Raw genomic sequence first — 114205 nt, forward strand, 5'->3', positions numbered from 1 at the left:
CCCGTAGCCGCGCAGCTTTTCCGCGACTTTGGCCAGCTCGCGGCCGGGGAGCGTACGGGGCTCGTGGCCGTTGGCCGATCCGGCCAGCAGCCAGACGCGGCACATCCACTCCAGCTGGGCGGTGTTGTCGTACGCCTTGTCGAGGGTGTCGGCGTACACGAGGGTGCCGTGGTTGCGCATCAGGCAGCCGGTGCGGTCGCGGAGCGCCTTGAGGACGGCGGTGGCCAGCCTCTCACTGCCGTAGGTGGCGTAGTCCGCGACCCTGACCTGGCCGCCGAGGGCCGCCGCCATGTAGTGGATGACGGGCAGCTTGTCGACGAGGGTGGAGACGGCGGTGGCGTGCGCGGCGTGGGTGTGCACGATCGCGCGGGCGTCGGTGGCGCGGTAGACGGCCAGGTGCATGGGCAGTTCGCTGGTCGGCCGCAGCTCCCCCATGAGGCGGCGGCCCGTGAGATCCACCACTACGGCGTCCGCCGGGCCGAGCCGGTCGTAGGGGACGCCGGTCGGGGTGACCAGCACGAGATCGCCGACGCGGGCCGAGACATTGCCCGAGGTGCCGACCACCAGCCCGTCGGCGACCGTGCGCCGGGCGGTGTCCACCACGTCCGACCAAGCCTTCTCCAAGGAGTCCTGCACACGGGCATTATCACCGCCCGGCCCCCGGCGGGCGCGGATCGCCTCCCCGAGGGGTCCGATCGGCCGGATCGGCTTGATACTGACTGAGGCCGCCCGACCGCTCCGGCACCACAAAGCCGCCGTCAGTTCATCTTCCGTTCATCCGCTCTCCGTACGGTCGCCTCGCCACTGTCCGATCAAACGAATGCCTGGGTACATGGAACACATCACGCTCCTGATCGGAATCGTGATCGTCACCGCACTCGTGTTCGACTTCACGAACGGTTTCCACGACACCGCCAACGCGATGGCCACCACCATCTCGACCGGCGCACTCAAGCCAAAGACGGCGGTGGCCATGTCCGCCGTGCTCAACCTCGTCGGCGCCTTCCTCTCGGTGGAGGTCGCCAAGACCATCTCCGGCGGCATCATCGACGAGTCCTCCGGCATCAGACCGGAAGTGATCTTCGCCGGGCTCGTCGGCGCGATCGTCTGGAATCTGCTCACCTGGCTGGCCGGACTCCCGTCCAGTTCCTCGCACGCCCTGTTCGGCGGCCTCATCGGCGCCACCCTCGTCTCGGTCGGCACCCACGGTGTGCACGGCGAGGCGGTCGTCATGAAGGTGCTCATCCCGGCCGTCGCCGCGCCGATCGTGGCCGGTCTCGCCGCCACGCTCGCCACCCGGCTCACCTACCGGATCGGCCGCCACGCCGACCCCGAGGCCACCTCCAAGGGCTACCGGGCGGGCCAGATCGCCTCCGCGGGCCTGGTCTCGCTCGCGCACGGCACGAACGACGCGCAGAAGACGATGGGCGTCATCACGCTGGCGCTGATCACCGGCGGCGTCGTCGCCCCGCACGCCGACCCGCCGCTGTGGGTCATCGTCTCGGCGGGCAGCGCCATCGCGCTCGGTACGTACATCGGCGGCTGGCGGATCATCCGCACGATGGGCAAGGGCATCACCGACATCCAGCCGCAGCAGGGCTTCGCCGCCCAGACCGGCGCCGCGGCCACCATCCTCGCCTCCTCGCACCTCGGCTTCGCGCTGTCCACCACGCAGGTCTGCTCCGGCTCCGTGATGGGCGCGGGCCTCGGCCGCAAGGGCGCGGTGGTCCGCTGGAGCACCGCGGGCCGCATGGTCGCCGCGTGGGGGCTCACGCTGCCCGCCGCCGGCCTGGTCGCGGCCGGCGCCGCGCTGCTGGCCGACGAGGGCACCTGGGGCGTCACCGCCGTGGCGGTCCTCGGCCTGGCCGTGTGCGCGGTCATCCGTACGGCGTCGCGCCGCAAGCCGGTCACGCACGCCAACGTCAACGACCTGGACGGCGACCCGGCCGCCGGTCCGGACGCGGCGGTCGAGCCGCAGGGCGCGGTCACCGCGGCCATCGCGGCCGTCATCCCGCCGCCCGCCGGGACCGTCGCGCCCGGCGCCCCCTCCGACACCGTTCCCGGCGCACCCGCCACGGCCTGACCTGCCCCTCCCCCGCGCCTCCCCGCTCTACCTCAAGGACCCAGGGACCCCCTCATGAGCATCGACTGGCACGCGCTCGGCACGGTCTTCGGCGTCACCCTCGTGGCGACCGTGGGCCTGGTCGGCCTGTTCACCCTCGGCATCGTCGGCCTCACCAAGCACGGCTCCGCTCCGGCGTCCGACTCCGGCTCCGGCTCCGGCTCCCCCGCCGCAGCCGGGTCCGGCTCCGTTTCGCACGGGGGCGCCCTGCTCGCCCGGACCGGCGGCTACGCCTGCTTCGCCGTGTGCGCCGCGGCGGTCTCGTACGGCATCTATCTGATCGTGGCCTGAACTCACGGGTTTCGGCGGCGGATGTGGACCTCGCCACACTCCGTCTTCCCAGGTCAACGGTGAGTTGACCTGCCTGCGCGCACGTGGTGGACTGCGGAGGCCATGCGGCGGCAGGAGAGGAAGTCCGGTGCGAATCCGGCGCGGTCCCGCCACTGTCACCGGGGAGTGCACTCCCAACCCGTACGTCACGGCCGGAAATCCGGTTGGAAGGCCGGGAGTGCGTAGATCCGGGAGCCAGGAGACTCTCACCGCCGGTCACGTCGAACCAGGGCGCGGACCCTGAGTGAGGACCTCTGCCATGCCCGGCTGCGCTCGACTCGTCACGGACCACCGCACGCAGGTGCGCACAAGTACGCCACCCTGTCCGGCACTTCACCTGGACGGCGTGGACGCGGGCTGAACCGGTGCGTGCCGATCGCGTGTTCGCGTACGGCGCCGCACTCGGCTTTCTCGGCGATCTCGTCGCGGGCGACCCGCGTCGCGGCCATCCGGTCGCGGTGTTCGGGCGCGCGGCGGGCGCGTTGGAGCGCCGGATGTGGCGTGACGACCGGGGCAGTGGGGCGGTGTACGCCGTGCTGTGCGCCGGGGGCGCGGTGGGTGCCGCCGCGCTGGCCGACCGGGCCGTACGGTCCTCCGTCGCGCTCCGCGTCGCGCTGACCGCCGCCGCCACCTGGTCGGTGCTGGGCGGGACGTCACTGGCCCGTGAGGCGCGGGCCGTCGCCGCCGCGCTCGACGCCGGGGACATCGAGGCGGCGCGCGCCCGGCTGCCGCACCTGTGCGGACGCGACCCGCATTCCCTGGACGCGGCGGGGATCGCGCGCGCCGTGGTCGAGTCGGTCGCGGAGAACACCTCGGACGCGGTCGTCGGGGCCCTGGTGTGGGGCGCGTGGGGCGGGGTGCCGGGGCTGGTCGGCTTCCGCGCCGTCAACACGCTCGACGCGATGGTCGGTCACCGGTCGCCGCGCCACCTGCGGTTCGGCTGGGCCGCCGCGCGGCTGGACGACGTCGTCGGCTACCCCGGCGCCCGCCTCACCGCCGCGCTCGCCGTCCTCGCCGGGCCCTCGCCGCGTACCGCCCTGCGCGTCTGGCGCCGGGACGCCGCCGCGCACCCCAGCCCCAACGCGGGACCCGTGGAAGCCGCCTTCGCCGGCGCCCTGCGCCTGCGTCTCGGCGGCACCCTCTCCTACGCCGGCCGCACCGAACACCGCGCCGTCCTGGGCGCCGAACACCCGGCCCCGGCCCCGGCCGACATCGCGAGGGCCGTCCGGCTGTCGCGGCGGGTCTCGGCCGCCGCGGCGGCGCTCTCCGTCCTGACGGCGGCGATACGGGGCGGCTCGGCGCCGGGCCACGGCCGGCCGGGGGAACGGCCCTTCGGGGGACGTGCCGTCGGCGTGGGGGTACGTCCGCCGCGGCGGCGGGACGCACGAGGGTGGAGTCCGACGGTGTCGCGCCGGGCGCGGTCCCTCTCCGGCGCCGGGGGGACCTCGTGACGGCCCTCGGGGGCGGCCTGTTGGTCGCCGGGACGACCTCGGACGCGGGCAAGTCCGTGGTGACGGCGGGGATCTGCCGGTGGCTGGTGCGGCAGGGCATACGCGTGGCCCCCTTCAAGGGGCAGAACATGTCGCTGAACTCGTTCGTGACGCGGGAGGGCGCTGAGATCGGCCGGGCACAGGCGATGCAGGCGCAGGCCGCCCGCGTGGAGCCGTCGGCGCTGATGAATCCGGTGCTGCTCAAGCCGGGCGGCGACCGCAGCAGCCAGGTCGTGGTGCTGGGCAAGGCCGTGGGCGAACTGAGCGCGCGCGGCTACCACGGCGGACGGCAGGCCGATCTGCTGGGCACGGTCACCGGCTGCCTCGAAGAGCTGCGCGGCCGGTACGACGCGGTGATCTGCGAGGGCGCGGGCAGCCCGGCCGAGATCAATCTGCGCAGGACCGACATCGTGAACATGGGCGTGGCCCGCGCGGCCGGACTGCCGGTGGTCGTGGTAGGCGACATCGACCGCGGCGGCGTCTTCGCGTCCTTCTTCGGGACGACGGCGCTGCTCGCGCCCGAGGACCAGGCGCTGGTCGCGGGCTATCTGGTCAACAAATTCCGCGGTGACGTCTCGCTGCTCCGGCCGGGTCTGGACATGCTGCACAAGCTGACCGGCCGGCCGACGCTCGGCGTGCTGCCGTTCGCCCACGGCCTGGGCATCGACGAGGAGGACGGGCTGGGGGTCCCCCGGGGCGGAGTTCGGGGGAGCGTGTCGCCGCGCGCCGCCCATGAATCGGTGGTCGCGCCGCCGCACGGCGCGGAGTTGCTGCGGGTCGCGGTGGCCGCCGTACCGCTGATGTCGAACTTCACGGACGTGGACGCGCTCGCGGCGGAGCCGGGGGTGGTGGTGCGGTTCGTGGACCGGGCCGAGGAGTTGGCCGACGCCGACCTCGTGGTGCTGCCGGGCACGCGCGGCACCGTGCGGGCGCTGGAGTGGCTGCGTGAGCGCGGCCTGGCCGACGCCGTCGTACGGCGGGCCGCCGAGGGGCGTCCGGTGCTGGGTGTCTGCGGCGGTTTCCAGATGCTGGCCGACCGCATCGAGGACGACGTCGAGTCGCGGGCGGGCTCCGTCCCCGGTCTTGGCCTGCTGCCGGTCCGGGTGCGCTTCGCCGCCGCGAAGACGCTGGCCAGGCCGGTCGGGACGGCGTACGGGGAGCGCGTCGAGGGCTATGAGATCCACCACGGGGTGGCCGAAGTCCTGGGCGGTGACGAGGAGTTCCTCGACGGCTGCCGGGTCGGCGCGGTGTGGGGCACGCACTGGCACGGCTCGTTGGAGAGCGACGGTTTCCGCCGGGCGTTCCTGCGCCGGGTGGCCGCCGCCGCCGGACGGCGCTTCGTCCCGGCGCACGACACGTCCTTCGGGGCGCTGCGCGAGGCGCAGTTGGACCGGCTGGGCGATCTGATCGAGGAGCACGCGGACACCGGCGCGCTGCTGCGGCTGATCGAGCAGGGGCCGCCGCCCGACCTGCCGTTCGTGCCACCGGGCGCGCCGTGAAGGGCAACCGGGACGACGGCCGGGGCAACAGCCGGGACGACGGCCAGGACAACAGCCGGAGCAACGGCAGGAACGACGGCCGGGGCGGCACCCGTAAGGACTTCTCCGGGGCGGCCGGCCGGCCGCAGACCCACCCGTTCCCCCGCCGGGGAACGGGACGTGACGATGACGATGGGGCACACGTGAGCACCGTTCTGCTGCTGTCCACCGCCGACACCGACCTGTTGGCGGCCCGCGCCGCCGACTCGTCCGCCGTCTCCTACCGGATCGGCAACCCCTCCCGCGTCGATCCGGCGGCCGAACTGCCCGCGCTGCTGGACGGCGTGGACATCGCGGTGGTCCGGCTGCTCGGCGGCCGACGGGTCTGGGAGGAGGGGCTCGCGGCGCTCGCGGCCTCCGGGGTGCCGACGGTGCTGCTGGGCGGCGAGTCGGTGCCGGACGCGGAGCTGATGGCGCTGTCGTCGGTCCCCGCGGGTGTCGTCGCGGAGGCGCTGCGCTATCTGGTCGAGGGCGGCCCGGAGAATCTGACGGAGCTGGCCCGCTTCCTGTCCGACACGGTGCTGATGAGCGGCGAGGGCTTCGAGGCGCCGCGCCGGATGCCCGAGTACGGCGTGCACGGCGCGTACGCGTACGACGAGGCGCTGCCTACCGTCGCCGTCCTCTTCTACCGGGCGCACGAACTGTCGGGGAACACCGCGTTCGTGGACACGCTGTGCGCGGCGGTCGAGGCGAAGGGCGCCAACGCCCTTCCGGTGTACTGCGGTTCGCTGCGCAGCGCCGACGAGGGGCTGTACGCGCTGCTCGGGCGGGCCGACGCGATCGTGGCGACCGTGCTGGCGGCGGGCGGCACCGTCGCGTCCGAGGCGACGGCGGGCGGGGACGACGAGGCGTGGGACATCGGCGCGTTGGCGGACCTGGACGTGCCGGTGCTCCAGGGCCTGTGCCTGACCTCGTCGCGCGAGGCGTGGCTGGGGTCGGACGCGGCGCTGACGCCGATGGACGCGGCGATGCAGGTGGCGATACCCGAATTCGACGGGCGGCTGATCACCGTGCCGTTCTCGTTCAAGGAGACCGGCGAGGGCGACGTGCCGGTCTACGCGGCCGATCCGGAGCGGGCGGCGCGGGTCGCCGGTATCGCGGTCCGGCACGCGGCGCTGAAGTACAAGGCGAACGCCGACAAGCGGCTCGCGCTGGTCTTCACCGCCTACCCGACCAAGCACTCCCGGGTCGGCAACGCGGTCGGCCTCGACACCCCCGCCTCCGCCGTACGGCTGCTGGACGCGCTGCGCGAGGCGGGATACGTGACCGGTGAATACCCTTCCGGGGGCGACGAGTTGATCCACCGGCTGATCGCGGCTGGCGGTCACGACGTGGAGTGGCTGACGGAGGATCAGCTCTCGGCGGCGCCCGCGCGCGTGCCGCTGGCCGACTACGAGAAGTGGTTCGCGACGCTCGACGCCGACCTGCGGGCCGGGATGCTGGAGCACTGGGGCGAGCCGCCGGGCTCCCTCTACCTCGACGGCGACGACATCGTGCTGGCGTCCCTGCGGTTCGGCAATGTCGTCATCATGATCCAGCCGCCGCGCGGCTTCGGCGAGAACCCGATCGCGATCTACCACGACCCCGACATGCCGCCGTCCCACCACTACATGGCCGCGTACCGCTGGCTGGAGACGGCGACCGCCGAGGGCGGTTTCGGCGCCGACGCGATCGTGCACCTGGGCAAGCACGGCACGATGGAGTGGCTGCCCGGCAAGGGCCTCGGGCTGTCGGCGGGCTGCGCGCCGGACGCCGTCCTCGGCGAACTCCCCCTGGTCTACCCCTTCATCGTCAACGACCCCGGCGAGGGCACCCAGGCCAAGCGGCGCGGCCACGCCACCGTCGTGGACCACCTCGTGCCGCCGATGGCCCGCGCCGACACGTACGGCGACCTGGCGAAGCTGGAGCAACTCCTCGACGAGTACGCCCTGGTGAACGATCTCGACCCGGCCAAGGCCCCGGCGGTCCGCAGCCAGATCTGGACCCTGGTGCGCGCCGCCGAACTCCACCACGACCTGCACGTGGACGAGCAGCCGGAGGAGGACGACTTCAACGACTTCGTGCTGCATGTCGACGGCTGGCTCTGCGAGATCAAGGACGTGCAGATCAGGGACGGTCTGCACATCCTGGGCGGCGGCCCGGTCGGCGAGGCCAGGACCAATCTGGTCCTCGCCGTGCTGCGCTCCGCGCAGGTGTGGGGCGGGGTCGGCGGCGCGCTGCCGGGGCTGCGGGCCGCGCTCGCGCTCTCCTTCGGCCTGGTGGAGAAGACGCTGCTCGCCGAGCCCGGCGCCCGCGTGGAGCTGCCGTCCGCGCTCACCTCGCTCGCGGCCGGCCCCGCGCGGACCGCCTCCGACGCCGTCGACCTGCTGGAGCAGCTCGCGCGGCGGCTCGCGGAGGCGATGGAGGCCGCCGCCTGGCACCGTGACGCCGCCGCCGGGGTGGTCGCGCAGGTGCTGGGCGACCACGAAGTGCCGGACGCGGTACGGGTGTTGGAATTCGCCGCCCGCGAGGTCGTGCCGCGCCTGGCCCGTACGACCGACGAGATCGACCACATCCTGCGGGCGCTGCGCGGCGGTTACGTACCGGCCGGGCCTTCCGGGTCGCCGACCCGCGGCCTGGTCAACGTCCTGCCGACCGGCCGCAATTTCTACTCCGTCGACCCCAAGGCCATTCCGTCCAGGCTCGCTTGGGACGTCGGCACGGCGCTCGCCGACTCGCTGCTGGCCCGGCACCTCGCCGACACCGGCGCGTATCCGCAGTCCGTGGGCCTCACCGTGTGGGGCACGTCGTGCATGCGCACCCAGGGCGACGACATCGCCGAGATCCTGGCGCTGCTCGGCTGCCGTCCGCTGTGGGACGACGCGTCCCGGCGGGTCACCGGCTTCGAGGTCGTCGGCGCGGAGGAGTTGGGGCGGCCCCGGATCGACGTCACCGTCCGCATCTCCGGCTTCTTCCGCGACGCCTTTCCGCACGTCGTCGCCCTCGTGGACGACGCGGTGCGGGCCGTCGCGGAGTTGGACGAGCCCGCCGACGTCAACTACGTACGCGCCCACGCCGACGAGGACTTCGCCGAGCACGGGGACCGGCGGCGCGCCACCGCCCGCATCTTCGGCTCCAAGCCCGGTGCCTACGGGGCCGGGCTGCTGCCGCTGATCGACGCCCGCAACTGGCGTTCCGACGCCGACCTCGCCGAGGTCTACGCCGTCTGGGGCGGTTACGCCTACGGCCGCGGTCTCGACGGGCGGGCCGCCCGCGGTGACATGGAGGCCGCCTTCCGCCGTATCCAGGTCGCCGCCAAGAACGTCGACACCCGTGAGCACGACCTTGTCGACGCCGACGACTACTTCCAGTACCACGGGGGCATGGTCGCCATGGTCCGGCATCTGACCGGCGACTCCCCGCGGGCCTATGTCGGCGACTCCGCGCTCACGGACCAGGTCCGCACGCGGACCCTCGGTGAGGAGACGCACCGGGTGTTCCGGGCGCGGGTCGTCAATCCCCGCTGGATGGCCGCGATGCGGCGGCACGGGTACAAGGGGGCTTTCGAGATGGCGGCGACCGTCGATTATCTCTTCGGGTACGACGCCACGGCGGGGGTGGTGGACGACTGGATGTACGAGAAGCTCGCCACCGAGTATGTCTTCGACGCGGAGAACCAGGAATTCATGCGGAAGTCCAATCCCTGGGCTCTGCGGGGGATTTCGGAGCGGCTGCTCGAAGCGGCCGAGCGGGGGCTGTGGTCCGCCCCCGACCCCGAGACCCTGGAGCGCCTGCGCTCCACCTATCTCGACCTCGAGGGTGACCTGGAGGGCGACGCGTGACCCCCACCGCCACCGCTACGCCTGCGGTGGGCCTTCTCCCCCACCCCGCCCCTCCCCGAAACCGGCGGCAAGCCCCCGTCCCCCCTGTCCTCAATCGCCGGACAGGCTCGTCGTGCCGCACCCCTCTCAGCATTCCCCAGCCCGCCCGGCGACCGCAGCCGGAACCCGCCGAGGCATGCACAGCACCCACCGCCCACCCGCCGGAGGCGGAAGCCGCCCGCGCGCACCCCACCCCAACTCCCCTGCCCGCCCGGCGATTGAGGGCTTCGGGGAGGGGCGGGGTGGGGGGAGAGATGTCAGCGAACCGCATGTGCACGTACGAGGAGGCATCGTGAGTACGCCGTATCCGTTCACGGCCCTGGTGGGCCAGGAAGACCTGCGGTTGGCGCTGCTGTTGAACGCCGTGAGCCCGGCGGTGGGCGGGGTGCTGGTCAGGGGGGAGAAGGGCACCGCGAAGAGCACCGCGGTGCGGGCGCTGTCGACACTGCTGCCGGACGTACCGGTGGTGCAGGGGTGCAGGTTCTCCTGCGACCCGGCGGCCCCGGACCCGCAGTGCCCGGACGGCCCGCATGAGGCGGGCGGGGGAACGGCGCGCGCGGCGCGGGTGGTTGAGCTGCCGGTCGGCGCGAGCGAGGACCGACTGGTGGGCGCGCTGGACATCGAGCGCGCCCTGTCGGAGGGCGTGAAGGCGTACGAGCCGGGCCTGTTGGCGGCGGCGCACCGCGGCGTGCTGTACGTGGACGAGGTGAATCTGCTCCACGACCACTTGGTGGACCTGCTGCTGGACGCGGCGGCGATGGGCGCGAGCTACGTGGAGCGCGAAGGCGTCTCCGTCCGGCACGCGGCCCGCTTCCTGCTGGTCGGCACGATGAACCCGGAAGAGGGCGAGCTGCGCCCGCAGTTGCTCGACCGGTTCGGCCTGACGGTCGAGGTCGCGGCCTCGCGGGAGACCGACGAGCGCGTCGAGGTGGTCAGGCGGCGGCTGGCGTACGACGCGGATCCGGCCGGTTTCGGGGCGCGTTGGGCGGCCGACGAGCAGGCGGTGCGTGAACGGATAGCCGCCGCGCGGCGGTTGCTGCCGTCGGTGCGCCTGGGCGACGGCGCGCTGCGGCAGATCGCGGCGACGTGCGCGGCGTTCGAGGTGGACGGGATGCGCGCGGACATCGTCATGGCGCGTACGGCGACGGCGCTGGCCGCGTGGGCGGGCCGCACGGTCGTCCTCGCCGAGGACGTACGGCAGGCCGCGCTGTTGGCGCTGCCCCACCGGCGGCGTCGCAACCCCTTTGACGCGCCCGGCCTCGACGAGGACAAGCTGGACGAGACGCTGGAGCGGGAGCGCGGGGCCGGCGAGGGAGAGGGAGAGCAGGGCGAGGGGCGGGACGGCGAGGGGGACGACGACCCGGACACCGACCCGGACGGCCCCGGCGGCGGGCCGTCCGGGCCTCGGGAGCCGGAGGGCGGCCCGCAGGGCGGCTCTCGGGAACAGCCCGGCGGCGAGCAGGACGCGCCCGCGGGCCAGGACTCCCCCGCCGCGAGCGCGGGTGCGGGCGACAGCGCGGGCGACGGCTCCGGGCCCAAGGGCGAGCGCTCGGCGGTCGGCGCCGGGGACCCGTACAGGACGCGGCACTTCGATGTGCCGGGCATCGGCGAGGGCGCGGCCGGGCGCAGGTCCAGAGCCCGTACGGCGCACGGCAGGACGACCTCCGCCAGGCGCCCGCGCGGCTCGCTGGGCAAGCTGCATCTGGCGGCCACCGTGCAGGCGGCGGCCCCGTACCAGCGGGCGCGCGGCCGGTCGGGCGCGGGGCTCGTGATCCGCCGGGACGATCTGCGGCAGGCGGTCAGGGAGGGCCGCGAGGGCAATCTCGTGCTGTTCGTGGTGGACGCGTCCGGCTCGATGGCGGCGCGGGAGCGGATGACCGCGGTCAAGGGCGCGGTGCTGTCGCTGCTGCTGGACGCGTACCAGCGGCGCGACAAGGTCGGTCTGGTCACCTTCCGCGGCGCGGACGCCGACCTCGTGCTGCCGCCGACGTCGTCGGTCGAGGCGGGCGCGGCCCGGCTGGAGAAGCTGCCGACCGGTGGGCGTACGCCGCTGGCCGCCGGGCTGCTCAAGGCGCGTGAGGTGCTGCGCGTGGAGCGGTTGCGGGACGCCACGCGGCGCCCGCTGCTGATCGTGGTGACGGACGGCCGGGCGACCGGCAGCCGGGCGGCGGCGGGCAGCACGGTCAAGAGCGGTCTGGAACCGATGGCGCTCGCCGGGCGGGCGGCCCGACTGCTGGCCGCAGAAGGCACCGCCTCGGTGGTCGTGGACTGCGAGTCGGGCCCGGTCAGGCTCGGCCTCGCGGGCGCGCTGGCACAGGAGTTGGGCGGCGTCGCGGTGACGCTGGAGGAACTGCGCGCCGACACGGTGTCCGCGCTCGTCAACGACGTACGGAGGGCCGCGTAATGCCGCAGGGGCAGCCGAGTGCCGTACCCGACGACGGTTTGACGACCCGTCAGCGCAGGAACCGGCCGCTGACGATCGTGCACACCGGCGTCGGCAAGGGGAAGTCGACCGCCGCCTTCGGTCTCGCGCTGCGCGCCTGGAACCAGGGCTGGCCGGTCGGGGTGTTCCAATTCGTCAAGTCCGCCAAGTGGAAGGTCGGCGAGGAGCGGGCGCTGCGCGTGCTCGGCGACTCCGGCGAGGGCGGGACCGTCGCCTGGCACAAGATGGGCGAGGGCTGGTCCTGGGTGCAGCGGTCCCTGGAGTCCAGCGAGGACGCGGCCCGCGAGGGCTGGGAGCAGGTCAAGCGGGACCTGGCCGCCGAGACGTACCGGCTCTACGTGCTGGACGAGTTCGCGTACCCCATGCACTGGGGGTGGGTCGACACCGACGAGGTCGTCGCCGTGCTCCGCGACCGGCCCGGCGCCCAGCACGTCGTCATCACCGGCCGCAACGCGCCGCCCGCGCTGGTCGACGCCGCCGACCTCGTCACCGACATGTCCAAGGTCAAGCACCCCATGGACGCCGGGCAGAAGGGGCAGAGGGGCATCGAGTGGTGAACGTCCCGCGCCTCGTGGTGGCCGCGCCCGCCTCCGGCAGCGGCAAGACCACCGTCGCCACCGGGCTGTTGGCCGCGTTCGCCGAGGCCGGGCTCGCCGTGTCCCCGCACAAGGTCGGGCCCGACTACATCGATCCCGGCTACCACTCGCTCGCCGCCGGGCGGCCCGGCCGCAACCTCGATCCCTTTCTGTGCGGGCCCGACCGTGTCGTCCCGCTCTTCGCGCACGGCGCCGCCGGGTGCGAACTCGCCGTCGTCGAGGGCGTCATGGGGCTCTTCGACGGTGCCGCGGGGCGCGGTGAGCTGGGCTCCACCGCGCAGGTCGCCAAGATTCTCCGGGCGCCGGTGGTTCTCGTCGTGGACGCCGGCGCGCAGTCGCGGTCCGTCGCCGCGCTCGTCCATGGCTTCGCCTCCTGGGATCCCGAGGTGCGGATCGGCGGGGTCGTTCTCAATCAGGTCGCTTCCGATCGGCACGAGGCCCTTTTGCGGGCCGCGCTCGACGAGTCCGGGGTGCCCGTGCTCGGTGTGCTGCGGCGCGCGCCGCTGCTTCATGTGCCGTCCCGGCACCTCGGGCTCATTCCTGTCGCCGAGCGGCGGGGTGACGCCGTGGGGTGGGTCCGTGAGCTCGCCGCGCTCGTGCGCGGTGCCTGCGATCTGCCCGCGCTCCTCTCCCTGGCGCGCAGCGCCCCGGACCTGCCGGGCACCGCCTGGGACCCGCTGTCCGAGCTGGCGGCCTGCGGCGCCGCTTTCCCCCACCCCGCCCCTCCCCGAAACCGTGGCTCCGCCCCGGCCCCTCCCCCGGCTGCCGCCGCGGGTGGGGCCGGGGGGGCGGGCTCGGCTTCGGGGAGGGGCGCCGTGGTGGCTGTCGCGGGTGGGGCGGCGTTCACGTTCGGGTACGAGGAGCAGGCGGAGCTGCTGCGGGCGGCGGGGGCGGAGGTCGTGGGGTTCGACCCGCTGCGGGACGAGGAGCTGCCGGAGGGTACGCGCGGCGTGATCCTCGGCGGCGGCTTCCCCGAGATGCACGCCGCCGACCTGTCGGCGAACGAACGGCTGCGCGAGGCGGTCGCCGCCTTCGAAGGCCCGATCGCGGCGGAGTGCGCCGGACTCCTCTATCTGACAAGGGAGTTGGACGGCGCCCCGATGTGCGGGGTGCTGAACGCCACGGCCACGATGACCGACCGCCTGACGCTGGGCTACCGCGAGGCCGTCGCGTTGAGCGACAGCGTGCTGGCGGCGGCCGGCACCCGCCTGCGGGGCCACGAGTTCCACAGGACCCGCGTGGAGCCGGGCGCGGGCGCCACCCCGGCCTGGGGTTTCACGGGAGAAGCCGCCCGCAGGGTCGACGGCTTCGTGGAGAAGAACGTGCATGCCTCGTATCTGCATGTGCACTGGGCCGCCGAGCCGTCACTGGCGCGGCGCTTCGTAGAGAGGTGTGCCGAATGACCGCGCTGCTGACCGGAGTCGGGGTGGGCCCCGGCGACCCGGAGCTGGTGACCGTCAAGGGAGTGAACGCGCTGCGGGCGGCGGCCGTGGTCGTCGTACCGGTACTCGACACGGGCGAGCGGGGACGGGCGGAGGCGACCGTACTGCACTACGTGGACGCGGCGCGGATCGTCCGGGTGGTGTTCGCGCTGAACGAGCGGACCGACCGGGCGCGGCGGGAGGCGGCGTGGGACGCGGCGGGCGCGCGGGTGGCCGAACTCCTGCGGGAGCACGGGACGGTGGCCTTCGCGACGATCGGCGACCCGAATGTGTACTCGACGTTCACGTATCTGGCGCAGACGGTAACGGAGTCGGTGGCCGGGGTGCGGATCGAGACGGTGCCCGGCATCACGGCGATGCAGGATCTGGCGGCGCGCAGCGGGGCCGTACTCACCGAGGGGACCGAGCCGTTGACGCTGGTGCCGGTGACGGCGGGGGCCGCGGTGCTGCGGGCGGCGCTGGAGGGGCCCGGCACGGTGGTGGCGTACAAATTCGGGCGGCTGGCCGGGGAAGTGGCGACGGCGCTGCGGGAGACCGGCAGGACCGAGGGCGCGGTGTGGGGCAGTTCGCTGGGGCTGCCCGGTGAATCCATCAGGCCCGCCAAGGAGTTGGCGGAGGGGCTGCGGGACGGCGCGCTGCCGTACCTGTCGACGCTGATCGCGCCCGCGCGGCGCGACGGCGGCCGGGGAGGAAAGCTGTGAGCGGCGCGACGGAACCGAGGACGGGCGCCGCAAGCGGCGCGAAGGTGACGATCGTCGGCGCGGGCCCCGGCGCGGCGGATCTGCTGACCTTCCGGGCGGCGCGGGCCATCGCGGAGGCGGACGTCGTCATCTGGGCGGCGAGCCTGGTGCAGGCCGAGGTGCTGCGGCACGCCCGCGACGGCGCGGAGATCCTGGACTCGGCGGCGATGTCGCTGGAGGACGTGGTCGCGGTGTACGAGCGGGCGCTGCGCGAGGGGCTGCGGGTGGCGCGGATCCACTCGGGCGATCCGGCGCTGTGGGGCGGCACGCAGGAGCAGGTGGACCGCTGCGCGGGGCTCGGCATCGAGGTGGAGATCGTGCCGGGGGTGTCGTCGTTCTCGGCCGTCGCGGCCCTGGCCGGGCGGGAGTTGACGATTCCCGAGGTCGCGCAGTCGGTGATCCTGACCCGGCTGGGCGGCGGCAAGACGCCGATGCCGCCGGGCGAGGAGGTCAGGGAATTCGCCCGGCACGGTACGACGATGGCGGTGTTCCTGTCCGCGGCGCGGTCCGGGCAGCTCGCCGCCGAGCTGCTGGAGGGCGGCTACGTCACCGGCACCCCGGTGCTGATCGCCCATCAGGTCACCTGGCCCGAGGAGCTGTTGCTGCGCTGCACGGTCGGCACGATGGAGGCCACCGTCAAGGAGCACAAGCTCTGGAAGCACACGCTCTTCCTGGTCGGACCCGCGCTCGCCGCCTCCGGGACGCGCTCGCACCTCTATCACCCCGGCCACTTCCACGGTTTCCGGCGGGCCGATCCGGTGGCGCGGCGCGCCCTGCGGGAGTCCCGTGCTCCGGGAGAGTCCCGTACGCCGGAGGAGTCCCGCGCTTCGGGGGAACCGCGTGAGTCCCATGGGTGACGGCGTGATCACCGTCCTCGGCGTGGGTACGGGCGGCCCGGTGCCCGACGTCGGCGCCGCCGATCTGGTCGTCGGCGCCGCCCGGCACCTCGACGCGGTCCAACTGCCCGCCGGGGCACGGCGCGTGGTGCTCGGGCCGCTCGCACCCGCGCTCGACACGATCGCGGAGTACGCGGCCGCGCCCGGCGCCCGCGTGGTCGTGCTCGCCTCGGGCGACCCCGGATTCTTCGGGATCGTACGGGCGTTGGGCGCGCGGTTCGGCGCGGCGGCGCTCGACGTACGGCCGTCGTCCCCGTCCGTCGCGGTGGCCTTCGCCCGGCTCGGGCTGCGCTGGGACGACGCGGTGGTGGTCAGCGCGCACGGACGCGATCTGCGCACCGCCGTCCATGTGTGCCGGGCGCATCCCAAAACGGCCGTACTGACCGGACCCGGCGCGGGACCGGCCGAGTTGGGCGCGGCGCTGGCCCGTACCGGCCTGGACCGTACCCTCGTTGTCGCCTCCGCGCTCGGTACGGACGCCGAGCGCGTCGAGCGGGTCTCGCCCGCGCGGGCCGCCGAACGGGACTGGTCGGGGGCCGGGGTCGCGGTGGTGCTGTGCCTGGCGGCGGACTCCTTCGGCGAACGGGCCGACGTCTCCCGTACGGTCGCGGGGCCGCCGCCCGCACCCGCCCAATGGGCGCTGCCCGAGGAGGAGTTCGCGCACCGCGACTCCATGGTCACCAAGTTCGAGGTACGGGCCCTGGCCCTGGCCCGGCTCGGGCCGCGCACCGGGGACCTGGTGTGGGACGTCGGGGCCGGGTCCGGGTCCGTGGCCGTGGAGTGCGCGCGGTTCGGCGCCGCCGTGGTCGCCGTGGAGAAGACGGCCGACGGCGTCGAGCGGATACGGGCGAACGCCGTCGCGCACGGCGTGGACGTGCAGGTCGTGCACGGGGACGCGCCCGCAGCGCTCGACGGACTGCCCGACCCCGACGCCGTCTTCGTCGGCGGCGGCGGGCGGGAGCTGGCCGCGATCGTCGCGGCGTGCGCCCGGCGGGCGCGGCGGACCGTCGTGGTGACGCTCGCCGCCGTGGACCGGGTGGCGGAGGTCCGCGGTGCCCTGCGGGCCGCCGGGCTGGTGCCCGACGGTGTCCTGCTCCAGTCGTCGCGGCTCGCGCCGCTGCCCGGGGAGGTGGCGCGGCTGGCCGCGACGAATCCCGTGTTCGTGCTGTGGGCCCGGCGCCCCGCACCCCAAGAAGGAGAGCTCTCGTGATCGGCCTCATCCACGCCACCGCGGCGGGGCGCACCGGATGCGAGCGGCTCGCCGCCGCGTGGCCCGGCAGAACGGTGCTGTACGGGGACGGCGCGGACCGTCCGCTGCGGTCCGTCGTGGCGACGGCCTTCGCCGAGTGCGACCAGCTCGTCCTCTTCCTCGCGACCGGCGCCGCCGTGCGGCTCCTCGCCCCGCTGCTGCGCGGCAAGGCCGAGGATCCCGGTGTCGTCACCGTCGACGAGGCCCACCGCCACGCCGTCGCCCTCCTCGGCGGGCACGGTGGCGGCGCCAACGCTCTGGCCTCCGCCGTCTCCTCCGTCCTCGGGTCCGCTCCCGTCATCACCACCGCGACCGACTCCGTCGGCACCCCCGCGCTCGACGCCCTCCCCTACCCCACGGACGGGCCCCTGGCCCCCCTCACCCGCGCCCTCCTCGACGGCGCCCCCGTCCGCCTCCACACCGACCAGACCTGGCCCCTCCCCGCCTTTCCCCTGACGGTGGTCCCGGCAGAGTGGACCCCAGCGCATTCGGGGGAACCCTCGTCCCCCGAAGACCCCCAGACCTTGGCCGGGCGCCGCACGGCACCGCCGAACACCGCCGTCCCGCGTCCGCCGGACGCGGCGGATACAGGGGAACCGTCGTCCCCCGAAGGCCCCCGGACTGTGGCCGGGCAGGACCAGCCGTCCACGCTCCACCCCGGGCCCCCGGCCCAGCGCGAGCTGACCTCGGCACCGCCGAACACCGCCGTCCCCCGTCCGGCGGGCGCGGGTGGGTATGCGGTGTGGGTGACGGATCGGGTGGTGGGGGGAGATGAGGGGGGCGTCGCGGTGTTTGTGAGGCCGCCGTCGTTGGTGGTGGGGGTGGGGGGAAGCCGGGGGGTCGGGCGGGAGGAAGTGGTCGGGCTGGTGCGCGGCACCCTGGCGGAGGCGGGGCTGGCGCAGAAGAGCGTGAGCGCCCTGGCGACGGTGGACGCGAAGGCCGGGGAGGAGGGGATCGTGGCCGCGGCGGCGGAGTTCGGGGTGCCGTTGCTGACGTACGCGGCAGCGGAACTGGCGAGGACGGCCGTGCCGAACCCCTCGGCGGCGCCGCTCGCCGCGGTCGGGACACCGTCCGTGGCGGAGGCGGCGGCGATCCTGGCCGCCGGGACCGGCGGCCAACTGATCGTGGAGAAGCGGAAGTCGGCGATGGCGACAGCCGCCATCGCGCGGCGCCGACCGCGCGGACGGCTGGCCGTGGTGGGCCTGGGCCCCGGCGCCCGCGACCTGGTGACACCGCGCGCCGTGGCGGAACTGCGCCGCGCGTCCGTGATCGTCGGCCTCGACCAGTACGTCGACCAGATCCGCGACCTGCTGCTGCCCGGCACCCGCGTGCTGGAGTCGGGGCTCGGCGCGGAGGAGGAACGGGCCCGCACCGCCGTCGCCGAGGCCCGCGCCGGGCACGCCGTCGCGCTGATCGGGAGCGGTGACGCCGGGGTCTACGCGATGGCCTCCCCCGCGCTGGCGGAGGCGGCCGACGACATCGACGTGATCGGCGTCCCGGGCGTGACCGCCGCCCTGGCGGCAGCCGCCCTGCTGGGCGCGCCGCTCGGCCACGACCACGTCTCGATCAGCCTGTCCGACCTGCACACACCCTGGGACGTGATCGAACGGCGCGTGCGGGCCGCCGCCGAGTCCGACCTGGTCGTGACCTTCTACAACCCCCGCAGCCGCGGGCGCGCCTGGCAGTTGCCCAAGGCGCTGTCCGTCCTGGCCGAGCACCGCACCCCGCTGACTCCGGTCGGCGTCGTCCACGCGGCGTCCCGCCCGGACGAGCGGGTCGAGGTCACGACGCTCGCCGACCTCGACGTCGGCACGGTCGACATGGTGACGGTCGTGACCGTCGGCAACACCGCCAGCCGTATCGTCTCCGGCCGCATGGTGACCCCCCGCGGCTACCGCTGGCAGACATGACGGCGCCCCGTCACCCGTTCCCACAAGCCCCGACCGCCCCCACCCCCTCCGGAGGAGAAGCCGCGTGAACCGTACGGTCCACCCCATCGAGCAGGAGTCCTTCCGCATCCTGCGGTCCCGGCTCGACACCTCAGGGATGACGCCGCTGCGACGGGCCGTCGTGGAGCGCGTGATCCATTCGAGCGCGGACCTCGGGTACGCGGAGGACCTGGTGTGCGAGGAGTCGGAACTCCGTTACGCGCACGCCGCGTTGCACGCGGGCGCGCCGATCGTGGCGGACGTGGAGATGGTCGCGTCCGGGATCACGGCACGGTCCTCGGTGTGCCGGCTCACGGACGCGGCCTCCGGGCCGGGACTGACGCGCAGCGCGCACGCGATACGGCTGGCGTACGCGGAGGTCGGGCCGGGCGCGGTGTGGGTGGTCGGATGCGCGCCCACGGCGCTGGAGGAGTTGCTGAACCTGGACGCGGCGCCCGCGTTGGTGATCGGGCTGCCGGTCGGCTTCGTCGGCGCGGCGGAGAGCAAGGCGCGGCTGCGGGCGTCGGGGCTGCCCGCGGTCAGCAACGTCTCGGAGAAGGGCGGCTCCGCGGTGGCCGCCGCGGCGCTCAACGCCCTGTTGTACACGGAATATCCCCTCGCGGAACACCATCTCACCGACCGTCCCCTCGCCAACCGTCCCCTCACCGACCATCACCTCACCGACCATCCCTTCAAGGAGAACGACCAGTGACCCACCCCCCTGCCCTTCTGCTCGTCGGCCACGGCACACGCGACGCGGCCGGTGCGGCCGCCTTCCGCTCGTTCGTGGCGCAACTGGGCGCGGCCAGTCCGGAGTTGGCGGTCGGCGGCGGCTTCATCGAGCTGTCGCCGCCGCCGCTGGCGGACTCGGTGGCGGAGCTGGTCGGCGCGGGCGTACGCGACTTCGCCGCCGTTCCGCTGGTGCTGGTGTCGGCCGGGCACGCCAAGGGCGACATACCGGCGGCGCTGGCCCGTGAGGAGCGGCGCCATCCGGGGACGTCGTTCGCGTACGGCCGCCCGCTCGGGCCGCATCCGAATCTGCTGACGGTCCTGGAGCGGCGCGTGGACGAGGCGCTGGCGGGCGCCGACCGCGCGGGGACCACGGTGCTGCTGGTGGGCCGGGGTTCGACGGATCCGGACGCCAACGCCGAGGTGTTCAAGGTGGCGCGGCTGCTGTGGGAGGGCCGTGGTTACGCGGGGGTGGAGACGGCCTTCGTATCGCTGGCCGAGCCGTCGGTGCGGGCCGGTCTCGACCGCTGCCGCAAGCTGGGCGCGCGCCGCGTCGTCGTCCTGCCGTACTTCCTGTTCACCGGTGTGCTGCCGGACCGGGTACGGGACCAGGCCCGCGAGTGGGCCGGGGAAGCGCCGGACGTGGAGCTGCGCTGCGCCGACGTGATCGGCCCCGAGCCGGAGTTGGCGGAGCTGGTGATGGAGCGCTACCGGGAGACGGTACGGGGCGACCTGCGGATGAACTGCGACTCGTGCGTGTACCGGGTCAAGCTCCCCGGCTTCGAGGACCGCGTCGGGCTGCCGCAGCAGCCGCACCACCACCCCGACGACCCGTCGCACAGCCACGGAAGCGGCCACCATGCGCACACCCACTGACCGCGACCGCGTGCCGGACCCGGCGGCGGGCGGCGGCCCGGACCCGTACGGCCGCGACACCCCCGACGGCCAGGACGCCCGCCGCGCCGAAGTCGCCGCCGGAGGCTACGACTTGCGGCATCACGGTGACGCCGAGGTCGGCGAGGGCCTGATCGACCTCGCGGTCAACGTCCGCGCGAACACTCCCCCGCCCTGGCTGCGCGAGCGCGTCGCGCGGTCGCTGACCGGCCTCGCCGGATATCCGGACGGCCGGGCGGCGCGGCACGCGGTGGCCCTACGCCACGGGCGGCCGGACGCCGAGGTGCTGGTGACGGCCGGAGCGGCGGAGGCGTTCGTGCTGCTCGCGCGGGCGTTGACACCACGTCACACCGTTGTGGTGCACCCGCAGTTCACCGAACCCGAGGCGGCGCTGCGGGCGGCCGGGCACGAGGTGCGGCGGGTCCTGTTGTCCGCGTCCGACGGCTTCCGGCTCGACCCGGCGGCGGTCCCGCCGGAGGCGGATCTGGTGGTGGTCGGCAATCCGACCAACCCGACGTCCGTCCTCCATCCGGCCGCGCTGATACGGGAGTTGGCCCGTCCGGGGCGCACGCTGGTGGTGGACGAGGCGTTCATGGACGCGGTGCCGGGCGAGAGCGAGTCGCTGGCCGGGTGCCGGGACGTGCCGGGGCTCCTCGTCCTGCGCAGCCTGACCAAGACCTGGGGCCTGGCCGGACTGCGGATCGGCTACGTGCTCGGCGACGCGGACACGGTCGGCGCGCTGGAGAGCGCACAGCCGCTGTGGGCGGTGTCGACTCCCGCGCTGGCGGCGGCCGTTGCCTGCGTGGAGCCGGACGCGCTCGCCGAGGCGGCGGAGGCGGCCCGTACCGTGGTCGGCGACCGCGCCTACCTGCTGGACCGGCTGGCCGCACTCCCCGGAGTCGAGGTCGCGGGCGACGCGCCCGCCGGTCCCTTCGTCCTGCTGCGCCTGCCCGGAGCGGCCGACGTCCGGCTCCGCCTGAGGGAGATGGGCTACGCGGTCCGGCGCGCCGACACCTTCCCCGGCCTCGGACCCGACTGGCTGCGGATCGCCGTGCGCGACCGCCGTACGACGGACGGCTTCGCGAACGCCCTGGCCACGGCCATGGCCTGAGAGCAGGGCGCTCAACCGGCCGGTCCTGCCTACTGCTTGACGCCGAGGGCGGTGAGGTCGACGCCGCCGAGGACCGGCTGCTCGTAGACGTTGGTGAGGCGGGGGGCGCGGTAGACGAGGTGCTGGGTGTAGATCAGCGGGACCATGGTCCCCTCGCCCATCACCTTGGCATCGATGGCCTGCCACAGGGACGCGGCCTTGGCCGGATCGGTGACGCCGTCGGCCTGCGTGACCAGGCCGTTGATCTCGCTGTCGTCGAGCTGGGCGTAGTTGTTGATGCTGCCCGGCTGGATCAGCGAGCGCAGGAAGCCGCCGCCGGTGGGCCAGTCGGCGGCCCATCCGGTCATCACGATGCCCCACTTGGCGCTCTTGAGCTTGCTGGGCGACAGCAGCGTGTCGTAGAAGGTACTGGCGTCCTGCGTGACGATCTTGACGGTGATGCCGACTTCGGCGAGGGAACCGCGGATGGACTGCATGGCGTCCTCGACCCGCCCCGGCGCCTTGACCCCGGCCATGGTGACGGTGAAGCCGTTGGGCTTGCCGCACTTGCCCAGGTACTTGCGTGCCTCGTCGGGGAACGACACCCCCGCGTTGGTGCCGAAGGGCGTGGCCGAGGTGCTGTATCCGTCGGTGGTCGGCGGCAGCATCGTGGTGGCCACCTCGCCGCCGGCGTACTGCCCGCCGAGCACGGCGCGGACCTGCGCCTTGTCGATGGCGTACTGCACGGCCCAGCGGCACTCGTACCGGTCGAAGGGCGCCACCGTGGTCTGGAGGCTCAGGAAGCGGGTGGTGCCGTTGAAGACGAGGTCCGTATTGGCCTTCAGCGCCGGGTCGTTGAGGATCTTGGTCTCGGTCTGGTCGCTGACCGTCTGGCCTGCCAGGTCGAGGTCGGCGCTGCCGTCGAGCAGGTCGGTCTCGACCTCGTCCTGACTGCTGACGATCTTCAGGTCGATCGCGTCGGGCAGCGCCGAGTGCACGGTGTCGGTCCTGGGGTCCCAGTGGGTGTTGCGGACCAGGTGCAGCGAGGCGCCCGAGGTGTAGCTCGCGACGCGGTAGGGGCCGCTGCCGACGGGGTGCTTCCCGAAGTCCTTGCCGCCGCCGGTGTCGGCGGACTGCGGGACGGGCGCGCCGATCGAGAGCGCGAGGACGTAGCGGAAGTCCGCGTAGGGCTTGGCGAGCCGGAAGACGATCGTGCGGTCGTCCGGTGTGGCCACCGAGCGCAGGCCGAGCTTGCCGGGGTCGCTGTCGGTGTACGGGCCCTGGTAGTTCTGCCCCTGGTCGAGGAGGTCCACGAGGTGGGTCGGGCCGCCGGGGAACTCGTCGCGGGCGAAGGTCCGCTCGATGCCGTACTTGACGTCCTTGGAGGTGATCGGCGCTCCGTTGTCGAAGGTGACGCCGTCCTTGAGGCGGAAGGTCCAGGTGCGGCCGTCGGAGCTGACCTGGCCGGTGTCGGTGGCGAGGTCGGGGACGACCTTGCGGCCCGCACCGCCGGGCGCGGGCGCGTAGTCCACGAGTTTGCGCAGGTAGAGGCGCTGGAGATTCCACGACGGCTGGTCGTAGGTGGCAGCCGGGTCGAGGAGATTCTCCGAGGCGTAGGAGGAGATGAGCTTGAGCGTGCCGCCGGTGGCCGTCGAGGGTCTGACCACCCCGTTCAGCCCGCCGCTGTAGCCGGAACCCTCCTTCCCGCCGTGGAGTTGGAGCGCCGCGTTCTGCACGGTCGGCTTGTCGGTGGGCTTGTCGTCGCCGTGCTTCTTGCCGCCGAACGGCGCGAAGGTGAGCGTCACGGTCACGGCGACCGCGGTGACCGCCAGGCCGGCCGCGCCCGCCATCCGCCGGCGGCGCCCGGCCCCGCCCCGCGACGGCTCCGCGGGCCTGCCCACATTGAGCGGCGGCGGGGTGCTCGGCAGATACTGCGGCGGCACCGGGCGCTGCGGGGCGCGGTACGCGGGGTGCTCCGGCTGGAGGTAGCCGGCCGCACGCGGCGGCGGGGTCGCGTCGCTCGCGGCGGCGGGCGGTATGGACGAGCCCCGGCCCGCGGACGGGGAGGGAGTGCCGGAGGACGGGGAGGGAGTGCCGGACGAGGGTGCGGGGGTGCCGGAGGACGGGGAAGGGGTGCCGGACGAGGGCGAGGGCGTGCCGCCGGACGGGGAAGGCGTGCCCGGCGACCCGGCGGGGGTCCGCGGTGCCCGCGGCGGCGTGCCTGCTCCGGCCGGGTCCGCCTTGGGCGGCAGCGCGGGCAGCCCGGCGCCCGGCACTCCGAAGGTCGCCCGGGGGTCGGCCGCCGACGACCGCTTGCCCGAACCGCCGTCCGCGGGTTCCGCGGCGGGTCCGGTCAGCGCGGAGGAGCCGGTGGCCGCCAGCCAGCCGCGCAGTTGGTCGCGGAAGGCGGCGGCGCCCTCGGGCCGCTCGGCCGGGTCCTTGGCGAGCGCGGCCAGCACCAGCGCGTCCAACTCCTCGGGCACCCGCGGATTGCGGGCGGACGGGGCCGGGGGCGGGGTGTGGACGTGCCAGTACATGAGGTTGATCGGGTTGCCGTCGGTGAACGGCGGTCTGCCGGTGAGCAGTTCGGTCAGGACGCAGCCGACCGCGTAGACGTCGCTGCGGGCGTCGACGTCGACGCCGTTGATCTGCTCGGGCGACATGTAGCTGGGCGTGCCGATCGCCGAGCCGGTGGCGGTCAGCCGGGCGTCGCTGTGCAGGACGTGCGCGATGCCGAAGTCGGCGACCTTGACGGCGCCTTCGGTGGTGATCATCACGTTGGCGGGCTTCACGTCGCGGTGGACGGTGCCGTGGCTGTGCGCGTGGGCGAGCGCGTCCAGCACGTCGGCGGCGATGCGCGCCGCGCGCTCGGGCGCGAACCAGACCTGCTCGCGGACGAGTTGGGCGAGCGTGCTGCCCCGCACGTACTCCATGACCAGGTACGGCACCACGGTGTCGTCGTCGGTGCGGACCTCGTCCTGGTCGTGGACGGTGACGATGCCGGGGTGGTTGAGCGCTCCCGCGGCCTGCGCCTCGCGGGCGAACCGGCGGCGCGCGTCGGGGTCGCTGGCCAGTTCGGGCAGGAGCGTCTTGACCGCGACGGCGCGGCCCATGCGGGTGTCGCGGGCGCGGTGCACCCGGGCCATTCCGCCGGAGCCGAGAAGCTCCGCCAGTTCGTAACGACCCGCGAAAAGCCCGTCGACCATTACTCGTTCGCCCCGTTCGCCCATCCCCAAGTCGAACGGCAGTCGAGCCGCCGTTCGTAGGGAACAGAGTAGAGGGCGGCTCCCGGAGCGGAGCCGCCCTCCCCTGTATTCCCCCGATCCCCCCGGTGGGCCGGACTACTCGCCGCGCGAAGCGGCGGCCTTGCGGCGGCGGTTGGTGAGCAGGAAGGCCCCGCCGCCCACCGCGATCAGGCCGATGGCGCCGTACGCCATGTACGGCGTGGAGGAGCTGGCGCCGGTCTCGGCCAGGTTGCCGGTGTTCACCGAGGTGTCGGTGCCGGTCTGCGGGTGGGTGTTGCTGCCGCCGGAGGTGGAGCCGCCCGAGGTGCCCGCGGAGCCGGACGTACCGCTGGAACCGCCGTTGGACGAGCCGGAGGTGGAGCCGCCGGTGGAGTGACCGCCCGTGGAGCCGCCGGTCGAGCCGCCGTTGGTGGACCCCCCGTTCGTGGAACCGCCGTTCGTGGCACCTCCGTTGGCGGAGCCGCCGTTCGTCGAACCGCCGTTGGTGGACCCTCCGTTCGTGGAACCGCCGTTGGTCGAGCCGCCGTTCGTGGAACCGCCGTTCGTCGAGCCGCCGGAGTTGCCGCCCGACGTCGACCCCCCGGTCGAGCCGCCGGCCTGGGGTGTACGGCAGGTGGCCTGCGCCAGCGTGACGTCACCGGTGACCTCGGCGACCCCGAGGTTCAACGGGTTGATGTGGACCTTCAGTTGAAGGGCGGTGGCGGCGGCCGTTCGGGAGGTGGTCACGGTGTTGGTGAGCTGGAGACTGACCTCACCGACCCCGCCGACGCGGACGTCGGTGGTGCCGACCGCGTTGAGCGAGATGGTCCTGCCGAGGATCGTCACCCCGACCAGCTTCGAGCTGGCGGTGGGCTTGTGGCCCACCTGGCAGGTCGCCTTGGACGTGACGGCGTCCAGCTTGATCAGCGAGAGCAGCGGAAGTCCGGGGACATGGACCTCGGCCTTGGCCACGTTGGCGTAGCCCTCCGCCTTGTAACGGTCGGCGGTCGCGTTCGCCGTCGCGACGTCGGCCCGCAGGATGCTGATCTCACGACCCTGCTCGACACCGCTGCCGACCTTCACGGTCAGCGCGGTCTCCTTCGCGTCGGCGGGCGCCTTCACATCGTTGAGCGAGACATTCACCGGGACGTCCACGGTCTTGTTCAGCAGCGATACGTCGAGGCCCGCGCGCAGCACGGTCGCGGTGGACGTGCCGCCGCCCGACGGCGCGGGGGTCGCCTGCGCGCCCGGCGCTACGGCGAGGGTGCCCGCGGCGAGGGCGACGGCGGCGCCGATGGCGGCGGCCGAACGGCGTGCGGGCAGGCTGATGTTGATGGTGCGGTACACGGTGGAAAACCCCCACAAGTGGCATGGAGTCCCCGGCGCACGACTGTTGGGGACAGCCGCCGGGGACCTCGACCCGGCAATGTTTACGCACGGAGGGTGAACTGGCGGGCACACGGCGTCAGTTCACCCATAAGGGTGGTTTCCGTGAACTTCTTCGAATCTCGCCGCACGACCGTTCCCCCGCGTCACCCGGACCACGGGATGACACCCCTCACCTCGGTTGACGCCCCGGGCGGGCGCGAGGATGCCTAACGCGTCCCGGCTCCCGTACGTCACGGTCGGTCAACTCACGTCCTCGCACGTCGAACGGCCCTGGTGTACACGGGAGGCGTCCGCGAGCGGCGCGGCGCGACCGTCTGCGCGCGGCGAACGGGACGGTGTGACCGCGAAAGGTCCCGAGGAAGCTTGACGGTCCGTCAGACGACGACCGTGCCGCGCAGCACGATCCGCCGCGGCGCCGCCAGCACCCGTACGTCCGCGCGCGGATCGCTCTCGTAGACCACCAGGTCGGCGGGCGCGCCCTCGGTGAGCCCTTCGCGGCCCAGCCATTGGCGGGCGCCCCACGTGGTTGCGGAGAGCGCGGCGTTGACGGGCAGCCCGGCGGCGACCAGCTCCGCGACCTCGTCGGCGATCAGGCCGTGGGCGAGGCTGCCGCCCGCGTCCGTACCGGCGTAGACGGCGATACCGGCGTCGTACGCGGCGCGCACGGTGTCGTGGCGGCGGGCGTGCAGCCGTCGCAAGTGGTCGGCCCAGCGCGGGAATTTGGCCTCGCCGCCCGCGGCCAGGGCGGGGAAGGTGGCGATGTTGACCAGGGTGGGGACGATGGCGACGCCGTGTTCCGCGAAGAGCGGGATGGTGTCCTCGGTGAGTCCGGTGGCGTGCTCGACGCAATCGATGCCCGCGGCGACGAGGTCGGCGAGCGAGTCCTCGGCGAAGCAGTGCGCGGTGACGCGGGCGCCTTCCTCGTGCGCGGCGGCGATGGCCTCGGTGAGGGCGTCCTTCGGCCAGCACGCCGCGAGGTCGCCCGCCTCCCGGTCGATCCAGTCGCCGACCAGCTTCACCCAGCCGTCGCCGCGACGCGCCTCGCGGCGTACGTACGCGGTCAGGTCGCCGGGCTCGATCTCGTGGGCGTAGTTGCGGATGTACCGGCGGGTGCGGGCGATGTGGCGGCCCGCCCTGATGATCTTGGGCAGGTCGGCGCGGTCGTCGGTCCAGCGGGTGTCGCTCGGCGAGCCCGCGTCGCGCAGCAGCAGCGCGCCGGCCTCCCGGTCGGTGAGCGCCTGCTTCTCCGCGGTGTCGCGGTCGACGGCGCCGTGCGCGTCGAGTCCCACGTGGCAGTGCGCGTCGACCAGTCCCGGCAGGGTCCAGCCGGTGACGGTCGCGGCCGGAGCCGCGGCCGGGCGGTCGTAGCTGATCCGCCCGCCGACCACCCACAGCTCGTCCCTGACCTCGTCGGGCCCGACCAGCACCCGTCCCTTGATGTGCAGCACGTCGCGTTCACCCATGCACCGCACTGTACGAGGCACCCGGCGGTCACGGGTCGTACGGTCGCCGGTCGTACGGTCGTACGGCCCGGACCGGCGAAGGGCGCCGCCGCCGGACGCCCCGGACCGGCGAGAAGCGCCGCCGCCCACCGGCCAGAGGTCAGGCCGTCGTCAGGCGGGTGAACGTCGCGCGGTAGTCGCTCGGCGTCAGCCCGGCCCTGCGCAGCAGGTGCTGCCGCAGCGAGTCGGCGGTGCCGAGACCGCTGGCGCGGGCGACCTGGTCGACGGGCAGGGTCGTGGTCTCCAGCAACTCCTTGGCCCGCTCGACGCGTTGGTGCAGCAGCCACTGGAGCGGGCTGAGTCCGGTCTCGGCGTGGAAGCGGCGGCTGAGGGTGCGGACGCTGACGGCCGCGTGCCGGGCGAGGTCGGTGAGGGTGAGCGGCGCGTCGAGCCGGGTCATCGCCCAGGCGCGGGTCGCGGCGAGCGACGTGCCGGTCTCCGCGGGCAGCGGTGTGTCGGTGAACTGCGCCTGCCCGCCGTGCCGTACGGGCGCGACCAGCGCCAGCCGGGCCACCGTGTTGGCGACGGCCGCGCCGTAGTCGGTGCGGATGATGTGCAGGCACAGGTCGATGCCCGCCGCGTATCCGGAGGACGTCAGCATCTGGCCGTCCTGGACGAAGAGCACGTCGGGCTCCATGACCACCGCCGGGTAACGCGCGGCGAGTTGGCCGGTGTACTCCCAGTACGTGGTGGCCTGGCGGCCGTCGAGCAGTCCGGCCTCGGCGAGCAGGAAGGCGCCCGTGCAGATGGACGCCACCCGCTTGCCCGCCCGCGCGGCCTGCCGCAGGACGGCCACGACACGCGGGTCCGGGTCCTCCCGCGACCCGGTCCCGGCCACGACCACCGTGTCGGCGCGCTCCACCGCGTCCAGACCCTGCCCGATCACCAGCTCGGCCCCGCCGCCGGTCCCGACGCTGCCGGGGTCAGACGTGCACAACTCCACCTCGTAGCCGGGCCCGCCGTCCACCCGGACCTTGCCGAACAGCATCTCCGGCACGGCGAGGTTGAACATCGACACCGGCCGCGCGGCGATCACCGCGACCCGGTGCGGGCGGGGACACGTGAAGGGCATGGCCAGAACCTCCGGGACCGTGGCATTCAGGCCACTACTGTAGGGCGACGCCCGCGGCCACGCTGATCGCATGTCTCCGCGTCTCTCCGGTCCGGACTGTGCGGCCCCGCCCGCCGCCCGGAAACCCGTCGCCGCACCCGCGCCCGCGCCCGCACCCTCACCCTCGTCCGCGCCCGTACCCTCGCCCGGCCGCACCCTGGCCGCCGCCCTGCTCGGCTTCTTCGTGATCACCCTGGACGCCTCGGTCGTGACGGTCGCCCTGCCGTCCATCGGCACCGATCTGCACGGCGGCCTCGCCGCGCTCCAGTGGGTCGTGGACGGCTACACGCTGGTCTTCGCTGCCTTCATGCTCTCCACCGGGGCGCTGTCGGACCGGATCGGCGCCGGGCGCGCCTTCGGCGCGGGCATGGCGGTCTTCACCGCCGCGTCGGCCGCGTGCGGTCTCGCGCCCGGCCTCGGCGGTCTGATCGGCACCCGCGTGGTGCAGGGCACGGCCGCCTCGGTGATGCTGCCCGCCTCGCTCGCCCTGGTGCGGCAGGCGTATCCGGACGCCGGGTCCACCCCGCATCCGTCCGGCGCGGCGTCCGGCAGGATCGGCAGGGCCCGCGCCATCGCCCTGTGGGCGGCGGGCGGCGCCTCGGCCGTGGCACTCGGGCCCGTCGCGGGCGGCGCCCTCACCTCGGCGTGGTCCTGGCGCGCCATCTTCTTCATCAACCTGCCGGTCGGCCTGCTCGCCGCCGTGCTGCTGGCGCGGACACCCCGCTCGCCGCGAAGGCCCGCGCCGCTGGACGTGCCGGGGCAGCTCACGGCGGTGCTGGGGCTGGCCGCGCTGACCTTCGCGGTCATCGAGGGCGGCGGGCTCGGGCTGGTGGCGGCGGCCGTCGCGGTGGCCGTCCTCGCCGGTTTCTTCCTGATCGAGGCGCGCAGCGCGCATCCGGTGGTGCCGCTCGGCCTGTTCAGGGACCGTACGGTCGCGGTCTGTGTGGCGGTGGGCGCCGCGCTGAGCTTCGCCTTCTACGGGATGATCTTCGTGCTCAGCCTCTTCTTCCAGCAGGTGCGCGACCAGTCACCGCTCGGCGCCGGGCTCATGTTCCTGCCCATGACGGCGCTGATCCCCGCCGTCAACATCGTCTCGGGCAGGCTGTCCGCCCTCTCCCCGCCTTCGGCGGGAGGTGCCACCATCGGCGCCCGGCTGCCCATGCTCGCCGGTCAACTCCTCATGGTCGCCGGGCTGTTGGTGCTGCTGCCGGTCACCGCCCGCACCCCGGCCGCGCTGCTCGCGGTCGTCATGGTGCCGCTCGGCCTCGGCGGCGCGCTCGCCGTACCGCCGCTGACCGCCGCGCTGCTGGACGCGACCCCCGCCGACCGCGCCGGGCTGGCGGCCGGGGTGCTCAACGCGGGCCGCCAGATCGCGGGCGCCCTGAGCGTGGCCGCCTTCGGCGCGCTGGTCGCGGACCGGGACCGCTTCCTGTCCGGCATGCGCGTCTGCCTCCTGCTGTCCGCCGCCCTGCTGACCGTCACCGCCGTCGCCACGGCGGCGGCCCTGCGTCCCGGCCGCCCGGCAGACTCCTGACCCGGTGGCCCGCGACCGACCGGGCGGCCAGGTCCCGACAAGACCGCCCGGTCCCGACAAGGCGGCCCGGTCCCGACGCGGTGGCGGATCGGCGGCCGGAGGCGTGGACTGGAAGGGGTGAGACGGAGCGGAGAGGCGGACGGGATGGCGAAGGACGCGGGCGCGGCGACGGGTTTCCGGGTGCGGCGGATCTACGACGACGTGGACGCCGGGGACGGCCTGCGCGTGCTGGTCGACCGGCTGTGGCCGCGCGGGGTGTCCAAGGAGCGGGCGGCGGTGGACGACTGGTGCAAGGTGCTCACGCCGTCGGCCGAGCTGCGCACCTGGTACCACGCCCACCCGGACCGCCACGCGGACTTCGCGCGGCGCTACCGGGCCGAGTTGGCGGGTCCCGAGCAGGTCCCCGTCACCCAGCGGCTGCGCGAGCAGGCGCGCGCCGGGAGCGTCACCTTGCTGACGGCGGTGAAGGACCCGGAGCACAGCCACGTCCCCGTGCTCCTGGCCCATCTCACGGACACGCCCTAGGACATGCCCCGAGGTCCCGTCCGGCGGCACCGGACGGGACCTCGGGGCCAGTCCGGCCCGGGGCACGTACCGACGTGCCCCCGGGGATCACCTGACCAGGACGCCGTCGACCCGGCGCGGGACGCCCAGCGGGTTGGCGTCGGCCAGCTCGGGCGGCAGCAGTGCGGGCGGGGTGTCCTGGTACGCCACCGGCCGCAGCCAGCGCTCGATGGCGGTGCCGCCGACGGAGGTGGAGGTCGAGGTGGTGGCCGGGTAGGGGCCGCCGTGGTGCTGGGCGGGGGCCACCGCGACACCGGTCGGCCAGCCGTTGACCAGGACGCGCCCGGCCAGGCCGGTGAGCCGGGCCAGCAGCGCCGCCGCCTCGCCGCCGGGCTGCCCGGCCTCCTCCGTACCGAGGTGCGCGGTCGCCGTGAGACTGCCCGGCAACCGGTCGAGCACGGCGGCCAGTTCGGCGGCGGACCCGTACCGTACGACGACGGTCAGCGGCCCGAAGCACTCCTCGAGGAGCAGGTCGTACGCGCCCTGCTCGGTGAGGTCGGCCGCGGCGACGGTGACGAAGCCGGGCCGCACCGCGTGCTCGCCGCCGTCGCCCGCGGTGACGGGGGTCTCGACGCCGGGCAGGGCGGCGCGGGCGGCGACGCCCTTGAGGAAGTTGTCGCGCATGCGGGCGTCGAGGAGCACACCGGGGCCCGCGTCCGAGGCGGCGCCGGTGAGCGCGGCCACCAGCCGGTCGCCGTGCTCGCCGCCGGGGGCCAGGACGAGGCCCGGCTTGGTGCAGAACTGGCCGACGCCCAGGGTGAAGGAACCGGCGAGCCCGGTGCCGATCTGCTCGGCGCGCTCGGCCGCCGCGGCCTCGGTGACGACGACCGGGTTGAGGCTGCCCAGTTCGCCGTGGAAGGGGATCGGGCGCGGTCGTGCGGCGGCGGCGTCGTAGAGGGCGCGTCCGCCGGGGACCGAGCCGGTGAAGCCGGCCGCGGCCACCAGCGGGTGCTTGACCAGCTCGACCCCGGCCTCGAAGCCGTGCAGCAGGACGACGATGTCGGCGGGCAGGCCCGCGGCGACGGCGGCGCGGCGCAGGATGTCGGCGCAGAGCGCGGAGGTGGCGGGGTGGTCGGGGTGCGCCTTGACCACGACCGGGCACCCGGCCGCGAGCGCGCTGGCGGTGTCGCCGCCGGGTACGGAGAAGGCGAGCGGGAAGTTGCTGGCCGCGTAGACGGCGACGACGCCGAGCGGGATCTTGTAGCGGCGCAGATCGGGGCGCGGGACGGGCTGGGCCGCCGGGTCGGCGTGGTCGATGATCACGTCCAGATAGCCGCCCTCGTCGACCACATCCGCGAACGCGCGCAACTGATAGGCGGTGCGGGCGAGTTCACCGGTGAGGCGGGGCAGCCCGAGCGCGGTCTCGGCGTCGGCCGCCGCGATGACCGCCGCGCCCTCGTCCTCCAGCAGCCCGGCGGCGCCGCGCAGCAGGCGGGAGCGTACGCTGCGGTCGGCGAGCGCGGGAACGGCGGTCGCCGCCGCGCGCACGGCGGCGTCGACCTCGTCGGCCGTGGCCTCCACCGCGACCTGCTCCCGCTGCTTCCCGGTTCGGGGGTCGACGCTCCAGACTGGTACTGCCACCGGAAGAACCTCCACATTTCCGTACTGCACGACGGCATCGTTCTCTATACTGAACAACGTCTTCAGATATGAATCACCGATCGTCCGGAGCCTACGTCCACGGGCCCGGCCGGACAAGGCGGGCGCCGGGCACGGCGCGCGCACGGACACGCACGACGTGCACGCACGACGTGACGTACGACGGACACGCACCACGAACGGTCACGACAACCAAGCACGACAGACAGACACGACGAACACGCACCACACACGAGCACGACTGAACGAGCACCACGAACGTCTTAGAGGGGTCGTACGCGATGGCTGTTGCCGAGGGAGCCGGTTCCCAGGTCAAGTCCGCGGTCCGCACGGTGGAACTGCTGGAGTTCTTCGCGGGCCGCCCCGGCATGCACAGCCTGGCCGCCGTGCAGGAGTCGGTGGGGTACCCGAAGTCCAGCCTGTACATGCTGCTGCGCACCCTGGTCGACCTCGGCTGGATCGAGACGGACGCCACCGGTACGCGGTACGGCATCGGCGTGCGCGCGCTGCTGGTCGGCACCTCGTACATCGACGGTGACGAGGTGGTGGCCGCCGCCCGGCCCACGCTCGACCGGCTGTCCGACGACACCAGCGAGACCATCCACCTCGCGCGCCTCGACGGCACCAACGTGGTCTACCTGGCCACCCGGCAGTCGCAGCACTACCTGCGGCCGTTCACCCGGGTCGGGCGCAGGCTGCCCGCGCACTCCACCTCGCTCGGCAAGGCGCTGCTGGCCACGTACACCGACGAGCAGGTGCGCAAGCTGCTGCCGGAGACGCTGGAGCCGCTGACCGAGCACACCCACACCGACCGCGAGAAGCTGATCGAGGAGCTGGCCCAGATCCGCGAACAGGGCTACTCCGTCGACCGCGAGGAGAACACCCTCGGGCTGCGCTGCTTCGGGATCGCGATCCCGTACCGCACGCCCGCGCGGGACGCGGTGAGCTGCTCGGTGCCGGTGGCCCGGCTGACCCCGGGGCACGAGCAGATGATCAAGGACACGCTCTTCGACGCGCGGGACCGGCTGCTGCTCGCCACGCGCCGCCTCTGACGGTCGTACGGCCGGCGTCGTAGGGTCGGCGTCGTAGGGTCGGTGGCATGCGCGAATCCGATACCCAGATGTTCGCCCGCCGGGCCTCCTCCTTCGGCGCCGAGGCCGCCGCCTATGCCGCGCACCGGCCCGACTACCCGGTGGCGGGCGTGCGGTGGGCGCTGCACGCGACCGACGACGAGCGCGGCACGCTCGACGTGCTGGACCTCGGCGCGGGCACCGGCAAGCTGAGCCAGTCACTGGTGGCGCTCGGGCACCGGGTCACCGCCGTGGAGCCGGACCCCGGCATGCGCGCGGAGTTGGAGCGGCTGCTGCCGTCGGTGACGGCGCTGGCGGGCGGCGCGGAGGCGATCCCGCTGGCGGACGCCTCGGTGGACGCGGTCGTGGTGGGGCAGGCGTTCCACTGGTTCGACCAGGAGCGGGCGATGCCGGAGATCGCGCGGGTGCTGCGGCCCGGCGGCACGCTGGGCGCGCTGTGGAACACCGACGACGACCGGGTGGAGTGGATCGCCGGGCTCAACAAGGTGACGGCGAGCCGGGTGTCGTACATCGACTGGCGGCCGGGCAAGGGCATCGACCGGCACACCGGCTTCACGCCCGTCGAACACGGCGAGTTCCCGCACCGGCAGCCGCAGACGGTCGACTCGCTGCTGGCCACCGTCGCCACCCACTCCCACGTCCTGGTGCTCGAACCCGCCGAGCGCGAGGCGCTGGTGGGGCGGATCAGGGACTATCTGACGTCCCGTCCCGAGACCTCCGGCGGCCCCTTCGACCTGGAGATCGTCACCCGGGTACAGCGCTGCGCCCTGACGTGACGAGCCGTCAGCCGGCCTGCTGATCCGGGGTTCGCCGCCCGTCGCCGAAGTGCTGTTTCCCGACCTCTGCCCATGGCCTTCCACCGCTGCTACGCTCACGCCGCGCCGTGGCGGGGAGGTCCGGGCAGGAAGAGGTGACCGTGGGCACAGCCATCGGCGACGACGCCGACGCCGCCGCTGATTTCCACGCGTTCTTCGAGCAGCACTACGCGGAACTGGCGCGTCTGGCACACCTGTTGACCGGTGAGGCGGACGCGGCCGACGATCTCGCGGCCGACGCCCTGGTCGCCATGTGGCGGCACTGGGACCGGGTGCGGGCGGCCGACCACCCGGTCGCGTACGCCCGCGGTGTGGTGACCAATCTGGCCCGCTCGCGCATTCGCAGCGCGGTACGGGAGCGGCGGCGGATCGCGCTGTTCTGGTCGCAGCCGCAGGACCGGACCGACGGTCCCGACGTACCGGCCGTGCTCGACGTGCGTGAGGCGTTGCAGCGGCTGCCGTTCCGCAAGCGGGCGTGCGTGGTGCTGCGGCACGCGTTCGACCTGTCGGAGCGGGACACGGCGGCGGTGCTCGGCATCTCGGTGGGTACGGTGAAGAGCCAGACGTCGCGCGGCGTCGCGGAGTTGGAGCGGCTGCTCGCGCCGCGGACGGGCGGCGCCGAGCCGGACCCGGCCGCGGGCGACGGGGTGCGGGCGGTGCCAAGTGCCGGTGCGGTGCCGGGTGCCGCTACGGTGCCGGGCGCGGGTACGGTTCCGGGCGCGGGCGCCCCCGGCGGTGCGGGCCCTGTTCCCGGCCCCGCCGTCCCCGGCGCCTCGGGCCCGGTCGTCACCGGCCCCGGCGCGGCGCGCATCATGGGTGCGGCGGGTCCTGCGGCTCGTACTCGTACGGGACGGGGAGTGTGATGGCCGACAGGACCGGGACCGACAGGGCCGAGCTGCCGGAACGGCTGCGGGACGCGGCCGGGTCCCACCGGCCGGACCGGGAGCGGATGCTGGCGCGGGTCGAACAGGGCATGGCGGAACGCGACATGGCCGGGCACGGGATGGCGGAGCCGCCGCGCACCGGTGGGCGGTCCGACGGGCACGGCGGCGGGACCGGGGCGCCGTGGATGCGGATCGCCGCGGTGACGGCGGCCGTCGCGGGCGCGATCGGCCTCGGCGGCCTCGCGGTCGGCGCCGTGACCGGCAACGGCGAGCCGACGCAGTCCGTGGTGACCTCCGGCGGGCCCGGCGTCACGCACTCCGCGACCTCCAGCCCGGTCGGCACCGACTCCCCCACCGCGCAGCCGCGCTCACCGGCCGCGTCGTCGCACCCGTCCGGCCGCCACGGCGGCACCGGCGGTACGCGTCCCACGGGCACGCCGTCCGGCGGCGCGTCCTCCCCCACCGGCACTCCCCCGTCGTCGGCGGCCACCACCTCGGGCATCGACGGCGGCGCGCCGGGCTCGGTCGAGACCGCGCGGAACGGCACGCTGACCGCGCGGGGTTCGGTGGACAGCGCGAGCAACGACTACTGGACGCAGAGCGATGTGGTGCTGACCACCGGCAAGCCGCTCACGACGCTCAGCGTCGAACTGCGCGTGGCCCGTACCGAAGGCGTCAGCAGCACCGGTTCGTGGACCTCCGTCTCGGGCGGCACGAACCCCACGGTGACCGTGGAGGGCGCGGAGCTGGTCTACCGCTGGACGCTCGACGCGGACAACACGCTGGCGCCCGGCACGTACACGTTCTCGGGCCAGTTCAACCACGCGGCGGGCGCCCGCGCCACCGGCGGCGACACGTACACCGCCCGCTGGACCGGGCCCGACGGCACGTCGTCGGTCGACGGCGGATTCTGACCGGACGGCTCCCGTAGCCCGCCGGAAATATTCGCGTCATACGCGGCAACCTCCGGTGCCCCGGTGGCGACTTGAGTACGCACAGCCCTCCCGCCTCACCTGAGGGTGACGCTCCGGGGCGCGGCGGTACCCCCATGATCGCCGCGCCCCGGCCCGTCTCGTGCTCCCGCCCGCCCACGGCGTGCCCGCGCCGCGCGGGGCCGTCGTCGGCGCGTGCCGTCGGCGCGTGCCGTCAGCGCGCGCCCGCGAAGGCTCCGCGCCTCAGGCCAGCGCCGACCGTACGGCCCTCAGGTCGGCGTCCGAGGCCAGGCCCGCGTGGTACAGGCGCAGTTCGGTGGCGCCGAGCGCGGCGGCGTGCGCGGCGTCCTCGGCGAGCGTGCCGGGGCTGCCGCCCATGCCGGAGACGACGGTGAGGTTCGCCGCCAGTACGGTGCCTTCGCGGCGGTGCGGCGCGAGCGGGGTCAGCATCGCCTCGCGGGCGGCCGGACCGCCGGCGCAGGGCAGGACGAGCCCGTCGGCGTGGGCCAGGACGCGGGCCGGTTCCACGCCCGCGTTGGCGCCGCAGCGGTACGGCGCCGGGTCGGCGTGCATCAGCACCTGGAAGCCGGGCGCGGCGGCGGCCCGTACGGCGGCCACGGCCCGCTCCTGGAGCGAACCGGCCGTCTGTGTACGCCAGGTGAGGGTGAGCGCCGTCAACTCCGCGCCGAGCAGCCTCTCGATCGCCGGGAGCCCTGCGGCGTCGCCCGGGGCGTCCCCCTCGAAGACGGGTGCCAGCGCGCGGCGGACGGCGGCGGCCACGTCGGCGGGATCGGCGCCGAGCCCGGCGTAGCCGTCCCGGCAGTGCGCGCAGAAGCACAGCGACATCAGGTACTGGGCGGCGTCGCCGAGCGGCACCCCGGCGATCTTGTCGTGGGCGTGCAGGTGGGCGAGGCCGTACCAGCCCAGGGACTCCAGTTCGGTGCCGCCCGCGCCGGGGCGTACGGCGGCCTCCGCCGCGAGGTCCACCAGGTAGGTACGGACGGCCGGTTGGGCGATGCAGGGCGCCCACGGGTAGCGGTCGCCGTAGGCGTTGACCACCGAGGTGGCCGGATGCTCGGCGCCGAGGCGGGAGTTGTGGGCGAGCACGACCCAGGTGTGGACGTCGAGCCCGGCGGCGGCCAGCGCGCGGGCCGCCGTACCGAAGGCGTCCCCGCCGCCGTCCCCGTCGAAATCCCCGGCCTCGGTACCGACTCCGCCCCTGTCCCCGGCCCCGGACCCGGCCCCGAACCCGGCCCCGCCCCTCGCCCAGCTCCCGGCCGGGTAGGGCCGCAACTCCCTTCCCTCCCAGCGCTGTTCGTCGGGCGGGTAGAGCACGGCGGAGTGTTCCGCGGTGACGATCCGGTGCCGGGGGTGACGGGGGGTCAGCGCGCGGGTGGAGTGGTAGGCGGAGGCGAGGGTGACCTGCTGGACGCCGAGGGCGGCGATCCGTTCGGCCGCCTCGGGGTCACCCACGACGTCCCAGGGGTAGACGAAGGCGGAAGTCCTCATGGTCGGCATGTCCGGGGCCCGTTCAGCGGTCGCCGAGCAGCGCGAGGCCCTGCTCGATCAGGTCGGCCAGTTCCTTGACGTGCGCGGCGGACGGCTCCGACAGCGGCGGGCGGACCTCGCCGACGTCCAGGCCGCGCATCCGTACCCCCGCCTTGACCAGCGAGACGGCGTAACCCCGGCCCTGGTTGCGGAGGTTGACCAGCGGGCGGTAGAAGCCGTCGATCAGCGTGTTGACGGTGGCGTCGTCGCCGGTGGTGAGCGCCTTGTGGAAGGCGAGGGCGATCTCGGGCGAGAAGGCGAAGACCGCGGAGGAGTAGAGGAGTACGCCGATGCCGCGGTAGGCGAGGCCGGTGAGTTCCGCGGTGGGCACGCCGTTGAAGTAGAGGAAGTCCTGGCCGGGGAGTTCGGTGCGGACCGCGCTGATGATCCGCTGCATCAGGTCGAGGTCGCCGAGGCCGTCCTTGAGGCCGATGATGTTGGGCACCTTGGCGAGTTCGACGACCGTCTCGGGGGTGAAGACAGCGTTGTCGCGCTGGTACACGATGACATCGAGGCCGGTGCCCGCGGCGAGCGCCGCGTAGTGCCGCAGCATGCCCTCCTGGCCGGGGACGACGAGGTAGGGCGGCATGGCGAGCAGGCCGTCGGCGCCCGCCTCCTCGGCGAGCCGCGCGTACTGGACGGCGAGCGCGGTCCCGTATCCAGCCCCGGCCACCACCGGCACCCGCCCCGCGACCTCGTCCACCGCCGCCGCGACGCACGCGCGGAACTCCTCGGGGGACAGCGCGTGGAACTCGCCCGTGCCGCAGCACGCGAAGACGGCGGCGGCACCCGCCTCCACCCCGGCGCGCACATGCGCGCGGAACGCGTCGAGGTCGAGAGCGCCGTCCGGGCCGAAGGCCGTCACGGGGAAGAACAGCAGGCCGTCGAGGCGCTCGGCGAGGGCGGGTGAGGTCATCGGGTTCCCCCTGAAGTCTGTGCGCTCATCTGATCCATGTCTATATTCATGAACGCTGCCACGCTAGGCGAGGTGACCTGGGCGGGTCAAGCCGACGAGCACCTCCAAGAGCCCCAGCGCCGCCCGCGCCCACCGCCAGGAAGTGTCCATATACCTGAACGTCGTCCATAGACATACCCACGGCGGACGTCAGCCGTCTACAGTGACCCCTGAGGTCAGCGAAGCCCCCGCCAGACACGGAGACCCCGTATGCCCGCTCCCCGCACCGTCCTGCTCACCGGCGCCGCAGGCGGCCTCGGCACCCTCATGCGCGGCCTGCTGCCGTCGTACGGATACGACCTGCGGCTGTTCGACGTCCGCCCGGTCGAGGGGGCGCCCGACGGCACGCGGGTGATCACCGCGGACCTGTCCGACCGGGACGCGCTGCGCGAGGCGGTGCGCGGCGTCGACGCGATCATCCACCTCGCCGGGATCTCGCTGGAGTCCTCCTTCGACAAGATCCTGCGCGGCAACATCGAGGGCACCTACCACCTCTACGAGGCCGCCCGCGAGGAGAACGTCCGCCGGATCGTCTTCGCCTCCAGCAACCACGCCGTCGGCTTCACCCCGCGGCCGCAGGGCTCCCCGGTGCCGGACGAGGCGCTGATCCCGATCACCACCCCGCGCCGCCCCGACACCTACTACGGGCTCTCCAAGTGCTTCGGCGAGGACCTGGCGCAGCTCTACGCGGACCTGCACGGCATCGACACCGTCTCCGTACGCATCGGCTCCTGCTTCCCCGAACCCACGTCGGTGCGGATGCTGTCGGTCTGGATGAGCCCGGCCGACGGCGCCCGGCTCTTCCACGCCGCGCTCAGCGCCGGGACCACGGGGCACACCGTCGTCTACGGCAGCTCCGCCAACACCCGCCTGTGGTGGGACCTTTCGGGCGCCCGCGCGCTCGGGTACGAACCGCGGGACGACTCGGAGCCGTTCGCCGCGAAGCTCATCGCCGAGCAGGGCGAGCTGGACCCGGACAATCCCGCGCACGCCAACCTCGGCGGCCCGTTCTGCACGGACCCCCCGATCTGGCCGTACTGACAGGCGAGACGCGTGGCGAGACGTACAGGTGGACGCGCGGAACCGTACGGACCCTGCGCGGACGCGCCGCCCGCGGGCCGCTCAGCGGCCGGGCAGCCGTACCACCGACAGGAAGAAGTCGTCGATCTGCCGCACCGCGCTGATGAACTGCTCCACGTCGACGGGCTTGGTGACATACGCGTTCGCGTGCAGCTTGTAGCTGCGGAGGATGTCCTCCTCGGTGGCGGACGTGGTGAGCACCACCACCGGGATCATGGCCAGGTCCCGGTCGCCCTTGATCATTTCGAGCACCTGACGCCCGTCGTACTTCGGCAGGTTGAGGTCGAGCAGGATCAAGTCGGGCCGCACGGCGTCCTGGTGGGCGCCACGCCGGTAGAGGAAGTCCAGCGCCTCCTCGCCGTCGCGGACCACGTGCAGGGTGTTGCCGATCCTGTTGTCGGCGAACGCCTCCCGGGTCATCAGCTCGTCGCCCGCGTCGTCCTCGACCAGCAGGACCTCGATCGGCTGTACGGGTTGACTCATACGCGCGGTGCTCCCTCTGCTCCCTCGATGCCAGGCGCCGCCGCCTGGTCAGGTGACTCTTCTGCCCCGGCGGGCAGCGTGAAACGGATGCGGGTGCCGCCGGTGTACTCGTTGTCCACCGAGATGCGCCCGCCGTGGTGCTCGATGATCTTCCGGCACATGGCGAGGCCGATGCCGGTGCCCTCGTAGGTGTTGCGGCTGTGCAGCCGCTGGAAGAGCACGAAGACCTTCTCGCTGAACTCCTCCTGGATGCCGATGCCGTTGTCGGTGACGCTGAAGACGAGCGTGCCGTCGGGGGCGGTTCCCGACTCCACCGTGATCACCGGCGGCCGGTCGGGGGAACGGAATTTGATCGCGTTCCCGATCAGGTTCTGCCAGACCAGGGCCAGCAGCGTCGCGTCGCCGACGGTGTCCGGCAGCACGGCGGGCCGCTCGACGCGCGCCCCGGACTCCTCCAGCCGCTCCGCGAGGTTGTACAGCGCCTGGTCGAGCGTGTTCTCCAACTGGACCGGCCGGTGGTCGTCCTGCGCCCGGCCCACCCGCGAGAAGGCCAGCAGGTCGTTGATGAGGATCTGCATGCGCTTGGCGCCGTCGACCGCGAAGTCGATGTACTGCACGCCGCGTTCGTCCAGCGCGTGCCGGTAGCGCTTCTCCAGGAGCTGGCAGAAGGACGCGACCTTGCGCAGCGGCTCCTGGAGGTCGTGCGAGGCGACGTAGGCGAACTGCTCCAACTCGGCGTTGGAGCGGCGCAGTTCCTCGGCCTGCTCGGTCAGCTCCGCCGCCTGGGCGGCCAGCAGTCCGCGCTGGCCGTGCGCCTCGGCCAGCGCGCCCGCGATACCGCTGCGCATCGCCTCCACGGCCTCGGCCAGCACCCGCAGATCGGCCGGGCCGCTGGGCTCGATCCCGGTGTCGAAGTCGCCGCCCGCGACCCGCAGCGCGTCGTCGCGCAGCCGCCCCAGCGGCAGGCCGACGATCCGGCGCAGGAGCAGCGCCAGGAAGACCATGGCCACCAGGAAGCAGGCCAGCATCGCCAGGAACACCGCGTCGCGTTCGTTGCGCACGCGCCGCAACTGATCCTGACTGTGCTGCCGGTCCTCCTTCAGATGCGTGTCCTGGATCGTGAACTGGGTGCGTACGGTGTCGAAGCCCCGCTTGCTGCTGTCCAGCAGCGAGGTGTCGGCGGAGGCGGGCAGGCCCTCGCGGGCGTGCTCGATGAGCGGCAGCGCGTACGTGGTGCGCCAGCGGTCGGCCGCCTCCTCCAGCGCCAGCAGGTCGGCGGAGGCGCGCTTGTTGCCGCTGATCAGCGGGCGCAGCCTGGCGGTGATCGTCTTCTGGTCCGCGAGGCCCTCGGTGTAGGGCTGGAGGAATTCCGCCGAATGGGTGAGCACATAGCCGCGCACGCCGGTCTCCTGGTCCAGCAGCGCGGTCTGCAACCGCACCCCCTCCACCCGCGCGGGCTGCACCCGGTTGGCCAGGTGGTCGGAGATCGACGTGGTGTGCGCGAGCAGTTGCGCGCCGATCACCGCGAAGACGAGGACGAGCAGCGTCATCCCGCCGAGCACGAGGTTGAACGCGCCCTGAACCGTGATCCGGCCCTTCTCGCGCGGCCGGAAGCCGGACCTCGTCCGGGGGGCCTTCTGCCCGCGAGCGGGTACGGGGGCGGGCACGACGTCGGGCGCGGGATCGGTATCCCGCGCGGGTTCGACGTCCGGAGCGGGTTCGACGTCGGGACCGGACTCGGACCGCGGCCCGGGTACGGGCGCGCTCTCGGACACGGGCCCGGCTTCGGATACGGACTCGGATACGGCCTCAGGCTCGGACACGGGCGGCGGGTCGGTCGGGGGATGCGGCACGGACGCGGACTCCGGAACTGGCGTGGGATCGGGCGTGGACTGGGCGACGGGCGCGGTCCCTGAAGCGGGCGCGGCCCCGGCAGCGGCTTGAGGCGTCGGCTCCGGCGCGGGCGCCGTGGGTTCCGTCGGCTCCGAACCGGGCCCCGACACGGGCGGGTGTTCCGTCATGACCTCGCCCGCCATCCCGCGTGCATCACGGCCGCGTCGTCCTCGAGACCGCCGCGCCCCGCCGTCGCCGTCTCGGCCGCGTTGATCAAGGCGTCGACGAACGCCTCCGCGGGGAGTGCGCCGTTCTTCCGGGCCAGCTCCAACAGCCCGTCCTCGCCGAGCCGTTCCGGCCCGTCGCCGTACCGCCACTCGAAGAGGCCGTCGGTGAACAGGACCACGGACGCGCCGTCCAGCGTCTCGGTCGTCACCGGCCAGACGCCCTGCCCCGGCAGCAGCCCGAGCGCGGGCCCGTACGCCGGCTCCCACCACTGGACGTCGGCGCCGCGGCGCAGCAGCACGCCCGGATGCCCGGCTCTGACGATCTTGACGGTGGTGCGGTCGGGGGCGAACTCCAGGGAGCTGAGGGTGGCGAAGACGTGTTCGCCCGCGCGCTCGGCGACCAGCATCTGCTCCAGCATGCCGGGCAGTTCGGCGCCGCGGGTGCCGGCGAGGACGAAGGACCGCCAGGCGACCCGCAGGCACACGCCCAGGGCCGCCTCGGCCGCGCCGTGCCCCGACACGTCACCGATGACGACGTGCACCGTGCCGTCCTCGGTCTGCACGACGTCGTAGAAGTCGCCACCGAGCAGCGCGTGGTCGCGCCCCGGCCGGTAGCGGGTGGTCACCTGCCAGTCGTCGCCGCGCAGCAGCGGGGTGGGCAGCAGCCCGCGCTCCAGCCGGGCGTTCTCCTCGGCCCGCATGGAGCTCTCGCGCAGCGCCACGTGCGCGCGCTCGATCTGCTTGCGCTGGACGGCGTAGCGGATGGCGCGGCTGAGCGACTGGGGTTCGAGGGCGCTCTTGGACAGGTACTCCTGGGCGCCGGAGGCGACCGCGGCGAGCCCGGCGTCCTCCTCCGACAGACCGGTCAGCACCACGACGGCCGCGCCGGGCGCGTCCTTCAGCAGCCGGGACACCGCGTCCACGCCGAAGGCGTCGGGCAGGTGCAGGTCGAGCAGGACGCACTCGGGCGCGGCGCGGCGGGCCAGCAGCTCCAGCGCCTCGGCGAGATTGCTCGCCCTGACCACCTGGGTCGCGGCGTCGCTCAGCGCGAGGTACTCCTCGACGAGCAGGGCGTCGCCGTCGTCGTCCTCGACCAGCAGGACCGTCGCGGGGCCCGACTGCCCGAAGGAGGCGGGCGGCGCCGTGCGCGGACTCTGACTGTCGCGAATGTCACGAACATCACGGCTGTCACGCCCGTCGCGGGTGTGCGGGATGCCCACCGGAAGTCCGGCCGGAACTCCGACCGGGCCGCTCTGCACCACGTTTCTTCCTCCGCCTTCGGCTGCCCGACCATTGAGATTGCGCTGAGCGTACTTGCCCAGGGCAGGAGCGTATATGCGGGAGCCTCCGGACCCCTGTTCGATCCGGCAACCTGTGCGTCGGGTCCGCCGCGCGACCCATCCGGAACCGTCGTCGCTACGAATGACGGAGGATTGACGGGGTACGGCGGAACGGGGATTCCGGAACGTCCGTTCGTACCTGTCACGGCACGTCGGCGGAGGGAACGGACACGGGTGGAGGCACGGGTGGCAGAGGACCGCGACGGCGACAGCGCACGCGCGGGGTATCGGGGCCTGGTGATGCGGCGTTCCGCGGCGGCCCCCGAGGCGGCGGTGCTGGTGCTGCACGGCGGCCGGGAGCGCGGTATGGGCCGGCCGTCCCGGCTGAACGCGCCGGGGCTGCGGATGCGCCCCTTCGTCCGGGCGCTGGCCCGCGCGACGCGGGGCCGCCGGGTGGTGCTCGCCGAGGCCCGCTACCGGCACCGCGGCTGGAACGGGGAGCGGGCGGACGCCGCGCGGGACGCGGCCGACGCGCTGGCGGAGCTGTCCCGGCGGACCGGCGGGGCGCCGGTCGTGATGGTCGGGCACTCCATGGGCGGCAGGGCGGCGCTGCGGGTGGCCGGTACGGACGGGGTGGTCGGCACGGTGGCGCTGGCCCCCTGGTGCCTGCCGGGGGAGCCGGTGGAGCAGCTCTCGGCGGCCCGGCTGGTGTTCCTGCACGCGGAGGCCGACCGGATCACCTCGCCCGTGGAGTCGCTGCGGATGGCGGAGCGGGCCAGGGCCGAGGGCGCCGAGGTGTGCCGCTTCGTGCTGCCGGGCGGCGACCACGCGATGCTGCGCCAGGCGGCCGTCTGGCACGCGCTCACCACCCGGGCCGTCTGCGGCCTGCTCGGCCTGTCCGCGCTCCCGCCCGAGGTCGCCTCCGCCTTCGCCCTGCCGCCCGGCTCCCCGGACGGCCTCGACGTGCCCGCGACCGCCGGTGACGGGCGGGGCGTGCGGGTGTGAGGGTACGGGGCTGCCGATACGGGTCCGACCGTACGCGACCGCGGGCGCGACGCTGCCGGTACGAGCCGGCGCGGGCGCCGGAATGGGCGCCGGGACCGGGTGCCCATAACGGGCCGGAAGCTGATCTCCGGGTCATGGAACCGCAAACAACAGTCGGTCGTTACGGGGGCATGACCGCTATGACGCCTGGCTCGAATGTGCCGCTCTCCGTGCCCCGAGTGGCCGTGGACGTCGCCGCCTCCTCCGCGCGGCTCGATGTCTCGGGCCTGCTCCTGACCGGTGACGGGAAGGTGCGCTCCGACGACGACTTCGTCTTCTACAACCAGCCCCAGGGGCCCGGCGTCAGCCACCGCTCCGGGGGCGGTTCCGGGCCCGACTCGATCACCGTGGACACCGCGGCCGTCCCGGCCGGGATCGAGAAGGTCGTGGTGACCGCGAGCCTGGACGGCGGCGGTCCCTTCGCGGGTACGACGCCGACGGCCACGGTCCGCAGCGCGGACGACGGCTCGGTGATCGCCACCTTCACGCCCACCGGGCTCGGCCCGGAGACCGCGCTCGTCGTGGTCGAGGTGTACCGGCGCGGCGGCGCCTGGAAGGTCCGCGCGGTCGGCCAGGGGTACGCCAACGGGCTGGGCGGCATCGCCAGCGACTTCGGGGTGAACGTCGAGGAGCCCGCGGCCCCCGCGGCCCCCGCCGCCGCGTTCACCCCGCCGCCGCCCGCGCCGGGACTGCCCAGTGCGCCGCCGCCCTCCGGCGCGCCCGCCGCGTATCTGCCGCCGCCGCCCTCCGCTCCCCCGGCCGCGCCGCCCGCTCCCGCGCCGGGCGCGGGCAAGGTCAATCTGGACAAGGGCCGGGTCAATCTCCGCAAGAACGAGACGGTGTCGCTGGTCAAGGCGGGCAAGCCGTTCCTGTCCTCGGTGCGGATGGGCCTGGGCTGGGAGCCCGCCTTCGGCGGCCGGGACATCGACCTGGACGCGTCGGTGATCGCCTACGGTCCGCAGCGCAACCACATCGCGACCTGCTACTTCGGCAAGCTGTCCATCCTCAACGGCGCGGTCCAGCACTCCGGTGACAATCTGACCGGCGCGGGCTCGGGCGACGACGAGACGATCACCGTGCACCTGGGCGGGCTGCCGCCGGAGGTCACCGGTCTGGTCTTCACGGTGAACTCGTACTCGGGGCAGAAGTTCAACAAGGTCGCCAAGGCGTACTGCCGGCTGCTCGACGCGGGCACCGGCGAGGAGCTGGTCCGCTTCGACCTGACCGGCAGCGAGCCGCGCACGGGTGTGCTGATGGCGAAGCTGATCAAGCAGTTCTCCGGCGAGTGGGAGATGACCGCCATGGGCGACTTCATCGACTCGCGTACCGCCAAGGGGATGGTGCGGCCCGCCTCCGCGGCGCTCTGAGGCACCGCGGACCGGATGTGTGCCCTGCGGGGCCGCCGCCGGTCCGCGCAGGCTGGCATGAGTCCGCGCGGACCGGCGGCGGCCCGCGCGACCGGTCCCAGGCGGCGCGGGACCGGCCTCAGGCGGCGCGGACCGGTCTCACATCGCAGGCCGGTCTCACACCGCGCGGCGGCCTCAGACCGCGACCGGGCTCAGACCGCGCGGATCGCCGTCGCCAGGGCGCCCGCCTCGGCCGGGCCGAGGTGCCGGGCGATGTCGGCCTCGCTGATGATGCCGACCAGGCGGCTGCCCTCGACCACCGGCACCCGGCGGATCCGCCGGGAGGACATGGTCGCGACGACGCTCCCCGCGTCGTCGTCGGCCGCGGCCGTCACCGGGCTGCCGTCCATCAGGTCGGCGGCCCGGACCGCGCCCGGGTCGTGGCCGGTCGCCACACAGCGCAGCACGATGTCCCGGTCGGTGAGCACCCCTTGGAGCCCGCCGTCGTCACCGGTGACCGCCAGGGCCCCGATGTCCGCGTCCCGCATCCGCTTGGCGGCCACGTCCAGGGTCTCGTGGGCGGAGATCGTCTCGACGCCCTGATGCATGATGTCGCGCGCAGTGGTCACAGCAGCTCCATTCGTCCCGGGCCCCCGCGCCGACCATAAAGTCCCGCGCGCCGCCCCGCACGGCGACGGGAGCCGGGACCAGGACCGGGAGCGGGCGGGCGCGGGGGCGCCGTGCGCACGGCGCTCGGAGGCCGTGCGGCCCCGGCACGCACCGGCTCGTGCGCCGCGCGGGCCTCGTACGGGCCGGACCGCCACCGGACGTTCGCACATCAACATGTCATGGTCACATAAAATTTACCGCTGACGGTCTACCCGCATAGACCCGTGGCCGGGACCCTGGTCGGGAACCACCCGTACCGCTCGACCCCCTAGCCACGGGAGCGCTCAGTCATGCCCAAAAACCGTCTCGTGCACGGAATCTGTGCCGCCGTCAGCGCGGCACTGCTCGCGCTGACCGTCCTGTTCGTCAGCGGCGGCCCCGCACAGGCCGCTCTGCCGACCCCCATCGCCGCCTCCACCGCCCGCAGTTACCTGTCCGGCATGACGGCCACCGCGGAGACGCACGCCTCGACGTACGACCGGAATCTGTTCCCGACCTGGATCACCATCTCGGGCACCTGCGACACCCGCGAGTACGTGATCAAGCGCGACGGCACGAGCGTGGTGACCGACAGCTCGTGCAAGGCGACCTCGGGGAACTGGACCAGCCCGTACGACGGCGTGACCACCACCGACCCGTCGACCTTCGACATCGACCACCTGGTGCCGCTCGCCGAGGCGTGGGCCTCGGGCGCCTGGGCCTGGACCACCGCGCAGCGCCAGGCGCTGGCCAACGACGTGACCCGCCCGCAGCTCGTGGCCGTCTCCGCGCACTCCAACCGCTCCAAGGGCGACGGCGACCCGGCCGAGTGGCTGCCGCAGGCGTCGTACCAGTGCACGTACGCCCGCGCGTGGGTGCAGGTGAAGCACTACTACGGTCTGACCGTGGACAGTGCGGAGAAGTCGAAGCTCACGTCGGTCCTCAGCGGCTGCTGAAACGTTCCGGCCGCACCCGGCCGCACCCGGCCTCGCTCGTCACGGCGGTGACGAGCGCGGCCGGGCGGCGGTCCGCCCCTCAGCCCGGAATCCCGTCAGCCCGTCAGCCCGTCAGCCCGGCGTCTTCAGGGTCAGCGTGCGGCGACCGGGCGCGTAGAACCAGACGGCCCCCTCGCGCACGACGTACACCCCGTCGTCCGCCCACCACAGGCCCGTCAGCCCGTGCGCCCGCGTGACCTCGCCCGCCGCGAACGGCGTCTCCACCCAGTCCACGCCGTACACGGTGCCGGGCCCGGTCGCCCGCGACAGGTCGTCCACGTAGCGGCCCCCGGAGTCGATGCACCGGAACGCCTGGAGCACGCCACCGTTCTGCGCCGACGGCGGCGTCCGCCGGCACAACGACGTTTCCGCGGTCAGATACGCGTGACCTCGTTTCGGGTCGGCCACCACGGCCTCCCGCGTACGGCTGACCGGCACCGGGGCTCCTCACGTCGCGCTGAGCACCCACGGTGCCGCCCCCCGGCCAACCCCGGATGAACGGCGTCCTTCCGCGAGACGGCCACCCGGTTGCCCCCGGCGCGGGGGCGCGCCCCGAGCGGTGGACCGCCGCGCGTCAGCCCGGAAGGCCCTGGCGGGAGCGGGCCTTGAAGGCCGCCTTGCGGGCGTCCTTGGCGGATTTGCGGTCCGGGTGGAGACGCCCCATGGCTTCGAGGACGTCGGCGGTGGCGGGGTGGTCGACGCGCCAGGCGGCGTCGAAGAAGCCGTCGTGCCGGGCGACGAGGTCACGGACGAGGTCGGCCAGGATCTCGGGGGCGTCGTCGGCGGCGAGCTGCGCGGCGAGGGTGTCGATGGTGAGCCAGAAGACCATGTCCGCGTCGGGCGCGGGGATGTCGGCGGCGCCGCTCTCGGTGAGCCAGACGCGGGCGAGGCCGCCGAGCGCGCGGTCGTCGAGGACTTCGCGCAGCGCGGGCTCGGCCTCGGCGCCGAGCAGGGTGAGCGTCTGCTGGCAGATGAGACGACGGCCCGGCGCACCGGCGTCGTCGCCGCGCGCGGCGGCGAGCAGTTCGCGTGCGGCGTCGGCCGGCTTGCGGTCCTCCAGCCACAGCTCGGCCTCGACGCGCGCCGCCTGGTCGGGGTAGCCGGTCAGCGCTTCGAGGAGGTCGACGCCCGACCCGCCCGCGAGGTCGCCGATGGCGGGGGCCTGCGCGCCCGCGTCCACGAGCCGTTCGCGCATGCCGTGCACGCCGAGCGGCGTGAGCAGGACCATGCCGTAGCGGGAGACCTCCTCGGGGTCGAGGTCGTCCCCGACGGCCCCCTCGGGGAACTCGGGGAAGGAGCCGGTTTCCCCGTCGCCCTCCGCCTCCTCGATCAGCGCCTCGTCGACCGGCTGGTAGTCCAGCAGTCCGGTCGTGGCGAGCAGCCGGAAGTGGTCGTCCAGCCGCATCATCACCTCGGTGACCTCTTCGAGGACGGCGTCGCTGGGCTGGTCCATCTCGTCGGGCACGACGAGGGACGCGGCGAGCACCGGCAGCGGTACGGCGTCGGGCCCGTCCTCGGCGACCGCCGAGTCCTCCACGGCCATCAGCGCGTAGAGGTTGACCAGCGCGCTGTCGAGGAATTCGGCCTCCTTCTCCGGGTCCCAGTCCAGCTCGTCCAGGAGCACCTGGTCGCCGTCGTCCATGACCTCGCGCAGACTCTCGAAGTCCGGTGCGGCGGCGTCGGCGAGGGCCGACTCGGCGGCGGCCAGCCAGATGTCGAGCACGTCCTGCGGGAGGCCCGCGGTGATCCGCTCGTACGCCTCGCCGGGCAGCGCGCGACCGGCGACCTCACCGACCGGCGTGGACTCCTCGGCCTCCTCGTCGATCTCCAGGACCAGCAGGCCGGTGTCGACGGCGACGCCCCATGCCTGGGCGGTCTCGGCGAGCCCTTCCTCGTCCTCGTCCACCGGGAGGCCGAGTTCCGCGGCGGCGGCCACCAGGTCGTCGTCCAGCAGCTCGCCCATCGCGTCGACCGGCCGTTCCGGTGTCGCCCACCGGGTCAGCCGCAGCGCTCGGTCCAGCAGCGGCACGGCCAGTGCCAGCCGCGCGAGGTCGTCCGCGGGGAGCAGCCGTACGGGCGGCAGGACGAGGGGACCTTCGGACATGGGGTGACTCCTAGAGGGCTCTACGGCTGTACGGCGTGAGGGGTGGGCCGGTCCGGCTCACCCCTGGCGGGTGGATCGGACCGGCACACGCGAACCGGTACGCGCGCCGGACGCGCGCACTCAGCGTAGGCCCTGCGACCCCCCGACCGTCGGCCTCCCGGCCCCGTCGCACCCGTCACCCCGCCGGTTCACCCGCCCGTAGCGACACGTTCCGGCCACCGCCGCCCGCCGCCGGGTGCGTACCGGCCACACGTCCCTCAGGCGTACGGGAGTTCGGCGCGCGGGAGGGGCCGGCGCGAAGGGCTCAGCGCACGCCGTCCCACAGGGCGCGCTCGTCCGGGCGGGGGTCGCGTACCGGACCGCAGTGCGCGGGGTCGTCCGCCGTGCCGAAGACCATGGTCGTACGGTCCCGGGTGTCGTACGCGGGCCAGCCGGGATCGCCGGTGACGGCGAAGGAGACCCAGGCGGCGTGCATGGTGTCGGCGAGCGGCTGCGGCGGGGCCTCGCCGAGCAGCATGGTCTCGCCGGGCGCGTCCAGGTTGTCGAAGGCGAAGGCGATCTCGGAGGCGTGGCAGGCGCCGAGGCGGCCGTCGAAGGCGGTGGAGCGGCGGCCGAATTCGTAGACGTGGGCGCGCGGCACGGACTCGGCCAGGCGGACCGCGGGTATCCGGAAGAACCAGTCGGTGAGGACGGCGGAGAACAGGTCGCCGGTGGTGGCGCCGGGGCGGTTGGCCGCGTAGAGCGGCAGCGCGGTGTCGGGGTCCAGGCCGTGCCGGGCGATCGCGGCCCGCAGGTGCCTGTCGTCGATGTAGTCGATGACGCCGCTGGGCACGGTGAAGAGCCGGTACTCCTCGGCGGTGGTGCCGATCAGCAGGTCGACGGCGCAGTCGGCGCCGGGTCCCGGCACCGGGTGGGCGCGGGCGGCGGTGCTCGCGGTGTCCGCGATCGGCTCGAAGGGCATGGCGTTCAGCGCGACCTCGCCCCACAGCGCGGGGTCGGGGTTGGCGGTGACCTCGTTGCGCAGGGCGGTCTGCGCGGGCAGCAGGACGTCCAGCGGGAGTGCGGCGAAGGCGGCGGCGGTGGGTTCGACGCCGAGTTCCGCGGCGAAGTGCGCGGCGACCTTGCGGGCGGTGTCCCGGCCGATCGTGTGGTGCGCGGCGCCGCTCTGGAGGATCGCCCGGTGGAAGAGTCCTCGGGCGCCGGGGGCGGTGAGCAGCACCCCGATGCTCATCGCGCCGGCCGATTCGCCGAAGACGGTCACGCGGCCGGGGTCGCCGCCGAAGGCGGTGATGTTGTCGCGGACCCATTCGAGGGCGGCGATCTGGTCGAGCACTCCGCGGTTGTCGGGGGCCCCGTCGAGGGACAGGTAACCGTCCGTCCCCAGGCGGTAGTTGACGGTCACGCAGACGACGCCGTCGCGGGCGAACGCGGCGCCGTCGTAGATCGGCAGCGAGCCGGAGCCGTTCATGAAGGCGCCGCCGTGCAGCCACACCATGACCGGTGCGCCGCCCGCGGTGTCGGGTGTCCACACATTGAGGTTGAGGCAGTCCTCGCCCGCGATGTCCGGGTCGGGCAGCAGCACGTCGAACGGCTTGACGTAGGGGCCCTTGGGCACGGTCGGGCCGAACGCGGTCGCGTCGCGTATGCCCTCCCAGGCGGCGGGCGGTTGCGGCGCCATGAACCGGTGCGGTCCGAACGGCGGTGCGGCGTAAGGGATGGCGCGGAAGACGGTGACGCCGTCCTGGCCGGCCGCTCCGCGTACGTCGCCCTGCCGGGTGGTGCAGACCGGTCCGTCCATGCGTCAGACTCCTTCGTCCTGTGCCCGCTCCCGGGGCTCGCGTACGCTACCGGCGGCCCGCCCCTGCGGGAGGCGCCGCGACACCTTCAACGTACCAAGCGGTCGGTCAGGGGGCACGATGAGCGACGGCGGTCTCCGCGTCGAGGCGTACGGCGTGGGGCAGCGGGTCGCCTCGGGGCGGCAGACGCTGCGGGGGGTGAGCGTACGGATCGCGCCCGGCGAGCTGCTGGCCGTGGCGGGCGGCAGCGGGTCGGGCAAGACGACGCTGCTGGAGATCCTGGCCGGAATCCGTACCCCCTCGGCCGGTCGCGTCCTGCACGACGGTACGGAACCGGCCGTCCTGCGACCGGCGTTGGGGTATCTGCCGCACGGCAACGTGATGCACGACGACCTGCCGCTGGACCGGGCCCTCGGCTACGCGGCTCGCCTGCGGATGCCCGCCCGGACCGCCGGCGCTCTCCTGGACGCGGCCGTACGCGACGCGCTGGCCGCCGTCGGCCTCGCCGACCGCGCCCGCCAGCCCGTACGCACCCTCAGCGAGGGCGAGCGCCGCCGCGCCTGCATCGCGGTCGAACTCCTCACCCGCCCCCGCGTGCTGTTCCTGGACGAGCCGACGACCGGACTCGATCCGGCGACCGGCGCGGAACTCCTGCGCACCCTGCGGGACTTGACCGCCGACGGCGTCACCGTCGTGCTCACCACGCACGCGCCCGCCGATCTGACCCGCTGCGACCGCGTCCTGTTCCTCACCCCTGAAGGACGCCCGGCCCACCTGGGCACGGCGGCCACCCTCACGGCGGCGTACGGCGTCCCGACGCTGGAGGAGGTGTACGGGGCGGTGGCCCGCGGGGCGCGGGCGGCGGACGAGGCTGCCGCGGAGGAGACCGGCCCCGCGCCCGGGGCGGCGCCCGTGGCCGACGGCGCCGCCGCCACGCGCCCGGCGCCGCTCGGGGCGGTCGGGCAGTGGTGGCTGCTCACCCGGCGGGCCGGGGAGTTGATGGCGCGCAATCGGCTGACGGCGGCGGTCGTCGTGGGGTCGCCGCTGGTGATCGTGGCGATGTTCGCGCTGCTGTTCCGGCCGGGGGCCTTCGATCCGGCGGCGCCGAGCCCGGGTTCCGCGGCGATGATCCTGTTCTGGATCGCCTTCGGCGGCTTCTTCTTCGGGCTGACCTACGGCCTGTTGCAGATCTGCGCGGAGCTGGCGGTGGTGCGCAGGGAGCGGCTGACCGTGCTGCGGCTCGGGCCGTATCTGCTGTCGAAGGCGGCGCTGCTGCTGCCCGTACTGGCCCTGGCGGACGCGGCGTTGCTCGCGGTGCTGCGCGGTCTGAACCGGCTGCCCGCCGCCGGGTGGGGCACGTACGGGTCGCTGTTCCTGACCGTGCTGCTCGCGTCGGCCGCCGCGCTCGCGCTGGGGCTGCTGGCGTCGGCGGCGGTGGGCGATCCGGGGCAGGCCACGCTGATGCTGCCGATGCTCTGCTTCCCGCAGGTGCTGTTCTCGGGGGCCTTTGTGCCGGTGCCCCAAATGGCCTGGGCGGGGCGGGTGTTGAGCGCGGCGATGACCAACCGGTGGGCGTTCGAGGCGCTGGGCGGCGGGATCGGTCTGCGGGAGCTGTGGGCGCATGGCGCGTCGCCGCTGGGGCCGCCGCTGCTGGCCTCGTACGGCGGCTCGTTCGACCGGGCGGTGTGGGCGGGCTGGCTGCTGCTGGCCGGTTTCACGGCGCTGTTCCTGGCCGCCGCGTGGGCGGTGCTGGCGCGCAAGTGCCGCACGGTCAGCAGACCAGCCGTGGGCTGAGCCCCGCCGGGTCGGGCGAGCGGTCGCGGTAGGTCTGCGCGGCGAAGGCGAGGAAGGCGGACACGTCGGCCGCGTTGGAGGACAGGCCGAGCGAGACGCGGACGGCGCCGCCGGAGGGGAGGCCGAGGCGGCCGAGGTAGTCGTCGATGGTGCCGGTGGCGGTACGGACGGCGCCGCCGAGTACATCGCGGTCGATGGCGAAGGCGACCTCGCCCGTGCCGGGGTTGCAGAAGCAGCCGGTGCGCAGCGATATGCCGTGCGCGGCGCTGTCGCGGCCGACGATCCGCTCGTCGATCACCCGTCCGTCGGCGCCGAGCAGATTCAGCGCGACCGTGCCGCCGCGGCCGGTGGTGTCCTGCGGACCGTAGATCCGTACCAGCGGGCTGCCGTCGGCGTGCCGCAGACCGCGCAGCCCGGCCAGTAACTCGGCGGTGAGCGAGGTGACATGACGGTGTATCGACTGCACGCCGACGCCGGTGATCCAGTCGAGGCCGAATTCGATGTCGGGAATGCTCAGGTAGTTGACCGTGCCGTCCTCGAAGGCCGCCTCGCCGTCGGCCATGTGGTGCCACAGGCCCTGGGCGCTCACCACGTGGATGGTGCCGCCGGAGAACCACGGCCGCCGCAGCCGCGTCAGCGCCTCCCTGCGGGCCAGCAGACAGCCGATGCCGGTCGGGTAGCCGAAGACCTTGTACCAGCTCACGGCCACGAAGTCGGGGCTGAACCGGCCGAGGTCGAGCACGTTCGCGGGCACGTAGGCCGCCGCGTCCAGCAGGACGTCCCAGCCCGCCGCCCGCGCCCTGGTCACCCAGTCCAGCGAGTGCTGGACCCCGCTGAAATTGCTCTGCGCGGGGTACGCGAGCAGTCCGGGCCCCCGGGCCCCGGACTCCGTGCCCGCCCGCGGCCTCGCGCCCGTCAGGACGGCGTCCATCGCCGTCGCGTCGATGCCGAGGCCCGGCGCCTCCAGCGGTACGTACACCGTCCCCGCGCCCCGGCCGCGGGCGTACTCCCGCAGGCCGTTGACGGAGTTGTGGTTGTCGAGGGTGAGCACCAGCCGGTTGTCCGGCCCGAACGGGTAGGCCTCGCCGACCAGTCGGCACGCCCCGGTGGCGTTGGCCGTGAACACCACGGCGTACTCGGCCGGATCGGCCCTGAAGTGCGCGAGCACCCGTGCGCGGGCCCGCTCCACCAGTTCGCCCGACGCCTGCGAGGCCGGGCTGACCGAGTGCGGATTGCCGTAGCAGCCCGCCGCGATCCGGTCGGCGTGCGCCCGCACTTGGGCGCGGGCGGGAAGTCCCGCGCCGGTGTGGTCGAGGTACACCTGCCGTCGCTCGTCGAGATACCCGTATTCGACCGCGCGCAGCGCGCCAAGGCTGTCCATGAGCGACCCCCGGTCTTCCGGTCTCCGGTCCTCCGCGACGCGATCCCGCGCGATCCCGCGCGACCCCGAACGGCCGCCCGTACGACCGCCGTTGCGCCAGTCGTCGCGCCGACCGTACGACGCCCGCGCGACACCGCGCGACATCCGTGCGACGTCCGTACTCAGGATCGCACCGCGAGCCGTCCGCCGTGCGGCGTTGCGTACGGTCGCCGGCCGCGGCCGACGGGAGCGCGGTCAGGTCCGGGCGACCGCGCCGCGGACCAGGGCCAGCAGCGCCTTCGTACTGTCCCTGCGGGCCCAGGCGATCAGGGCCAGCGGCAGGATGAGGATGATCGGCGTCGCCGCGTTGTCGCCGTCGAAGACGGTGATCTGGGTGACGGTGGCGCCGATCATCAGGCCGATCATCGCGACCGCGGCGACCTGGTAGAGCACCGGGATCAACAGGGCGACGGCGCCCGCGAGTTCGAGCGCGCCGGTGAGGTACATGAACCAGTCGCCGAAACCGATGCGGTCGAAGGAGTCGGCCGCGGCGTCGATGCCGAGGAGCTTGGGGGCGGCGCTGGCCACGCCGTAGAAGAGCGCCAGCACGATCTGGAGGGCGAGCAGCGCGGTGCGCGCCCGGCTACGGGCGGGGCGGGCGGTGACGGCTGTCGCGGTACCGGTCGGGGCGGCGCTGGTGGAGGTGGAGACGACGGACACGAGGGGCTCCTCTGGTCGGGTCGATGCGGTGCTGTCGTATGCGCCGTGGCGCTGTCGAAGAGGTAGACCGGGGACCGCCGCGGAACTCATCGCAGGCGCGGGAAAGACAGGGGAAGGCCAGGGGAAAGGCCAGGGGAAAGGCCAGGGGAAAGGCGCGAGGAAAGCCCGGAAAAGCCACCCTGTACAGTGTGAGTTCCCAGAAGGTACTCACTCACCGGGGGTGTACGGCACATGCAGGAGATCACCGACGAGGCCGAACTGCGGGAACTGCTCGGCGAACCCACCGCGGTCGTCCGCGACAAGGCGCGCGACCGGCTGCACGAACTGGACGTGGCCTGGCTGAAGGCGGCGCCCTTCTGCCTGATGGCCACCTCGGCGGCCGACGGCACCTGTGACGTGTCGCCCAAGGGCGACCCCGCCGGTTTCACCGTCGTCCTGGACGACCGGACCATCGCGGTCCCCGAGCGGCCGGGCAACCGCCGCGCGGACGGCTTCCGCAACATCCTGTCCAACCCGCACATCGGCCTGCTCTACTTCGTCCCCGGGCGCGGCGACACCCTCAGGATCAACGGCAGGGCGCGGCTCCTGCGCGACGCCGACTTCTTCGACCGCATGGTCGTCAAGGGCCACCGCCCGCAGGTCGCGGTCCTGGTCGACATCGAGGAAGTCTTCTTCCACTGCTCCAAGGCGTTCCTGCGCAGCGCGCTGTGGAAGCCGGAGACGTGGCAGCCCGACGCGCTGGCCTCGCGGGCGCGGATCTCCAAGACGCTGGAGCGGACCGAGGACTCGCTGGCGGAGCTGGAGACGTACTACGGGGCCGCGTACGCGGAGAAGATCTACCACTAGGGCCTGTCCGGCGGATCACGACCGCGATATCCGGGTGACGGCCGCCGGGACCGGCAGTAGGGTCGCCCCTTATGCGCATTCTCGTTCTGGGCGGTACCGCCTTCGTCGGCCGCGCGATCGTGGAGGACGCACTCCACCGCGGGCACGACGTCACCCTCTTCGGCCGCGGCAGGACCGGCACCGGACTCTTCCCGGGCCTCCCCCGGCTGACCGGCGACCGCGACTCCGGCGACTACGCGGCGCTCGCGGGCGACACCCGGTGGGACGCCGTCGTGGACGTCAGCGGCTACGTCCCGCGGCACGTCGCGCAGGCCATGGACGCGCTGGGCGACCGGATCGGCCGGTATCTGTTCATCTCCAGCCACGCGGTGTACCAGCGCGAGGGTGTGGCGCCCGGCTCCGACGAGGACACCCCGCGCCGCCCGCCGGTCCGCGACACCGAGGTGCTGAGCGAGGCCACGTACGGGCCGTGCAAGGTCGCCTGCGAGGACGACGTGACCGCGCGCCACGGGCAGCGCGCCACGATCGTGCGGGCGGGGAAGGTCGCCGGTCCGCACGACCCCTCCGACATGTTCACCTACTGGGTGCGCGCCGCCGCGCGCGGCGGCCGGGTCGCCCTGCCCGCCGACCCCGCCCAGCCGGTGCAGATCATCGACTCCCGCGACCTGGCCCGGCTGGTGATCCGGCTGCTGGAGGACGACCGGCCCGGCGCCTTCCACGCCGTGGGCCCCGAACAGCCGGTCACCCTCGGCGAGTTGATCGAGACGTGCGCGCGGGCCGCGGGCACCGAGGTGGAGATCGTACGGGTCACGCCGGACGTCGTACCGCCGATGTTCCCGCTGGTCCGGGAGGACACCGCCACACAGCAGCGCAGCGCCGCGCGCGCCCGGGCCGCCGGGATGCCCGCGACCCCGCTGGCGGTCACCGCCGCCGACGTCCTGGCCTGGGACCGGGAACGCGGCGAGCCGCCGCTGGAGGCCGGCTGGTCCCCCGAGGAGGAGCGTGCGGTGCTCGCGGCGGCGGCTCGTACGGCGTGAACCGGTCACGCGTGACGCGTCGTCAGTTGTGGCTGTGCAGCGCGTCGTTGAGGCCGCCCCACGAACCCGTGCGCTGAAGGACCTCGACCTTGCCGGTGGTCGAGTTGCGGCGGAAGAGGATGTTGTTGGCGCCGGAGAGCTCCAGCGCCTTGACGATCTTGCCGTCCGGGAGCGTGACGCGGGTGCCCGCGGTGACGTACAGGCCCGCCTCCACGACGCAGTCGTCACCGAGGGCGATGCCCAGGCCCGACTCGGCGCCGAGCAGGCAGCGTTCGCCGACCGAGACGACCTGGGTGCCGCCGCCGGACAGGGTGCCCATGATGGACGCGCCGCCGCCGATGTCCGAGCCGTCGCCGATGACGACGCCCTGCGAGATACGGCCCTCGACCATGGAGGCGCCCAGCGTGCCCGCGTTGAAGTTGCAGAAGCCCTCGTGCATGACGGTCGTGCCGGACGCCAGGTGCGCGCCGAGGCGTACGCGGTCGGCGTCGGCGATCCGCACGCCGGACGGGGCGACGTAGTCCGTCATCCGCGGGAATTTGTCCACGCCGTACACCGCCAGGTGCAGGCCCTCCGCGCGGGCCGCCAGCCGCGCCCCTTCGACCGCCGCCACCGGCACCGGGCCGATCGACGTCCACGCGACGTTCGCCAGCAGGCCGAACAGCCCTTCCAGATTGGGCTCGTTGGGGCGGACCAGGCGGTGGCTCAGCAGGTGCAGCCGCAGGTACGCGTCGTGCGCGTCCAGCGGCTTGTCGTCCGTCGAGGCGATGACGGTCCGCACCGCCACGACCTCCACCCCGCGCCTCGGGTCCTTCCCGAGCGCCTTGGGCGCCGCCGCTCCCAGCAGCTCCGCCGCGCGCTCGGCGCTCAGCCGCTCGGTGCCCGCGGGGCCCGCCTCCGCGGCGAGTTCCGGTGCGGGGTACCAGGTGTCCAGGACGGTGCCGTCGTCGGCGACGGTGGCAAGGCCGACGCCGAGGGCGCCGGGGGCACGATGCTCATTCATACCCAGACGCTAACCCGTCCTCCCCCCGCCCAGCCACCCGCCCCGCCCCTCGCCCCCGTACGGCTCCCGATCCGCTACGGGCGTGCCCGCGACGCGCCGCGGCGGCCTCAGTGCCGCGCCCTCGGCGGTGCCTCCTCCCACGCCGCCGCCCCCGCGGCCCCGGCACCGAGCACCGCGCAGCGCAACCAGTGCTCGCCGGGCGGGAGTTGACCCACCAGAACGGGCAGTGAGGTGCGCCGCGCCAGCACATTGGTGCCCGGCAGCGGGTCGAGCACCCGGCCGCTACGGCCGCCGTCCAGATCGCGCAGCCCGCTGAGGTCCCCGGCCCCGGTGACCGTCACCGCGCTGCCCTCGCTCTCCTCGCGCCGGGTCAGCCCCGCGTCCCGGTCGACCGCGAAGCCGCCCTCCGCCGTGTACAGCGCGCGGCCCGTACGGACGCGGTGGGTGCGCAGGTGCCAGGGCGCGGCGGCGGTGAGCCAGGTGGTGATCTCCACGTCGGGCCACGGCCGCCAGGTGCTGCGTACGGTGTCGCCGTCCTCGACCGCCGGATCGTGCTGCTCCTCGCGCACCCGGAAGTGCCGCGGCGCCGTCCCCTCCTCAATGCCGGCCTCGTCGCTGACCGCGAGCACCGAGTCGTACGCCCCCGGCTCCGGGCCGAGACCGTCGACCGGCGCGCTGAAGCCGAAGCGGGAGGAGTAGGCGAATTTGGCGTACTTCGCGGCGCCGCCCCGCGCCCAGAGATTGTGCTGCGACCCGCTGAGCAGCGTCGCGTCCCCGCCCGAACGCATCAGCACCGCCCCGGCGTCGGGCTGCGCCAAGGTCTCCGGCAGCTCGGCGGCGGGCTCCTCGTCCGCCGTCCAGAAGGCGTGGTCCGCGGGCAGGGCCAGCGGCAGGAACGCCTTCATCGCCCAGTACGGCGAGCCCGGCCCGTTGTACTGCTCCGCGACCGCCGGCTGCGGGTAGCCGTACCCGATGGTCAGCACCCCGTCCGGCGACGTCAGCGCCGACCGCTCCCGCCACCAGCGCAAGTGCCGCGACAGCAGCCCCTTGGCCTCCCCCGGCGGCACGGCGTCCACCCCCGCGTACGGCAGCGCCCCCCAGAACGAGCCCTGCGCGAACCGGTACGTGAGACTGCGGCCGAACGGCACGGCGGCGCCGTCCGCCGCGAACCAGTGCCGGAAGCCCGGCGCGAAGTCGGCCGCCCGCTGCCGGAAGCGCGCCGCCCGCGCCGGGTCGCCGTCGCCCGCGAGCGCCGCGTAGATCAGGCCGTAGAAGTGCATGGCCCACGGGATGTAGTAGTCGCGCTGCGCGGTGTTCCCGTCCGCGTACCAGCCGTCCTGGCGCGCGTACGTCTCCAGCCGGTCCAGCCGGGCGTGCCGCGCGTCCCGGTCGTGCGCGTACCCCACCCGGTCCAGACCGAGGCTGACCAGCACCGGGAAGAAGTTCCAGTTGTTCTCGGGCGTGTCGGCTCCCAGGAAGCTCGCCAGCCAGGCACCCGCCTGGTCCCGTTCCTTGCCGCTCAGCGGGTCCCACAGTTTCTCCGGCGCCAGCGCCAGCGCGAATCCGACGGCCGCCGTCTCGACGGTCCGCTGGTCGATGCCGGTGGCCGTCCCCCAGTACTCGGGATGCCCCGGGTCCGTCCCCGCCGCCAGCCCCCGCGCCCACAGCTCCCAGTGCGCGAACTCCCCGCCCCCCGCCGCCAACGGCGCCAGCCCCCACAACGGCCGCGCGTACCCCTCCAGGTCGGCCGCGGTGTCGTCATGGTGCGCCGTGTTCACCCCCAGCCGTATCCGAGCGCCCCCCTCGCTCGCGTACCGCACCAGCGGATCGACCAACTCCCGCACATACGCCTGCATCTCCCCACGCGCGCCACTGCCGCTCGCCATCCCAACCGCCTCCCTCACGAAGTTGCGATAATTTTCGCAACACCCCCAAGAGACCGTCAACGGCCCGGACACGGCATCGGGCGGCCACCGCGTGAGACGCGGTGACCGCCCGATGCCGTGGCGCGGAACCCTGCGATGCCGAGGCGGAGAGCCCGGAGAGAGATCAGACGTTGAAGCCCAGGGCGCGGAGCTGGTCGCGGCCGTCGTCGGTGATCTTGTCGGGGCCCCACGGGGGCATCCAGACCCAGTTGATCTTGAGGTCGTTGACGATGCCCTCGGTGGCGGAGACGGCCTGTTCCTCGATGACGTCGGTGAGGGGGCAGGCCGCGGAGGTGAGGGTCATGTCGAGGGTGGCGACGTTGGAGTCGTCGACGTGGATGCCGTAGATGAGGCCGAGGTTGACGACGTCGATGCCGAGTTCGGGGTCGACGACGTCGTAGAGGGCCTCGCGGATCTCTTCTTCTGAGGCCGGAGTGGTGCTCAGGCCGTTCGGTACGGGGCTCATGAGGTCTTCCCTTCGGAAGCTTCCGAGGCTTCGGGACCGTCGGCCAGCGCTTGCGCCGTCGCGTCCTTCCACGCCATCCAGCTCAGCAGCGCGCACTTCACACGCGCCGGGTACTTCGAGACGCCGGCGAACGCGACCGCGTCCTCCAGCACTTCCTCCATCGCGTCGTCCGGCTCGACCTGGCCCTTGGACTGCATCAGCTCCAGGAAGGTCTCCTGGATCTTCCGCGCCTGGGCCACGTCCTTGCCGACCAGCAACTCGTTCAGCACCGACGCGCTGGCCTGGCTGATCGAGCAGCCCTGGCCCTCGTACGAGATGTCGCCGATGACGGCGCCGTCCATCCGCACCCGCAGGGTGATCTCGTCCCCGCAGGTGGGATTGACGTGGTGCACCTCCGCCTGGCCGTCCCGCAGGCCGCGCCCGTGGGGGTGCTTGTAGTGGTCCAGGATCACTTCCTGGTACATCGAGTCGAGCTTCACAACACCACCATCACCCGAAGAAGTTCCGTACCTGCTCCAGCCCCTCGACCAGGGTGTCGACCTCGGCCGGGGTGGAGTACAGATAGAACGACGCCCGCGTGGTCGCAGGAATTCCGTACCGCAGGCAGACCGGCCGCGCGCAGTGGTGGCCGACGCGTACGGCGATGCCCTGTTCGTCGAGCACCTGGCCGACGTCGTGCGGGTGGATGTCGCCGAGCGTGAAGGAGATCGCGGCGCCGCGGTCCTCGGCCGTGGTGGGGCCGATGATCCGCAGGTCGGGAACCTCCAGCAGACGGCCCACCGCGTAGTCGGTCAGCGCGTGCTCATGCGCGGCGATCTTGTCCATGCCGATCGCGGTCAGGTAGTCCACGGCCGCGCCGAGGCCGACGGCCTGGGCGATCGGGGGCGTACCGGCCTCGAACTTGTGCGGCGCGGGCGCGTACGTCGAGGAGTGCATGGAGACGGTCTCGATCATCTCGCCGCCGCCGAGGAACGGCGGCAGGTCCTCGAGCAGCTCCTGGCGGCCCCACAGGACGCCGATGCCGGTCGGGCCGAGCATCTTGTGGCCGGTGAAGGCCACGAAGTCCGCGCCGAGCGCCTGCACGTCGAGCACCATGTGCGGCGCGGCCTGCGAGGCGTCGATCAGCACCAGGGCGCCGACGTCCTGGGCGCGGCGCACGATGGCCTCGACCGGGTTGACGGTGCCCAGGATGTTGGAGACCAGCACGAAGGAGACGATCTTCGTCTTCTCGGTGATGATCTGCTCGATGTCCGACAGGTCGAGCCTGCCGTCGTCGGTCAGCCCGAACCACTTCAGCTTCGCGCCGGTGCGCTGCGAGAGCAGCTGCCACGGCACGATGTTGGAGTGGTGCTCCATCTCCGTGATGACGATCTCGGTGTCGCTGTCGACGCGGTACGGCTCGTCGGCCCAGCCGAGCATGTTGGCCACGAGGTTCAGCGACTCGGAGGCGTTCTTGGTGAAGATCACCTCGTCACGGCTGGGCGCGTTGATGAAGGCGGCGATCTTGTCGCGCGCGCCCTCGTACAGCGCGGTGGCCTCCTCGGCGAGCACGTGGACGCCGCGGTGCACATTGGCGTTGTGCCGCTCGTAGTACTCGTTCAGCGCGTCGAGCACCTGGCGCGGCTTCTGCGAGGTCGCCGCGTTGTCCAGGTACACGAGCTTCTTGCCGTCGTGGACCCGGCGGTCCAGGACGGGGAAGTCCTTGCGGATCGCTTCGGTGTCCAGGAGGCCCGGCAGCACCCGGCCGACGGACGAGGGGACTGTCACGCGGCGTCCCCCTCGGAGTTCGCTCCGCTGCTCACGGGGCCGCCCTTCACGTAGGACTCGTAGCCCTCTTCCTCCAGCTTGTCCGCCAGCTCGGCGCCGCCGGACTCGGCGATCCGGCCCTGCGCGAAGACATGCACGAAGTCGGGCTTGATGTAGCGCAGGATGCGCGTGTAGTGGGTGATCAGCAGGGTGCCGACCTCGCCGCTCTCGCGGACCCGGTTGACGCCCTCGGAGACGACCCGCAGCGCGTCGACGTCGAGGCCGGAGTCGGTCTCGTCGAGGATCGCGATCTTCGGCTTGAGCAGTTCGAGCTGAAGGATCTCGTGGCGCTTCTTCTCGCCGCCGGAGAAGCCCTCGTTGACATTGCGCTCGGCGAAGGCGGGGTCCATCTGGAGGCGTTCCATCGTCTCGCGGACCTCCTTCACCCAGGTGCGCAGCTTGGGCGCCTCGCCGCGGATCGCGGTGGCCGAGGTGCGCAGGAAGTTGGAGACGGAGACGCCGGGGACCTCGACCGGGTACTGCATGGCGAGGAAGAGACCGGCGCGGGCCCGCTCGTCCACGGTCATCGCCAGCACGTCCTCACCGTCGAGGGTGACGGTGCCGCCGGTGATCGTGTACTTGGGGTGGCCCGCGAGCGAGTACGCCAGGGTGGACTTGCCGGAGCCGTTGGGGCCCATGATGGCGTGGGTCTCACCCTGCTTCACGGTCAGGTCGACGCCGCGCAGGATCTCGCGGGGGCCGTTCTCGGCTTCGACGGTGACGTGCAGGTCGGTGATTTCAAGCGTTGCCATGGGTGCCTCAGGACTCCTGGGTGACGGAGACGAGCACGTCGTCCCCAACGATCTTTACGGGGTATACGGGGACCGGCCGCGTGGCCGGCAGCCCGGACGGCTTGCCGGTGCGCAGGTCGAAACTGGAACCGTGCAGCCAGCACTCGATCTGGCAGTCCTCGACCTCGCCCTCGGAGAGCGAGACGTTCGCGTGCGAGCAGATGTCGTTGATGGCGAACACCTCGCCCGCGGTGCGGACCACGGACACCGGAACGCCGTCCAGCTCGACCCGGCGGGGGGTGTCCTCCTCCAGGTCGCTGGCGGCGCAGGCGCGGACGAATCCGACCGTGCCGTTGTCGACGCTCATCAGACGGACGCCTCCAGCTCGGCGTCGATCTTGGTCATCAGCCGCTCTTCGAGGTCGGCGAGTCCGATCTGCTGGACCAGTTCGCCGAAGAAGCCGCGGACGACCAGGCGGCGGGCCTCGTCGGAGCGGATGCCGCGGGACTGGAGGTAGAAGAGCTGCTCGTCGTCGAAGCGGCCGGTCGCCGAGGCGTGGCCGGCGCCGACGATCTCGCCGGTCTCGATCTCCAGGTTGGGGACCGAGTCGACCCGCGCGCCGTCGGTGAGCACCAGGTTGCGGTTGAGCTCGTAGGTGTCGGTGCCCTCGGCCTCCGCCCTGATGAGCACGTCGCCGATCCACACCGCGTGCGCGTCCTGCCCCTGGAGCGCGCCCTTGTACGTGACGTTGCTGCGGCAGTGCGGGGTGTCGTGGTCGATGAAGAGCCGGTGCTCCTGGTGCTGGCCCTCGTCGGTGAAGTACAGGCCGAACAGCTCGGCCTCGCCGCCGGGGGCGCCGTAGATCACCCGCGGGTGCAGCCGGACCAGGTCGCCGCCGAAGGTGACGACCACCGACTTGAAGGTGGCGTCCCGGCCGACCAGCGCGGTGTGCTGGGCGACGTGCACGGCGGTGTCGTCCCAGTCCTGGATCGAGACGACGGTGACCTTGGCGCCGTCGCCGACCAGGACCTCCACGTTGGCGGCGAAGGTGCCGTCACCGGTGTGGTCGATGACGACCACGGCCTCGGCGAAGGCGCCGACCTCGATCACCTGGTGGCCGTAGACCGTGCCGCCCTCGCCGTGGACGGCGATCCGGACCGGCTCGGTGAGGACGGTGTCCTTGGGGATCGAGACGACCGAGGCCTTCTCGAAGGCGCTGAACGCCTGGGCGGTGACGCGGTCGGCGGGCTTGCCCGCCTTGCCGACGCGGGCGTCGGTGCGGTCCACGGTCTCCACGGTGACGCCCTCGGGCGCGGTCACCTCGACCCGGAGGGCGCCGGTGGCCTCGGCGGTGCCGTCGTGCAGGCCGCGCAGCCGCTCCAGCGGAGTGAAGCGCCACTCCTCCTCGCGGCCGTGCGGCACCGGGAAGTCGGCCACGTCGTACGACGGGGCCGCGCTGACCCGGGCGTCGGCGGGATGGCCCACCGTGATGGCACCGTCCGTGGTGCTGCCCGCAGGGGTGTTGTCAGCCATGGCTGTGCTGGTGCTCGCTTTCTGCCTTATTGGGTCCGGCCGGGGGATGGTGGACGAGGAAGCCGGCGCGGTCAGCCGACCGAGCCTTCCATCTGGAGCTCGATCAGCCGGTTCAGCTCCAGGGCGTACTCCATGGGGAGTTCCTTGGCGATCGGCTCGACGAAGCCGCGCACGATCATCGCCATGGCCTCGAACTCGGTCATGCCGCGGCTCATCAGGTAGAAGAGCTGGTCGTCGGAGACCTTGGAGACGGTCGCCTCGTGACCCATCGACACGTCGTCCTCGCGGACGTCGACGTAGGGGTACGTGTCCGAGCGCGAGATGGTGTCGATCAGCAGCGCGTCGCACAGCACGTTGGACTTGGCGCCCGACGAGCCCTCGCCGATCTCGATCAGACCGCGGTAGGACGTCCGGCCGCCGCCGCGGGCCACCGACTTGGAGACGATGTTGGACGACGTGTTCGGCGCCATGTGCACCATCTTCGCGCCCGCGTCCTGGTGCTGGCCCTCGCCCGCGAAGGCGATGGACAGCGTCTCGCCCTTGGCGTGCTCGCCCATCAGGTAGACGGCCGGGTACTTCATGGTCACCTTGGAGCCGATGTTGCCGTCGACCCACTCCATCGTGGCGCCCTCGTAGGCGACCGCGCGCTTGGTGACCAGGTTGTACACGTTGTTCGACCAGTTCTGGATGGTCGTGTAACGGCAGCGGCCACCCTTCTTCACGATGATCTCGACGACCGCGGAGTGCAGCGAGTCCGACTTGTAGATCGGCGCGGTGCAGCCCTCGACGTAGTGGACGTACGCGTCCTCATCGACGATGATCAGCGTCCGCTCGAACTGGCCCATGTTCTCGGTGTTGATCCGGAAGTAGGCCTGGAGCGGGATGTCGACGTGCACGCCCTTCGGCACGTAGATGAAGGAGCCGCCGGACCACACCGCGGTGTTCAGCGAGGCGAACTTGTTGTCGCCCGCCGGGATGACCGTGCCGTAGTACTCCTGGAACAGCTCCGGGTGCTGCTTGAGCGCGGTGTCGGTGTCGAGGAAGATGACGCCCTGCTCCTCCAGGTCCTCACGGATCTGGTGGTAGACGACCTCGGACTCGTACTGCGCGGCGACACCGGCGACCAGCCGCTGCTTCTCGGCCTCGGGGATGCCGAGCTTGTCGTAGGTGTTCTTGATGTCCTCGGGCAGGTCCTCCCAGGACTCCGCCTGCTTCTCCGTGGACCGCACGAAGTACTTGATGTTGTCGAAGTCGATGCCCGACAGATCCGAGCCCCAGGTCGGCATGGGCTTCTTGCCGAAGAGCTTGAGGCCCTTCAGCCGCATCTTCAGCATCCACTCGGGCTCGGACTTCTTCTGCGAGATGTCACGGACGACGGCCTCGGACAGGCCGCGCTTGGCCGCGGCGCCGGCCACGTCCGAGTCGGCCCAGCCGTACTCGTACGTACCGATGCCCTCGAGCTCCGGGTGAGTGGTCTCCGTGGGAGCAGTCATGCGGGGTTCCTCCCGGACGTGCTGGCAGATGCTGTGGGATCTTCGGGTGCGTTCTGGGGTGGGTCCGACGGGGTCCCCGGTGGTGTGTCAGGTGGGGCTCCCGACGGGATGGTGCTCGCGTGGTTGACCTGCGGGATGAACGTGGTGCACACCCCGTCGCCGTGGGCGATGGTGGCCAGCCGCTGGACATGCGTCCCGAGCAGGCGGGAGAAGACCTCGGCCTCCGCCTCGCAGAGCTGCGGGAACTGCTCGGCGGTGTGGGCCACCGGGCAGTGGTGCTGGCAAAGCTGCTCCCCGGCGGGGCCGGGGGCGCTTCGAGCCGTAGCAGCGTACCCGTCCGCGGACAGCGCCTGGGCCAGCGCGCGTGCGCGGTCCTCGGGCGCCGCCGCCTCGACGATGGGGCGGTACCGCTCGGCCTGGTCGGCCACTCGGGCGCGGGCGAAGGCCGACACCGCGGCCTCGCCGCTCTCGCCGCCGCCCGCGGACCTGGCGATCCAGTGCAGGGCGTCGGCGGCGAGCTGGTCGTACGCCTGGTCGAACGCGTCACGACCACAGTCGGTGAGCGCGAAGACCTTGGCGGGCCTGCCGCGGCCACGGTGGCCGTAGACCCGCTGGTCACGCGGCTCCACGACATTGTCCGCGTGCAGTGCGTCCAGATGGCGGCGGACGGCGGCCTGCGTGAGGCCGAGCCGTTCCGCCAGGTCGGCCGCGGTGGAAGGTCCGTGGTCCAGGATGGACCGGGCGACCCGGTTGCGGGTGCGCCGCTCCCCGGTCGTCTGCTCCTCCGCCGCCCTCCGGGCAGCACTGGTCCCGTATTCCACAACACCATTGTTGCGTAATTCCTCAGGAGCAGGCAAGCCGCGCCGGTCGCGATCACGGTGGGCTGCGTCACTTAGGGTTACCTAACCAGGGACGGTACGAGGCCGCGTACGGGCGGTACGAGGCCGCCGCGGAGGAGAGCGGGGAGCGGCTTCCCGGGACCCGGGCACGGCCGGTCCTGCGCCGTCCCTAGACTCACAGCATGCGAAACGAGCCCGCGGTCGAGGTGACCGGTCTGGTCAAACGGTACGGGACAAGGACCGCGGTGGACGGCCTCGACCTGACCGTGGCCCGCGGCGGCGTCACAGCGGTGCTCGGCCCCAACGGCGCGGGCAAGACCACCACCGTCGAGGTCTGCGAGGGCTACCGGCGGCCGGACGGCGGCACCGTACGGGTCCTCGGTCTCGACCCGGCCGCGCGCGGCGCGCAACTGCGGCCCCGGATCGGCGTGATGCTCCAGTCCGGCGGTGTGTACCCCGGCGCGCGCGCCGAGGAGATGCTGCGGCACACCGCGACCCTGCACGCCGACCCCGTCGACCCGGCGCTGCTGATCGAACGGCTGGGTCTGGAGTCCTGCGGTCGCACCACCTACCGCCGGCTGTCCGGCGGCCAGCAGCAGCGCCTCGCGCTCGCCATGGCCGTCGTCGGCCGCCCCGAACTGGTCTTCCTCGACGAGCCCACCGCCGGTCTCGACCCGCAGGCCAGGCACGCGACCTGGGATCTGGTGCGGGAGCTGCGCGCGGACGGCGTCACGATCGTGCTCACCACCCATTTCATGGACGAGGCCGAGCAGTTGGCCGACCAGGTGGTGATCATCGACGGCGGCCGGGCCATCGCCCGCGGCACCCCGGACGAGCTGTGCCGCGGCGGCGCGGAGAACACGCTGCGCTTCTCGGGACGCCCGGGGCTCGACCTGGTCTCGCTGCTCAACGCGCTGCCCGCCGACACCGCCGCGGCGGAACTGACCCCGGGCAACTACCGCATCGAGGGCAAGGTCGACCCCCAACTGCTGGCCACCGTCACCTCCTGGTGCGCCCAGCACGGCGTCCTCCCCGACCGCCTCTCGGTCGAGCGCCGCACCCTGGAGGACGTCTTCTTGGAGCTGACCGGCAAGGAGCTGCGCGGATGAGGAACCTCGCGGGAATGAAGGAGCTGCGCGGATGAGCGCCGAAGTGAGCGCCCCGACCGGGACCGGCGTCTTCGCCCCCGCCCCCGGAGCCGCGCCGCTCCCCCGGATGATCCGGGCCCAGGCGGCGCTGGAGACCAGGATGCTGCTGCGCAACGGCGAGCAGCTGCTGCTCACCGTGATCATCCCGGCGCTGCTGCTGGTGCTGTTCAGCGCCGTCGACATCGTGGACACCGGGGCGGGCAAGTCGGTGGACTTCCTGGCCCCCGGCATCCTCGCGCTCGCGGTGCTGTCCACCGCGTTCACCGGCCAGGCCATCGCCACCGGCTTCGAGCGGCGTTACGGCGTGCTCAAGCGCCTCGGCGCCTCGCCGCTGCCGCGCTGGGCGCTGATGACGGCGAAGACCTGCTCGGTGCTGGTCACCGAGGCGTTGCAGATCGCGCTGCTGGTGGTGATCGCCTTCGCGCTGGGCTGGTCGCCGCACGGCAACCCCTTCGCCGTCGTGCTGCTGCTCCTGCTCGGCACCGCCGCCTTCTCCGGGCTCGGGCTGCTGATGGCGGGCACGCTGAAGGCCGAGGCGACGCTGGCCGCCGCGAATCTGGTCTTCATCCTGCTGCTGGTCGCGGGCGGCGTGATCGTGCCGCTGAGCAAGTTCTCCGGCGGCGTCCAGTCGGTCCTGAGGCTGCTGCCGATCTCGGCGCTGTCCGACGGGCTGCGGGACGTGCTCCAGCACGGCGCCTCGATGCCCTGGGGCGACCTGGGCATCCTCGCCGTCTGGGCGGTCGTCGGGCTGGCCCTGGCGGCCCGCTTCTTCCGCTGGGAGTAGCCGCCCTCACCCGCCCGCGGCCGGAATGCAGTCGGTGAACCGTACGAAGTCCCGGCCCTGCCCCTCGTCCAGCGCCAGGAACGCGGCCGGCGGGTGCGAGCCGAAGCGGCACATGTCGTAGCGCACGCACACCGGCGGATTGGCGTTCGCCGCCGTACGGAACTGGTGCGCGCCGACGAGCTGGCAGGAGTCGTAGCGGACCAGCGGGCCGTTGGCGCCGATCGTGTAGCGGTGGGCGCGCAGGTCGTCGGAGAAGTTCTTGAAGGCGTGCGCGGTGTCGTCGCAGTCGTTGAAGTGGACGGTGCCGCGGTTCCACGCGCAGTCGATGACGACGACCGAGGGGTCGCGCAGTTCGAAGCGGATGTCCTCGGCGTGGAAGCGCTGGGCGCCGTCGAAGTGCGAGGCGCGCGGGAAGCGGAAGAAGGCGCTCTCGAAGCCGTAGTCGGGGTGCGGGGTGGGGCGGCGCCCGGTGATGATGTAGCTGCCCGCGCGGCAGGTGACGGACCCGCCGTAGGGGAACTCCAGGAAGTTGCCCCACTCGTAGGTGACGTTCATGTCGGTGAACCAGTAGTTGAGGAACTGGTCCTGCTGCTCCAGGTTCTTGGAGTTCAGCGACAGCCCCGAGTAGAGGAACGCCTTGCGGTAGGCGCCGCCGACCCGGCACGCCTCCCAGCGCATCTCGGAGTTGGTGTTGCTGCCGTCGAGCGCGAGCCCGTACTCCCACTCGCCCATCCACTCGCAGTCCGAGAAGCGGTAGTTCGCGGCGCCGCCGGTCGAGTACGAGTAGAAGAAGGACGCGCCGGGCGTGGCGGAGGTGAAGCGCAGACCCTCGAAGGAGATGTTCTGCCAGGTGTCGATGTTGCGGCACAGATAGGCGTCCGACGCGTTCGGCGGGTCGAAGACGATGTCGCTGATCCGCAGCCCCGCGCCCCGGAACCGCAGCCCGTTGACCTGCCGGGTGGGCTTGTTGGCGTCGATGAAGGCGTACGGCTTGGTGATCCGGAACACACCGGGCGGCACGTCGATGACGGTACGGCCGGTGCCGCCGTCCGCGCGCGACTCGGCGTAGGCGTACGCGGCGGCGAAGGCGGCGCTGTCGTCGGTGTGGCCGTCGCCCTTGGCGCCGAAGTCGGCCACGACGTCGACGTATCCGGGGTGGTTCGCGGGCCCCGGGTGCGCGGGGTCCGCGGTGTCGGCCGCCGAGGAGTCCCAGGCGCCGCCCGCGTAGGCGGCGAGGCCCGTCCCCGCGAGGGCGGCTGCCGCGCCTCCGTAGAGCAGGTGCCTGCGGTTGACGGTCTCACGGTGTTCGCCGGTCATACGGCGCCTCCCGTCGTCGGTCCCCGTGCGTGAGCCCCGATGGTAGGGCCGTACCACCGGGTTCGGGTGGTTTCGGGGCGATCGGATCCGGCGCGTACACACCCCTCGTGAAAGCGTGCACAAGCGTGCCGCCTACCATGGGCGCGTGCCGAAGCTTCTCGAACTCGTGCGAAACCCCCTCGCCGCCATCGCAGAGCGGTGGACCCCGTCCCCCGCCACGGTCCGCAGGGCGACCCTGTCCGCGCTGGTCATGTCGGTCGTCATCGTGGTCACCGGCGGTGCGGTACGGCTGACCGGTTCCGGCCTCGGCTGCCCCACCGCGCCCCGCTGCGTGGGCGACAGTTGGGTGCCCACCTCGGCGATGGGCGTACACGGGGCGATTGAGTTCACCAACCGCATGCTGACGTACGTTCTCTGCGCCGCCGTCGGCTGGGCCATCATCGCGGTGCGGTCGCAGAAGCCGTACCGGCGCAGTCTGACCCGGCTCGGCTGGGCGCAGTTCTGGATGGTCGTGGCGAACGCGGTGCTGGGCGCCTTCACCGTGCTCACCGGGCTCAACCCGTACACCGTGTGCGTGCACTTCCTGCTGGCGTTCGTGCTGATCACCATCGCCGTGGTGATGTGGCGGCGGACCGCGGAGGGCGACAGCGCGCCGAGTCCGCTGGTCGGCAAGCCGGTGCAGCAGCTCGGCTGGATTCTGACCTGTGCGACCGGGCTGCTGGTCGCGGTGGGCACCGTCGTGACCGGCGCGGGGCCGCACGCGGGCGACTCCAGCGATGTGCACCGCGTCCCGGTGGACTGGAAGTCGGTGGCGCAACTGCACGCGGATCTCGCGTGGGTGGTGGTCGCGCTGACCGTCGCGCTGTGGTTCGTGCTGCGCGCGGTGGACGCGCCGGTCGGGCCGCGCAACAGCGCCCGCGACCTCTTCCTGGTGCTGATGTCCCAGGGCGTGATCGGCTACGTCCAGTACTTCACCGATCTGCCGGAGGCCGTCGTCGGCCTGCACATGTTCGGCGCGGCCATCGTGTGGATCGCGGTGCTGCGGGTGCTGCTGTCGATGCGCGAGCGGGCCGTCGACGTGCCCGACGCCACCGTGCCGGGGCCCGCGCAGGCCGGGTCAACGCTGAGCGTCGGCGTCTGACCCCTCAGGACCCGTCCACCGGTCCGCGTCGGCGGCCGGGTCGGGGCGGAAGACCCGGCGGGCGTTCCCGCCGCCGACCAGCGCGCTGACCCTGCGGCCGTCCGCGGCCGACCAGTCGCCGCCGGCCACCCGCTCGCCGACGAACCGGCCGAGCGCCGCGCCGAAGGTCCGCACCCCGGTCACGTACAGCTCGGGCAGCGCCACGGCGCCGCTGGCGTACAGCACCTTCGCGAAGGGCGCCCGGTCGAGCACCGCGGCCGGTCCGGCGCCGAGCGCCACATGCACATGCGGGAGTACGGCCGCCAGGTCGGCCGCCGCGCCCTCGTGTCCGGGCCCCGGCAGCAGCACCACCTCGGTGCCCAGGCCCGCGGTGGCCCGCAGGAATCCCCCGGCCGCCGAGGGTCCCGCCCCGCCCGCGCCGTGCCGCAGCGTCAGCGGCACTCCGGTCGCCACCGCGTTCCACAGCAGATGACGCAGGAGTACGGGGTCGGCGGGGCGCTCGCCGACCGGCCGCCGGGCGAGCCAGTCGGCGGCGGCGTACCGCACGTGCGCGGTGTCCGGCGGTCCGGTGCCCAGCGCGTGGTCGGCGCCCGCGCGGAAGGGTCCGCCGTGCGGGCGGTCGGCGCAGGAGAAGCCGACCGTGTCGAGCGCGGCGGTGTGCACGGCCTCGGCGAGGTTGGCCAGGAAGCCGTCGACCGTGCCCGAGGTGTCGGCGACCTGCTGGGCCAGCGGTTCGAGGCGGACGATTTCGTGGGCCGCCGCGCCGCCCGCCGCGCCCAGCTCCTTGGGCGGCGTGAGGTCGCCGGGCTCCCCGGTGTCGACGAGATACGCCTCGATGCCGGTGGCGCGCAGCAGCAGCCGGGTCGCCTCGTACGCGCCCAGCTCGCGGCGGCGGGCCAGGTAGCGGGCCGGGGAGCAGTGCGGTTCGAGGCCGAGCAGCGGCGCGCACCAGCGGCGCACCGCGAAGCCGGTGGGGCTGTCGAAGAGGGTGGTGTGCGGCGCGGCGACGCCGGGCAGCCGCGCCTCGAACGCGCCGAGGCCGAGGTCGCCGGGGAGCACCCCGTGGCAGTACGCGTCCACGAGGTGTGTCAGGTCCCCGGTCATCCGCCCGCTCCCTCGCCGTCGTTCCCGGTCTCCCGGCCTCCTGGCTTAACGGACGAGGGCGCCGTCAGGTGTGGGCGCGACGGCGGTCAGGTGTTGGCCGGGCCGCCGATCTGCATCCCGGCCATCCGGGTCCACTCGTACGGGCCGGTGCGGACCCGGCCCGCGAACTCCCCGTCGAAGTCCTCGTGGACGGTGACGCCCGCGTCGGCGACGGCCGCCCGCGCCATGGCGTACGTCGGTGCGACGAGGTCGCCCCAGGCGCCGTCCGGCGCGACGAGCACGATGCGCGCGCCGCGCTCACCGATGTACGCGATGTTCGCCTCGGCGGCGCCGCCGTGCTTCTTGCCGAAGGCGTCGATCTGCCGGACGAGCCGGGCGGTGCGTCGCGCCTCGCGCGGGTTCTCCTGAACCGTGTCATCAGCCATACCGCTGATGCTACTTCCCGGTAACCGCCGAGGGCACCCCGCCGGAGGGGACTCAGTGCAGGAAGGGGTCGACCGCCACCGCGACGAACAGCAGGGTCGCGTAGGTGATGGACCAGTGGAAGAGCCGCATCTCCTTGAGCTTCGCGCCGGTGACGCCCGCCTTGGCGCGGGCGTGCAGGCCGTGCGCCTCCTTGAGCCAGAACGCGCCGAGTACGGCCGCGACCACCGGGTAGAACCAGGAGGTCTCGCCCAGCGGCCACCACAGTGCCAGGGAGGTGATCACCATCACCCAGCTGTAGAGGACGATCTGCCGGGCCACGACCTGGTTGCCCGCGACGACCGGCAGCATCGGGACGCCGACCCGCTCGTAGTCGTCCTTGACCTTCATCGACAGCGGCCAGTAGTGCGGCGGCGTCCAGAAGAAGAGGACGAGGAAGAGGACGAAGGGCGCCCAGGCCAGCTCGTCGCGCACGGCGGACCAGCCGATGAAGACCTGGAGACAGCCCGCGACCCCGCCCCAGACGATGTTCTGCGCGGTACGCCGTTTGAGACCGAGGGTGTAGACGAAGACGTAATAGAGGATGGCCGTCAGCGACAGCCCGGCGGACAGCGGATTGACCAGCGTCCAGAACCAGACCGTCGAGACGACGGAGAGCGTGATGCCGAAGACGAGTCCTTCGCGCGGCGACACCAGACCGGTCACCAGCGGACGCTGCTCCGTACGGTGCATCAGCGCGTCGATGTCGCGGTCGATGTACATGTTCAGCGCGTTCGCACCGCCGGCCGACAGATAGCCGCCGACCACCGTGGCGATCACGAGCCACAGATCGGGCACCCCGCCGGCGGCGAGGAACATCACCGGAACCGTTGTGATGAGCAGTAGTTCGATGATCCGCGGCTTGGTCAGCGCCACGAAGCCCATCACACGGGCTCCGAACGGGCGGTGACCGGAGGAGCCCGTCCCGATGACCCCAGCGGGTCGGGATTCGACGGCCGTCACGAACACCCCAAGAGAAGAGATGAAGTCCAGCAAGTCCGGTCACCTGCGGAGGCGCGGGACCCGGTGAGACTTGCGCGTACCACGCCACTCTAGACGCAGGGAATACTCCGTCCGCTTTTGGGGGGTGGAGAGTGTCGCTCGACCCGGTTCACCAGGCGTTCACCGCGTTCAGGAGGCGAAGACCGGCGTACCGGGGCAGGATCGAAAAGGTGAGCGCCTGTACGGCGGTAGGCTCGACAACGCCGGGTAGGCACCACGTCACCGGCGTTTTCAACATGTGGACAAGCATGTGGAGAGGAGCCCTGACCCAGGGTGAGCAAGCAGCCGACCACCACAGACCTCGAGTGGACCGATCTGGACCGGCGGGCCGTTGACACCGCCCGCGTCCTGGCCATGGATTCCGTGCAGAAGGTCGGCAACGGCCATCCCGGCACGGCGATGAGCCTGGCCCCGGCGGCCTATCTGCTGTTCCAGAAGGTCATGCGGCACGACCCGGCGGACGCCGACTGGGTCGGCCGGGACCGCTTCGTGCTCTCCGCGGGGCACTCCAGCATGACCCTCTACACGCAGCTCTACTTCGCCGGTTACGGCCTGGAGCTGGCCGATCTGGAGGCGCTGCGGACCTGGGGTTCGCAGACCCCCGGCCACCCGGAGTACGGCCACACCAGGGGCGTCGAGACGACGACGGGGCCGCTCGGCCAGGGCGTCGCGAACGCGGTCGGCATGGCGATGGCGTCCCGTTACGAGCGCGGCCTGTTCGACCCGGACGCGGCGGCCGGCACCTCGCCGTTCGACCACACCATCTGGGCCGTCGCCGGTGACGGCTGCCTCCAGGAGGGCATCTCCGCCGAGGCGTCCTCGATGGCCGGTCACCAGAAGCTCGGCAATCTCGTCCTGCTCTGGGACGACAATCACATCTCCATCGAGGGCGACACCGAGACCGCCGTCTCCGAGGACACCGTCAAGCGGTACGAGGCGTACGGCTGGCACGTCCAGCGCGTCACTCCGCTGGAGAACGGCGACCTCGACGTGCACGCCCTGCACGCCGCGATGCTCGCCGCGAAGGCCGAGACCGAGCGCCCGTCGTTCATCGCGGTCCGCTCGATCATCGGCTGGCCCGCGCCGAACAAGCAGAACACCGGCGCCGCGCACGGCTCGGCGCTCGGCGAGGACGAGGTGCGCGCCACCAAGGAGATCCTGGGCTTCGACCCGGACAAGCACTTCGACGTGGCCGAGGACGTCATCACGCACACGCGTGCGGTCGGCGACCGCGGCCGCGAGGCCAAGGCGGAGTGGGAGAAGTCCTTCGCCGCCTGGCGGACCGCCAACCCCGAGCACGCGGCGACGTACGACCGGATCGAGGCCGCCGAGCTGCCCGAGGGCTGGGAGCAGCACATCCCCGCCTTCGAGACCGGCTCCTCGCTCGCCACCCGCGCCGCGTCCGGCAAGGTCCTGGAGGCGCTGGGCCCGGTCATCCCCGAGCTGTGGGGCGGCTCCGCCGACCTCGCCGGGTCGAACAACACGACGATCGACAAGAATTCGTCGTTCCTGCCGACGGGCAACCCGCTGCCGGGCGCCGACCCGTACGGCCGTACCGTGCACTTCGGTATCCGTGAGCACTCGATGGCCGCCGAGATGAACGGCATCACGCTGCACGGCAACACCCGGGTCTACGGCGGCACCTTCCTGGTCTTCTCGGACTACATGCGCAACGCGGTCCGGCTGTCCGCGCTGATGCACCTGCCGGTGACGTACGTGTGGACGCACGACTCGGTCGGTGTCGGCGAGGACGGTCCGACGCACCAGCCGGTGGAGCACCTGGCGTCGCTGCGCGCGATCCCCGGTCTCAACGTGGTGCGGCCCGCCGACGCCAACGAGACGGCCGTCGTGTGGCGCGAGGTGCTCAAGCGCTGGACGAAGGTGTTCGGCAAGGGCGCGCCGCACGGCCTGGCGCTGACCCGGCAGGGCGTGCCCACGTACGAGCGCAACGAGGACGCGGCGCGCGGCGGTTATGTGATGTTCGACGCGACGGACGCCGACGGCGCGGCGACCGCGCCGCAGGTCGTCATCATCGGCACCGGTTCCGAGGTGCAGCTCGCGGTGGGCGCGCGTGAGCAGCTCCAGGCGGCCGGGGTGCCGACCCGCGTGGTGTCGATGCCGTGCGTGGAGTGGTTCGACGAGCAGGACCAGGAGTACCGCGACAGCGTGCTGCCCAAGGACGTGAAGGCGCGGGTGGCGGTCGAGGCCGGTATCGGTCTGACCTGGCACCGCTTCGTGGGTGACGCGGGACGCATCGTCAGCCTTGAGCACTTCGGTGCCTCGGCCGACGGCAAGGTGCTCTTCCGTGAGTTCGGGTTCACCGCGGACGCGGTGGCCGCCGCGGCCCGGGAATCACTCGACGCCGTTGATCGCTGACGCAGGTAAACGACAAGTAGGAGATGCAAATCCCATGACAGACGCACTCAAGCGCCTCTCCGACGAAGGCGTCGCGATCTGGCTGGACGACCTGTCGCGCAAGCGCATCACGTCCGGCAATCTGGCCGAACTCATCGACGAGCAGCATGTGGTGGGTGTCACCACCAACCCGTCGATCTTCCAGAAGGCGATCTCCCAGGGCGACGGCTACGACCAGCAGCTCGCCGACCTCGCCGCCCGCCGGCTGACGGTCGACGAGGCGATCCGCATGATCACCACCGCGGACGTCCGGGACGCGGCCGACATCCTGCGGCCGGTCTTCGACCGGACCGACGGCCAGGACGGCCGGGTCTCGATCGAGGTCGACCCGCGGCTGGCGAACAACACGAAGGCCACCGTCGCGGAGGCCAAGCAGCTCGCGTGGCTGGTCGACCGGCCGAACACGCTGATCAAGATCCCGGCGACGCCCGCGGGGCTGCCCGCGATCACCGAGGTGATCGGCAAGGGCATCAGCGTCAACGTCACGCTGATCTTCTCGCTGGAGCGCTACCGCGGTGTGATGGACGCGTACCTCTCCGGTCTGGAGAAGGCCAAGTCCGCCGGGCTCGACCTGTCGCTGATCCACTCGGTCGCCTCGTTCTTCGTGTCCCGCGTGGACACCGAGATCGACAAGCGGCTGGAGAAGCTGGGCACCGACGAGGCGAAGGCGCTCAAGGGCAAGGCGGCCGTCGCCAACGCGCGGCTGGCCTACGAGGCGTACGAGGAGGTCTTCTCCTCCGACCGCTGGCTGGCCCTGGAGAAGTCCGGCGCCAACAGGCAGCGCCCGCTGTGGGCCTCGACCGGCGTCAAGGACCCGGCCTACTCCGACACGCTGTACGTCACCGAGCTGGTCGCGCCGAACACGGTGAACACCATGCCGGAGGCCACGCTGGACGCCACCGCCGACCACGGCGAGATCACCGGCGACACCGTGACCGGCACGTACGCGCAGGCGAAGGCCGAGCTGGCCGCCGTGGCGGCGCTCGGCATCTCCTACGACGACGTCGTGCAGCTCCTGGAGGACGAGGGCGTCGAGAAGTTCGCGACGGCCTGGAACGAACTGCTGGCCTCCACCCAGGCGGAACTCGATCGGCTCGCTCCTTCGGAGGCCTGAGTTGTCCACGCTGACATCTTCGGAAGGCAACCCGCTGCGGGATCCGCTGGACCGGCGGCTGCCGCGGATCGCGGGCCCGTCCGGCCTGGTCATCTTCGGCGTGACGGGCGACCTGTCGCGCAAGAAGCTGATGCCGGCCGTGTACGACCTGGCCAACCGCGGTCTGCTGCCGCCGGGCTTCGCGCTGGTCGGCTTCGCCCGCCGCCAGTGGGAGAACGAGGACTTCGCCCAGGAGGTCCACGACGCGGTCAAGGAGCACGCCCGCACGCCCTTCCGTGAGGAGGTGTGGCAGCAGCTCGCCGAGGGCTGCCGCTTCGTGCAGGGCGACTTCGACGACGACACCGCCTTCGAGACGCTGAAGGCGACCATCGAGGAGCTGGACAAGGCGCGGGGCACGGGCGGCAACTTCGCCTTCTACCTGTCCGTACCGCCGAAGTTCTTCCCCAACGTGGTGCAGCAGCTCAAGAAGCACGGGCTGTCGGACGGCACCGGGGACTCCTGGCGGCGCGCGGTCATCGAGAAGCCGTTCGGCCACGACCTGGCGAGCGCGATGGACCTCAACCAGGTGGTGCACGAGGTCTTCCCGCCCAACGAGGTCTTCAGGATCGACCACTACCTGGGCAAGGAGACCGTCCAGAACATCCTGGCGCTGCGCTTCGCCAACACGATGTACGAGCCGATCTGGAACCGGTCGTACGTCGACCACGTCCAGATCACCATGGCCGAGGACATCGGCATCGGCGGCCGCGCCGGGTACTACGACGGCATCGGCGCCGCGCGCGACGTGATCCAGAACCACCTGCTGCAACTGCTGGCGCTGACCGCGATGGAGGAGCCCGGCTCCTTCCACCCGAAGGCGCTCACCGCGGAGAAGCTGAAGGTGCTCAGCGCGGTCGTCCTCCCCGACGACCTCGGCAAGAACACCGTGCGCGGCCAGTACGCGCACGCCTGGCAGGGCGGCGAGGAGGTGCTCGGGTACCTGGAGGAGGACGGCATCGACCCCAAGTCCAAGACCGACACCTACGCGGCCGTGAAGCTGGAGATCAACAACCGGCGCTGGGCGGGCGTGCCGTTCTACCTGCGGACCGGCAAGCGGCTGGGCCGCCGCGTCACCGAGATCGCGGTGGTCTTCAAGCGGGCGCCGTATCTGCCGTTCGAGTCCGGGGCCACCGAGGAGCTGGGGCAGAACGCCCTGGTCATCCGGGTGCAGCCGGACGAGGGCGTGACGGTGCGGTTCGGTTCGAAGGTGCCCGGCACCTCGACCGAGGTCAGGGACGTGACGATGGACTTCGCGTACGGCGAGTCCTTCACCGAGTCCAGCCCGGAGGCGTACGAGCGGCTCATCCTCGATGTGCTGCTCGGTGACGCCAACCTCTTCCCGCGCCACCAGGAGGTCGAGATCTCCTGGACGATCCTCGACCCGATCGAGGAGTACTGGGACAAGCACGGCAAGCCCGCCCAGTACGCGTCCGGCACCTGGGGACCGGTCGAGGCGGACGAGATGCTCGCACGAGACGGCAGGAGCTGGCGTCGGCCATGAAGATCGATCTGACGGACACCACGTCCGCGAAAATCAACTCGGGTCTGATCCAGGCCCGGCGGGCGATCGGCACTCCCGCGGTCGGGATGGTGCTGACCCTGGTCATCGTCACCGACGAGGGCAGTGCCTACGACTCGCTCAAGGCCGCCACCGAGGCGTCCAAGGAGCACCCGTCGCGGATCCTGGTCGTCGTCAAGCGGCCGGGCCGTTCGCCGCGGGACCGGGCGAGCGCCCGGCTCGACGCGGAGGTGCTGGTCGGCTCGGAGGCGGGCACCGGCGAGACCGTGATGCTGCGGCTGCACGGCGAGCTGGCCAACCACGCCGAGTCGGTGGTGCTGCCGCTGCTGCTGCCCGACGCCCCCGTGGTCGTCTGGTGGCCGGACAACGCGCCGGACAACGCGGCGGAGGACCCGCTGGGTCGCCTCGCGCAGCGCCGGATCACGGACGCCGCGGCGGCCGAGGACCCGGTGGCGTCGCTCGGCGTCCGCGCGGCCAGTTACTCGCCCGGCGACACCGACCTGGCCTGGACCCGGATCACCCCGTGGCGTTCGATGCTCGCGGCGGCCCTGGACCAGAAACACTCGAAGATCACCGACGCGATCGTCGACGGCGAGGCGTACAACCCGAGTACGGAACTGCTCGCGCTGTGGCTCGCGGACCGGCTGGGTGTGCCGGTGGAGCGCAGGGTCTCCGACGGCCCCGGCATCACCGCGGTGCGGCTGGCGACGGCCGACGGCGACATCTGCCTCGACCGGGCGGACGGCGCGCTGGCGGAGCTGGCGATGCCGGGTCAGCCGGACCGGCATGTGGCGCTCAAGCGGCGTGAGACCTCCGAGCTGATCGCGGAGGAGCTGCGCCGTCTGGACCCGGACGACATATACCGCTCCACCGTGCAGTTCGGGGTCAAGCACCTGGTCAACAACCCCGGCGGCGCGGAGACGGTGAGCCCGGACGGCACCGTCACGGCGAAGGACAAGACGCCCAGCGCCGCCAAGCGGGCCGCCGTGGCCAAGAAGGCGGAGAGCGCGAAGTGAGCACGCCACAGGTGGTCGTCCACCGGGACAAGGAGCTGATGGCGCAGGCCGCGGCGGCCCGGCTGATCACCAAGGTCGTGGACGCCCAGGCCGCCCGTGGCACCGCTTCGGTGGTGCTCACGGGCGGGCGCAACGGCAACGCGCTGCTCGCCGCCCTCGCCGCGTCCCCCGCGCGTGACGCGGTGGACTGGGCGCACCTGGACCTGTGGTGGGGCGACGAGCGGTTCGAGCCGGACGGCGACCCGGAGCGCAATGTCACGCAGGCCCGCGCGGAGCTGCTGGACGCGGTCCCGGTCGATCCGTCGCGGGTGCACGCCATGCCCGCCTCGGACGGGCCGTACGCCGACGCCGACGAGGCCGCCGAGGCGTACGCGGCGGAGCTGGCCGCGGCGGCGGGTCCCGAGGACCGGCTGCGGGTGCCGGCCTTCGACGTGCTGATGCTGGGGGTGGGGCCCGACACGCATGTGGCGTCGCTCTTCCCCGAGCACCCCGCGGTGCGGGAGAGCGAGCGGACGGTCGTCGGTGTGCACGGCGCTCCGAAGCCGCCGCCGACCCGGATCTCGCTGACGCTGCCCGCGATCCGCGCAGCCCGCGAGGTGTGGCTGCTGGCGGCGGGCGAGGACAAGGCTTCGGCGGTGGCCCTGGCGCTGTCGTCCCCGGGTGAGTTGCAGGCGCCCGCCTCGGGTGCCTACGGGCGGTCCAGGACCCTGTGGCTGCTGGACCGGACCGCGGCGGCCAAGCTCCCGCCGCAGCTGTATCCGCCGGCCTCGTCGTAGGCCGTCCGAGCGGCCCTCGGCCTGGTCGCTCGCCACCGCGGCGGTTCACCGGATCTCCGGTGAACCGCCGCGGTGCGTGGTGCCTCAGCGACCGCGCAGCTCGCGGTACTTGGCGACCAGGGCCGTGGTGGAGGCGTCCAGGCCGGGGACGGCGGTGCCCTCGGCGAGGGCGGGCTCGACGCGCTTGGCGAGGACCTTGCCCAGCTCGACGCCCCACTGGTCGAAGGAGTCGATGTTCCAGACCGCGCCCTGGACGAACACCTTGTGCTCGTAGAGGGCGATGAGCTGGCCGAGGACGGACGGCGTCAGCTCGGTGGCCAGGATGGTGGTCGTGGGGTGGTTCCCGCGGAAGGTCTTGTGCGGGACCAGTTCCTCGGGCACGCCCTCGGCCCTGACCTCGTCCGGCGTCTTGCCGAAGGCCAGCGCCTGGGTCTGCGCGAAGAAGTTCGCCATCAGCAGGTCGTGCTGGGAGGCGAGCGGCCCGAGTTCGTCGACCGGGCGCGCGAAGCCGATGAAGTCCGCGGGGACGAGCTTGGTGCCCTGGTGCAGCAACTGGTAGTACGCGTGCTGCCCGTTGGTGCCCGGCGTGCCCCAGACGACCGGGCCCGTCTGCCAGGTCACCGGGTTGCCCTGCCGGTCCACGGACTTGCCGTTGGACTCCATGTCGAGCTGCTGGAGGTAGGCGGTGAACTTGCTCAGGTAGTGGCTGTACGGCAGCACCGCGTGCGACTGCGCGTCGTGGAAACCGCCGTACCAGACGCCGAGCAGGCCGAGCAGGAGCGGGACGTTCTCCTCCGGCGGCGCGGTCCTGAAGTGCTCGTCGACGAGGTGGAATCCGGCCAGCATCTCGCGGAAGCGGTCGGGGCCGATGGCCAGCATCAAGGAGAGGCCGATGGCCGAGTCGTAGGAGTACCGGCCGCCGACCCAGTCCCAGAACTCGAACATGTTCTGGGTGTCGATGCCGAAGTCGGCGACCTTCTCCGCGTTGGTGGAAAGCGCCACGAAGTGCTTGGCGACCGCGGACTCGTCGGCGCGCAGCTCGGTGAGCAGCCAGTCGCGGGCGGAGGTGGCGTTGGTGATGGTCTCGATGGTGGTGAAGGTCTTCGACGCGATGATGAACAGCGTCTCGGCCGCGTCCAGGTCGCGGACCGCCTCGTGCAGGTCGGCGCCGTCCACGTTGGACACGAAACGGACCGTCAGACCGCGGTCGGTGTAGGCGCGCAGCACCTCGTAGGCCATCGCGGGGCCGAGGTCGGAGCCGCCGATGCCGATGTTGACGACATTCCTGATCCGCTTGCCGGTGTGGCCGGTCCACTCCCCCGAGCGCACCCGGTCGCAGAAGACCTGCATCTTGTTGAGCACGGAGTGCACGGCGGGCACGACGTCCTGGCCGTCCAGCTCGATCACCGCGGAGCGCGGGGCGCGCAGAGCGGTGTGCAGGACCGCCCGGTCCTCGGTGACATTGATCCGCTCGCCGCGGAACATCGCGTCACGAAGCTCGAACACCCCGGTCGCGGCGGCCAGTTCGCGCAGCAGCCGGAGCGTCTCGTCCGTCACGAGCTGCTTGGAGTAGTCCAGATGGAGGTCACCCACTTGGAGGGTGTAACGGCTGCCCCGCTCGGGGTCGGCCGCGAACAGATCCCGCAGGTGCGCGTCCGCCAGTTCCTCGCGGTGCTTGCCGAGCGCGTGCCATTCGGCACGCTGGTCGAGAGCCTTCGGGCCCTGCGCGTTCGTTTCGGACATCAGTCCACTTCTCCTCGTCCTCGCTGCACGCCCCACGCTAATTGATGACACGCCGGAACGAGACGAGGGCGGGCATCAGGAAGGCGTGCGGTTGGCGGCGCTGACCCGGCCGAGCAGGTCCGCCGGGGTGCGTTCCTGGAGGAGCGTCACCTCACTGACGTTCCGCACCGTGCCGAGAGCGCCGGATACGGCCGTCACGGTGACCGCGGCGGGCCGAGTCCGCCGCGCCGGGGCAGCGCGGCGGACTCGGCGAGCGCGGGCGGCTCGGTGGCGGGGGAGAAGTGGCGGCGGGTCAGAAACCGCCGCGGTGCAGGCGGCCCGCGTAGCGCTCCTCCAGGACGGCGTTGCGCTCGAAGCCGCCGGGCAGATTCGCGGAGATGTAGACCGGGGCCTCGTGCCCCTCGGCGGTGAGCAGGCCCACGCACTCGGCGACGACCATCTGGACCAGCAGGGCCGAGGTGATGGTGGAGACACCGCACAGCGCGCCGCCGTCGGGCAGCGGGAGCAGGGCGTCACCGGCGGGCGCGCAGTTGTCGAGGACGGCGTCGGCGATGTCCGCGAGCCGCTTGCCGCTGGGGTGCAGAGCGGGCACGGCGCGGGTGTGGGTCAGCGAGGTGAGGGCGACCAGCGGATGCCCCGCCTCCTTGACCTGGAGGGCCATGTCCACCACGGAGTTGTTCACACCGGAGTTGGAGACGATCACGAACAGGTCCCGCGGGTGCGGCGTCGACAGGTCGTACAGCCGCCTGGCCAGGCCGGGGGAACGTTCCAGCAGCGGGTCGTCGAGCACCGAGCGGTCCTCGCCGCCGCGCAGCACGAGGTCGGCGAGGCCGATCCGGTTGGTGGGGATCAGGCCGCCCGCGCGGCCGACGATCTCCAGGACGGTGGCCTGGGAGTGGCCGGTGCCGAAGCCGTGGATCACACCGTCGGCGGCCACGCAGTCGGCGAAGAGCCGTCCCGCGGCGGCGACGGAGTCCTTGTTGGCCGCGATGGCGCGCTCGACGGCGGCGCGCCCCTCGTCGGCGAACCGGGCGGCGCTGAGCTGTGCGTCGGCCATGGCCGAGCCCCCTTGGTGGGTCGGGTGGTGAGATCGGTGGCCGGTTCGGCTCGATCAACCATCTTTGAGATGGTCCGATGAAACAATGAACCACCCTTCGCGCCGCCGTCAAGACACCCCGGCGCCGCCGTGACACCGCGAGGAACCCGGCCTCACCACAGGAGACCCCTCGCCCCAGAGGGCCCCGCCCTCACACCAGCGGCCCCCGGCCTCACAGCAACAGCCCGCCCTCACAGCAACAGCCGTGCCAGCGCCGCCGCCCCCACTCCCCCGTTCGCCACCGGGAAGACCCGCAGCGCGAGCCCGTCGAGCCGGGCGACGACCCGGTCGAGCAGCGGGCCGCCGGGCCCGAGCAGTCCGCCGGTGAGCACCAGCGGCTCCCCCGGCCGCGGCTCCAGCGCCCGTACGGTCGCCACCAGCAAATCGGCCGCGCCGTCCAGCAGCCGCAGCGCCACCGCGTCGCCCTCGTCCGCCGCCTCCACCGCCTGCCTGCTGAGCTGCGCGAGCCGGGCGGGCGTCTGCTCGTACGCGCTGGTCACGATGGCCTCGCTGAGATCGGCGCGCGCCTCGCCGTCGGGCAGTGGCCGTTCCGCGCCGTCCAGGCGCCCGGTGCCGCCCAGCCGCTCGTACGCGCCCGGCGGCAGATAGTGCGCGGCGACCCTGGCGACCAGCGAGGTCCAGGGGCCGCGGCCGTCCAGCGCCTCCAACGCCGCCCGCACCGCCCGGCCGCCGAGCCAGAAGCCGCTGCCCTCGTCGCCGAGCAGCCAGCCGTGGCCGTCCACGACCGCGGAGCGGCGTCTGCCGGTGAGCCGGGTGGCGATGGCGCCGGTGCCCGCGATCAGCACCAGGCCGTCGCCGGGCGCGCCGGGCGCGGAGGCAAGCGCGACCTCGGTGTCGCCGCCGACGCCGATCGCGGCGCCCGTGATGCCGTTGGCGGCCAGCGCGTCGGCCAGACAGGACAGCGCGAGGCCATGGCCGCGCTCGGCGCCGAGCCCTTCCGCGGCGCCCGCGAAGCCGCCGTAGACCGCGGCGACCCGCCCGCGCAGGTCGGCCGGGACCGCCTGGGCGACCGCGTCCGTCAGGTGCCGGGTCAGTTCGGCCCGGCCGACGCTCAGCGCGTTGCCCGGCCCCCCGGTGCCGCGGCCGAGCACGACGACCTCCGCCGGACCCCCGGCCGTCTCCGGCGCCGCCTCCGCCAGATACGCGCGGCTGCTGGTACCGCCCGCGTCGATGCCGATCACAAGCGGTCGGCTGTAGATTTCACTCATTGCCACGAATGGTGGTTGATAGATTCACCCGCAGGCAAGTCCTCAAGCCGTCCAGCCGAGACGAGTCACCATGATCACCGCGTTGATCCGCTCCGAACTGCCCCGGATGTCCGGTTCCCTGCGCAAGGTGGGCGAGCTGGTGCTGGCCGACCCGGTCGCGGCGACGCACGGCTCCGCGGCCGAGCTGGGTCGGCGCACGGGCACCTCGCAGGCCACCGTCACCCGCTTCTGCCGGGCGCTCGGCCTGGACTCGTACCAGCAGCTCCTGATCGAGCTGGCGCAGGAGCAGGGCCGCAGCGAGGCGGAGCCCCGTACGGCGGCGCTCGGGCCGCAGATCGGGCCCGAGGACGACCTGGAGCAGGTGATCGGGGTGGTCGCGGAGGCCGATCTGCGGGCGCTGCGGCAGACCGCCGACCGGCTGGACCGCGAGGCACTGGAACGGGCCGCGCAGACGCTCGCGAAGGCCCGCAGGATCGACGTCTACGGCGTCGGCGGCTCGGGGATCGTGGCCAGGGAGACCGAGGCGCGGCTGTACGGCATCGGCTGCGCCGCGCACGCCTGGACCGAGGTGCACGCGGCGGAGACCTCCGCGGCCCTGCTGACGCCCTCCGACGCGGTGGTGGCCATCTCGCACTCGGGCGCCACCCGGGAGGTGCTGGAGCCGCTGCGGCTGGCCGCGGAGCGCGGCGCCGTCACCGTGGCCGTCACCGGCGACCCGCGCTCGCCAATCGCCCAGGCCGCCGACGTACGCCTCACGTCCACCTCGGGCGAAACCAGCTTCAGGCGCGGCAACTTCGGCACCCGCCACTCCGTACTGCTCATCGTGGACTGCCTGTACGCCCGCGTCGCGCAACTCACCTACGAACGGGCTACGGCCTCCATCGCGTTGACGGGCCATATCGCGGACGCGCACGCGGCCCGGCCGCGCCGCCGCTGAGACGCCCGCCGCGGAGCGTGCCGTGAAAACAGAAAGCCCTCGGTCGCCGGGCGGGCTCAGAGGTCTGAGCCCGCCCGGCAACCGAGGTCCGGGACTTCCCTGATCTCGCTAGATCTCGCCGCGGAGCTTCGCCAGCGCCTCGGCGAGGATCGCCTCGCCGTCGGCGGCGCTGCGCCGCTCCCGCACGTAGGCGAGGTGGGTCTTGTACGGCTCGGTACGCGGCGGCGCCGGCGGATTCTCCTCGTCCTGCCCCGCCGGGAAGCCGCAGCGTGGGCAGTCCCAGGTCTCCGGGATCTGCGCGTCGCTGGCGAAACTCGGCTGGGTCTCGTGCCCGTTCGAGCACCAGAAGGAGATGCGGAGGCGCGGCGCGGACTCGCCGCGCTCGGCCTCTCCCATCGGCCCCGCTCCGACCCGACTTCCACGGATCGCGTTGCCACTTGCCACGGTCGTAACTCCCTGCGTGATGGTGCTGCGAGGTCGCCAGTTTACGGAGACCTTACGTGCCGTCCAGTGGCAGGCGCTCGACCTGTCCCCCGAGGACGTCTCCCCATAGTAAGCCGGGGTGGCGACGAGGCGTCAGTTCTCCCTGGATGCGCGGGAGTCGAACGTCGGCCCTACTTCTGGAACTTCATCACCAGGCCAAGGGTGACAATGCAGGCGAACCACAGCAGACCGACCACGACGGTGATCCGGTCGAGGTTGCGCTCGGCCACCGAGGAGCCGCCGACGGAGGACTGCATGCCGCCGCCGAACATGTCCGAGAGGCCGCCGCCCTTCCCCTTGTGCATCAGCACGAGCAGCAGAAGCAGCAGGCTGAAAATGATGAGGGCGATGGAGAACCCGATGACCACGGCTGGACCAACTCTCTCGACTACATGACAACGGCGCGGGGCCGGACGGCGCGGTCACGCCGGTCCGGCCCCGACAGGGTACTTCCTGAGGGGCGTGTCAGCCCACTGCCCGGTGCCCCGGCTCACTGTCCGTGGCCGCGGGCCCCGGTTCCGTCACTGGTCGCGGAACCGGACGATCTTGACGAACTCCTCGGCGTCCAGTGCCGCGCCGCCCACCAGGGCGCCGTCCACGTCCGGCTGCGCCATGATCGCGGCGACGTTGCCGGACTTCACGGAGCCGCCGTACTGGATGCGCACGGCGTCCGCCAGCTCCTGGTCGTACAGCTCGGCCAGCCGCCCGCGGATCGCCCCGCAGACCTCCTGCGCGTCCTCGGGGGTGGCCACCTCGCCGGTGCCGATCGCCCAGACCGGCTCGTACGCGACCACGATCGTGGCGGCCTGCTCGGCGGGGATGTCCTTCAGGGCGCCGTCGAGCTGCGCGAGGGTGTGCGGGACCTGCTGGCCGGCCTTGCGGATATCCAGGCCCTCGCCGACGCACAGGATCGGGGTGAGGCCGTTCCTGTAGGCGGCCTTCACCTTGGCGTTGACCACGGTCTCGTCCTCGCCGTGGTACTGGCGGCGCTCGGAGTGCCCGATCGCCACGTACGCGCACTTCAGCTTGGCCAGCATCGATCCGGAGATCTCGCCGGTGTACGCGCCGGAGTCGTGCGCGGACAGGTCCTGGGCGCCGTACTTGATCTTCAGCTTGTCGCCGTCGACCAGCGTCTGTACGGAGCGCAGGTCGGTGTACGGCACCAGGACGGCGACCTCGACCGCGTCGTAGTCCTTGTCGGTGAGCGCGAAGGCGAGCTTCTGGACGTGCGCGATGGCCTCGAGGTGGTTGAGGTTCATCTTCCAGTTGCCCGCCATCAGCGGGGTGCGGGTGCTCTGCTCGGTCATCTGCTCACTTCTCCAGTGCGGCAAGGCCGGGGAGCGTCTTGCCCTCGAGGTATTCCAGGCTCGCGCCGCCGCCGGTGGAAATATGGCCGAAAGCGTTCTCGTCGAAGCCGAGGATGCGGACGGCCGCGGCCGAGTCGCCGCCGCCGACCACGGTGAACGCGTCGGAGTCGATCAGCGCCTGGGCGACCGCGCGGGTGCCGTCGGCGTAGTCCGGGTGCTCGAAGACGCCCATCGGGCCGTTCCAGAAGATGGTGGCGGCGTCGGCGAGCTTGGCGGCGAAGAGCTTGCGGGACTCGGGGCCGATGTCCAGGCCGATCACGTCGGCGGGGATCGCGTCCACCGGCGCGTTGACCGGCGAGGACGGCGCCTTGGTCTTCAGGTCGGGGAACTCGGTGGCGCCGACGACGTCGACCGGCAGGACGAATTCCACGCCCTTGGCCTTGGCGCGCTCCAGGTACTCCTTGACCACGGGGATCTGGTCCTCCTGGAGCAGGCTCTTGCCGACCTCGTGGCCCTGGGCCTTGAGGAAGGTGAAGACCATGCCGCCGCCGACCAGGATGCGGTCGGCCTTGTCCAGCAGGTGGTCGATGACGCCGAGCTTGTCGGAGACCTTGGAGCCGCCGAGCACCACCGCGTAGGGGCGGGAGACGTCCTCGGTGAGCTTCTTCAGGACGCCGACCTCGGTGGCGATCAGTCCGCCCGCGGCGTGCGGGAGGCGGGCCGGGAGGTCGTACACCGAGGCGTGCTTGCGGTGCACCGCTCCGAAGCCGTCGCCGACGTAGGTGTCGGCCAGCTCCGCGAGCCGGTCGGCGAAGGCGCCGCGCTCGGCGTCGTCCTTGCTGGTCTCGCCCGCGTTGAAGCGCAGGTTCTCCAGCAGCGCGACCTGGCCGTCGGCCAGGCCCGCCACGGTGGCCGCGGCGCTCTCGCCGACGGTGTCGGCCGCGAACACCACCTCGTGACGGCCTTCGCCGAGCAGCTCGCCCAGGCGCGCGGCGACCGGCGCGAGCGAGAACTTCGGGTCGGGCTCGCCCTTGGGGCGGCCGAGGTGCGAGGCCACGATCACCTTGGCGCCCGCCTCGGCGAGCTTGGTGATGGTGGGGACGGCGGCGCGGATCCGGCCGTCGTCGGTGATGCGCTCCCCGTCGAGCGGGACGTTGAGGTCGGCGCGGACGAACACCCGCTTGCCGGCGATCCGCCCCTCGCTGATCAGGTCGTCGATCGTCTTCATCTGTACGGTCTCCTACGGGTACGGCTGCGGGTACTGACGGGTACGGGACTGCGGAGTGGGCAAGGGACAGGGCCCGGACCGGCGCTTCGTCGCACCCGTCCGGACCCTGTCGCTCACATCGCTGTGCGTCGGCCGCTACGGCGTCAGAGCTGGCCGCCGACGAAGACCGTGAGGTCCACGAGGCGGTTGGAGTAGCCCCACTCGTTGTCGTACCAGCCGATGACCTTGACCGTCTTGCCCTGGACCATGGTCAGGGAGGAGTCGAAGGTGCAGGAGGCCGGCCAGTTGACGATGTCCGAGGAGACGATCGGGTCCTCGGTGTACTCCAGCAGGCCCTTGAGCTGACCCTCGGACGCCTTCTGGAAGGCGGCGTTGACCTCGTCCTTGGTGACCTCGCGCTCGAGGTCGACGACCAGGTCGGTGACCGAGCCGGTGGGGACCGGGACGCGCATCGCGATGCCGTCCAGCTTGCCCGCCAGCTCGGGGATGACCAGCGCGGTGGCCTTCGCGGCACCCGTGGTGGTCGGGATGATGTTCTCCGCGGCGGCGCGGGCGCGGCGCAGGTCCTTGTGCGGGAAGTCCAGGATGCGCTGGTCGTTGGTGTACGCGTGGACCGTCGTCATCAGGCCCTTGACGATGCCGAAGTTCTCCAGCAGCACCTTCGCCATCGGCGCCACACAGTTCGTGGTGCACGAGGCGTTGGAGATGATGTGGTGGTTCGCGGCGTCGTACTTGTCCTGGTTGACGCCCATCACGATCGTGATGTCCTCGCCGGTGGCGGGCGCCGAGATGATGACCTTCTTGGCACCGCCCGCGATGTGCTTGCCCGCGTCGGCGGCCTTGGTGAAGATGCCGGTCGACTCGATGACGACGTCGACGCCCAGCTCGCCCCACGCGATGGCGGCGGGGTCGCGCTCGGCGAGCACCTTGATGGTCTTGCCGTCGACGGTGATGGAGTCCGCGGTGTGGGTGACCTCGGCCTTGAGGCGGCCGAGGATGGTGTCGTACTTCAGCAGGTGCGCCGTCGTCGCGGTGTCACCCAGGTCGTTGACAGCCACGATCTCGATGTCCGCACCCTGCTCCAAGGCGGCGCGGAAGAAGTTACGACCGATGCGGCCAAAGCCGTTGATGCCTACCCGGATCGTCACGAACCGATCTCCTCGCTCATTCGCCGGAGCCCTCTCCGGCTGCGAAATATGGGATGTCCCCGACCAGGGACGAGCCTACCCGGCCAGGGGCGCGGAGGTGACATCGGGCCGAGGCCCCTTCGCCTCCGCCCCGTCCGCCCGCCGCGCGCATGACGGCCGGGGCCTGTCCGGCGGACAGGCCCTAGCCGACCATCTCGTCGGTGAGGTTGGCGTCGGTGCCGGGCAGGCCGAGGTCCGAGGCGCGCTTGTCGGCCATGGCCAGCAGGCGGCGGATCCGACCGGCGACCGCGTCCTTGGTCAGCGGCGGCTCGGCGAGGGAGCCCAGCTCCTCCAGGGAGGCCTGCTTGTGGTCCATGCGCAGGCGCCCGGCCGCGGCGAGGTGTTCCGGTACGTCGTCGCCGAGGATCTCCAGCGCGCGCTGCACACGGGCTCCGGCGGCGACGGCGGCGCGGGCCGACCTGCGCAGGTTGGCGTCGTCGAAGTTGGCGAGCCGGTTGGCGGTGGCCCGGACCTCGCGGCGCATGCGGCGCTCTTCCCAGGCGAGCACCGAGTCGTGGGCGCCGAGCCGGGTCAGCAGCGCGCCGATCGCGTCGCCGTCCCGTACCACCACACGGTCCACATTGCGGACCTCGCGGGCCTTGGCGGGGATCTGGAGGCGGCGGGCGGCGCCGACCAGGGCCAGGGCGGCCTCGGGTCCCGGGCAGGTGACCTCCAGCGACGAGGAGCGGCCGGGCTCGGTGAGCGAGCCGTGCGCGAGGAAGGCACCGCGCCAGGCGGCCTCCGCGTCGCAGGTGGCGCCGGAGACGACCTGCGGGGGCAGGCCGCGGATCGGCCGGCCGCGGCCGTCCACCAGGCCGGTCTGCCGGGCGAGCTGGTCGCCGCCCGCCACCACGCGCACCACGTACCTGCTGCCCCTGCGCAGCCCGCCGGGCGCCATCACCACCAGGTCGGAGGAGTGCCCGAAGATCTCCAGGATGTCCTTGCGCAGCCGCCTGGCCGCGATCCCGGTGTCCAGCTCCGCCTCGATCACGATCCGGCCACTCACCAGGTGGAGGCCGCCGGCGAACCGCAGGATCGACGAGACCTCCGCCTTCCGGCAGCAGGTCCGGGTGACGGGAAGCCGGGAGATCTCATCCTTCACCGCTGCCGTCATCGCCATGGGCCGATCCTTCCACGCATACGAAAAATCCTGTCATACGCGGCGGCCAACAGCTCCGGGTCGTGCCGCGGCCCGTCGGGGGCGGCGACCGGTGCCAGCTCGACCGTGCCGCCCAACCGCTGTGCGGCCTCGGAGAGGCTGTCACGGTCGGGTACGGCGGCCTCGTCGGCGAGAACCACGTCGATGGTGAGTTTAGGGGCGTGTCGGGCCAAAACCTCCAAGTGACGCTGCGGAGAAAATCCGTCGGTCTCACCTGGTTGCGGCGCGAGGTTCAGCGTGAGGACCCGGCGCGCCCTGGTCGTCATGAGGGCGTCGACCAGCTCGGGGACGAGCAGATGCGGGATCACCGAGGAGAACCAGGAGCCGGGGCCGAGCACCACCCAGTCCGCGTCGAGGACCGCCTGCACGGCCTCGGGAACGGCGGGCGGATCGGCCGGGACGACCTGCACTTCCTGCACCTCACCGGGGGTGAGGGCGACCGTGGCCTGGCCGCGGACGGTGCTGATCTCGTCGGGCCTGTCGGGGTCGTGGCCGCGGACGATGGCGTGCAGGTCGAGCGGGACCGCGGACATCGGCAGCACCCTGCCGTGGGCGCCCAGCAGCCGCCCGACCCACTCCAGCGCGGCGACCTCGTCGTTGAGCTGTTCCCACAGCGCGACGATCAGCAGATTGCCGACCGCGTGCCCGTGCAGATCACCCTCGCTGGTGAAGCGGTGCTGGACCACTCGGGCCCATGTGCGCCCCCATTCGTCGTCCCCGCAGAGCGCGGCGAGCGCCTTGCGGAGGTCTCCCGGCGGCAGTACGCCCATCTCCTGGCGGAGTCTGCCGCTGGAGCCGCCGTCGTCCGCGACGGTGACCACCGCGGTCAGATCGCCGGTGATCCGGCGCAGTGCGGCGAGGGAGGCGGCCAGGCCGTGCCCCCCGCCGAGGGCGACCACCTTGGGCGGCACCCCGGCGCGGCGGCCCGTACCCCGGCGCCGCCGCCGACCCGTCATGATCACTCGCGCCCCATGTCCCTGTGCACTGTCACGGTCTCCACCCCATCCGCGGCCAGCCGTGCGGCCAGCCGTTCCGACATCGCCACGCTGCGGTGCTTGCCGCCCGTGCAGCCGACCGCGATCGTCACGTACCGCTTGCCCTCGCGCCGGTATCCGGCGGCGATGATGTGCAGCAACTCGGCGTAGCGGTCGAGGAATTCCTTCGCGCCCGGCTGGTTGAACACATACTGCGCCACCTCGTCGTTGAGCCCGGTGAAGGGCCGCAGCTCCGGCACCCAGTGCGGGTTGGGCAGGAAGCGGCAGTCCACCACCAGGTCGGCGTCGACGGGCAGGCCGTACTTGAATCCGAACGACATGACCGTGGCCCGGAGTTCCGGCTCCTCCTCGCCCGCGAACTGGGCGTCCAGCTTGGCGCGCAGCTCGTGCACGTTGAGACTGGAGGTGTCGATCACCAGGTCGGCGTCGCCGCGCAGCTCGCGCAGCAGGTCGCGCTCGGCCGCGATGCCGTCCACGATCCGGCCCGAGCCCTGGAGCGGGTGCGGCCGGCGGACCGACTCAAAGCGGCGGACCAGGGCCTCGTCTGAGGCTTCCAGATAGATGATCCGGCGCTTGACGCTGCGGGTCGCCAGGTCAGCGAGGGACTCGCGCAGATTGTCGAAGAAGCGGCGTCCGCGGACGTCCACGACCACGGCGATCCGGGCGACGTTGCCCTGCGAGCGCGCGCCGAGATCCACCATGGTGGGGATCAGCGCGGGCGGCAGATTGTCCACCACGAACCAGCCGAGGTCCTCCAGACACTTGGCCGCGGTGCTGCGGCCCGCTCCGGACATGCCGGAGATGATCACCAGTTCGGGGATGGCCTCCACGGCCTCCCCCGCTCCGCCGGTTGTCACGTGCGTTCCGTCCTGTTCGTCCTGGTCGCTCATGTGCTGATCCCCCGATGGTGGGACGGGTCCGCCCCGGGCGGGGTCCCGTCGGCCTCTTCGATGATCTCTCCTGTCGCGGTGTTCACCGCGGGTGCGGCCGGAGCCGCGGCTGCCAGGGTCGCCGCGACCGTCTCCGCCGTACGGCGGCCGATCCCCGGGACCTCGCAGATCTCCTCGATCGTCGCCGCCCGGAGCCGTTTCAGCGAGCCGAAGTGCTTCAGCAGCGCCTGCCTGCGGGTCTCGCCGAGCCCCGGCACGGAGTCCAGCGCGCCGGCCTTCATCGACTTGGAGCGCTTGCTGCGCTGGTACGAGATCGCGAACCGGTGCGCCTCGTCGCGGACCCGCTGGAGCAGGTACAGGCCCTCACTGGAGCGCGGCAGGATCACCGGGTCGTCGTCGCCGGGCAGCCAGACCTCTTCCAGGCGCTTGGCGAGGCCGCACACGGCGACGTCGTCTATGCCCAGCTCCTCCAGCGCGCGCCGGGCGGCGGCCACCTGCGGCTGTCCGCCGTCGACCACGACGAGCTGCGGCGGGTACGCGAATTTGCGCGGCCGTCCGGTGTCGGGGTCGATGGGGCCGGACGCCTGTTCCTCGTGGTCCACGGGAACATCGCCGTGGTTCGCGGGGACCTCGCCGGACTCGCCCTCCCACTCGCCGGTCTTCTGCTTCTCCAGCAGATAGCGGCGGAAGCGGCGGGAGATCACCTCGTGCATCGACCGGACGTCGTCCTGCCCGGCGAAGGACTTGATCTGGAAGCGGCGGTACTCGCTCTTGCGGGCCAGGCCGTCCTCGAAGACCACCATGGACGCGACCACGTCGTCGCCCTGGAGGTGGCTGATGTCGTAGCACTCGATCCGCAGCGGCGCGGTGTCGAGGTCGAGCGCGGCGGCGATCTCCTCCAGCGCGCGGGAGCGGGTGGTGAGGTCGGAGGCGCGCTTGGTCTTGTGCAGCGCGAGGGCGTGCTGCGCGTTGCGCTGCACGGTGGCCATCAGGTCCTTCTTGTCGCCGCGCTGCGGTACGCGCAGGCTGACGTGCGAGCCGCGGCGGTCGCTCAGCCACTGCGCGACCGGCTCCGACGGTGCGGGCAGCGCCGGGACCAGCACCTCCTTGGGCACACCGCCGCTGCCGCCGGAGCGCTCGGCGTCGCCGCGCTCGTCGCCGTAGAGCTGCTGGAGGGCGTGCTCGACCAGGCCCGCGGTGTCGACCGCCTCGACCTTGTCGGTGACCCAACCGCGCTGGCCGCGGACCCGGCCGCCGCGTACGTGGAAGATCTGCACGGCGGCTTCCAGCTCGTCCTCGGCGACGGCGATCAGGTCGGCGTCGGTGGCGTCGGCGAGCACCACCGCGTTCTTCTCCATGGCGCGGCGCAGCGCCTCCAGGTCGTCCCGCAGCCGGGCGGCCTGCTCGTACTCCATCTCGCTCGCCGCGTCCTTCATGCGCTGTTCCAGGCGGCGCAGGTAGGTGCCGGTGTGTCCGGCCATGAAGTCGCAGAATTCCTCGGCCAGTTCGCGGTGGTCGTCGGCGCTGATCCGGCCGACGCAGGGCGCGGAGCACTTGCCGATGTAGCCGAGCAGACAGGGGCGGCCGATCTGCGCGGAGCGCTTGAAGACCCCGGCGGAGCAGGTGCGGACCGGGAAGACCCGCAGCAGCAGGTCGACGGTCTCGCGGATCGCCCAGGCGTGCGCGTACGGACCGAAGTAGCGCACGCCCTTGCGCTTGGGGCCGCGCATGACCTGCACGCGCGGGAACTCCTCGTTCATCGTCACCGCGAGGGACGGATAGCTCTTGTCGTCGCGGTACTTGACGTTGAACCGCGGGTCGAACTCCTTGATCCAGGAGTATTCGAGCTGGAGCGCCTCCACCTCGGTGGAGACCACCGTCCACTCGACGGCCGCCGCGGTGGTCACCATCGTGGCGGTCCGCTGGTGGAGGTTGGTGATGTCCTGGAAGTACGAGGAAAGCCGCTGGCGCAGGCTCTTCGCCTTGCCGACGTAGATCACCCGACCGTGCTCGTCCCGGAACTTGTAGACCCCCGGGGAGTCGGGGATCTGGCCCGGCTTCGGTCGGTAGCTGCTGGGGTCCGCCATGTCTCCCACCCTACTGGCGGGATGCGACATTCCCGGGCCAGGCCGGGCAGTGCCGACCGGTGCGGATACCGGCGGGCGGGACCGCCGGTTCGCGGGTGCCGGACTGCCGGTGGTCAGCTCGCCGGACCGGCGGTGAGCTTGCCGCCGGAGGCGGTGACCTGCACGGCGGGCAGCGGCTTGGTCGCCGGGCCCTGGAGCACGGCGCCGGTGTCCGCGTCGAACTGGCTGCCGTGGCAGGCGCAGGTGATCGTCGTGCCGTCCACCGAGGTGACGACGCAGCCCGCGTGCGTGCAGACCGCGCTGAACGCCTTGAAGGTGCCCTCCTTCGGCTGCGCCACGACCACCTTGTCGTTCCGGTAGAGCTTGGCGCCGCCGACCGGTACCTCGGTGGCGGCGCCCAACTCCACGGCTTTGGCGGGCCCGTCGGACGAACCGCCGCCGGAGCCGCCGCACGCGGTGAGGCCGAACCCGGCGGCTCCGGCCAGGGCCGCGCCTCGCAGGACGGTACGGCGGCAGGCGGGCAGTTCGGTGGTCATGTGCGCTCCAGGTCGGGGAGGTGGGAGGTCTCGCGACCCGTAACCCTACGTCCCCCACCTGTCCGCTTCCTCTGTGCCACTCCCGGACGACCAGTGCCTGACGGCCGCGCCTGACGACCGCTGCCTGACGACCGCTGCCTGACGACCGCGCCTCGACGGCGTGCCGCCGCGCTCGCGCCGACCCGTCCTTGACCTTCCTCGGTGCTACGCCTTGCCCGCCGTCCGCTTGCGCGGCGCCGGGGTCTTCTTCGCGGCGGCCGTCGTGCCCTTCTTGGCCGCGGCGGCCGTCCCCGTGGCCTTCTTGGGGGCGGGCACCCGCTTCTTGGGCGCGGGCACCGACGCGTCGCTGATCCGCTCCGCGCCCAGGACGTCCCGCAGGAACTTGCCCGTGTGGCTGGCCGGGACGGCCGCGATCTGCTCGGGGGTGCCCTCGGCGACGACCAGTCCGCCGCCGTTGCCGCCCTCGGGGCCCATGTCGACCACCCAGTCGGCGGTCTTGATGACATCGAGATTGTGCTCGATGACGATCACGGTGTTGCCCTTGTCGACCAGGCCCTGGAGCACCTTGATCAGCTTGCTGATGTCCTCGAAGTGCAGACCGGTGGTCGGCTCGTCCAGGACGTAGACCGTACGGCCGGTGGAGCGCTTCTGGAGCTCGGAGGCGAGCTTCACGCGCTGCGCCTCGCCGCCGGACAGCGTCGGCGCGGACTGCCCCAGGCGTACGTACCCCAGGCCGACCTCGTAGAGCGTGCGCAGGTGCCGGGCGATGGCGGGCACCGCCTCGAAGAAGTCCAGCGCCTCCTCGATCGGCATCTCCAGCACCTCGGCGATGGACTTGCCCTTGTAGTGCACTTCCAGCGTCTCGCGGTTGTAGCGGGCGCCGTGGCAGACCTCGCACGGGACGTAGACGTCCGGCAGGAAGTTCATCTCGATCTTGATCGTGCCGTCGCCCGAGCAGTTCTCGCAGCGGCCGCCCTTGACGTTGAAGGAGAAGCGGCCGGGCAGATAGCCGCGGACCTTCGCCTCCATCGTCTCCGCGAAGAGCCGCCGCACATGGTCGAAGACACCGGTGTACGTGGCCGGGTTGGAGCGCGGGGTGCGGCCGATCGGCGACTGGTCGACGTGCACGACCTTGTCCACCAGGTCGTCGCCGTCCACCCGGGTGTGCCGGCCGGGGACGCTGCGCGCCCCGTTCAGCTCGCGGGCCAGGTGGGTGTAGAGGATGTCGTTGACCAGCGTCGACTTGCCGGAGCCGGAGACGCCGGTGACGGCGGTGAGCACTCCGAGCGGGAAGGACACGTCGATGTCCTGGAGATTGTGCTCGCGGGCGCCGTGCACGGTCAGCCGCCGCTTGCGGTCGATCGGGCGGCGTACGTCGGGGGTGACGATGACGCGCTTGCCCGAGAGGTACTGCCCGGTCAGCGACTCCTCGTTGACCAGCAGTTCCTTCAGCGAGCCGGAGTGCACCACCTTGCCGCCGTGCTCACCGGCGCCGGGGCCGATGTCGACCACCCAGTCGGCGGTCTTGATGGTGTCCTCGTCGTGCTCGACGACGATCAGCGTGTTGCCCAGGTCGCGCAGCCGTACCAGGGTCTCGATCAGCCGGTGGTTGTCGCGCTGGTGCAGGCCGATCGACGGCTCGTCCAGCACGTACAGCACGCCGACCAGGCCCGAGCCGATCTGGGTGGCGAGCCGGATGCGCTGGGCCTCGCCGCCGGACAGGGTGCCCGCGGCGCGGTTGAGCGAGAGGTAGTCCAGGCCGACGTCGACCAGGAACTTCAGCCGTTCGTTGACCTCCTTGAGCACCCGCTCGGCGATCTTCTTGTCGCGGGCGTCCAGCTTCATCCCGCCGAGGAACTCGGCGCAGTCGCTGATCGACATGGCGGAGACGTCCGCGATGGAGCGGTCCTGGACGGTGACGGCCAGCACGATCGGCTTGAGCCTGCTGCCGTGGCAGGTGGGGCAGGGCACCTCGCGCATGTACCCCTCGAAGCGCTCCCGGCTGGAGTCGCTCTCGGAGTCCTGGTGCCGCCGCTTCACGAACGGGATGGCGCCCTCGAAATGCGCGTTGTAGGCGCGCTCGCGGCCGTACCTGTTCTTGTACGCGACCCTGACCTCGGCCTTGTGGCCGTAGAGCAGCGCCTTCTTCGCGCGGGCGGGCAGCCCGGCCCAGGGAATGTCGGTCCTGAAGCCCAGCTCCCCCGCGAGACCTTCGACCAGCCGCTCGAAGTAGCCCTTGGACATGCCGCCGGTCCAGGGCGCGATGGCGCCCTCGGCCAGGGACTTCTCCTCGTCGGGGACGATCAGCTCCGGGTCGACCTCCATGCGGGAGCCGATGCCGGTGCAGTCGGGACAGGCGCCGAAGGGCGAGTTGAAGGAGAAGGAGCGCGGCTCCAGCTCCTCGAAGGACAGGTCGTCGTACGGGCAGTACAGGTGCTCGGAGAACATCCGCTCGCGCTGCGGGTCGTCCTCGGGCAGGTCGACGAAGTCCAGGATGACCATGCCGCCGGACAGGCCGAGCGCGGTCTCGACGGAGTCCGTGAGGCGGCGCTTGGCGCTGTCCTTCACCGTGAGGCGGTCGATGACCACCTCGATGGTGTGCTTCTCCTGCTTCTTCAGCTTGGGCGGGTCGGTGAGCTGGATCGTGGCCCCGTCGACCCGGGCACGGCTGTAGCCCTTGGTCTGGAGGTCGCCGAAGAGGTCGACGAATTCGCCCTTGCGCTCACGGACCAGCGGGGAGAGCACCTGGAAACGGCTGCCCTCCTCCAGCTCCAGCACCCGGTCGACGATGGCCTGCGGCGACTGCCGGGAGATCGGGCGGCCGCACTCGGGGCAGTGCGGCTTGCCGATCCTGGCGAAGAGCAGCCGGAGGTAGTCGTAGACCTCGGTGATGGTGCCCACCGTCGAGCGCGGGTTGCGCGAGGTGGACTTCTGGTCGATGGAGACCGCAGGGGACAGGCCCTCGATGAAGTCCACATCGGGCTTGTCCATCTGGCCGAGGAACTGGCGGGCGTAGGAGGAGAGCGACTCGACGTACCGGCGCTGCCCCTCGGCGAAGATCGTGTCGAAGGCGAGGGAGGACTTGCCCGATCCGGACAGCCCTGTGAACACGATGAGGGAGTCCCTCGGCAGGTCGAGCGACACGTTCTTCAGATTGTGCTCGCGAGCGCCACGGACGGTGAGTCGATCGGCCACGCCAGTGCGCACCTTTCATAGAGACGGGGGGAGAGTCGGCACCCCCAGTCAGCCTAAACGGGGTGCGCTCGGGTTTTCTTCCGGTTCGCCGCGTTCTCAGAAGTTGCGACACACCGACCATATAGCACGTGCATTCGATTTACGGGCGCGCTCTGACCACTTCACCCGATCGTGTGTCCTGCGCGAGCGCGGGGTGACGCGCTAGCGTCGGTACGTGACCGTCCAACGACCGGATCCCGTACTCGATGCGGTTGCCGTCCGGGAAGCCACCGACCGATTCGTCGCCGCGGTGTCCGCGCTCCCCGCCGACGGCGTCGCCGAACCCTCGCTGCTGCCCGGCTGGACCCGCGGGCATCTGCTGACCCATGTCGCCCGCAATGCCGACGCCCTGGCCAATCTGCTGATCTGGGCGGGGACCGGCGTGGAGACCCCGATGTACGCGGACGCGACGTCCCGCGACCGGGCCATCGAGGAGGGCGCGGGCCGTCCCCTCGACGACCACCTCGCCGATCTGCGGGCCTCGGCGGAGCGGTTCGAGCGGGCCGCCGCGCAGGTGCCGCCGTCGGGCTGGGCGACGCAGGTCACGCTGCGCTCCGGCCGGGTGATCGCCGCCGCCGAGGTCCCCTGGCGGCGGCTGGGCGAGGTGTGGCTGCACCTGGTCGACCTCGGCATCGGCCCCACCACCGCCGACCTGCCCGCCGACTTCGCCGCCCGTGAGCTGGCCTCCCTCGCCGACGGCCTCACCGGGCACGAGGGCATCGCCGCGGTCCGCCTGGAGGACACCGAGTCCGGCGCGTCCTGGACGATCGGCGCCGCCGCGGAACCCGACCTCACCGTCAGCGCCGCCACCCGCCCCCTGCTGGCCTGGGTCTCCGGCCGCGGCCCGTACGAGGGCCTGACCGTGACCCCCGACGGCCCGCTCCCCGTACTGCCTCCGCTCTAGGCACCCCGAGCCTCTAGGCTGGCGGCATGGCGTACAGCGGAGAAGTGACGGTGGGCGGGACCCCCGACGTGCATGAACTGGAAGACCTGATCATCACCAAGGTCGCGGTCGGGCCGATGAACAACAACGCGTACGTGTTGCGCTGCCGGGCCACCGACGAGCAGCTTCTGATCGACGCGGCCAACGACGCGCAGACGCTGCTGGAGGTCGTCGGCGACGCCGGGCTCGGCGCCGTCGCGACCACCCACCAGCACGGCGACCACTGGCAGGCACTGCGCGCGGTGATCGACGCGACCGGCGCCCGTACCTACGCGGGCCGCGAGGACACGGTGGGCATCCCGGTCCCCACCGATGTGGCGCTGGACGACGGCGACACCGTGACCTTCGGCCGCGTCAGCCTCACCGCGCGGCACCTGGTCGGCCACACCCCGGGCAGCATCGCCTTCGTCTACGACGACCCGCACGGCGCCCCGCACGTCTTCACCGGCGACTGCCTCTTCCCGGGCGGCGTCGGCAACACGCACGACGACCCGGCCGCCTTCACCTCGCTCCTCGACGACGTCACGGCCAAGCTCTTCGACGTGCTCCCGGACGAGACCTGGGTCTACCCCGGCCACGGCAACGACACGACCCTCGGCGCCGAGCGCCCCCACCTCAAGGAATGGCGCGAGCGCGGCTGGTAGCGGTCGGCGCGCACACCCCGGCCCGGCGGGGGCGAGCAGCGGATTGCCGCCGGCTCGCCCCCGCCCCGCGCTCCCCCGGAGGTCCGTACGGTCGCCGTACGGCCGGGCGGGCTACTTGTACCAGACGGCCACGCCGTGGTGGTGCGAGCACGTGCCCCGGTGGTGCTGCGAGTAGGACAGCGTGCCGTCGTTGCAAAGGGCGGTGGCGCCGTCGTGGTCGTTGACCGGGGGCTCGGTGTACCCGACGGTCGGCTTCGGCTTGGGTTTCGGCTTGGGCTTCGGGGTCGGCTTGTGGGTGACGGTGGTGGGGCGGGGCTTGGGCGTCGCCTTGTGCGTGGCGGTCGGCGACGGCGCCGTGGTGCGGGTGACCGTGGGTGTGGGTGACGGCGCCGGGGTGCCGTCCGCGGGCGGGCAGATCTCGGCGATCTTGACGACGGCGAGGTCGACCGGGTCGGACAGCGCCGCGGGCCCCTGGCCGGGCTGCTGGAAGCACACCTTCCAGTCGCCGTCGGAGACCTGGGTGCGCTCGGCCCCCGTCGCGTCGTGCGCGGCGATCCGGGTGAACCCGGCGTCGTCGGCCATGGTGCGCGCGGCGAGCAGCGGCATCCCGGTCAGGTTGGGCAGTTGGCCGGTGAGCGCGGCCTGCGTGGTGGTGGGCGCGGCCGTGGGTGTGGCCGAGACCGAGGCGGCGCCCGATATGTCGTCGGTCCCCCCGTCGCCGTCGCATCCCGCGAGCGCGAGCCCCGCGACGGCCAGTAAACAGGCAGCGGTGATGGCACGTTGACGCAATTTGTCCCCCCAGGACAGGTATGAGGGGGAGAGCGTGACACGCGCCGACTCGTGGCGTGGTGCCCGTAACGCAGTTGTGACCCCGAGCCGCCGCGGACCGCTCAGCGACCGCGCCGCATGCGCTCGCCGACCTCGCCCTGATCGGTCTCCCACCAGGGGCGGGTCATCTCCGGAACGGGCGCGGCGGCGGACGCGGGGGCCTTCGGCGAGGCGGGCGCAGCAGAGGCACCGGCGGCAGCACCAGCGGCAGCACCAGCACCGGCACCGGCACCGGCACCGGACATCGCGACGACGGCCTCGCGGTCCAGCCGCGCGTCGAGTTCCGCCGTCTTCTCCCGCTCGGCCCGCCACCACTCGAAGAAGACCAGGATCAGGAAGGGCAGCGCGACGAGTTCGGCGAGGGTGAGCATCAGGCCGCCGCCGAGCATCTGGTCGTGCTGGACGCTCGGCCCCCAGGAGCGCGGGTGCGCGGCGTACCAGTGCCCGGCCACCAGCGTGCCGCTGGTCATGACGACGATGCCGGGCACCGAGTCGAAGAGCCCGTCGAAGAAGACCAGCGCGGCCCTGACCGGATGGCCGCACCAGGACGGCAGCAGGTCCTGACGGCTGAGCATCGGCAGCACGAACAGGCAGCCGGTGAGCAGCAGTTGCAGGTGCATGAGCTGGAGCACGAGCCCGTTGCCGAGGGCGGTGGAGAAGTACGGCGTGAAGTAGATCGTCAGCTCGGAGGCGAGCACCAGCACCGAGCTGACCAGCGGATACATCAGCAGTCGTACCGTACGGCCGGTGAAGGCGCGGCGCAGCCGGCTGTCGGGTGCGGCGAGCGCGAGCGGGTCGCCGAGCGCCAGGCCGAGCGGGGCGAAGAGGTCGAGCAGGATGTTCTGCACGGCGGCGGGCCAGAACAGCACCCGGTCGTAGACGGCGAGCGAGGACATCGTCGCGACGACGAGGGTGCCGAGACCGAGGACGTAGAACGCGGCGGTGCGCCACAGCGGCCACCGCTCCCCCGCGCGCCGCTTGCGCCGTACGCCCAGCGCGTACGCGAAGCCGAGCAGGACGACGGCGGTCAGCGCGACCGCGTCGAGCCGCCAGGCGTCGAAGAACCGCGCGCCGGTCAGCTCGGGAAGGACCACCATGCCGCTCGCCACCATCCGCGCCTTCCCACACGCCACGCACAACCGCTCCGTTACGAGGGCCACGGTAGCCCTCGTAACGGAGCGGTCTGCGCGAAGGGGTCGGTACGGAGGGGGGTTACGGAGGGAGTGCGGAGGGACCGGTCAGCGGACCGGCGTCGCGGGGCGCTCCTCGTCCTCGGAGGCGGCGGCCTCGGCCTCCGCCTGCCGCTTGGAGGCGACCAGGCTGGTGGCGGTGGTGACCGCGAGGACGAGGACGATGACGCCGAGCGAGACGGGGATGGAGATCTCCGGCACGTGCACACCGGACTCGTGCAACGCGTGCAGCACCAGCTTGACGCCGATGAAGCCGAGGATCACCGACAGCCCGTACGACAGGTGGACCAGCTTCTTGAGCAGGCCGCCGATCAGGAAGTAGAGCTGGCGCAGGCCCATCAGGGCGAAGGCGTTGGCGGTGAAGACGATGTACGGGTCCTGGGTGAGGCCGAAGATCGCGGGGATCGAGTCGAGCGCGAAGAGCACGTCGGTGGTGCCGATGGCGAGCATCACGACGAGCATCGGCGTCATCAGCCGCTTGCCGTTCTCCGTGATGAACAGCCGGGTGCCGTGGTACTTGTCGGTGGACGGCACGCGCTTCTCGACCGCCTTGAGCAGCCGGTTCTCCTCGAATTCCTCGTCCTCGTCGTCCGAACGGGCGTCCTGGATGAGCTTCCAGGCGGTCCAGATGAGGAAGGCGCCGAAGATGTAGAAGACCCACGAGAAGCTGGCGATGATCGCCGCGCCGCCCGCGATGAACACCGCGCGGAGCACCAGCGCTATCAGCACGCCCACCAGCAGTACGCGCTGCTGGTACTGGGAAGGCACCGCGAATTTGGACATGATCAGGACGAAGACGAAGAGGTTGTCGACGCTCAGCGACTTCTCGGTGATGTAACCGGCGAAGAACTCGCCCGCCGGCTGGCCGCCGGAGAAGACGAGCAGGCCGAGTCCGAAGAGCCCGGCGAGTACGACCCAGACGATCGTCCAGGCCCCTGCCTCCTTGACGGAGACGTCGTGCGGGGTGCGGCCGATGACGAAGTCAACGGCGATCAGGGCGATCAGTCCGGCGATGGTGAGCGCCCAGAGGGCGAGGGAGACATCCACAGGTCCTCCGGCAATTCGATACGGCAACTGTCAGCGTCGTCGCTGCCGGAGGTCCCCACCACTTGAGTCCGTTCAGGGGGAGGTTTCACTCCGCACCAAGAACAGTACACGAATTGCCCAAGAGTTAGTAAAGAATCACACAAGCGTGCAGGTCAGAGCCGTAAAGCCGGTAAAGCACCGGCGCAGGACCCGGCACGACCGGTCAGGGGCCGTAGGCCGGGCGGGCCGCCGCGATCTCCCTGAGCACCTGCGTGAGCACCTGGCTGCCCGGCGGCACCAGCGACGGCTCGAACGTCCAGGCGTGCCCCACCCACGGGTCGGCCAGGTGGTCGCTGGGCAGCGGGGTGAGCCGCAGCAGCGAGCGCCACAGCGGATCGAGCACCGGCCCGTACGCGGACGCGTCCTCGCGGTCGGCGACCAGCAGCAGGTGCACCCCGGCGCGCGGTCCCTCGTCGGCGAGATAGCGCAGTTGGGTGACCGCCCGGTCGTCGAAGCCGTACGGGAACTCGTTGACGATCAGAAGCTGCTCGGCGGTGTCGAAGCCGGGCGGCAGCGAGTCGGCGGCGCCGCCGCGCAGCGCCATCTGGAGCAGATCGACGCGTTCGGTCAGCCGGTTCAGCACCTCGCCGACCCCGGCCGCGCCCCCGGCCGACGGCATCAGCACGGCGCCGCTGCCGGTGAGCGGGGCGAGCGCGGCGGAGCCGGAGCCCGCGGGGTCGAGGGCGTGCACCGCGAAACCGCCCACCGGGTACGAGGCGAGCAGCCGGGCGGCGATCGCCACGGCGGTGTCCATGGCGACCCCGCGGTCCTCCTCGCTGTCGATCCACAGACCGCGGTCCAGCGGCAGCCGGGCCAGCAGCGGGATGCGCAGTTCGGGCGCCTCGGGCAGGTAGAGGCCGCCGAGCCGTACGGCGAGCGGCGGCTGGTCGGGCACCCGGTAGGCGTGCCACACCGGATTCTCCCAGCCCGCGAAGGCGGCGGGCAGCGCGGGCTCGACGACCTCGGCCTCGGCGACGAGCTGCGCGATGTCCCGGTCGAGCACGGCGCGGGCCTGGTCGACCAGCGCGAACTGCCGGGCCTGCGCCTGGTCGCGGGCGGCGTCCGCGGCCTGTCCGCCGCGGGTCGCGGGGTCGGCGAGCAGCCGGTCGAGCTCCTGCTCGAAGCGGGACTCGGCGAAGTCCACCGCGCTGCGGTAGGCGGCGATGGTGCGGGCCAGGTCCTCGAACATGCCCCACACCTGATTGTGCAGCCGCTCCTCCATCGTCCAGCCGGAGGCGTCGCCCGCGACGGGGACGGGCGGGGTGCCGGGCGGCGTGCTGGGCTGTCCGTCGGAGGACGGCCGCGGCGCGGCGGGCGGGGCGTCGTACGGCGAGCCCGGCCGTCCCTGAGCGGGCGGGGGCGGCGCGGTGGCGGCGGCCTTGCGCCGCGGGTGCCGGTAGTCGACCGGTCCTGAGGACGCGGTGGTCCGGCCGTCGCCCGGAGCGGCGGCCGGGGCCGCGGTTTCCGGCCGCGGCGGCGGGACCGTACGCGGCGCGGCGGGCAGGTCGACCGAGCGGGACAGCTCGCGCCCCACCGCCTCGTCGATGCCCGCGGCCACCCCGGCGGGCTCCGGGACACCCTGGTCGAGCAGCAGCGCGGGCAGACCGCCCTCGTACCCCTGGCCCACGGCGCGCACCTTCCAGGCGCCCTGCCGCCGGTACAGCTCGATGGCCAGCAGGGCCGTCTCGGGGCCGAGGCCGGTCATGGTGAATCCGGCGACGGCCTCACCCTCGGTGGTGGTGACGGCGAGATGCGGGGCGGGGGCGGCGCCGAAGGCGGCGGGCGCGCCGGGGCGGCCCGCGGCGCCCGGAAGGGCGAGCAGAACGTGCACCCGGTGCACCTGCGGCGGCATCGCGCCGAGGTCCACCGCGAGCCGGTGCTCGGCGGCGGCCTGCCGGGGCACCTCGACGCCGGGGAGCTGCGGCGCGCCGGGGTGCGCCAGCCACTGCGAGGAGTCGCCGACGACCCGCCCCCGCTCGTCCCCGAGGGTGACCGCGGCCACCACCGGGGTGCCCGCCGACACCCGGATCTCCATCCGGGTGCCCGGCAGCGGATGGTTCTGTCCCCGGACCAGTTCGGCCGTCATGTCCGCCGCCCCCCGTTCCCGTTATGCGTGTGTACGTGTTCCGGCCCGCGGGCCGGGGGCCGCGTCAGCGGCCGTGCGGCCTCAGAGCGCGGGCAGAATGGCCGGAATGAGGTCCTGGAACGTCCGGCCGTTGGCCGCCGTGCCGATGGCCGTCATCGACCAGCCGGTCGCGCCGCGCTGCACCTTGGCCATGATCTGCGCCGTGTACTGGCCGCCGCCGGTCAGCGTGTAGCGGGCCAGCTCCTGCCCGTTGGTCTCGTCGACCAGGCGGCAGAACGCGTTCTGCACCTCGGCGAAGGTCTGGCCGGTGAAGGAGTTCACCGTGAAGACGATCTGGTCGACATGGACCGGTACGCGCTGGAGGTCGACGATGATCGACTCGTCGTCGCCGCCCTGGCCCGCGCCGCCGACCAGATTGTCACCGGTGTGCCGGACCGAGCCGTCGTCGCTGGTCAGGTGCTGGAAGAACACCACGTCGACCGGCTGCTTGTCCGCGAAGAGCACGGCCGAGGCGTCCAGGTCGATCTCCCGGGTGCGGGACCCGAACAGTCCGCGGCGCGGCGCGGCCTGCCAGCCCAGCCCCATCCGGATCGCCGTCAGCGTCCCTCCGTCGGACTTGCTCAGGCTGATCTTCTGGCCCTTGGTCATGTTGACCGTCACGCGCTGTCCCCTCTCACCCGTGTGTGCGGTTGTCCCGCACCCTAACAAGACGCCGTGCAACGGTATCCCGGTTCGCCGCGTGGCGATTCCTGGCGAACACCGGCCGGTCGCCGGTCCCGCGTCACGCCATTCCCGCTTCTCTCATCTGGCGCAACTCCTTCTTCAGCTCGCCCAGTTCGTCCCTGAGCCGGGCGGCCACCTCGAATTGCAGCTCGCCGGCCGCCGCGTGCATCTGGTCGGTGAGCTGAGCGATCAGGTCGGCCAGCTCCTCGGCGGGCAGCGTCTTCGCACCGCGCTTCTCGCCCGCGCGGGCGGACAGTCCTGGCACCGGCGCCTTGCCCCGCGAGCGCTGCCGCCCGGAGCCCAGCAGCTCCTCGGTGTCGGCGTCCTCGCGGGCGAAGGAGTCCAGGATTCCGGCGATCTTCTTCCGCAGCGGCTGCGGGTCGACGCCGCGTTCCTTGTTGTACGCGATCTGCTTCTCGCGGCGGCGGTTGGTCTCCTCGATGGCCTTCTCCATCGCCGGGGTGATCCGGTCCGCGTACATGTGGACCTGGCCCGACACGTTACGGGCGGCGCGGCCGATGGTCTGGATCAGCGAGGTGCCCGAGCGCAGGAAGCCCTCCTTGTCGGCGTCGAGGATCGCGACCAGCGACACCTCGGGCAGGTCGAGGCCCTCACGCAGCAGGTTGATGCCGACCAGGACGTCGTACTCACCGGCCCGCAGTTCGCGCAGCAGCTCGACGCGGCGCAGGGTGTCGATGTCGCTGTGCAGATACCGCACCTGGATGCCCAGTTCGAGCAGGTAGTCGGTGAGGTCCTCGGACATCTTCTTGGTGAGGGTGGTGACCAGGACGCGCTCGTCCTTCTCCGTGCGCAGCCGGATCTCGTGCACCAGGTCGTCGATCTGGCCCTCGGTGGGCTTGACGATGACCTCGGGGTCGACCAGGCCGGTCGGGCGGATGATCTGCTCGACCACGCCGTCGCCGCGGGACAGCTCGTACTTTCCGGGTGTCGCGGACAGGTAGACGGTCTGGCCGACGCGGGTCAGGAACTCCTCCCACTTCAGCGGCCGGTTGTCGAGCGCGGACGGCAGCCGGAAGCCGTGGTCGACCAGGGTGCGCTTGCGGGACGCGTCGCCCTCGTACATCGCGCCGATCTGCGGCACGGTGACATGCGACTCGTCGATGACCAGCAGGAAGTCCTCGGGGAAGTAGTCGATGAGGGTGTCGGGCGCGGAGCCCTGCTCGCGGCCGTCGATGTGCCGCGAGTAGTTCTCGATGCCGGAGCAGGTGCCGATCTGCCGCATCATCTCGATGTCGTACGTGGTGCGCATCCGCAGCCGCTGGGCCTCCAGCAGCTTGCCCTGCTTCTCCATCAGGGCGAGCTGGCCCTCCAGCTCCTTCTCGATGCCCGCGATGGCGCGTTCCATCCGCTCGGGGCCCGCGACGTAGTGGGTGGCGGGGAAGACGTAGATCTGCCGGTCCTCGGTGATCACCTCGCCGGTGAGCGGGTGCAGTGTGTAGAGCGCCTCGATCTCGTCGCCGAACATCTCGATGCGGACGGCCAGTTCCTCGTAGACCGGGAAGATCTCGATGGTGTCGCCGCGTACCCGGAAGGTGCCGCGGGCGAAGGCCACGTCGTTGCGCGCGTACTGGATGTCGACGAATTTCCGCAGGAGCTGGTCGCGGTCGATGACGTCGCCGACATTGAGCCGCACCATGCGGTCGATGTACTCCTGCGGGGTGCCGAGGCCGTAGATGCAGGACACGGAGGCGACCACGACGACATCGCGCCGGGTCAGCAGCGAATTGGTGGTGGAGTGCCGCAGCCGCTCCACCTCCTCGTTGATCGAGGAGTCCTTCTCGATGTACGTGTCCGTCTGCGGGACGTACGCCTCGGGCTGGTAGTAGTCGTAGTACGAGACGAAGTACTCGACCGCGTTGTTCGGCAGCAGCTCGCGGAATTCGTTGGCGAGCTGGGCGGCGAGCGTCTTGTTCGGCGCCATGACCAGGGTGGGGCGCTGGAGCCGCTCGATCATCCACGCGGTGGTCGCGGACTTGCCCGTACCGGTCGCGCCGAGCAGCACGACGTCCTGCTCGTCACCGCGGATCCGCTTCTCGAGGTCGTCGATGGCGGTGGGCTGGTCGCCGCTGGGCTGGTAGGGGCTGACGACCTCGAAGGGCGCCACACTGCGTTCGATGTCTGATACGGGCCGCATGTCACCACCGTACGACCCACCACCGACAATCGTCCGGGCCCGGACGGGCGGGCCGCCGCCGGGGCGGCCACTTCCCCTCGTGTGACCGGCCGGTCACTTCCGGTGACGGGCCTTGCGGCGGCCGTGCTTGCCGGGCGGATCGCGGCGGCGGGGCGTTGTCGGACCCCCGATCTAGGCTGGCAGCGTGACGAACGACACCGCCTGGACGGTCATGGAGACCCCGATCGGGCCGCTGCTGCTGGCGGCGACCGACGAGGGGCTGGTCAATGTCGGTTTCCGGGCGGACGAGGCGGCGGTACGGCGCGCGGTGGCGTCGATGGGGCGGCGGCTGGGCGGCGAGCCGGTCGAGGACGCGGCCCGGCTGGCGCCGGTCACCGAGCAGATGGAGGCGTACTTCGCGGGTGCGCTGAAGGAGTTCTCGCTCGCTCTGGACTGGTCGCTGATCACCGGCTTCAACCGCCGGGTGCTGCGCGAGCTGGCGGCCGGGGTGCCGTACGGCACGGTCGTCGGGTACCAGGACCTGGCCGACCGGGTGGGCGAGCGCGGGGCGGCCCGCGCGGTCGGGACGGCGATGGGCGCGAATCCGATACCGCTGGTGGTGCCGTGCCACCGGGTGGTGGAGAGCGACGGCGGCATAGGCGGCTTCGGCGGCGGTCTGGAGATCAAGCGGACGCTGCTGGCGCTGGAGGGCGTGCTGCCCGCACCGCTGTTCTGATGATCTGAGCAGGCTCCGCCCGTCCGACCCCGCGCCGCGCGACGGCAGGACGTCACGGTCAACGACCGCTCCGGTGCCGGTCCGCAAGGGCGACCGGGTGACGATGCTCGGCCACGACCGGCCGCTGGACTGGGAGTTCGACGGCGGCACGCTGACCGTACGGGTGCCCGCGGCGGCGCGGGCGAAGGGGCGGTACGCGTGGGTGTTCAAGATCGACTGGACGCGCTGACGCGGGGCTGACGCGCGGGAGCGGGCGGAGTGACCCGCCCGCTCCCGTCCCGTTCCTGCCCTGCCCTGCCCTGCCGCTACGGCTTCGTCGCTCACTCCTCGGACGTGCGCGGGTCCGGGATCTGGATCGGGCCCGGCGGCTTCCGGTCGATCGCGGGCGGCTCGTCGGCCGCGGCCTCGACGGCGGACCGCGGTTCCGCGTCCGTCAGTTCGTCCGTCGCCGCGGGCGCCGCCGTCTTCTCGACCGGCTTCGTGTCCTGGCCGCCGCCGGTGTTCGCACCGGAATTCGCGCCGGAGTTCGCGGCCCGGTCGAAGAAGCGCAGCATCTCGACGGGGAAGGGCATCACCAGGGTCGAGTTCTTCTCCGCCGCGACCTCCACCACCGTCTGGAGGAGGCGCAGTTGGAGGGCGGACGGGTTGGCATCCATCGTCCTGGCCGCCTCGGAGAGCTTCTGGGACGCCTGCAACTCACCGTCGGCGGTGATGATCCGGGCCCGCCGCTCCCGGTCCGCCTCCGCCTGCCGGGCCATCGACCGCTTCATGGACTCCGGCAGCGCCACGTCCTTGATCTCGACGCGGTCGATGTGGACGCCCCAGCCGGTGGCGGGCGTGGACAGCATCAACTCCAGCCCCTCGTGCAGGCGTTCGCGGCCGGACAGCAGATCGTCGAGTTCGCTCTTGCCGATGATGGAGCGCAGCGAGGTCTGTGCCACCTGCAACATCGCGAACTGGTAGTTCTGCACGTCCACGGTGGCCCGGATCGGGTCGATGACCCGGAAGTAGAGCACCGCGTCGACCCGTACCGACACGTTGTCGCGGGTGATGCCGTCCTGGGACGGCACCGGCATGGTGACGACCTGCATGTTGACCTTGGTCATCTTGTCCACGAACGGCACCAGCATGCGCGGGCCCGGCTCCTTGGGGAGCCGGTTGACCCGGCCGAAGCGGTAGATCACCCCGCGCTCGTACTGCTTGACCACCCTCAGACTGCTGGACACGCCGATCAGGGCGACCACCGCGATGATGATCAGCAGCACCACGACGACTTCCACGGCCGTCAGCCGGCGTCGTCGAAACGGGCTGCGGCCAGATAGTCCGGCCGGGGGTCGAGTGCGGCGGCGAGCCGGAAGTGGCGCTGGGCCTCGTCGGCGCGGTTCGCGCGTTGCAGTGTACGGGCCAGCGCGAAGTGCGCGAAGGCGTTGTCCGGCTCGCGCTCCAGCACTATCTGGAACTCCAGCTCCGCCGGGCGCAGTTGGGCCGCGGCGAAGAACGCGCGGGCGCGCAGCAGGCGGGCCGCGGTGTTCTCCGGATGGGCCGAGATCACCGGGTCGAGGAGTTGTACGGCGCCGCGCGGGTCACGCGCCTCCAGCAGTTGCTCCGCGGCGCGGAAGTCGATGACGTGCGTCTCTGGGGTCCGCTCGTGCAAGGCCGCCTCCCTGAATTCGGGCACGGGTGACGACTGATCGTCTGGTCTGACATACCCAACGTCGTCGTCGGCAACCGCATTCCCCGGGCGACTACGCCGTCCCGGCCGCCGCCAGCTCCCGCAGCCGCTGCCACGCCGCGCGCACCTGGGGCTCCAGCTCCTCCAGCGGGCCGTCGTTGTCGATCACCAGATCCGCGACGGCGATGCGCTCCTCGCGGCCGGCCTGCGCCGCCATCCGCGCCCGCGCCTCGTCCTCGGTCATCCCGCGTGTCCGCACCAGGCGCTCGATCTGCGTGGCCGGTGCCGCGTCCACGACGATCACGAAGTCGTAGAACGGGGCCAGGTCGTTCTCCGCCAGCAGCGGTACGTCGTTGACGACGATGTCGTCCGGGGCCGCCGCCGCCCGCAGCTCCTGCGACCTGCGGCCGACCAGCGGGTGCACGATCGCGTTCAGCGCCTGGCGCCGGGCCTCGTCCGCGAAGACGATCGCGCCGAGTTTCGGGCGGTCCAGTGTCCCGTCCGCGGCCAGCACGTCCGGGCCGAACTCGGCCGTCACCGCCGCCAGGCCCTCCGTGCCGGGCTCCACCACTTCGCGGGCGATGCGGTCCGCGTCCACCAGGATCGCGCCGTGTGCCACCAGCAGTTTCGCCACGGAGCTTTTTCCTGACCCGATTCCACCGGTCAGCCCGACGTTCAGCATGCCGCCAGCTTACGGGCCCTCCGGGCCTCCGCGGGTGCCTCCCAGGGGCGCGGGGAACTGCGCGCTCAGCCACCAACGGTGGCGCGGCCGTCGAATACCGGCCCCCAGCGGGGCAGATGCTGTGAGTTTTCGGGCTGGCAGCCCGGTGGGGGCGGGCCGCGCAGTTCCCCGCGCCCCTAACAACCAGGCCCTGCGCAAGAACCGTCCAGGGGCCGCGCCCCTAAAGACCAGGCCCTGCGCGAGCGCGGCGCGCCTTGCGGAGGGGAAGCGGAAGAGGGCCCGCGCCCTGGGGACGCGAACCCTCTTTCGTGAGCGCGCCGCAGGCGCTAGTCGTCCTCGCGGTCGGCGAGGAAGCGTTCGAACTCGGCGGCGAGATCGTCGGCGGAAGGAAGCTCGACGGCCTCGGCGATGAGACTCTCGCGGGACTGGGACCCGGCGACGGCGTCGTACTGGGACTCGAGGCCGCGGACGACGGAGACGAGTTCGCCGTCGCCTTCAGCGACCTGGCGGTCGATCTCGACGCGGACGGTGTGCGCCTCATTGCGCAAGGCGTGGGCGATCTCGGGCAGCACGAGGCCGGTCGCGGCGGTGATCGTCTCCAGGACGGCGAGGGCGGCGTCCGGGTAGGGCGAACGCGCCAGGTAGTGCGGGACGTGGGCGGCGACGCCGAGCACGTCACGGCCGGCCTCGGCGAGCCGCAGCTCGATGAGGGAGGCGGCGCTGCCGGGGACCTGGGCCTCCTCGAACCAGGCGCGGTGGCCGGGCATGAGGTCGACCCGGTTGCCGTGCGGGGTGAGGCCGACGGGCCGGGTGTGCGGCACGCCCATCGGGATGCCGTGGAAGTTGATGGCGAGGCGTACGCCCAGGCGTTCGATGACCTGGAGCACGGCGGTCGCGAACCGTTCCCACTCCACGTCCGGCTCGGAGCCGGTGAGCAGCAGGAAGGGGGTGCCGGTGGTGTCCCGCACCAGATAGAGGTCGATCTCCGGTGCCTCGTAGGAGGTCCAGTGGTCGCGCTCGAAGGTCATCAGCGGGCGGCGGGCGCGGTAGTCGACCAGTCGGTCGGCGTCGAAGCGCGCGACGAGCTGGTTGTCCAGGCGGTCCAGCAACTGCTCGCTGATCTGCTCGCCGGTGTCCCCGGCGTCCATGTACCCCTCGAAGTGGTACAGCAGTACGGGACCTGCGTCTCCGACCGCTGCGTCGACGGCCTCGGCCCCGCCCGGCACGTATTCGTACAGCCCTTGCGGATCCAGCACGATGATCGTCCTCCTCGCTCTCTCCCCCCCTCAACGAACGTACCCGCCCGGCCATTCCCACGCGTCCCCCCGGAACCCGGACGTCTTGACGGTCCGTCGGGTGGGCCCTACCTTCTCTCGTTACGTCCATGTGTTCACATGGACGACCAAGATTCACATACTTGGAACGATGGAAGGACGCGGATGCGACCCCACACGCTTCTGACCCTGCCGGTGGCCCTGCCCGTCGCGGCACTGCTCGCCGGGCTGCTCTCGTACGCGACGCCGGCCGGTGCGGCAACGGCCGCCGCGGCGAGCACCGTCGAGGTGACCACGGCCAAGGAGCTGAAGGCGGCGCTGACCGCCGCCGCCCCCGGCCAGACGATCCATCTCGCCGACGGCACGTACACCGGCAACTTCAAGGTCACCGTGTCCGGCACGGCCGCCGACCGGATCACGCTCACCGGCTCCTCGAACGCCGTGCTCACCTCCTCCGGCGGCTACGGCCTCTATCTGAACGGCGCGAGCTACTGGACCGTCAAGGGGGTCAGCGTCACCGGCGGCCAGAAGGGCATCGTCACCGACGCCGCCGCGCATGTCGTCATCGACTCGGTGACCGTGCACGGACTCCAGATGGAGGGCGTGCACTTCCGCACCTCCAGCACGGACGGCGTGATCAAGAACTCGCGGATCTACGACACCGGGCTCCAGCGGCCGGGATACGGCGAGGGCGTCTACGTCGGCACCGCCAACACCCTGACCGACAAGAGCGACCGGGTGCAGATCCTCAACAACGTCATCGGCCCCAACATCGGCGCCGAGAACATCGACCTCAAGGAAGGCACCACCGGCGGCCTGGTCTCCGGCAACACCTTCGACGGCAGCGGCCTCAGCATGACCAACTACGACGACTCCTGGGTCGACGTCAAAGGCAACGGCTACACCATCACCGGCAACACCGGCACCCGCACCCTCAACGACGGCTACCAGACCCACACCCAGCAGCCCGGCTGGGGCTGCGGCACCGTCTTCCGCGACAACACCTCCGACCTCACCGGCGCCACCGGTGCCACGCAGACGGCGATCTACGTCACCAACTACTCCGCCGACTGCCCCACCACCGTCTACGCCTCCAACAAGCGCACTGGCGGCAAGGCCCTGACCAACATCCCCGTGACCCCGTAGCCCCCCCGCCGCGCCGCCCAGGGCCCCACGGTCACCGGGAAAGCACCGCGGTCCCGCACCCCCTGAGGGGTGCGGGACCGCGGTGTTTGTGACTGGGCCTAGCGGAGAGCTGTCAGCTCTGGCCGCCCGCGAGCTTCTCGCGGAGGGCGGCGAGGGCCTCGTCGGAGGCGAGGGCACCGGAGGTGTCGTCGGACTCCGAGGAGTACGAGCCACCGGAGACGCCCGGGCC

The 114205-nt window shown here is 72.6% G+C and carries 95 protein-coding genes, 3 pseudogenes and 1 riboswitch (2 of these 99 running past the window's edge); of the genes and pseudogenes, 42 read left to right on the top strand and 56 right to left on the bottom strand.

Translation table 11 applies throughout. From position 1 onward, the window contains the following. Positions 1 to 636, bottom strand: the 5' portion of a protein-coding gene (locus tag ACFY9V_RS05370) for a class II aldolase/adducin family protein (RefSeq protein ID WP_391159639.1). It extends 27 nt beyond the left edge of the window; 636 of the gene's 663 nt are visible here — the first part of the coding sequence; it begins with the start codon at positions 634 to 636; its stop codon lies beyond the left edge, outside the window. A 196-nt stretch (positions 637 to 832) separates the two neighbouring features. Here ACFY9V_RS05370 and ACFY9V_RS05375 point away from each other — a divergent pair, with 196 nt between their 5' ends. The 15 genes and pseudogenes from ACFY9V_RS05375 to cobC all read left to right on the top strand — a co-directional run bounded on the left by ACFY9V_RS05375 (position 833) and on the right by cobC (position 21368). Continuing rightward, positions 833 to 2083 carry an inorganic phosphate transporter gene (locus tag ACFY9V_RS05375; RefSeq protein ID WP_355333739.1) on the top strand — a complete coding sequence of 417 codons (1251 nt, stop codon included), beginning with the start codon at positions 833 to 835 and terminating at the stop codon, positions 2081 to 2083. Positions 2084 to 2137: 54 nt separating this feature from the next. Further along, complete coding sequence (locus tag ACFY9V_RS05380) at positions 2138 to 2413, top strand: hypothetical protein (RefSeq protein WP_391159641.1); 276 nt, start codon at positions 2138 to 2140, stop codon at positions 2411 to 2413. A gap of 115 nt (positions 2414 to 2528) precedes the next feature. Continuing rightward, positions 2529 to 2658, top strand: a riboswitch (cobalamin riboswitch). Positions 2659 to 2817: 159 nt separating this feature from the next. Further along, positions 2818 to 3903, top strand: coding sequence for a cobalamin biosynthesis protein (locus ACFY9V_RS05385; protein WP_391159643.1), 1086 nt, complete (start codon positions 2818 to 2820; stop codon positions 3901 to 3903). Then, the gene (locus tag ACFY9V_RS05390; RefSeq protein WP_391159645.1) at positions 3900 to 5441 is read left to right on the top strand and encodes a cobyric acid synthase; all 1542 of its coding nucleotides are present in this window, start codon (positions 3900 to 3902) and stop codon (positions 5439 to 5441) included. The genes ACFY9V_RS05385 and ACFY9V_RS05390 overlap by 4 nt, the downstream gene beginning before the upstream one ends. A gap of 182 nt (positions 5442 to 5623) precedes the next feature. After that, positions 5624 to 9301, top strand: a complete 3678-nt coding sequence (gene cobN, locus ACFY9V_RS05395) for a cobaltochelatase subunit CobN (RefSeq protein WP_391159647.1) — start codon at positions 5624 to 5626, stop codon at positions 9299 to 9301. 331 nt (positions 9302 to 9632) lie between these two features. Then, positions 9633 to 11744, top strand: coding sequence for a putative cobaltochelatase (locus tag ACFY9V_RS05400; RefSeq protein WP_391159649.1), 2112 nt, complete (start codon positions 9633 to 9635; stop codon positions 11742 to 11744). Then, a complete protein-coding gene (cobO, locus tag ACFY9V_RS05405) occupies positions 11744 to 12340 on the top strand; it encodes a cob(I)yrinic acid a,c-diamide adenosyltransferase (protein ID WP_355333755.1) in 597 nt (198 codons plus the stop codon). The genes ACFY9V_RS05400 and cobO overlap by 1 nt, the downstream gene beginning before the upstream one ends. Beyond that, entirely contained in the window at positions 12334 to 13782 is a 1449-nt protein-coding gene (locus tag ACFY9V_RS05410) for a cobyrinate a,c-diamide synthase (RefSeq protein WP_391159651.1), read from the top strand. Before cobO ends, ACFY9V_RS05410 begins: the two co-directional genes overlap by 7 nt. After that, on the top strand, positions 13779 to 14522 hold the full coding sequence (gene cobI / locus ACFY9V_RS05415; protein ID WP_391159653.1) for a precorrin-2 C(20)-methyltransferase: 744 nt from the start codon (positions 13779 to 13781) through the stop codon (positions 14520 to 14522). The genes ACFY9V_RS05410 and cobI overlap by 4 nt, the downstream gene beginning before the upstream one ends. Beyond that, a pseudogene (gene cobM / locus ACFY9V_RS05420) lies at positions 14519 to 15340 on the top strand (precorrin-4 C(11)-methyltransferase); the annotation flags it as partial. The gene cobI and the pseudogene cobM, both read left to right, overlap by 4 nt. Before the next feature lie 82 nt (positions 15341 to 15422). Then, positions 15423 to 16667 carry a precorrin-6y C5,15-methyltransferase (decarboxylating) subunit CbiE gene (gene cbiE / locus ACFY9V_RS05425; RefSeq protein ID WP_391160568.1) on the top strand — a complete coding sequence of 415 codons (1245 nt, stop codon included), beginning with the start codon at positions 15423 to 15425 and terminating at the stop codon, positions 16665 to 16667. Then, on the top strand, positions 16664 to 18616 hold the full coding sequence (gene cobJ / locus ACFY9V_RS05430) for a precorrin-3B C(17)-methyltransferase (RefSeq protein WP_391159655.1): 1953 nt from the start codon (positions 16664 to 16666) through the stop codon (positions 18614 to 18616). Before cbiE ends, cobJ begins: the two co-directional genes overlap by 4 nt. Positions 18617 to 18680: 64 nt before the next feature. Continuing rightward, entirely contained in the window at positions 18681 to 19346 is a 666-nt protein-coding gene (locus tag ACFY9V_RS05435) for a precorrin-8X methylmutase (RefSeq protein ID WP_391159656.1), read from the top strand. Further along, positions 19343 to 20239, top strand: a complete 897-nt coding sequence (locus ACFY9V_RS05440) for a CbiX/SirB N-terminal domain-containing protein (protein ID WP_391159658.1) — start codon at positions 19343 to 19345, stop codon at positions 20237 to 20239. The genes ACFY9V_RS05435 and ACFY9V_RS05440 overlap by 4 nt, the downstream gene beginning before the upstream one ends. Continuing rightward, positions 20223 to 21368 (top strand): Rv2231c family pyridoxal phosphate-dependent protein CobC, encoded by a 1146-nt coding sequence (gene cobC / locus ACFY9V_RS05445; RefSeq protein ID WP_391159660.1) that lies wholly within the window; start codon positions 20223 to 20225, stop codon positions 21366 to 21368. The genes ACFY9V_RS05440 and cobC overlap by 17 nt, the downstream gene beginning before the upstream one ends. Positions 21369 to 21397: 29 nt before the next feature. On the opposite strand, the gene ACFY9V_RS05450 is transcribed toward cobC, so the two are convergent. From ACFY9V_RS05450 to ACFY9V_RS05465, 4 genes are all read right to left on the bottom strand, one after another. Next, positions 21398 to 24553, bottom strand: coding sequence for an ABC transporter substrate-binding protein (locus ACFY9V_RS05450; protein ID WP_391159663.1), 3156 nt, complete (start codon positions 24551 to 24553; stop codon positions 21398 to 21400). A 135-nt stretch (positions 24554 to 24688) separates the two neighbouring features. Next, positions 24689 to 25918 carry an SCO1860 family LAETG-anchored protein gene (locus ACFY9V_RS05455; protein ID WP_391159664.1) on the bottom strand — a complete coding sequence of 410 codons (1230 nt, stop codon included), beginning with the start codon at positions 25916 to 25918 and terminating at the stop codon, positions 24689 to 24691. A gap of 416 nt (positions 25919 to 26334) precedes the next feature. Further along, entirely contained in the window at positions 26335 to 27423 is a 1089-nt protein-coding gene (locus ACFY9V_RS05460; protein ID WP_391159666.1) for an amidohydrolase family protein, read from the bottom strand. A gap of 139 nt (positions 27424 to 27562) precedes the next feature. Continuing rightward, positions 27563 to 28534 carry a helix-turn-helix domain-containing protein gene (locus ACFY9V_RS05465; protein WP_355333782.1) on the bottom strand — a complete coding sequence of 324 codons (972 nt, stop codon included), beginning with the start codon at positions 28532 to 28534 and terminating at the stop codon, positions 27563 to 27565. Between the two features lie 70 nt (positions 28535 to 28604). On the opposite strand from ACFY9V_RS05465, the gene ACFY9V_RS05470 reads away from it, so the two are divergent. Together ACFY9V_RS05470 and ACFY9V_RS05475 are read left to right on the top strand one after the other, a co-directional pair. Then, on the top strand, positions 28605 to 30107 hold the full coding sequence (locus tag ACFY9V_RS05470; protein ID WP_391159669.1) for an MFS transporter: 1503 nt from the start codon (positions 28605 to 28607) through the stop codon (positions 30105 to 30107). Positions 30108 to 30251: 144 nt separating this feature from the next. After that, a complete protein-coding gene (locus ACFY9V_RS05475) occupies positions 30252 to 30632 on the top strand; it encodes a DUF488 family protein (RefSeq protein ID WP_391160570.1) in 381 nt (126 codons plus the stop codon). Between the two features lie 87 nt (positions 30633 to 30719). Here the strand turns inward: ACFY9V_RS05475 and ACFY9V_RS05480 are convergent, their stop codons facing one another. Continuing rightward, positions 30720 to 32252, bottom strand: coding sequence for an aldehyde dehydrogenase family protein (locus tag ACFY9V_RS05480; protein WP_391159670.1), 1533 nt, complete (start codon positions 32250 to 32252; stop codon positions 30720 to 30722). A 299-nt stretch (positions 32253 to 32551) separates the two neighbouring features. On the opposite strand from ACFY9V_RS05480, the gene ACFY9V_RS05485 reads away from it, so the two are divergent. The 4 genes and pseudogenes from ACFY9V_RS05485 to ACFY9V_RS05500 all read left to right on the top strand — a co-directional run bounded on the left by ACFY9V_RS05485 (position 32552) and on the right by ACFY9V_RS05500 (position 35974). Then, on the top strand, positions 32552 to 33322 hold the full coding sequence (locus tag ACFY9V_RS05485) for an IclR family transcriptional regulator (protein WP_355333788.1): 771 nt from the start codon (positions 32552 to 32554) through the stop codon (positions 33320 to 33322). 47 nt (positions 33323 to 33369) lie between these two features. Further along, on the top strand, positions 33370 to 34137 hold the full coding sequence (locus tag ACFY9V_RS05490; protein ID WP_391159672.1) for a methyltransferase domain-containing protein: 768 nt from the start codon (positions 33370 to 33372) through the stop codon (positions 34135 to 34137). A 140-nt stretch (positions 34138 to 34277) separates the two neighbouring features. Beyond that, positions 34278 to 34785, top strand: a pseudogene (locus ACFY9V_RS05495) (SigE family RNA polymerase sigma factor); the annotation flags it as partial. A 253-nt stretch (positions 34786 to 35038) separates the two neighbouring features. Next, positions 35039 to 35974 (top strand): hypothetical protein, encoded by a 936-nt coding sequence (locus ACFY9V_RS05500; RefSeq protein WP_391159674.1) that lies wholly within the window; start codon positions 35039 to 35041, stop codon positions 35972 to 35974. Positions 35975 to 36235: 261 nt separating this feature from the next. On the opposite strand, the gene ACFY9V_RS05505 is transcribed toward ACFY9V_RS05500, so the two are convergent. Then, positions 36236 to 37501 (bottom strand): hypothetical protein, encoded by a 1266-nt coding sequence (locus tag ACFY9V_RS05505; RefSeq protein WP_391159676.1) that lies wholly within the window; start codon positions 37499 to 37501, stop codon positions 36236 to 36238. Between the two features lie 22 nt (positions 37502 to 37523). Beyond that, complete coding sequence (locus ACFY9V_RS05510) at positions 37524 to 38456, bottom strand: 5-dehydro-4-deoxyglucarate dehydratase (RefSeq protein WP_391159677.1); 933 nt, start codon at positions 38454 to 38456, stop codon at positions 37524 to 37526. 249 nt (positions 38457 to 38705) lie between these two features. On the opposite strand from ACFY9V_RS05510, the gene ACFY9V_RS05515 reads away from it, so the two are divergent. Then, entirely contained in the window at positions 38706 to 39536 is an 831-nt protein-coding gene (locus ACFY9V_RS05515; RefSeq protein WP_391159679.1) for an NAD-dependent epimerase/dehydratase family protein, read from the top strand. Between the two features lie 81 nt (positions 39537 to 39617). Here the strand turns inward: ACFY9V_RS05515 and ACFY9V_RS05520 are convergent, their stop codons facing one another. The 3 genes from ACFY9V_RS05520 to ACFY9V_RS05530 all read right to left on the bottom strand — a co-directional run bounded on the left by ACFY9V_RS05520 (position 39618) and on the right by ACFY9V_RS05530 (position 43287). Beyond that, positions 39618 to 40058: a response regulator gene (locus ACFY9V_RS05520; RefSeq protein WP_355333804.1), complete on the bottom strand. Its 441-nt coding sequence runs from the start codon at positions 40056 to 40058 to the stop codon at positions 39618 to 39620. Next, the gene (locus ACFY9V_RS05525; protein WP_391159680.1) at positions 40055 to 41833 is read right to left on the bottom strand and encodes an ATP-binding protein; all 1779 of its coding nucleotides are present in this window, start codon (positions 41831 to 41833) and stop codon (positions 40055 to 40057) included. The genes ACFY9V_RS05520 and ACFY9V_RS05525 overlap by 4 nt, the downstream gene beginning before the upstream one ends. 242 nt (positions 41834 to 42075) lie before the next feature. Next, positions 42076 to 43287 carry a SpoIIE family protein phosphatase gene (locus tag ACFY9V_RS05530; RefSeq protein ID WP_355334674.1) on the bottom strand — a complete coding sequence of 404 codons (1212 nt, stop codon included), beginning with the start codon at positions 43285 to 43287 and terminating at the stop codon, positions 42076 to 42078. A 357-nt stretch (positions 43288 to 43644) separates the two neighbouring features. On the opposite strand from ACFY9V_RS05530, the gene ACFY9V_RS05535 reads away from it, so the two are divergent. Together ACFY9V_RS05535 and ACFY9V_RS05540 are read left to right on the top strand one after the other, a co-directional pair. After that, the gene (locus tag ACFY9V_RS05535; protein ID WP_355333809.1) at positions 43645 to 44403 is read left to right on the top strand and encodes an alpha/beta fold hydrolase; all 759 of its coding nucleotides are present in this window, start codon (positions 43645 to 43647) and stop codon (positions 44401 to 44403) included. Positions 44404 to 44582: 179 nt separating this feature from the next. Then, a complete protein-coding gene (locus ACFY9V_RS05540; protein WP_355333812.1) occupies positions 44583 to 45809 on the top strand; it encodes a TerD family protein in 1227 nt (408 codons plus the stop codon). Between the two features lie 191 nt (positions 45810 to 46000). Here ACFY9V_RS05540 and ACFY9V_RS05545 read toward each other — a convergent pair whose 3' ends face one another. Beyond that, on the bottom strand, positions 46001 to 46417 hold the full coding sequence (locus ACFY9V_RS05545) for a CBS domain-containing protein (RefSeq protein WP_355333815.1): 417 nt from the start codon (positions 46415 to 46417) through the stop codon (positions 46001 to 46003). A gap of 330 nt (positions 46418 to 46747) precedes the next feature. Here ACFY9V_RS05545 and ACFY9V_RS05550 point away from each other — a divergent pair, with 330 nt between their 5' ends. After that, positions 46748 to 47392: an HNH endonuclease family protein gene (locus tag ACFY9V_RS05550; RefSeq protein ID WP_355333817.1), complete on the top strand. Its 645-nt coding sequence runs from the start codon at positions 46748 to 46750 to the stop codon at positions 47390 to 47392. Between the two features lie 123 nt (positions 47393 to 47515). Here the strand turns inward: ACFY9V_RS05550 and ACFY9V_RS05555 are convergent. From ACFY9V_RS05555 to ACFY9V_RS05565, 3 genes and pseudogenes are all read right to left on the bottom strand, one after another. Further along, a pseudogene (locus ACFY9V_RS05555) lies at positions 47516 to 47848 on the bottom strand (Tat pathway signal sequence domain protein); the annotation flags it as partial. A 157-nt stretch (positions 47849 to 48005) separates the two neighbouring features. After that, positions 48006 to 49535 (bottom strand): hypothetical protein, encoded by a 1530-nt coding sequence (locus ACFY9V_RS05560; protein ID WP_391159682.1) that lies wholly within the window; start codon positions 49533 to 49535, stop codon positions 48006 to 48008. A gap of 304 nt (positions 49536 to 49839) precedes the next feature. After that, the gene (locus tag ACFY9V_RS05565) at positions 49840 to 51333 is read right to left on the bottom strand and encodes a carboxylesterase family protein (protein WP_391159683.1); all 1494 of its coding nucleotides are present in this window, start codon (positions 51331 to 51333) and stop codon (positions 49840 to 49842) included. Positions 51334 to 51451: 118 nt separating this feature from the next. Between ACFY9V_RS05565 and ACFY9V_RS05570 the strand changes: the two genes are divergently transcribed. Beyond that, positions 51452 to 53125, top strand: coding sequence for an ATP-binding cassette domain-containing protein (locus ACFY9V_RS05570; RefSeq protein ID WP_391159684.1), 1674 nt, complete (start codon positions 51452 to 51454; stop codon positions 53123 to 53125). On the opposite strand, the gene ACFY9V_RS05575 is transcribed toward ACFY9V_RS05570, so the two are convergent. Both ACFY9V_RS05575 and ACFY9V_RS05580 read right to left on the bottom strand, forming a co-directional pair. Further along, positions 53103 to 54506 carry an aminotransferase class V-fold PLP-dependent enzyme gene (locus ACFY9V_RS05575; RefSeq protein WP_355333828.1) on the bottom strand — a complete coding sequence of 468 codons (1404 nt, stop codon included), beginning with the start codon at positions 54504 to 54506 and terminating at the stop codon, positions 53103 to 53105. The genes ACFY9V_RS05570 and ACFY9V_RS05575 overlap by 23 nt on opposite strands. A gap of 234 nt (positions 54507 to 54740) precedes the next feature. Then, complete coding sequence (locus tag ACFY9V_RS05580; protein ID WP_391159686.1) at positions 54741 to 55205, bottom strand: DoxX family protein; 465 nt, start codon at positions 55203 to 55205, stop codon at positions 54741 to 54743. 231 nt (positions 55206 to 55436) lie between these two features. Between ACFY9V_RS05580 and ACFY9V_RS05585 the strand changes: the two genes are divergently transcribed. After that, positions 55437 to 56051: a pyridoxamine 5'-phosphate oxidase family protein gene (locus ACFY9V_RS05585; protein ID WP_355333834.1), complete on the top strand. Its 615-nt coding sequence runs from the start codon at positions 55437 to 55439 to the stop codon at positions 56049 to 56051. A gap of 71 nt (positions 56052 to 56122) precedes the next feature. Next, positions 56123 to 57088 carry an NAD-dependent epimerase/dehydratase family protein gene (locus ACFY9V_RS05590; RefSeq protein ID WP_391159688.1) on the top strand — a complete coding sequence of 322 codons (966 nt, stop codon included), beginning with the start codon at positions 56123 to 56125 and terminating at the stop codon, positions 57086 to 57088. A 22-nt stretch (positions 57089 to 57110) separates the two neighbouring features. Here the strand turns inward: ACFY9V_RS05590 and dapD are convergent, their stop codons facing one another. The 10 genes from dapD to ACFY9V_RS05640 form a co-directional block, all read right to left on the bottom strand. After that, a complete protein-coding gene (dapD, locus tag ACFY9V_RS05595) occupies positions 57111 to 58091 on the bottom strand; it encodes a 2,3,4,5-tetrahydropyridine-2,6-dicarboxylate N-succinyltransferase (RefSeq protein ID WP_355333839.1) in 981 nt (326 codons plus the stop codon). A gap of 107 nt (positions 58092 to 58198) precedes the next feature. After that, positions 58199 to 59977, bottom strand: coding sequence for a DUF2264 domain-containing protein (locus ACFY9V_RS05600; protein ID WP_391159689.1), 1779 nt, complete (start codon positions 59975 to 59977; stop codon positions 58199 to 58201). A gap of 163 nt (positions 59978 to 60140) precedes the next feature. Continuing rightward, entirely contained in the window at positions 60141 to 60482 is a 342-nt protein-coding gene (locus ACFY9V_RS05605) for a metal-sulfur cluster assembly factor (RefSeq protein ID WP_188284432.1), read from the bottom strand. Next, positions 60479 to 60961, bottom strand: a complete 483-nt coding sequence (gene sufU, locus ACFY9V_RS05610; RefSeq protein WP_188284431.1) for a Fe-S cluster assembly sulfur transfer protein SufU — start codon at positions 60959 to 60961, stop codon at positions 60479 to 60481. The genes ACFY9V_RS05605 and sufU overlap by 4 nt, the downstream gene beginning before the upstream one ends. 10 nt (positions 60962 to 60971) lie before the next feature. Further along, the gene (locus ACFY9V_RS05615) at positions 60972 to 62219 is read right to left on the bottom strand and encodes a SufS family cysteine desulfurase (RefSeq protein WP_391160572.1); all 1248 of its coding nucleotides are present in this window, start codon (positions 62217 to 62219) and stop codon (positions 60972 to 60974) included. Between the two features lie 26 nt (positions 62220 to 62245). Beyond that, positions 62246 to 63040 carry a Fe-S cluster assembly ATPase SufC gene (sufC, locus tag ACFY9V_RS05620; RefSeq protein ID WP_355333844.1) on the bottom strand — a complete coding sequence of 265 codons (795 nt, stop codon included), beginning with the start codon at positions 63038 to 63040 and terminating at the stop codon, positions 62246 to 62248. Positions 63041 to 63047: 7 nt separating this feature from the next. After that, on the bottom strand, positions 63048 to 63386 hold the full coding sequence (locus ACFY9V_RS05625; protein ID WP_355333847.1) for a non-heme iron oxygenase ferredoxin subunit: 339 nt from the start codon (positions 63384 to 63386) through the stop codon (positions 63048 to 63050). Continuing rightward, positions 63386 to 64552: a Fe-S cluster assembly protein SufD gene (gene sufD / locus ACFY9V_RS05630; RefSeq protein WP_355333849.1), complete on the bottom strand. Its 1167-nt coding sequence runs from the start codon at positions 64550 to 64552 to the stop codon at positions 63386 to 63388. Before sufD ends, ACFY9V_RS05625 begins: the two co-directional genes overlap by 1 nt. Positions 64553 to 64623: 71 nt before the next feature. Further along, entirely contained in the window at positions 64624 to 66045 is a 1422-nt protein-coding gene (gene sufB / locus ACFY9V_RS05635) for a Fe-S cluster assembly protein SufB (RefSeq protein WP_355333852.1), read from the bottom strand. Beyond that, positions 66042 to 66866, bottom strand: a complete 825-nt coding sequence (locus ACFY9V_RS05640) for an ArsR family transcriptional regulator (protein ID WP_391044106.1) — start codon at positions 66864 to 66866, stop codon at positions 66042 to 66044. The genes sufB and ACFY9V_RS05640 overlap by 4 nt, the downstream gene beginning before the upstream one ends. A 200-nt stretch (positions 66867 to 67066) precedes the next feature. Here ACFY9V_RS05640 and ACFY9V_RS05645 point away from each other — a divergent pair, with 200 nt between their 5' ends. Both ACFY9V_RS05645 and ACFY9V_RS05650 read left to right on the top strand, forming a co-directional pair. After that, positions 67067 to 67993, top strand: a complete 927-nt coding sequence (locus tag ACFY9V_RS05645) for an ABC transporter ATP-binding protein (protein ID WP_355333858.1) — start codon at positions 67067 to 67069, stop codon at positions 67991 to 67993. 31 nt (positions 67994 to 68024) lie between these two features. Then, the gene (locus tag ACFY9V_RS05650) at positions 68025 to 68816 is read left to right on the top strand and encodes an ABC transporter permease (protein ID WP_355333860.1); all 792 of its coding nucleotides are present in this window, start codon (positions 68025 to 68027) and stop codon (positions 68814 to 68816) included. 6 nt (positions 68817 to 68822) lie between these two features. Here the strand turns inward: ACFY9V_RS05650 and ACFY9V_RS05655 are convergent, their stop codons facing one another. Next, a complete protein-coding gene (locus ACFY9V_RS05655) occupies positions 68823 to 70133 on the bottom strand; it encodes a glycosyl hydrolase family 28-related protein (protein ID WP_391159691.1) in 1311 nt (436 codons plus the stop codon). 145 nt (positions 70134 to 70278) lie between these two features. Here ACFY9V_RS05655 and ACFY9V_RS05660 point away from each other — a divergent pair, with 145 nt between their 5' ends. Continuing rightward, positions 70279 to 71274, top strand: coding sequence for a COX15/CtaA family protein (locus ACFY9V_RS05660; RefSeq protein ID WP_355333865.1), 996 nt, complete (start codon positions 70279 to 70281; stop codon positions 71272 to 71274). On the opposite strand, the gene ACFY9V_RS05665 is transcribed toward ACFY9V_RS05660, so the two are convergent. The 3 genes from ACFY9V_RS05665 to ACFY9V_RS05675 all read right to left on the bottom strand — a co-directional run bounded on the left by ACFY9V_RS05665 (position 71251) and on the right by ACFY9V_RS05675 (position 73803). Further along, positions 71251 to 72378 carry an amidohydrolase gene (locus ACFY9V_RS05665; RefSeq protein WP_391159694.1) on the bottom strand — a complete coding sequence of 376 codons (1128 nt, stop codon included), beginning with the start codon at positions 72376 to 72378 and terminating at the stop codon, positions 71251 to 71253. The two genes, ACFY9V_RS05660 and ACFY9V_RS05665, sit on opposite strands and share 24 nt — an antisense overlap. Before the next feature lie 86 nt (positions 72379 to 72464). Beyond that, a complete protein-coding gene (locus tag ACFY9V_RS05670; protein ID WP_355333869.1) occupies positions 72465 to 72803 on the bottom strand; it encodes a hypothetical protein in 339 nt (112 codons plus the stop codon). A 52-nt stretch (positions 72804 to 72855) separates the two neighbouring features. After that, the gene (locus tag ACFY9V_RS05675) at positions 72856 to 73803 is read right to left on the bottom strand and encodes a heme o synthase (RefSeq protein ID WP_355334680.1); all 948 of its coding nucleotides are present in this window, start codon (positions 73801 to 73803) and stop codon (positions 72856 to 72858) included. Positions 73804 to 74115: 312 nt separating this feature from the next. Here ACFY9V_RS05675 and tkt point away from each other — a divergent pair, with 312 nt between their 5' ends. From tkt to pgl, 5 genes are read left to right on the top strand one after another with little or no spacing between them, the layout of a single operon-like run. After that, positions 74116 to 76218 carry a transketolase gene (gene tkt, locus ACFY9V_RS05680; protein WP_355333871.1) on the top strand — a complete coding sequence of 701 codons (2103 nt, stop codon included), beginning with the start codon at positions 74116 to 74118 and terminating at the stop codon, positions 76216 to 76218. Between the two features lie 34 nt (positions 76219 to 76252). Next, complete coding sequence (tal, locus tag ACFY9V_RS05685; RefSeq protein ID WP_355333874.1) at positions 76253 to 77371, top strand: transaldolase; 1119 nt, start codon at positions 76253 to 76255, stop codon at positions 77369 to 77371. 10 nt (positions 77372 to 77381) lie between these two features. Next, positions 77382 to 78911, top strand: a complete 1530-nt coding sequence (gene zwf / locus ACFY9V_RS05690) for a glucose-6-phosphate dehydrogenase (RefSeq protein ID WP_355334683.1) — start codon at positions 77382 to 77384, stop codon at positions 78909 to 78911. Further along, positions 78908 to 79945 carry a glucose-6-phosphate dehydrogenase assembly protein OpcA gene (gene opcA / locus ACFY9V_RS05695; RefSeq protein ID WP_355333876.1) on the top strand — a complete coding sequence of 346 codons (1038 nt, stop codon included), beginning with the start codon at positions 78908 to 78910 and terminating at the stop codon, positions 79943 to 79945. Before zwf ends, opcA begins: the two co-directional genes overlap by 4 nt. Further along, a complete protein-coding gene (gene pgl, locus ACFY9V_RS05700) occupies positions 79942 to 80721 on the top strand; it encodes a 6-phosphogluconolactonase (RefSeq protein ID WP_355333878.1) in 780 nt (259 codons plus the stop codon). Before opcA ends, pgl begins: the two co-directional genes overlap by 4 nt. A gap of 84 nt (positions 80722 to 80805) precedes the next feature. Here pgl and pgi read toward each other — a convergent pair whose 3' ends face one another. The 3 genes from pgi to ACFY9V_RS05715 form a co-directional block, all read right to left on the bottom strand. Next, entirely contained in the window at positions 80806 to 82464 is a 1659-nt protein-coding gene (pgi, locus tag ACFY9V_RS05705) for a glucose-6-phosphate isomerase (RefSeq protein ID WP_355333880.1), read from the bottom strand. Between the two features lie 292 nt (positions 82465 to 82756). Beyond that, entirely contained in the window at positions 82757 to 83521 is a 765-nt protein-coding gene (locus ACFY9V_RS05710) for an SIS domain-containing protein (protein ID WP_355333884.1), read from the bottom strand. A gap of 230 nt (positions 83522 to 83751) precedes the next feature. Further along, the gene (locus tag ACFY9V_RS05715; protein WP_355333887.1) at positions 83752 to 84789 is read right to left on the bottom strand and encodes a BadF/BadG/BcrA/BcrD ATPase family protein; all 1038 of its coding nucleotides are present in this window, start codon (positions 84787 to 84789) and stop codon (positions 83752 to 83754) included. Between the two features lie 70 nt (positions 84790 to 84859). Between ACFY9V_RS05715 and ACFY9V_RS05720 the strand changes: the two genes are divergently transcribed. After that, complete coding sequence (locus ACFY9V_RS05720; protein WP_188284199.1) at positions 84860 to 85726, top strand: MurR/RpiR family transcriptional regulator; 867 nt, start codon at positions 84860 to 84862, stop codon at positions 85724 to 85726. 108 nt (positions 85727 to 85834) lie between these two features. On the opposite strand, the gene ACFY9V_RS05725 is transcribed toward ACFY9V_RS05720, so the two are convergent. From ACFY9V_RS05725 to uvrA, 11 genes are all read right to left on the bottom strand, one after another. Continuing rightward, complete coding sequence (locus ACFY9V_RS05725; RefSeq protein ID WP_073497103.1) at positions 85835 to 86170, bottom strand: RNA polymerase-binding protein RbpA; 336 nt, start codon at positions 86168 to 86170, stop codon at positions 85835 to 85837. A 170-nt stretch (positions 86171 to 86340) separates the two neighbouring features. Then, on the bottom strand, positions 86341 to 86577 hold the full coding sequence (secG, locus tag ACFY9V_RS05730) for a preprotein translocase subunit SecG (RefSeq protein ID WP_355333892.1): 237 nt from the start codon (positions 86575 to 86577) through the stop codon (positions 86341 to 86343). Positions 86578 to 86730: 153 nt separating this feature from the next. Then, complete coding sequence (gene tpiA / locus ACFY9V_RS05735; protein WP_391159697.1) at positions 86731 to 87516, bottom strand: triose-phosphate isomerase; 786 nt, start codon at positions 87514 to 87516, stop codon at positions 86731 to 86733. A gap of 4 nt (positions 87517 to 87520) precedes the next feature. Next, on the bottom strand, positions 87521 to 88744 hold the full coding sequence (locus ACFY9V_RS05740; protein WP_355333897.1) for a phosphoglycerate kinase: 1224 nt from the start codon (positions 88742 to 88744) through the stop codon (positions 87521 to 87523). A gap of 143 nt (positions 88745 to 88887) precedes the next feature. After that, positions 88888 to 89892, bottom strand: coding sequence for a type I glyceraldehyde-3-phosphate dehydrogenase (gap, locus tag ACFY9V_RS05745; RefSeq protein WP_355333900.1), 1005 nt, complete (start codon positions 89890 to 89892; stop codon positions 88888 to 88890). 181 nt (positions 89893 to 90073) lie between these two features. Beyond that, positions 90074 to 91051, bottom strand: a complete 978-nt coding sequence (gene whiA, locus ACFY9V_RS05750; protein WP_188284204.1) for a DNA-binding protein WhiA — start codon at positions 91049 to 91051, stop codon at positions 90074 to 90076. Then, positions 91042 to 92046: a uridine diphosphate-N-acetylglucosamine-binding protein YvcK gene (yvcK, locus tag ACFY9V_RS05755; protein ID WP_355333903.1), complete on the bottom strand. Its 1005-nt coding sequence runs from the start codon at positions 92044 to 92046 to the stop codon at positions 91042 to 91044. The genes whiA and yvcK overlap by 10 nt, the downstream gene beginning before the upstream one ends. 2 nt (positions 92047 to 92048) lie before the next feature. Then, positions 92049 to 92975 carry an RNase adapter RapZ gene (gene rapZ / locus ACFY9V_RS05760; RefSeq protein ID WP_355333906.1) on the bottom strand — a complete coding sequence of 309 codons (927 nt, stop codon included), beginning with the start codon at positions 92973 to 92975 and terminating at the stop codon, positions 92049 to 92051. Continuing rightward, positions 92972 to 95062 (bottom strand): excinuclease ABC subunit UvrC, encoded by a 2091-nt coding sequence (uvrC, locus tag ACFY9V_RS05765; protein ID WP_355333908.1) that lies wholly within the window; start codon positions 95060 to 95062, stop codon positions 92972 to 92974. Before uvrC ends, rapZ begins: the two co-directional genes overlap by 4 nt. A 113-nt stretch (positions 95063 to 95175) precedes the next feature. Beyond that, positions 95176 to 95598, bottom strand: a complete 423-nt coding sequence (locus tag ACFY9V_RS05770) for a Rieske (2Fe-2S) protein (RefSeq protein ID WP_355333910.1) — start codon at positions 95596 to 95598, stop codon at positions 95176 to 95178. Between the two features lie 204 nt (positions 95599 to 95802). After that, entirely contained in the window at positions 95803 to 98793 is a 2991-nt protein-coding gene (gene uvrA / locus ACFY9V_RS05775) for an excinuclease ABC subunit UvrA (RefSeq protein ID WP_391044083.1), read from the bottom strand. 214 nt (positions 98794 to 99007) lie between these two features. On the opposite strand from uvrA, the gene ACFY9V_RS05780 reads away from it, so the two are divergent. Continuing rightward, positions 99008 to 99736 (top strand): maleylpyruvate isomerase family mycothiol-dependent enzyme, encoded by a 729-nt coding sequence (locus ACFY9V_RS05780; RefSeq protein ID WP_391044080.1) that lies wholly within the window; start codon positions 99008 to 99010, stop codon positions 99734 to 99736. Positions 99737 to 99762: 26 nt separating this feature from the next. Beyond that, positions 99763 to 100419 (top strand): MBL fold metallo-hydrolase, encoded by a 657-nt coding sequence (locus ACFY9V_RS05785; RefSeq protein ID WP_391044077.1) that lies wholly within the window; start codon positions 99763 to 99765, stop codon positions 100417 to 100419. A 111-nt stretch (positions 100420 to 100530) separates the two neighbouring features. Here ACFY9V_RS05785 and ACFY9V_RS05790 read toward each other — a convergent pair whose 3' ends face one another. The 6 genes from ACFY9V_RS05790 to uvrB all read right to left on the bottom strand — a co-directional run bounded on the left by ACFY9V_RS05790 (position 100531) and on the right by uvrB (position 108487). Beyond that, positions 100531 to 101208, bottom strand: coding sequence for a DUF3761 domain-containing protein (locus ACFY9V_RS05790; RefSeq protein WP_391159699.1), 678 nt, complete (start codon positions 101206 to 101208; stop codon positions 100531 to 100533). Positions 101209 to 101309: 101 nt separating this feature from the next. After that, positions 101310 to 102344, bottom strand: a complete 1035-nt coding sequence (locus ACFY9V_RS05795) for a cytochrome c oxidase assembly protein (protein ID WP_391159701.1) — start codon at positions 102342 to 102344, stop codon at positions 101310 to 101312. Between the two features lie 141 nt (positions 102345 to 102485). Then, entirely contained in the window at positions 102486 to 103484 is a 999-nt protein-coding gene (locus ACFY9V_RS05800) for a TerC family protein (protein WP_355333925.1), read from the bottom strand. A 202-nt stretch (positions 103485 to 103686) separates the two neighbouring features. Continuing rightward, the gene (locus tag ACFY9V_RS05805; protein ID WP_391159702.1) at positions 103687 to 105609 is read right to left on the bottom strand and encodes a TerD family protein; all 1923 of its coding nucleotides are present in this window, start codon (positions 105607 to 105609) and stop codon (positions 103687 to 103689) included. An 81-nt stretch (positions 105610 to 105690) separates the two neighbouring features. Further along, positions 105691 to 106269 carry a TerD family protein gene (locus ACFY9V_RS05810; protein ID WP_355333929.1) on the bottom strand — a complete coding sequence of 193 codons (579 nt, stop codon included), beginning with the start codon at positions 106267 to 106269 and terminating at the stop codon, positions 105691 to 105693. A 121-nt stretch (positions 106270 to 106390) separates the two neighbouring features. Further along, entirely contained in the window at positions 106391 to 108487 is a 2097-nt protein-coding gene (gene uvrB / locus ACFY9V_RS05815; RefSeq protein ID WP_355333931.1) for an excinuclease ABC subunit UvrB, read from the bottom strand. 211 nt (positions 108488 to 108698) lie between these two features. On the opposite strand from uvrB, the gene ACFY9V_RS05820 reads away from it, so the two are divergent. Continuing rightward, positions 108699 to 109202 (top strand): methylated-DNA--[protein]-cysteine S-methyltransferase, encoded by a 504-nt coding sequence (locus ACFY9V_RS05820; protein WP_355334689.1) that lies wholly within the window; start codon positions 108699 to 108701, stop codon positions 109200 to 109202. Positions 109203 to 109275: 73 nt separating this feature from the next. Further along, entirely contained in the window at positions 109276 to 109431 is a 156-nt protein-coding gene (locus tag ACFY9V_RS05825; RefSeq protein ID WP_391159704.1) for an alpha-L-fucosidase C-terminal domain-containing protein, read from the top strand. Between the two features lie 91 nt (positions 109432 to 109522). Here ACFY9V_RS05825 and ACFY9V_RS05830 read toward each other — a convergent pair whose 3' ends face one another. The 4 genes from ACFY9V_RS05830 to ACFY9V_RS05845 form a co-directional block, all read right to left on the bottom strand. Further along, a complete protein-coding gene (locus tag ACFY9V_RS05830; protein WP_391159705.1) occupies positions 109523 to 110482 on the bottom strand; it encodes an SPFH domain-containing protein in 960 nt (319 codons plus the stop codon). A 5-nt stretch (positions 110483 to 110487) separates the two neighbouring features. After that, on the bottom strand, positions 110488 to 110856 hold the full coding sequence (locus tag ACFY9V_RS05835) for a tetratricopeptide repeat protein (protein WP_188283400.1): 369 nt from the start codon (positions 110854 to 110856) through the stop codon (positions 110488 to 110490). 91 nt (positions 110857 to 110947) lie between these two features. Next, positions 110948 to 111556 (bottom strand): dephospho-CoA kinase, encoded by a 609-nt coding sequence (coaE, locus tag ACFY9V_RS05840; RefSeq protein WP_355333939.1) that lies wholly within the window; start codon positions 111554 to 111556, stop codon positions 110948 to 110950. A 326-nt stretch (positions 111557 to 111882) separates the two neighbouring features. Beyond that, a complete protein-coding gene (locus tag ACFY9V_RS05845; protein WP_188283398.1) occupies positions 111883 to 112812 on the bottom strand; it encodes a PAC2 family protein in 930 nt (309 codons plus the stop codon). Between the two features lie 183 nt (positions 112813 to 112995). On the opposite strand from ACFY9V_RS05845, the gene ACFY9V_RS05850 reads away from it, so the two are divergent. After that, positions 112996 to 113976 carry a right-handed parallel beta-helix repeat-containing protein gene (locus ACFY9V_RS05850; RefSeq protein ID WP_391159708.1) on the top strand — a complete coding sequence of 327 codons (981 nt, stop codon included), beginning with the start codon at positions 112996 to 112998 and terminating at the stop codon, positions 113974 to 113976. A 112-nt stretch (positions 113977 to 114088) separates the two neighbouring features. Here the strand turns inward: ACFY9V_RS05850 and rpsA are convergent, their stop codons facing one another. Beyond that, positions 114089 to 114205, bottom strand: partial view of a 30S ribosomal protein S1 gene (rpsA, locus tag ACFY9V_RS05855; RefSeq protein ID WP_188283396.1) — the 3' portion only. 1389 nt of this gene lie beyond the right edge of the window; 117 of the gene's 1506 nt are visible here — the last part of the coding sequence; the start codon falls outside the window, past its right edge; its stop codon occupies positions 114089 to 114091.

This window comes from Streptomyces sp. NPDC008317 (genome assembly GCF_042955955.1).
Classification (GTDB): domain Bacteria; phylum Actinomycetota; class Actinomycetes; order Streptomycetales; family Streptomycetaceae; genus Actinacidiphila.

What these genes read in the sequence shown, in the direction of transcription:
- tal (WP_355333874.1), top strand. Translation starts at nt 76,253, where the DNA reads ATGACAGACGCACTCAAGCGCCTCTCCGACGAAGGCGTCGCGATCTGG.
- pgi (WP_355333880.1), bottom strand. Translation starts at nt 82,464, where the DNA reads ATGTCCGAAACGAACGCGCAGGGCCCGAAGGCTCTCGACCAGCGTGCC.
- ACFY9V_RS05785 (WP_391044077.1), top strand. Translation starts at nt 99,763, where the DNA reads ATGGCGTACAGCGGAGAAGTGACGGTGGGCGGGACCCCCGACGTGCAT.
- ACFY9V_RS05850 (WP_391159708.1), top strand. Translation starts at nt 112,996, where the DNA reads ATGCGACCCCACACGCTTCTGACCCTGCCGGTGGCCCTGCCCGTCGCG.
- ACFY9V_RS05475 (WP_391160570.1), top strand. Translation starts at nt 30,252, where the DNA reads ATGGCGAAGGACGCGGGCGCGGCGACGGGTTTCCGGGTGCGGCGGATC.
- ACFY9V_RS05820 (WP_355334689.1), top strand. Translation starts at nt 108,699, where the DNA reads ATGGAGACCCCGATCGGGCCGCTGCTGCTGGCGGCGACCGACGAGGGG.
- ACFY9V_RS05510 (WP_391159677.1), bottom strand. Translation starts at nt 38,456, where the DNA reads ATGACCTCACCCGCCCTCGCCGAGCGCCTCGACGGCCTGCTGTTCTTC.
- sufD (WP_355333849.1), bottom strand. Translation starts at nt 64,552, where the DNA reads ATGGCTGACAACACCCCTGCGGGCAGCACCACGGACGGTGCCATCACG.
- ACFY9V_RS05500 (WP_391159674.1), top strand. Translation starts at nt 35,039, where the DNA reads ATGGCCGACAGGACCGGGACCGACAGGGCCGAGCTGCCGGAACGGCTG.
- ACFY9V_RS05375 (WP_355333739.1), top strand. Translation starts at nt 833, where the DNA reads ATGGAACACATCACGCTCCTGATCGGAATCGTGATCGTCACCGCACTC.
- ACFY9V_RS05665 (WP_391159694.1), bottom strand. Translation starts at nt 72,378, where the DNA reads ATGACCGGGGACCTGACACACCTCGTGGACGCGTACTGCCACGGGGTG.
- ACFY9V_RS05565 (WP_391159683.1), bottom strand. Translation starts at nt 51,333, where the DNA reads ATGGACGGACCGGTCTGCACCACCCGGCAGGGCGACGTACGCGGAGCG.
- ACFY9V_RS05720 (WP_188284199.1), top strand. Translation starts at nt 84,860, where the DNA reads ATGATCACCGCGTTGATCCGCTCCGAACTGCCCCGGATGTCCGGTTCC.
- ACFY9V_RS05575 (WP_355333828.1), bottom strand. Translation starts at nt 54,506, where the DNA reads ATGGACAGCCTTGGCGCGCTGCGCGCGGTCGAATACGGGTATCTCGAC.
- ACFY9V_RS05590 (WP_391159688.1), top strand. Translation starts at nt 56,123, where the DNA reads ATGCGCATTCTCGTTCTGGGCGGTACCGCCTTCGTCGGCCGCGCGATC.
- rapZ (WP_355333906.1), bottom strand. Translation starts at nt 92,975, where the DNA reads ATGAGCGACCAGGACGAACAGGACGGAACGCACGTGACAACCGGCGGA.
- ACFY9V_RS05450 (WP_391159663.1), bottom strand. Translation starts at nt 24,553, where the DNA reads ATGGTCGACGGGCTTTTCGCGGGTCGTTACGAACTGGCGGAGCTTCTC.
- yvcK (WP_355333903.1), bottom strand. Translation starts at nt 92,046, where the DNA reads ATGACGGGTCGGCGGCGGCGCCGGGGTACGGGCCGCCGCGCCGGGGTG.
- ACFY9V_RS05560 (WP_391159682.1), bottom strand. Translation starts at nt 49,535, where the DNA reads ATGTCCGAAGGTCCCCTCGTCCTGCCGCCCGTACGGCTGCTCCCCGCG.
- ACFY9V_RS05460 (WP_391159666.1), bottom strand. Translation starts at nt 27,423, where the DNA reads ATGGGTGAACGCGACGTGCTGCACATCAAGGGACGGGTGCTGGTCGGG.
- ACFY9V_RS05795 (WP_391159701.1), bottom strand. Translation starts at nt 102,344, where the DNA reads ATGGTGGTCCTTCCCGAGCTGACCGGCGCGCGGTTCTTCGACGCCTGG.
- opcA (WP_355333876.1), top strand. Translation starts at nt 78,908, where the DNA reads ATGAAGATCGATCTGACGGACACCACGTCCGCGAAAATCAACTCGGGT.
- cobO (WP_355333755.1), top strand. Translation starts at nt 11,744, where the DNA reads ATGCCGCAGGGGCAGCCGAGTGCCGTACCCGACGACGGTTTGACGACC.
- ACFY9V_RS05805 (WP_391159702.1), bottom strand. Translation starts at nt 105,609, where the DNA reads ATGACGGCCGAACTGGTCCGGGGACAGAACCATCCGCTGCCGGGCACC.
- uvrB (WP_355333931.1), bottom strand. Translation starts at nt 108,487, where the DNA reads ATGCGGCCCGTATCAGACATCGAACGCAGTGTGGCGCCCTTCGAGGTC.
- ACFY9V_RS05770 (WP_355333910.1), bottom strand. Translation starts at nt 95,598, where the DNA reads ATGACCACCGAACTGCCCGCCTGCCGCCGTACCGTCCTGCGAGGCGCG.
- whiA (WP_188284204.1), bottom strand. Translation starts at nt 91,051, where the DNA reads ATGGCGATGACGGCAGCGGTGAAGGATGAGATCTCCCGGCTTCCCGTC.
- dapD (WP_355333839.1), bottom strand. Translation starts at nt 58,091, where the DNA reads ATGAATGAGCATCGTGCCCCCGGCGCCCTCGGCGTCGGCCTTGCCACC.
- ACFY9V_RS05470 (WP_391159669.1), top strand. Translation starts at nt 28,605, where the DNA reads ATGTCTCCGCGTCTCTCCGGTCCGGACTGTGCGGCCCCGCCCGCCGCC.
- sufB (WP_355333852.1), bottom strand. Translation starts at nt 66,045, where the DNA reads ATGACTGCTCCCACGGAGACCACTCACCCGGAGCTCGAGGGCATCGGT.
- ACFY9V_RS05485 (WP_355333788.1), top strand. Translation starts at nt 32,552, where the DNA reads ATGGCTGTTGCCGAGGGAGCCGGTTCCCAGGTCAAGTCCGCGGTCCGC.
- ACFY9V_RS05715 (WP_355333887.1), bottom strand. Translation starts at nt 84,789, where the DNA reads ATGAGTGAAATCTACAGCCGACCGCTTGTGATCGGCATCGACGCGGGC.
- ACFY9V_RS05585 (WP_355333834.1), top strand. Translation starts at nt 55,437, where the DNA reads ATGCAGGAGATCACCGACGAGGCCGAACTGCGGGAACTGCTCGGCGAA.
- ACFY9V_RS05520 (WP_355333804.1), bottom strand. Translation starts at nt 40,058, where the DNA reads ATGAGTCAACCCGTACAGCCGATCGAGGTCCTGCTGGTCGAGGACGAC.
- ACFY9V_RS05645 (WP_355333858.1), top strand. Translation starts at nt 67,067, where the DNA reads ATGCGAAACGAGCCCGCGGTCGAGGTGACCGGTCTGGTCAAACGGTAC.
- ACFY9V_RS05605 (WP_188284432.1), bottom strand. Translation starts at nt 60,482, where the DNA reads ATGAGCCCCGTACCGAACGGCCTGAGCACCACTCCGGCCTCAGAAGAA.
- ACFY9V_RS05655 (WP_391159691.1), bottom strand. Translation starts at nt 70,133, where the DNA reads ATGACCGGCGAACACCGTGAGACCGTCAACCGCAGGCACCTGCTCTAC.
- ACFY9V_RS05670 (WP_355333869.1), bottom strand. Translation starts at nt 72,803, where the DNA reads ATGGCTGATGACACGGTTCAGGAGAACCCGCGCGAGGCGCGACGCACC.
- ACFY9V_RS05515 (WP_391159679.1), top strand. Translation starts at nt 38,706, where the DNA reads ATGCCCGCTCCCCGCACCGTCCTGCTCACCGGCGCCGCAGGCGGCCTC.
- ACFY9V_RS05540 (WP_355333812.1), top strand. Translation starts at nt 44,583, where the DNA reads ATGACGCCTGGCTCGAATGTGCCGCTCTCCGTGCCCCGAGTGGCCGTG.
- ACFY9V_RS05740 (WP_355333897.1), bottom strand. Translation starts at nt 88,744, where the DNA reads ATGAAGACGATCGACGACCTGATCAGCGAGGGGCGGATCGCCGGCAAG.
- ACFY9V_RS05710 (WP_355333884.1), bottom strand. Translation starts at nt 83,521, where the DNA reads ATGGCCGACGCACAGCTCAGCGCCGCCCGGTTCGCCGACGAGGGGCGC.
- ACFY9V_RS05550 (WP_355333817.1), top strand. Translation starts at nt 46,748, where the DNA reads ATGCCCAAAAACCGTCTCGTGCACGGAATCTGTGCCGCCGTCAGCGCG.
- ACFY9V_RS05490 (WP_391159672.1), top strand. Translation starts at nt 33,370, where the DNA reads ATGCGCGAATCCGATACCCAGATGTTCGCCCGCCGGGCCTCCTCCTTC.
- ACFY9V_RS05570 (WP_391159684.1), top strand. Translation starts at nt 51,452, where the DNA reads ATGAGCGACGGCGGTCTCCGCGTCGAGGCGTACGGCGTGGGGCAGCGG.
- ACFY9V_RS05600 (WP_391159689.1), bottom strand. Translation starts at nt 59,977, where the DNA reads ATGGCGAGCGGCAGTGGCGCGCGTGGGGAGATGCAGGCGTATGTGCGG.
- ACFY9V_RS05625 (WP_355333847.1), bottom strand. Translation starts at nt 63,386, where the DNA reads ATGAGCGTCGACAACGGCACGGTCGGATTCGTCCGCGCCTGCGCCGCC.
- ACFY9V_RS05650 (WP_355333860.1), top strand. Translation starts at nt 68,025, where the DNA reads ATGAGCGCCGAAGTGAGCGCCCCGACCGGGACCGGCGTCTTCGCCCCC.
- ACFY9V_RS05380 (WP_391159641.1), top strand. Translation starts at nt 2,138, where the DNA reads ATGAGCATCGACTGGCACGCGCTCGGCACGGTCTTCGGCGTCACCCTC.
- cobI (WP_391159653.1), top strand. Translation starts at nt 13,779, where the DNA reads ATGACCGCGCTGCTGACCGGAGTCGGGGTGGGCCCCGGCGACCCGGAG.
- tpiA (WP_391159697.1), bottom strand. Translation starts at nt 87,516, where the DNA reads ATGACCGAGCAGAGCACCCGCACCCCGCTGATGGCGGGCAACTGGAAG.
- cobC (WP_391159660.1), top strand. Translation starts at nt 20,223, where the DNA reads ATGCGCACACCCACTGACCGCGACCGCGTGCCGGACCCGGCGGCGGGC.
- ACFY9V_RS05505 (WP_391159676.1), bottom strand. Translation starts at nt 37,501, where the DNA reads ATGAGGACTTCCGCCTTCGTCTACCCCTGGGACGTCGTGGGTGACCCC.
- sufC (WP_355333844.1), bottom strand. Translation starts at nt 63,040, where the DNA reads ATGGCAACGCTTGAAATCACCGACCTGCACGTCACCGTCGAAGCCGAG.
- uvrC (WP_355333908.1), bottom strand. Translation starts at nt 95,062, where the DNA reads ATGGCGGACCCCAGCAGCTACCGACCGAAGCCGGGCCAGATCCCCGAC.
- coaE (WP_355333939.1), bottom strand. Translation starts at nt 111,556, where the DNA reads ATGCTGAACGTCGGGCTGACCGGTGGAATCGGGTCAGGAAAAAGCTCC.
- ACFY9V_RS05465 (WP_355333782.1), bottom strand. Translation starts at nt 28,534, where the DNA reads ATGCCCTTCACGTGTCCCCGCCCGCACCGGGTCGCGGTGATCGCCGCG.